A 115,343-nucleotide genomic window follows, 5' to 3' on the forward strand; every position below is an offset into this window, starting at 1 on the left:
AACATCTTCTGATGAACATGAAGCTCATCCGACTGCATCAGTTTAAATTCTGGTGTCTCCTGGTTCAGCGTGGTTTCAACCCGCAGAGAGTTCTCCCGAAGCCAACGCTTGTAAGGCTGGGCCGACTTCAGGCGGTTATCCACATCTTTGGTATGCAGAAGTTCGCCAGATTCGGTGTCAATCGCCAGCATCTGGCCCGGTCCTACCCGGCCTTTTGCAACCACGTCCTCGGGCTTGTACCCATAAGTGCCAATTTCCGACGCCAGGGTAATGAAATCATCTTTCGTGATTACCCAACGAGCAGGACGCAGGCCATTGCGGTCAAGCATACAGACGGCATAGCGGCCATCCGAGAGAACCAGGCCAGCCGGACCATCCCAGGGCTCCATGTGCATGGAGTTATATTCGTAGAAGGCCCGAAGCTCGGAATCCATGGTATCCACATTCTGCCACGCAGGTGGAATCATCATCCGCACGGCACGGAACAGATCCACTCCGCCGGCCAGCAGCACTTCCAGCATATTGTCCATGCTCGAAGAGTCGGAACCGGTCAGGTTGACCAGTGGCTGCAGGGTTTGCAGATCCGGCAGCTCCGGCGCGCTGAACTTGGCGGCACGGGCGATGGCCCAGTTGCGGTTGCCATCAACGGTATTGATCTCGCCGTTGTGAGCAAGATACCGGAACGGCTGAGCCAGCGGCCAGCGCGGCATGGTGTTGGTGGAGAAGCGCTGGTGGAATACACATATGGCTGTCTGCAGATCCGGATCGCCCAGATCCCTGTAGAAGTTGGCCAGGTCCGCGGGCATCATCAGCCCCTTGTAGGCCAAGGTGCGATGGGAAAGGCTGCAGATATAGAACTCGGCATCGTCGGCCATGTCCCGCTCGGCATGGCGGCGGCCAACAAACAGTGCGATGGCAAATTCCCGCTCAGTCTTTGCTGCGGGAACCACGAACACCTGCTCAATCCACGGCAGACAATCCAGCGCCATGGGCCCGAGGCAACTGTCATCGGTGGGCACCTTGCGCCAACCCATGATTTCCAGGCCCTGCTCGGTGAGGCGCTTTTCCAATGCTGCGCGACCCGCGGCTGCCTTACTCTCGTCGGGACTAAGGAATACCTGGCCCACAGCGAACAGCCCTTCTGGCTCCTTGCCAAATTCCGCTTTCGCAGCCTTGCGCAAAAAAGCATCGGGGCTCTGGATCAGGAGGCCACAACCATCGCCGGTCTTTCCGTCTGCAGCGATACCACCGCGGTGGGTCATGCAGGTCAGCGACTCGATGGCAGTTTGCAACAACTTGTGGCTGGCCTCGCCCTTCATGTGGGCGATCAGGCCGAAGCCGCAATTGTCCCTGAACTCATCGGGATGATACAAACCTGTCATCATAAGCGTTCTCTCGCGTAGAAATGCTTTTCAATCAAAGGGATATCCTGAAATACACGGAAATCCTGCCCTTTGACACTGAAAATGGGGGCTGGTCATTTTACACGCGTAGAAATACGTACTCAAACCAAAGAGGTTTTATTTTAGGGCGCGAAACGGCCGGTTACGAGCATTGCGACCAACAGAGCTGATGCAACCAACTCGACTGGACACAATCAGAAATCACGCATACGCCGGATCCAGGGAGTCTGATTCCGAAGTGCCTGAGGAAGACCTTCAACTGCTTCGCGGGCCGCCGCCCTTGACGAAAAGTCTCCGTAAAAGCCAACAAACCAGTCTTGCCCTTGCCTTTCGGTGTGGGTGTAAAGGATACCGGAGATTGAGCTGTACTGATCAACCAGGTTCAGCACTGTTTGCTCGCGAATGCCGGCAATCAGCTGCACTGTCCAGCCCTGATTGGCCCTCACATCGCCAAGAGCCATAAAGTGAGATGGCCTTGCCGGTGAAAAATCTGGCTCTGGCTCTGGCTCTGGCTCTGGCTCTGGCTCTGGCTCTGGCTCTGGCTCTGGCTCTGGCTCTGGCTCTGGCTCTGGCTCTGGCTCTGGCTCTGGCTCTGGCTCTGGCTCTGGCTCTGGCTCTGGAGCAGGCTGCGAGGGAGGCGCGTCCGCTGTCAATTCGGGTGAGGCCGTCAACGGCTCGATAGCCGGGCCAATAGACTCAGGTTCAGGATTATCAGGGCCGATGGTAATACTCTTCCGCACAGTTTTCGGCTCCGGCACTACTTGTTCCCGGGCCACCGAGTCATCGTATTGCTGCGACACCAGCCACCAGGAACCAGCCAAAATCACCAAAGCAAGCGCTGGCCAACGAAGATTGAGTGGCATGGGGAATGATCGCCGGCGCTCGTTCCCACTTCCGACCGACGCCATATCCAGCCACACTGTCGGCGTAACTCGCTTCAGTCGAGAAAAACTGCCCTGGCTAAGGCTGTGTATATGCGAGATCCTGGCCGGCGTTAGTAGCACCTTTGCATCTCCACCTGCCCGGTGGACTCTGGGCTCCAGATAGGAGAAAACCTCCTCTCTGGTGAGCGGGCGAAGGTGAATCTGGTGCACGCCATCGCCATCCCCTGACAGCCGCAAGGCGTCTATCAGCTGACCGCTACCACTGAACACCGGTACAGCGGCAGCAGAGCGATCAGCGCCCTGGAAAGCCGCCAACACCAGTCTGACAACCTCTGCAGGCGCCCTATCTGCGTCGTCGATCAACAAAACCATGCGCTGACCCTTCCGCGCCCTGCTTTCAGACCATCGAAAAAATCCATACACCGAGTCGCGCGCGCCCTCACCCGGTTTCAGTCCCTTGTGCGCTATGGCAAGCAAGGCACGGGCAAGCGCCTGTGTACTGGTCAGTGCTGCGGCGGGAAGACGGTGGAAATCAAGTCGGGCAGATTCACTTCTGACCAATTCTGCCAACAAACGGCTTTTTCCTGCTCCCTGGTCACCGGTCAACAACAGTGCAAGGTCACCGAACCCGCAAAGATGACGGAGTGTTTCCAGGGCATGATGACGTGAGCCATCGGGAAAAAAGGGGGTTTCCATATCCAGTGGATTCGCCCTCAAACCGTATCTTTCCTGCAATCGCGGAAAAAGGCCGCCGCCATCAAGACTATTGAGCCCCTGATCAGCCATATCTCAGATGCCTGAACCATCAGAGGCAACGCAGAACGCTCGAAGTGCCGCATCCAGTTTCAATACGTCCACCTCGTCCGTCACCACCGCGTCACCCAGTGCCCGAAGCAGGACCAGCCGTAGCGTGCCATCAACGTTTTTCTTGTCAACAGCCATGAGGCGATGAAAGTCTTCCGGTGTCATACCGGGAGGCGCATGCTCGGGCAGATTAGCCGACCGAATAATCCGTGTCACTCTGTCCCGATCTTCCTCACTGATCATTCCCTGGCGCAGGGAAAGGTCCGCGGCCATCATCATGCCGGTTCCCACCGCCTCGCCGTGCAGCCAGTTACCATACCCAGCAAATGTCTCTATGGCATGGCCAAAGGTATGACCTAGGTTCAGGATTGCGCGCAACCCGCCTTCTCTCTCATCCAGCGCCACAACATCCGCTTTGCAGGCACATGATTGATAGATAGCCTCCACAAGAGCCGCGGTTTCCAGGCCAACGAGAGAGGTTACCTCCTGTTCAAGCCAACCGAGAAAGTCGGTATCGCGGATCAATCCATACTTGATCACTTCTGCCAGACCAGCCGATACCTCCCGGGGCGGAAGTGTTCTGAGGCTGTCAGTGTCAATGAGCACCACTTCAGGCTGATGAAAGGCTCCAATCATGTTTTTACCGAGCGGGTGATTGATGCCTGTTTTCCCCCCAACAGAAGAATCCACCTGTGAAAGCAGCGTGGTCGGTATCTGGATAAATGGCACACCGCGCTGGTACGACGCAGCAGCAAAACCGGTCATATCCCCCACTACACCCCCACCCAGCGCAACCAGGGTCGTTTTCCGTGAGTGGCGCTTTTCCAGCAGCTGGTCGAATATCAGATTCAGCGTTTGCCAGTCCTTGAACCTTTCACCATCCGGCAACACTACGGTGTCCACCTGCTTCCCGGGAAAACAGGCGCGGGCAGATTCAAGGTAGAGGGGAGCAACTGTTTCATTGGTCACAATCATGACCTGCTTTCCCTGAACGAATGGTGTCAGGTCGTAGTCACCCAGCAGGCCCTGCCCGATGATGATCGGATAGGTTCTATCACCCAGGTCTACCGTCAGTTCCCGCACTGAATCACGCATGATTTCTGCCTTCCTTGCGTATCTGTCTTTTGTGCTTCGGTGTCCGGGGATTAATGCGATTTACAAGTTGGCGCACAACCAGCCTCGGACTTTTTCGATCAGTGAACATGACAACATCGGCAAGCTCTGTATAGATCGGATTCCGGATGGCGAACAGGTTCCTGAGAACGGCTTCAGGATCATCGTTCTGTAGCAGGGGGCGGTTTCTGTCCCGCCGGGTCCTTTCCACCTGTTGCTCTATCGAGGTTTTCAGATAGACCACAATCGCATCACGCTTCAGGTGAGCGTGATTTTCCTCGCGCATTATGGCGCCACCGCCAGTCGCCAGGACTGTTTGCGGGTACTCTGACAACTCCGTCAGCATCGCGGTTTCACGCTGGCGAAAACCATCCTCGCCTTCAACGTCAAAAATCCAGGGAATATTCGCCCCGCAGCGCTCCTCAATAATGCGATCGGAATCCAGAAAACGATAGCCCAGCTCTTTGGCCAGCATGCGGCCAATCGTGCTTTTGCCGGCCCCCATCGGGCCAACCAGGACTATTCGTTTTGGCAAGGACATAACTTCCGCTCATCAACATTCTGGCGGGTGAGAATAGCACAGGGTAACGTTTTCCATAAGTTTCGAAAAACGGACAGGCAAAAAAAACCGCCGTTCGTGGGACGGCGGTTTTTCTCACGTGCGGCCGAATTACTGAATCAGGTCGCTCTTGATGATCTTCGGTGTGATGAAGATCAGCAGTTCGCTCCGCTCATCGATATGCTCGGTACGCTTGAACAGGCGACCCAGGTAGGGGATATCGCCCAGGAACGGTGTTTTCGTGGTGGTGGTTGCCACTTCTGACTGGAAGATACCGCCCAAAACCACGGTCTCGCCGTTGCCGACAAGAACCTGAGTGGTCACTTCGTTGGTGTTGATGGCCGGGATACCGGCTGTCACCTCACCCCGGGAATCCTGATTGACCACCAGGTCCATGATAATCTTGTCGTCCGGAGTAATCTGCGGGGTCACTTCGAGGGACAGTGCTGCCTCCTTGAAGGAGACCGAGGTTGCACCACTGGAAGCGGCCTCCTGATAGGGAATCTCTTCACCGGACTTGATCTTGGCAGTTTGGCGGTCAGCGGTTACCACGCGTGGCTGGGAAACCACTTCCGCCTGGCCGTCACTTTCCAGTGCCGACAATTCCAGATCTACCAGGAAGTCGTCGCTGCCCCAGCCGATGGCAACGGAGGATGCACCTTCACCAGAAACACCAAGGTCGACAGCCAGCGCACCCGGGAAGGTGATCGTGTTGTTGGTACCGCCTGCTGCCTGCCGGGCCTCTTCAACAGCACCCTGGGAACCACCCACGGAAATGACGTTGTCACCGTTGACATCGTAAGCCGCACCGCCCCAACGAACACCAAGGTTCTCGGCTACGTTGGTTTGTGCCCGGACAATGCGAGCTTCAATAGAGACCTGCCGTACCGGCACGTCCCAGGTTGAAACCAGGCGACGGATTTCGTCCAGTTTTTCCGAAGTCTCGCGAACACTGATGGTGTTTGTACGGGCATCGGAGGAAACAAACCCGCGCGAGGAAATCAGCTCTTCGTCGGCCTGGATCAGAGCCACGACATCCGCTGCCTTGGCATAGTTGACCTGAATGATATCCAGGCGAACCGGGGCCAACTCGGCAATCTGCTTGTTGGTTTCCAGCTCCAGTCTTTCACGGGCCGCAATTTCGTCAGCGGGGGCAACCAGCAACACATTGCCGATCTGGCGCTTGTCCAGCCCCTTGGTTTTCAGAATCAGGTCCAGAGCCTGGTCCCAGGGGACATTCTGCAGGCGCAGGGTGATGCTGCCGCTGACCGTATCACTGGCAACAAGGTTGAGACCGGTGAAGTCTGCAATCAACTGCAGCACCGAACGCACCTCAATATCCTGGAAGTTCAGAGAAAGCTTGTCGCCGGTGTAAGGGAATTTCTCTTCACGACGGGATTCTGCCTCTTCTTCCGTCAGCTTTTCTACGCTGACGGTGAACTGGGAACCGGACTGATAGGCAATGTAGTCATAATTGCCTTCCGGGCGGATTTCCACAACCGCGCTGCCATCTTCAGTAAAGGTATCGATGCGAGTCACCGGCGTTGCAAAATCGGTCACATCAAGCCGGCGGCGGAGATTCTCGGGCACACTGGTGCCATCCATGGTTAAACGGATTCGACCGCCCAGTTCGGAGAGATCAACCGGCGTGCTTGCACTGCCCAGATCCACAATCACTCGGCCCTCGCCGTCGCTGCCCCTGCGGAAATCCACACCCGCGAGCCCGTTACCGGATGAACTGGACGCCTCGGGCGCCTGTCCGGACATTCCGGATGACGCTGTTGAAGATGAACCGGAAGGAGAAGCGGTGGCGCCGCCTTCACTTCCAATCGTCACTACCAGGCTGTTCTGGTTGCGCACGGTTTGATATGGCGCCAGCTCTGCAAGATTGAAGATAAGACGGGTACGATCCTTGGTCTCGACGACGGTCATACTCTGGGCATTACCGGAGCCAAGCGAGATGTTGCGGCTGGAAAGTCCACTGGTGGTATCGCGAAGATCCACCGCTATCCTTGCCGGTCGCTCGATGGTGTACCCGCTCGGTTCCGGCGGCTGGCCATCAAATTGCAGCGTCACTTCAACCCGGTCTCCGGATAGCGACGAAAACGACACGTCTTCCAGCGTGACCGCATTGGCCAGGCCGGATAACAACCCAAAAGCAATCACGCTGACGTATACATTGAGTTTTCTGAACATCGCTAGCCTCGACCCCAAACTTTTTTGTTCATGCATGTTTCTTTCAATAGTCATAATGCCGCTCCTTAGCCTTCGTTTTCATCCAGCGACAGCGAGCGTGGACGCTCGACCCATCCGCCCCGGCCATTGGGAACGATCTCCATTAGTTCTACCCGGGTTTCGTTGACACCGATAATTCGTCCATAGTTCTGCCCCATGTAATTACCCGTGCGCACCCTGTGAATTCCGCCCTGGTCGTCCCTGATCAGCGCAAAAAGACTTCCGGACGTATCACTGAGGGTTCCCACCATGGTGAGCGCCTTCAGATCAAAGTTCTCAAGGACTTCTCTCGGCCGATCCAGGTTTGGTTCAACGTCACTCACTGGTTCCTGATCAACCATGGTGAGCTGAACATCAATCGGTGGCTCGAAGGGTGCCCTGCGGTCCGCAGCCGAATAACTGAACGCCTCATACGCCTTGAATTCAGGCAAAGGCTCCACGTGTCCACGGGGTTTGGCCCGTGTGTCCGCCATAAACTTGTCCAGGTCGGAAAAGCCATTGCCCTGGGAACACGCCGTCAGAAAAGATACCAGACAAATACCCATCCAGGCTTTTGCCGCATGCTGTCTCGCCATGCTCATTCTCCAGCCCGGTAGCGGTAGGTGCGTGCAAGAACCTGCATATTCAGCTGCTCTCCATCACCGCCTGTTGGTGTTATGGTTAAGTCATGCAATGTCACAATCCGGGGCAGGCTGGCCACGCTGCTAACGAAACTCGCCAGCTCATGATAGGTTCCAGTTACCCGGATATTGATCGGAAGCTCTGCGTAGAAATCCCGTGGCTGTTCTCCCTGCAGCTTGACCTCTTGCAGGTCCAACCCACTACCCAATGCTGTATTGGTAATGTCTTCAAGCAGGCCCGGCACCTCGGTCTCACTGGGAAGCTGTCTTACCAGGGCACCGAACGTCTCTTCCATTTCTTCCATCTGGGCCTTGAAGACTTCGAGGTTTGCGACCTGATAGGCCTTGTCCTCATAGCGCTTGCGCAGTTCCTGCTCGGTATTCTCAACCCGCTCCAGTTGGGCATATTGATCCTTGATAAAGAACCAGTATCCACCACCGAGAATCAGGCCGAAAATAATCAGCGCGACGATTGCCTTGATTGGCGCCGGCCAGATGCCAGCGTTATTGACATCCAGATCGTTGATATCAAATTCATTGAGGCTTTTAAGTGAGTCCGCGAGGCTCATTACTCGTCCTCCCCTTCGGGCTCTGGTGTTTGTTGTTGAACCGACAGGTTGAACTGGCTGTATCCAGCACGAGCATTATCGGCAGCAGCGACGTTAGATAGATTCGGTTCGTTGAACCAGTCGGACCCTTCAAAACGCCTCATCAAAGACGATATGCGGCTGTTGGATTCCGACATACCGACAATGTCCACCCGCTCACCGGTTTTCTTGAGGCTGGTGTAGTAAAGACCGTCCGGAAGCGTTCGAACCAGCTCATCAAATACCCTCACGATGACCGGACGCTTACCCTGGAGATCCTGGATCACCTGCATGCGGGAGAGCAGCTCGTCACGTTTGCGCTTGAGGTCTTCGATTTCCCTGATCTGCTTGTCCAGTTGTTTGGTCGCGGTTTCGATGTACGCGTTCCTGGATTCCTGGTAGGCGATACGGTTATCCATATCCGTATTCCAGAGAAACACCAGGCCGCCGGCAATGATGGCCGCACCGAGAATCATGACCACGAACTGTTTCTGTTTTTCCGCCCGGAGTTCTTCGCGCCAGGGTCTGAGGTTAATCTTTGCCATCAGTCAAAGCTCCTCATTGCCAACCCGCAGGCAATCATGAGCGAAGGCGCATCGTTGCTCAGCGCGGATGCATTCACTCTGGAACCAACCGCCATGTCCGCGAACGGGTTCGCGACCAGCGTTGGTGTGCCTGTTTTTTCTTCAACCATTTCTGTCAGCCCCTGGATAGATGCCGTGCCACCAGCCAGGACTACGAAGTCAACCGCGTTGTACTGACTGGCGCCAAAGAAGAACTGGAGCGCCCGGGCGACCTGCTGAACGACTGCTTCACGGAAGGGTGTCAACACCTCAGTCTCATAGTCGTCTGGCAAACCACCTTGCTTCTTTGCAAGACCGGCTTCTTCCAGAGACAGCCCGTAACGACGCTGAATCTCCTCGGTAAGCTGCTTGCCACCAAAGATCTGCTCGCGGGTATAGACCGTTTTGCCTTCGGCAAGGACGCTGAGCGTTGTCATGGTTGCACCAACGTCCACAATGGCAACCACGAGCTCCTCACCCTGGGAATCAAGCTGGGACTCGATCAGCGCGTAGGCACGCTCAAGGGCATAGGCCTCGACATCGACAATTTTGGTGGTCAGCGATGCGATTTCCAGAGCGTCTTCGCGGATATCGACGTTCTCCTTCCTGCACGCAGCAAGAAGCACATCGACCTGATCAGGATTGGTTTCCGAGGGCCCCTGCACTTCGAAGTCGATAGCCACTTCGTCCAACGGGTACGGAATGTACTGGTCAGCTTCGAGTGTGATCTGGTCTTCCATCTCGAACTCGTTAAGACCGCCGTCCATCTGGATCAGCTTGGTAATAACGGCGGAACCGGAGACAGCCACAGCTACCTGCTTGACGCCTGTGCGGGATTTGGATGCGACGCGCTTGAGCACCTCACCCACCGCCTCGACATCCGTGATGTTTTTTTCTACAACAGCATTGGCCGGTAATGGCTCCACTGCGTAGCTTTCGACCTTGTAGCGGTCGCCCTGCTTTGATAGTTCCAGGAGCTTGACCGAGCTGGAACTGATATCCACACCCAAGACAGCACTGGATTTTTTTCCGAACAATCCGAACACGCGCTCACCCTATACCTGGTTACATGCACCGGGTTATGAAAACTCCTAAAGGAGCTCTTCCATATGTGTTTTTTATTTAAGAGAATTTCTTCAGTTTTCCGTCTACAATGCTCGTTCTTCTTTATATTGGGAAACATTGTACCCGGGAAGTGGCTCGCCCTTCCTAAAGCAATTTCTCAAATGATAGACCTATATCCAACAGTTGTCAGAAAAAAATGTCTCATTTGTTACGTACATCTCGCCTGTTTGCATGGCTTTTTCTCACTGGATTCAGTCTCGCCACAATCGTGGCGTCAGGATTTTACCTCTATCTTCGTCCGGGGCTACCACCTGTCGATCAGCTCCTGGACATCAAGCTGCAGACCCCGTTGCGGGTCTACAGCGCAGACGACAGATTAATAGCAGAATTCGGTGAAAAGAGAAGGGCACCGGTCACAATCGAACAGATCCCTACAATTCAGTTACATGCCTTTTTGGCAGCTGAAGACGCCCGTTTTTATGAGCACTTCGGGGTCGACTTCAAAGGCCTGATGCGGGCTGCCATCGAACTGGTCTCCACCGGAGAGATCCAGTCGGGAGGCAGCACCATCACAATGCAGGTTGCAAAAAATTACTTTTTGTCACGCGACAGGACGTTTATTCGCAAGTTCAACGAGATACTTTTGGCTCTTCAGATTGAGCGTGAACTTGATAAAAACCGCATCCTCGAGCTCTATCTCAACAAGATCTATCTGGGCAATCGCGCCTACGGTATTGCCGCCGCCGCACAGGTTTATTACGACAAAACTGTGACTGAACTGTCACTGGCAGAAATGGCGATGCTGGCCGGTCTGCCCAAAGCACCTTCAGCTTACAACCCGCTTGCCAACCCGAGTCGTGCAGAAGCCCGTAGAAACTGGATCCTGGGCCGCATGCGTGACCTGGAATACATTACGCCAGATGCTTACGAACTGGCCTCCACTGCCCCGCTGACAGCGAGTTTCAATGCTGCCTCCACAGAGGTGGACGCAGACTATGTGGCCGAAATGGCGCGGGCAGACATGGTCAGACGATTCGGGGATGCAGCCTACACCGATGGCTACACCGTAAAGCTTACCGTGGATAGCGAAAAACAACGTAGAGCCACCATTGCTCTCAGAGAAGGCCTGGAGGAGTACGATCGGCGCCATGGTTTCCGCGGCCCGATTGGCCAGGTTGGCGAAGACGAACTGGCCCCGGACAACCTCGATAACCTGATGGCCAATTACCCACGCGTCGCAGAGCTCGTCCCCGCCGTTGTCACCAGAGTGAGGGACGAAGACAACGAGGCTGACCTTCACGCCCGCGGCCTGGGCACGTCGGCTATGGCATTCAACACTATGACATGGGCCAAACGGTACAAGACCGAAAACCTTACCGGCCCTGAACCTGAAAAACCCTCTGATGTCGTTGCACCTGGCGACATAGTCTACGTGAAACCCATGGTCATCATGACTCCCGAACAACCTGCCGGGAATCAGGAGGAAAATTCCGCAGGGAAAAGCGAGCCGACTGTCGCGGAGATCCCCGAAGTCAGACGGGTTGCCCTGTCACAGGTCCCCCTGGTCCAGGGCGCACTGATATCACTGGACGCAAAAACAGGAGCTATTGAGGCCCTTGCCGGCGGTTACAGCTTCAGCCAGAACAAGTATAACCGGGCAATCCAGGCCAGAAGACAGCCAGGCTCCACCTTCAAGCCGTTCCTTTACCTGAGCGCCCTGGAGCAAGGAATGACTCCGGCGACAATCTATAACGATGCACCGATTGTCTTCGACGACGCGGAGCTGGAGACAGCCTGGCGACCCCAGAATGCTTCCGGGCAATTCTACGGCCCCACGCGCCTCAGAGAAGCCTTGTACCGGTCAAGAAACCTTGTCTCCGTGCGCCTTCTCAGGGATCTCGGAATACAGAACACCATAGATTACCTCGACCAACTGCAAATCCCCACCGAGGACATGCAGAAAGACCTGTCCCTGTCTCTGGGAAGCGGGCTACTGACTCCCATGGATCTCGCGCGCGGTTTCGCGGTTATCGCCAATGGCGGTTATGACGTCGACCCCTTCCTCGTCAGCAGCATTTCCGATGTCAATGACGAGGAAATGTTTGAAGCGCCCGAAGTCATCCTTTGTGACGACAACTGCGAGCAAGCGCAAAAAGAGATTGATACGGAAGATCGCAACGCCCGCATTGCAAGACGGCTCGCGGATGAGCGCTCAGTATATATTCTGCATTCGATGATGCGCGACGTCATCAGGTTGGGCACCGGCAGACGGGCCCAGGCACTGGGCAGAGACGATATCAGCGGCAAAACCGGCACCACCAATGAGCAGAGAGACACCTGGTTCGGCGGCTTCAACCATGACATCGCCACCACTGTCTGGGTTGGTTTTGACCAGCCACAGCCGCTTGGGCGTCGCGAATTTGGCGCCAGCACAGCCCTGCCAGTATGGCTTGGCTACATGAAGGTAGCCCTCGAAGGCGAACCGCCTTCACTGATGCCGAGACCCAACGGGATCGTGAACATCCGCATCGATCCGGAAACCGGCAAGCGTGCCCGCCCAGGGCAGGAGGGTGCAATGTTTGAACTGTTCAAAGAAGAAGACGCACCACCACAGTTGGATCCTCAGGAGGAATCATCCGGTGGTAGTGAAAACGGCGACGACGGAGGCTTGTCCAGACAGATTTTCTGACCTGTCTGGCAAGCCAATTCCCAGGAACATAAAAAAAACCGGCGGTGTTTTCTCCGCCGGTTTTTTATTATCTAAAGCCCGTGAACGCTATATCAGATGATATCGTCCATGGACTTCAGTGGATAATGGGCAGGATACCCATTACGCGCAACACCGGAGTCAACAGCTGCACGCGCAACCGCCGCCGGAACAACTTCCAGCAGGCGAACATCCATAGGCTTGGGAATAATGTATTCCCGACCAAACTCGAAGCTTGCAACGTCATAGGCTTCGCAGATTTCCTGGGGCACTGGCTCTTTGGCCAGTTCGCGAATCGCGTGAACCGCTGCCACTTTCATTTCTTCGTTGATCGCAGTGGCCCTTACGTCCAGCGCACCACGGAAAATGAACGGGAAGCCGAGCACGTTGTTTACCTGGTTCGGGTAATCGGACCGGCCTGTTGCCATGATCAGATCATCACGGGCTGCCAATGCCACTTCTGGGCTGATCTCGGGATCCGGATTTGAACAGGCAAATACGATCGGCTTTGGCGCCATCAGCTTGAGCTGCTCCGCAGTCACCAGGTCCGGGCCAGAAAGACCGAGAAATACGTCGGCACCATCCATCGCATCATCAAGCGTGCGCTTGTCGGTGTCGTTGGCAAACATCGCCTTGTACTGGTTCAGGTCATCACGACCGGAATGAATCACGCCTTTGCGATCCAGCATGAAAATGTTCTCAGAGCGAACACCGCAGCTGATCAGCAGCTTCATGCAGGCGATAGCCGCCGCACCGGCGCCAAGACACACAACCTTGGCCTCTTCGATCTTTTTGCCCTGCAATTCAAGAGCGTTGATCATGCCAGCGGCAGTCACGATAGCGGTACCGTGCTGGTCATCGTGGAAGATCGGCACATTGCACTTCTCGATCAAAGCGCGCTCGATTTCAAAACATTCAGGAGCCTTGATATCTTCCAGGTTGATGCCGCCGAAGGTATCAGCGATACGCTCAACAGTTTCGATGAATGCCTGGGGGCTTTCGGAATTGACTTCGATATCAAAGACATCAATGCCGGCAAAGCGCTTGAAAAGCACGCCCTTGCCTTCCATTACCGGCTTGCTTGCCAGGGGGCCGAGGTTACCCAGACCAAGAATAGCGGAGCCATCGGAAATGACAGCGACCAGGTTACCCTTGCCAGTGTATTTGTATGCGTTCTCTGGGTCCTTCGCGATCTCGCGGACCGGCTCAGCAACCCCGGGACTGTACGCCAGAGAAAGATCGCGGGAGGTCTTGGTGGGCTTGGTGATTTCAACACTAAGCTTACCAGGCCGCGGCTTGGCGTGATATTCAAGGGCTGCTTCTTTCAGATCTTGAGACATTGCCACTGTTCCGTTTGTCACGTTTAAGAGATAAAAGCCACCAGGCCCAGCCTAGCGGAGCGCGCCATTATGGCGCGAAGGTCGATATCAGACAAGGCCTTGCTGAGCATTTCGTGATCAGTCAATAAGCCTTTCTGCGTACACACTCATGAAAAAGCGGCTCGCCGGGACAATCGGCATATACAAAAAAAGCGCCTCGCAAGGCGCTTTTTTCAACGTCAGTATCCGAATCAGCTTTTCTTGCCGCCGATGCGACCACCGAAACGCTTCTGGAAACGGTCGATACGACCACCAGTATCCATCACTTTCTGCTTGCCAGTGTAGAACGGATGGCACTGGGAGCACACATCCAGCTGCAGATCCTGAGTGAATGTAGAACGGGTTTTGAAGGTGTTACCACAAGAACAGGTAACGTTAACTTCTTCATACTTGGGATGAATGCCTTCTTTCATGGCGAACCTCTGTCGGGTCATGCCGCTACCTGATCACGGGAACTCAAAAGGCTCCGGGTGCCAGGCACCGCATGTTTGAATCAATGGACAAGACGGGGCACAATCATGCCCTGCCGGAAACAGACCGCGAATCTTACTTGCAATCGTGGTATCAGGCAAGCCCCGGACCGCCTTATCATCTCCATGGAGCTCCATGTGCCCCGAACCGCACGCATAGCACTGAATCGCCCTCTGCGGCGGCTGTTTGATTATCTGGTGCCGGACCACATGACTCTGCAATGGGGGCAGCGCGTCACGGTGCCCTTCGGGAGGCAATCTGCCACAGGGCTGGTCGCCGACACAGATGTCCAACCGCCGGCGGGTATCACTCTCAAACCAGTAAGGTCCGCCAGCGAAGAATGGCCAGCGTTGCCAACGGAAACTTTCCAGCTGTTGAGCTGGGCGTCAGACTATTACCAGCACCCTCTGGGCGAATGTCTGTTTACGGCACTGCCACCGGCTCTTCGGCGCGGAAGGCCGGCAACAGAAAAGAAAGAAACCTACTGGCAAGCCTGCGGTGACCCAGCAGTACTGCCCGGCAATGCGACGCGACAGAGAGACCTTCTGGCGTGGCTTGAGCGTCAGCCTGGAAGCGTCAGCAGCAAACAGATCGTTCAGGCCGGATTCACCCAGTCGCAAATCAAGAGCCTGCTGGCCAAAGAGCTGATACACGAAGCCCCGCAGCCCGGGCCCACCGGCATCCCCGAAGAAGTCCGCAACCGTATTCCTGAACTCTCGCAGGCACAGCTTGACGCTGCCAACCAGCTTCCATTGCCTGAAAACGGCTTTGCGGCGTCTCTCTTGTATGGCATTACCGGAAGCGGTAAAACCGAACTGTATCTCTACTATCTGAAACGCTACCTGGGCGACAGAGACCAGGCACTGGTACTTGTTCCGGAAATCAACCTGACCCCGCAAACCGTCGCGCGCTTTCAGCATTACTTCGGGTCACGTATTGTCGTGTGGCACTCTGCCTTGAATGATGGCGAGCGACTGTCGACCTGGCTCAGGGTTCGCAACGGCGAACCGGTTATCATGATAGGGACCCGCTCTGCCATATTGCTGCCCTTCACCGGCCTGAAAACCATTGTCGTGGACGAAGAACATGACAGCTCCTACAAACAGGGAGAGGGGTTTCGCTACTCCGGTCGGGATACCGCAGTTTATCGTGCTCATCTCAATAACTGCCCCATCATTCTTGGCTCCGCCACGCCTTCCATGGAGTCCTACCACAACGCTCTGACCGGCAAGTACTCCCTGGTCAAGCTGGAAGAGCGTGCAGGCGACGCCCGACCGCCTCACATCAGGCTGCTTGACATCCGTAGCCGACCACTGGAAGGCGGACTGTCACGCCCTGCCCTGCAAGCTATCGAGAAGTGCCTGAAAGAGGGTCAGCAGGCCCTGGTGTTTGTAAACCGCAGAGGGTTTGCCCCAGTCATGATGTGTTTCGATTGCGGCCACATGGTCGAGTGCCCCAGGTGCGACACACGGCTCACCTATCACCGCCGCGACCGCGCCATGCGCTGCCATCACTGTGATTTCCAGGTCGCCGCTACCGACCATTGCCCTAAGTGTCACAGCGATGCCTTCAAGCCGGTCGGCCAGGGCACCGAACGCACCGAGGACATACTGACAACACAATTTCCGGACACGCCCGTGGTACGGGTTGACCGGGACAGCACCCAGCGCAAGGGCAGCATTCAGGTCATTCTCAAGAAAGTGAACAGTGGGCACCCCTGCGTTCTGGTAGGCACACAAATGCTGGCAAAGGGTCATGACTTCCCGAATGTTACGCTGGTGGTTGTAGTCAACGCGGATGGAGGACTGTTCAGCGTCGACTTTCGTGCCCCTGAGCAGTTAATCCAGACACTTCTGCAAGTCAGTGGGCGCGCTGGTCGCGGGGAAAAACCCGGTCAAGTGCTTGTGCAGACCTGCCACAGCGACCACCCACTGTTGAAATCTCTCGCCGAGGGGGATTACCTGCCCGTCGCTGACCAGCTACTCAACGAACGTGAGACGGGCGGACTTCCTCCCTACCGGACCATGGCGATTTTCCGGGCAGAGGCAGACACGATGCAAAAAAGCCTGCACCTGCTTGATACCATCAAACCACTCACCAGGGTTCCAGACATCGAGACCTGGGGCCCACTGCCGGCAATGATTGCCCGACGTGCCGACAAACATCGCGCCCAACTGATCCTCAACTCCCGGAACAGAAAACGACTGAACAACCTTTTAACCGGAATCTGCCAGGAGCTGGACCAGAAAAAGCTGCCGGCAGGGGTCAAGTGGATGATCGATGTTGATCCTCAGGAAACTGGCTAAGGTGCACAAAGGAAAATGAGAACCGGTACCCGTATATGCGATTAGTTACAAACTTTTTCACAAAGCCCACACCCGAAGAGTTCCCTACAAAAACTATGTGCTATGATTTCAGCACCATAACCGGAGTTCTTTTCAGAATTTCTCACACAGGAATCCACCTAATAAAAAAGATTCCACACACAATTCAGGCGTTGTGCCGTCAGATACGGAAACTGGAGAAATAATAATGTCAGGGAAAATCCTTGCGCGTGCGTCAGCAGTCTCGCTGGCCCTAATTCTTGCGGCTTGTGGAGGGGATGATAGCTCTTCTTCATTGGCCGGTACTGGTGATCAGCAAAATGGTTCGGGTGACTCCAACAATGATGGCGGCAGCAACGCTGGCGGCGGTGTAGATACGGACGGGGATGGCGAAACTGATCTCGTGATCGGTTCATTGAAAATCAGTGCATCCCCTGTCCAGATGGGTACAAGCAACTCATCAACTTCAGAGATTCTCGTTTTCGCGCGAAATTCGAATAACGTTTTGGCAGAGAACATCCCTGTTACTTTCAGCGTTGATGCCGATGCAACTCTTCAGGTTTTACGCGGAACCACTGACGCAACCGGAACTGCAGAGGCTGTATTGAGCACTCCTCAGAATCCTAAAAATAGGCCTGCAACTGTCACTGCAACAGCGGGCGGCATTGAGAGCACAATTACTATTAATATTACCGGCACAAGCCTATCGCTAGATGGCCCGACGAATATCTCAGTCGGAAATACAGCGACTTTCACAGCCAACCTTATGGACTCGGACGGCAACGGCGTCCCGCTAGAAAGCGTTTCGATCGAAAGCTCTATCCAGAACCCTTCCACTTTATACACCAATGATCAGGGACAAGGTTCATTTGAGCTTCAGCCAACTTCAGCAGGCACCTATCCTGTAGAGGTGACAGCCTTCTCTGGTGAGAGCGAACTTAGCGCCGTTATCGAAATTAACGTGTCTGATAGTGACTTCGCCTTCACTGACCCTGCACCAGGAGACGAAATTGATATCGGATCCCCAGCAAATGTCACCTTTGCTTGGACCGAAGGTAGCACCGGCCAATCCGGCGAACCCATATCTTTCTCCATAACTCGTGGAATGATCAACGGTTCACTATCTTTTCAGGACACAACGGACGGAAATGGAGAGATAACGACTACCGTTTCATCTAACTCCGCAGGGCCGGCCACAATTGTTGCACGCAACGACGGCTCAGGGCTCTCTACATCCATGGATATTGAGTTCGTCGCAATTAACCCAGAAAGCATCGTTACACAAGCAAGCCAAACACAACTGAAACCAGGCGAGCAAAGTAGAATTACCGCAATTGTGAGAGATGCCAATAACAATCTGGTGAAAGGTCAAAGAGTACTATTCAATATCCCGGAAGATGTCAGCAATGGAGATCTCTCTTCTCCTAGTGGCATTACAGATTCTCTGGGCCGAGTTTCTACGGTATTTACAGCAGGCTCCAGCGGTACGGGATCCGAGGGCACATTAATTACCGCCACCTTGGAGAGTGATAATTCTATTCAGGACGCCACAACTTTAACTGTTTCGGATGGAGCACTTCGACTGACAATTGGTACAGGCAACACCTTGGAAGAGGAAGGAAGTCCAGCGTACCTCAAAGAATGGATCGTCTACGTTTCAGATGCTAACGGACAGCCTATTGAGAACGCAGATGTGGAACTGAAGGTACTTCCATCAAGTTATTCCAAGGGCACATGGCAGCCGGGTATTTGCGGATCAGGCACGGAACCCAACTGCTGGATTGCCGATGTAACTGCCACATGTCCCGCAGAAGATATCAACTACAATGGCAACTTGGATACTGGCGAAGATGTAAATTTAAGCGATAGCTTAGAGCCAACGAACGATGCTGTGGCGGTGGCAACATCTGACGCTTCAGCTGAGGATGGTTCTTTTAACTTCGCGTTAAAGTATCCGCAAAGTGCATGCCGATGGACTGAAGTTTTAGTAGAAGCCAAAGTAAATGTTGGTGGAACAGAGATAACTGAGTCGGCTAAAACCACCTTGTCTTGCCTGGCCAGTGATCTAACAGATCTAGACGTAACTCCTCCCAATATTGACGGAGGTAGCCGATATGGCAAATCAGCAAGCTGCTTTGATGCTGATTGACCGTTGAGCACACAAAAAATTAAAAGCCCGGCGCCAGCGCCGGGCTTTTTGCTTGCAGCAACACTTTCCGCGATAATACTCCCCTCCTAATTCAAAAGGGCGCCCTGCCCTGGTACCCATTTCCCGTTAACCGAGTCATCAGACAGCATGAAAGAGACCGTATCCGAGCTACTCCAGTCTGCGCTGGCATCCCTTCAGTCCGAAGGCACTCTGCCCGCAGATCAGACCTTTACACCACAGGTAGGAAACACCAAGGACAAATCCCATGGTGACTATGCCTGCAACATTGCCCTGGTAGCGTCGAAGGCTGCGGGTTGTCCGCCGCGAAAGCTCGCAGAGGCTCTGGTGGAACGACTTCCGGAAAGTTCGGCTGTGGAGAAAGTGGAGATTGCCGGGCCGGGTTTTATCAATTTTTTCATGAGTACTGCCAGCGCCTTTAAGGTGGTGAACACCATTCTTGACGAAGCCGGGCAGTACGGGCGCAATAACAACGGCAAGGGCGAAAAGGTCCAGGTGGAGTTTGTATCCGCCAACCCCACCGGTCCACTGCATGTGGGTCACGGCCGCGGCGCTGCAATCGGTGACTGCCTGAGCCGCCTGCTTGAAGCCAATGGCTACGACGTAACCCGTGAGTTCTACTACAACGACGCCGGCGCCCAGATCAACAACCTGGCACTTTCCGTTCAGTCGCGGGTAAAAGGACTGACGCCGGAAGACGAGAACTGGCCCGCTGACGGCTACCGGGGTGCCTACATTACCGACGTTGCCAATGCCTACATGGCCGGGGAAACCGTCACCGCCGATGACCGGGAAGTCACCGGCAAGGCCGACCCGGAGGACCAGCAAGCCATCCGTGACTTTGCGGTTGCTTACCTGCGCCGTGAGCAGGATCTGGACCTGAAAGCCTTTGGTGTGGAATTCGATGTGTATTTCCTGGAGTCGTCCCTTTATGAGGACGGCAAGGTGGAGCAAACCGTCAAGCGCCTGCAGGAAAACGGCTATACCTACGAACATGAAGGCGCCATGTGGTTGAAAACCACCGAATTCGGTGATGACAAAGACCGTGTGATGCGTAAGAACGACGGTGGCTATACCTACTTTCTGCCTGATGTTGCCTACCATCTGGACAAGTGGCAGCGGGGATTCACCACGGTTATTAACGAACAGGGTGCGGATCATCACTCCACTATTACCCGCGTTCGCGCCGGTCTGCAGGCACTGGACGCCGGCATTCCGAAGGGGTGGCCCGACTACGTACTGCACCAGATGGTGATGGTGACCCGTTCCGGCCAGGAAGTGAAAATTTCCAAGCGTGCCGGCAGCTACGTGACTGTTCGCGACCTTATCGACGAAGTGGGCCGTGACGCTACCCGCTTTTTCCTGGCTGCACGCCGGGTGGACTCCCAGTTGACCTTCGATATCGACCTTGCCCGCTCTCAGACCAATGAAAACCCGGTCTATTACATTCAGTATGCCCACGCGCGCATTTGCAGTGTGCTGAGAAAGCTGAAGGAAGAAGGGGTTGAACGCGGGCTGAACGAGTGTGTTGGTGACCTGTCTCTGCTTACGCTCGACGAAGAGAAGGATCTGGCAAACCAGCTCGCGAAATACCCCGAGCTGATCGAGAGCTCTGCCAAGCTACGAGAGCCTCACCATCTGACTCACTATCTGCGGGATCTTGCCGGGCAGTTTCACACCTATTACAACGCCCACAAGGTGCTGATCGAAGATACGGCGGTGCGGGACGCCCGGGTATCCTTGTATCTGGCCATCAGACAGGTGATCGCCAATGGCCTTGACCTGCTTGGGGTTAACGCCCCGGAAGAAATGTAGCGGTAGCGGCACGGCATTACCAGGCTGAACATCCAGACAAGCAACAGGAACCGACCCGTCCATGTCCAGAGATTACGCCCGCAAACCCAGACCGGCCAGCAAGTCGGCCACACCGACAAAAGCCGCCAAACCGGTCCGGAAGCCAAAAAAGCCGGCAAAACGCCCGGCAGCGGCAAAGTCCCAGCATGGCGGGCTGTCTTTGCGCTGGATATTGTCCCTGGCTGCGGTTGGTGGATTCATCGGCTTTATTGCCTACCTGAATTCGCTGCCAGTAACCGATCAGCAGACATCAAAGACGGCGCCGGCTCAGCCACCGGTGACCGAAGAACAGGTGCCGGAAACCTCCGCCAGTGATGAAAAACCGGGCTTCCGCTTCTACGACATGCTGCCCGACTCCGAAGTTATTCCGCCAGACGTGGAAGAATATACCCCGGGGCCGAACCAGCAGACTTTCGATTACCTGGTGCAAACCGGCTCCTTCCGCAAGCAGGAAGACGCGGAAAGGCAGCGGGCCGAGATCGCGTTCCAGGGTCTGCGAGCCAAGGTCAAACGCATCGACATTGACACTGGCAGTACCTGGTATCGTGTCAACGTGGGCCCCTTTACCTCCCGCAGCCAGATGAACGCAGCCATCGACAAGCTGGTGAACCTTAATATCCAGCCGCTGGTCAGGAAGATCCCCAAGGAGGGCTGAACAGCCCTCCGGACTCTCTCTTCGTTCTCGCCCTTGAAAACCGGGCACCCGCCTCCATAACTTCTGAATACTGTTTTCTATCAGGCAAGTGGAGCCATAATGACTACCATACTTTCTGTCAGGCGCGACGATGAAGTTGCCATGGGTGGCGACGGCCAGGTCTCACTCGGCAATACCGTAATGAAGGGTAACGCCCGCAAGGTTCGCCGCCTCTACAACGACCAGGTGCTGGCCGGCTTCGCAGGCGGTACCGCCGATGCCTTCACCCTCTTTGAGCGCTTCGAGGCACAGCTGGAGAAACACCAGGGCAACCTTACCCGTGCAGCCGTCGAGCTCGCTAAAGACTGGCGCACAGACCGCGCCCTGCGCCGACTGGAGGCTCTTCTTGCAGTTGCCGACAAGACAGCGTCACTGATCATTACCGGCAATGGTGATGTTATAGAACCCGAACAGGGATTGATTGCCATTGGCTCCGGCGGCCCGTTTGCCCAGGCATCTGCCCGGGCCCTGCTGGAGAACACCGATTTGAAAGCCAGCGAGATTGTGGAGAAGGGCCTGAATATCGCGGCCGACATCTGCATCTACACCAACCACAATCGCACCCTCGAAGTGCTGTCAGCCAACGATTAATCCGGAGCTAGCATGTCTGCAATGACCCCCCGTGAAATAGTTCACGAGCTCAACAAACACATCGTGGGCCAGGATGAGGCCAAGCGATCCGTGGCCATCGCCCTGCGCAACCGTTGGCGCAGGATGCAACTGGAAGGTGGGCTGCGCGATGAAATCACGCCGAAAAATATTCTGATGATCGGCCCCACCGGTGTGGGTAAAACCGAGATAGCGCGCCGGCTGGCCAAACTGGCCGACGCCCCCTTTTTGAAAGTGGAAGCCACCAAGTTTACCGAGGTAGGCTACGTGGGCCGGGATGTTGAGTCCATTATCCGCGATCTGGCGGACATGGCCATCAAGATGCTGCGCGAAAAGGAAATGAAGCGCCATGAGCATCGGGCCATGGACGCGGCGGAGGAACGTATCCTCGATGCCCTGCTCCCCCCGCCCCGGGACTTCAAGGAAGACAGCCAGAAAACTGAAGATTCCTCTACCCGACAGCTGTTCCGCAAAAAATTGCGTGAAGGCGAGCTGGACGACAAGGAAATCGAAATTGACCTGCGCAACAGCGGTGCGGGCGTTGAAATCATGGCGCCCCCGGGCATGGAGGAAATGACCAGTCAATTGCAGAACATGTTCTCCAGCATGTCCTCCGAAAAGCGCAAAACCCGCAAGATGAAAGTGGCAGATGCCATGAAGCATGTTCGCGATGAGGAAGCGGCCAAGCTGGTCAATGAGGAAGAGATCAAGCAAAAGGCCATTCTCAGCGTTGAGCAGAACGGCATTGTCTTTCTTGATGAGATCGACAAGGTGGCCAAGCGCTCGGAAAACACCTCGTCAGATGTTTCCAGGGAAGGTGTACAACGGGACCTGCTGCCCCTGATTGAAGGCAGCACCGTCAGCACCAAGTATGGCGCCGTACGAACCGATCATATCCTGTTCATTGCGTCCGGTGCGTTCCACCTTTCCAAACCGTCAGACCTGATCCCGGAACTGCAGGGCCGCTTGCCAATTCGCGTGGAACTTCAGGCGCTGACTCCAGACGACTTCAAGCGCATCCTCACCGAGCCGGATGCCTCGCTGGTGCAGCAATACGAAGCGCTGATGGGAACCGAGGGCGTCAAGCTGACCTTCACAGAGGACGCCATTGCGCGTATCGCGGAAGTGGCCTACAAGGTCAACGAGACCACGGAGAATATCGGTGCCCGGCGTCTGCATACGGTGCTGGAACGACTACTGGAAAGCCTGTCTTACGAGGCTGGTGACCAGGTTACCGACAGCTTCGAGGTTACTGCGGAGTTCGTGGATGAAAAACTGGGTGAACTGGCTGAAGACGAAGACCTGAGCCGCTACATTCTCTGACACGGGCTTCGTCCTATCGGGGTGGCCCTTGGGACCACCCCGATCTTCCTACCCCTTCCAGCTCTCTAGAGCGCCTTGCTGAAAAGTTCTGTCACGTTATCAAGCCCTGTTGCCAGGCGGCCCTTCTGGGCTTTTTTCTTGCGCCCCTTCGCGACATATAGCGGCAACATCTCACCGTAAAGACTGGTGCTGATAGTGCGTTGCTCATCTTCCAGCCGATCCCTGCGCAAGCGAATACCGTATTTGGCCAGCCTGGGCTCCAGCTCATCCGCACGATTCAGCAGGTCACGCCGTGTCATCTGGTAGGCGTGCTCACACACCATGCGGCGGGACTGGAAGCTGAACACGTTCGAGAAAAACAGTTTGGCATCATCCCGGGTAGGCTCGAACAGCAGGATATCCTTGTCAGGATAATCTCGCGCGTATTGGGCAATACCGGACTGCATTCGGGAATAAACCATGGTGCGGAACATCTGTGACAGCAAATGGGGCATACCGGATCGGGTCAGCTCCCCCGGTGCCATGGTACCGGCACGCACTGCCGCACTGGCATCGATCGGCACCTGGGGATTCACTGCAAAAACCAGGTCAGCTCCATCCTCAAAAGCCACAGAAGCATGCAGGCCTTTCCTGAGGGTGCCATCCACATAGTAACGCCCGTCAATTGTGACTGGAACGTAAATACCCGGAGAGGACATGCTGGCCTGGATAGCCTTGGAAACAGGCACATGGTCAAAACCCGGCGCCCCGAAACAGACGGCCTCAGTGCTCTCAACATCCGCAGCGACAATATACAGGCTGCGACGAAGCTGCCGGAAATCATTGGTACGGCCCAGCATGGTAAAGGCCCGCTGCAGATATTCATGCAGACCTTCGTTGTCAAACAGACCGGCCGGCGCTGCCTGTGCCAGAATGGTCATGGCTTCCAGCAAGCTCTGGTCATAGGGGTTATTCACGAACCGACGAACCGCGGTGGTCATCAGACCAGGTACCGCCAGTAGCCGGCTGCCCAGCTCGCGGAATGCCGGGCGATAGAATACCTCCGGATGGAACGGATGGACTTCCGCTTCGTTGCGCACAAAAATCCGGCACAACTGGGCCGTCGTCATCTGGTTTGCCAGGTTGGCAGCCACAAAAGACCCGGCATTCACACCCACATACACATCAATGTCGTTGAAATCGAGTCCGTCCAGCGCTTCATCGAGCGCACGCAATGCCCCGATCTCGTAGATCCCACCCAAAGGGCCACCGCCCCCCAGTGCCAGGCCGATACGGGGGCGAGGCTTGATTGCTGTCGTCGTTGCCATTATTTGCTATCCCCTTGCGGGTACTGTTGGCTAATGCTTTTTACCCTAGCAGTCCATTTTAGAGTGCACACCCTATATGAACCGCTTTGAAAGCAAACCATCAGGAAAGGGCCTTTTCGGCATGGGCTATGGACGTTGACTTACCCGGGCGCAGATAACGACCAAAGCCGGCGTTGCGAAGCGCCAGATCCACGCAGCTTTTGATTACGTGGGGGGAGTCCAGTAACAATACATCCTCAAGTAACAGGGATGCCCACTCACGGCTGACACTGCGGATAACGGACTTCACCTTGGGCAGGCTGGCCGCGTTCATCGACAGAGAGTCATACCCCATCGCCATCAGCAACAGCGCACCACCCGGATCCCCTGCCAGCTCACCACAGATGCCCACGGGCTTGCCCACGGCATGGGCGTCCTGGGCAACCCGAACAAGCGCCTGCAGCACGGCTGGATGATAGGAATGGTAAAGCTGAGCGACACGAGGGTTGTTACGGTCCACTGCCAGCAGGTATTGGGTCAGGTCATTTGAGCCAACGGACAGAAAATCGACACGATCCGCCAGCTCCCGAATCTGGTACACCGCTGCCGGTATCTCAACCATCACCCCAACCTTGGGCATATGAATGTTGAAGCCCTCTTCCCTGACCTCATGATACACCCGGTAAATCAGGTGCAGGGACTCTTCCACTTCCGAGATATTGCTGATCATCGGCAGCATGATCTGCAGGTTGTTCAACCCCTCGCTCGCCTTGAGCATCGCCCGCACCTGGACCAGGAAAATCTCCGGATGGTCCAGGGTTACGCGGATGCCGCGCCAGCCCAGAAAGGGGTTCTCTTCCTGAATCGGGAAGTAGGTCAGCGCCTTGTCGCCACCGATATCCAAAGTTCGCATGGTGACCGGGCTGGGGGCGAAGGCTTCCAGTTGCTCACGGTAGTACTCCCGCTGCTCCTGCTCGGAGGGGAAGCGGTCCTTGATCATGAAAGGCACTTCCGTGCGGTACAGGCCAATGCCTTCCGCACCATGGTTCAGTGAGCGCACCACATCTGTCATCAGGCCGGTGTTCACCAGTAATGATACCCGGTGGCCGTCGGTAGTTTCGCAGGGCAGGTCCCGCAGGGCTTCCAGGCCCTTGATGAGTTCATCTTCCTCGTCGCAGATTTCCTGGTAGTAAGCCCGCAAGTCTGCAGACGGTGACGCAAAAATCTGTCCCTCAAACCCATCAACAATCAGGTCCTTGCCATCCAGCTGGTTCACCGGGATATCCACCAGCCCCATGACCGTTGGCACGCCCATGGCGCGGGCAAGAATGGCCACGTGGGAGTTACTCGACCCCTTCACCGATACCAGACCGACCAGCTTCCCCTTGGGAACCTCCCCCAGCATGGCGGGGGTCAGCTCTTCGCTGACCAGAACCGTGTTGTCCGGGTATACGGTGTCTTTCTGCTCTCCTTCCTGCAGGTGAGACAGCAAACGGCGGCCCAGGTCACGGATATCCACCGCTCGCTCCTGCAGATAATGGTCTTCCATCATCTCAAAGTGACGCACATACTGCTGGACCACCTGCTTAAGGGCGCCCTGGGCCCAGAAGCCCTCCTTGATCCGGTTGGATACCTCCCCGGGCATGGCATCGTCGCCCAACATGCGCAGATAGACATCAAACAGTGCCTGCTCCTCCGGACGAAGCTGGGAGGCCAGCCGGGCTGCGACTCGCTCTATGTCTTCGCGGACTGCAGTCACCGCACCGTTGAACAACGACAATTCAAGTTCGACGTCATCGGTGGGTTTTTCCGGCACAACGTCCAGGTCCGCCGCCGGATAGACCACGACCCCCTTACCAATGGCCACCCCCGGTGCTCCGGGCACACCGCTGAAGCTGACATCCGTGGCTTCCTCACCGGTGAGGGAAAGGCCGCTAATGGCTCCCGTTGCCTCGCTGTGGGCAATCACTCCCGCCAACTGCGCCGATACGGTTACCAGGAAGGCTTCTTCACCTTCATCAAAACAGCGTGAACTTTCCCTTTGCTGGACAACGAGAACGCCAAGCACCCGGCGGTGGTGAATAATGGGCACACCGAGGAATGAGCGGAAACGTTCTTCACCCGTCTCCGGGAAATAACGATAGCGAGGGTGGGAGGGGGCATCTTCAAGGTTGATGGGCTCCTCGCGGGAACCCACCAGGCCAATCAGACCCTCGGAATAACCCAGGCTGACCTGCCCGACGGCTTGCTGATAAAGGCCCTCGGTGGCCATGAGGATGTACCGGTTGGTGGCCGGATCAAGCAGGTAAACCGAGCACACCTCGGTATCCATGGCTTTTTGCACCCGCGAAACGATGATATCCAGCGCCTCCTGCAAATCGCGGGCGCTGTTTACCTCTTGTACAAGACTTCGCAGTATGCTCAGCATGGCGGGTTCAATCCGTCATTTCTGTTGGTCCTTCGTACGCCGGGCCTGCTCGCTCCGGTGCCACTGTTCCATGTTATAAAACAGCCGCGGCGCGAGTTCTCGCAGCGCACGTCGATAGACTTCGCGTTTGAATGAGACGACCTGGCCCAGGGGGTACCAATAACTGACCCACTGCCAGCCGTCGAATTCCGGCGAGTCCGTGCCATCCACGCGTACCTGCGCGTCCGGCGAAAGCATCCTCAGCAGGAACCATTTCTGTTTTTGTCCCACACAGATCGGATGCGAATTGTGCCGCACCATCCTGCGAGGGAGGCGGTATCTCAGCCAGCCACGGGTACAGCTGATGATTTCCACATCGCCTGTCCCAAGACCAATTTCCTCTGCCAGCTCCCTGTAGAGAGCCTCCTCCGGTGATTCGTTGTGCTTGATACCACCTTGAGGGAACTGCCAGGAGTCCTGCCCTATTCGCCTTGCCCAGAGGACTTCCCCCCTGTGATTGGCCAGAATGATTCCGACATTGGGTCTGAAACCGTCTGAATCTATCACGGCACAGTCCTTTTAAAGTCGGTCGACCGGATTAAAATTTACCGGCCGGATTTATCCAAGTTGCTCTCATTCTTACAGAATCCCAAGGCTTCGGCAAACGGAGTCGGCGGCGGCATGTCATGGTAGACTATCGCCCCTTTGACATTCGCCGTTCCTGCCGGAGGTACCCCACGTTGACCCTTGCGATTTTTGACCTAGATAACACCCTGCTCGCCGGGGACAGCGACCATGCCTGGGGCGAATTCCTGGTGGAAGAGTCCATCGTGGATGCGGAAGAATACCGGCAGGCCAATGACCGGTTCTACCAGGAATACCTGAACGGCGAGCTGGACATCATGCATTACCTCAGCTTCGCCCTGCAGCCACTGGCCCGACACGACATGAAGCAGCTACTGACATGGCGGGAGCAGTTCGTCGAGAAAAAAATCCGGCCGATGATGCAGGCCAGCGCCACAGAGCTGCTGGACAGCCATCGGGACCAGGGCCACACATTGCTCATCATTACTGCCACCAACCGGTTTGTGACGGAGCCAGTTGCGGAACTACTGGGAATTGAACACCTCATCGCCACCGAGCCTGAGCTGGTCAATGGGCGCTATACAGGTGAAGTTGCTGGTATTCCCAGCTTTCAGGACGGCAAGGTCAGCCGGTTGCACGATTGGCTCGAATCAACGGGGGAAAGCCTGGACGGTGCGTGGTTCTACAGCGACTCACACAACGATGCACCCTTACTGCGCAAAGTAGAGAATCCGGTAGCGGTAGATCCAGATCCAACTCTTGAAAGCATTGCAAAAGAAAACGGCTGGAAAATCATGAGCCTTCGGGGCTGACGATTAGTGCCACATGCCCGGGAAGGCCCCGGGGAAGGGGTGCCCGGGATACGCTGTGAATACGTCCATGTACGCTCGACAAAAACATCCATGTTTTTGACGATCCCGGGCACCCCTTCCCCGGGCCCTTCCCTACCCTCGCGAAATCCGCTACTTCTGATCCCCACTCCCGTAGGTCGGATAGAGCGCAGCGAAATCCGACAGCCCAGCTTCAAAGAAACCCAGTTAAAGACCTTACAAAACAGGATTTAATATAATCCGTCTCCGGAATCCCCGGCACCACCGGATGATCCGGCGCTTGATGCCCCTGCTCCAGCAACTGCACGAACCGGTCAATTTTACGGCCACTGCTGCGAATAATGTCGGTCAGTTTCTCCTGCGACAGATGCATGGAGCATGAAGCTGAAACCAAAAGCCCATCGCGGTCTAACAACCGAAGACCCAGCTGGTTCAAGCGTGCATAAGCCTCTTCCCCGGCCTTCTGGTCACGCCGCCGGGGAATCAGCGCGGGCGGGTCCAGCACCACGATGTCGAACTTTTCCTTCTCATCACATAATGCTTTGAGGGCATCAAACGCATCACCCTCAATGGATTCGATATTATCCAGCCCATTGATCTTTGCGTTATGGTGAACCGAATCGATGGCACCAGCGGAACTGTCCACACAGGTCACCTGTGTCGCTCCCGCACACGCCGCCTGAATGCCCCAGCCACCCACATAGCTGAATACATCCAGCACACGCTTACCCGGCGCATAGGCCTGCAGCCGCTGACGATTCATGCGGTGATCATAGAACCACCCGGTCTTCTGCCCGCCTTCCATGGGCACCTCAAAACGAACGCCGTTCTCTTCAACCTGAAGGAGCTCGATTTGCGGCCCATGAGCCTGCTCAACATAGGTATCCAGCCCCTCCACCTTGCGCATCTTCCCATCGTTCTTGAGGATAATCGCCCGGGGATGCGCCAACCGCTGAATCGCCCGCACAACCGACTCTTTCATCAACTCCATGCCCGCGGTAGAAATCTGAACCACCACCACGTCATCAAACCGATCAATCACCAACCCGGAAAGCCCGTCGCTGTCACCAAACACCCAACGGTAAAACGGCTTATCAAACAACCGCTCCCGCAACGCCAGAGCGGTTTCAATACGATCAGTAAGACGCTGAGGAGTCATGCCATGACTGGCATTCCGGCTGATCAGGCGGCCGCAGATCAGCGCATGGGGATTCACAAACACCGTCCCCATCGGCTTATCGTTGGAAGCACGCAACTCCGCCTGGGCCCCCGCCTCGAAATCGGTCAATGGCGAACGATGGGTATCCACCTCATTGCTGTAGACCCACAGATGGCCGGCCCTGAGCCTGCGCTCGGCGCCTTTGCGTAGGTATAAAACCGGGAAATTCATAGATAATCGCCTGAAGAAATAATGATGGAAAGGCTTAAATGGAAGAAGCCTGCACCGGGTTTATGGGGATAAGCCGGGTGGGCCTTCCAGAAATGTGCGGAGCCACGGATGGCGGAGCCCAAGCCGCATAGGAAGTCTTGAGGCGTTTTCTGGAAGGCCCGCCCGGCTTATTCCTTGCTCCAAAAAATCAGGTCACCCCTCAGCAGCAACATGCTCCGAATAGGCCGAGGCATCCATCAACCCATCCAGCTCTCCGGGGTCTGCCAGACGCACACGAAACAGCCAGCCATCACCATAAGGATCCTCATTCACCTTCTCAGGCTCATCCTCAAGGCTCTCATTGACTTCAATCACCTCGCCCGTCACCGGACTGAACACATCAGAAGCGGACTTCACAGATTCAGCCACACCAGCCTCTTCAGCACCGGTAACCGTAGACCCCACATCGGGAACACCGATAAAAACAATATCCCCCAACTGATCCTGGGCGAAATCCGTGATGCCGACTGTTGCGGTGCCATCATCAGCCAAACGCACCCACTGGTGGGTCTCAATATATTTCAGATCTGCGGGTGTTTCGCTCATGATCACATTCCCCAGTGAATAATTTCGCGCATTTTAACCGAAGAAAGGCGCCCCGGCGAACCTCTCGGGCAATGTTGCGGCAGATATCCGGATCATGTCAGGCCCCAGGTCGTCTGCCGCGCCATCGCCATAAACGATTGCAGATACTCCACACCGGCATCCCGCTCACGGAGCCCCAGGAAAATCTGTTTATCGATACCCGTGCGTCCCAGCCTGACCGGGGTAATCGGCATCTGGTGCGCGTACTCCTCCACCAGCCACCGGGGCAGTGCCGACACACCCCGCCCCGCTGCCACCATCTGCAACATAATGTCCGTGGTTTCGATGGTTTTATGCCGAGCCGGGCTGCTGTGGGCTGGCACCAGGAAACGGGTGTAGATATCCAGCCGCTCGGCATCCACCGGATAGGTAATCAGGGTTTCACTTTCCAGGTCCGCCGGCTCTGCCCAGGGTTTCGAGGCCAGCAGATGGTTCTTGGGCACCACAAGTACCTGCTCGTAATCAAAGACAGGTTCATACACCAGACCTTTCCGATGCAATGGATCCGGTGTCACCAGCACGTCAATATCGTAACCAAACAGCGCTCCAATACCCCCAAACTGGAAGCGCTGCTTCACGTCCACATCCACACCTGGCCATTGCTCCAGATAAGGCCCCACCACCTTCAGCAGCCACTGGTAGCAGGGATGGCATTCCATGCCGATCCTCAGGCTGCCCCGCTGGCCCCGGGCAATCTGGCCCACCAGTTCCTCTGCATGCTCAAACTGTGGCAACAACCGGTTCGCCAGCGAAAGCAGATAAAAGCCGGACTGGGTCGGTCGCAACTTCCGCCCCTCACGAACCCAGACCGCTGTGCCGAGTTGCTGCTCCAGTTTTTTCATTGCGTGGCTCAGTGCGGACTGGGTCAAACACAGCGCATCGGCCGCCGCCGTCAGGGAACCGCAACGATCCACCTCCCGGACGATTTCCAGGTGATTCCGCTCAATCATAGCCACACCTAATTTGAATTTAATTCATGACTTAATGAGATAATACCATTATTTTTCATAATCAATCATCGCTAGCCTTGGTGCCTGACAATTGAGAACAAAACAGGAGATTCACCATGGTGACCACCCACAATCTGGGTTTTCCCCGGATCGGCGAACGCCGGGAACTGAAGTTTGCCCTCGAGGGCTATTGGAAAGGCGACTTGACCGAGGAAGACCTGCGACAAACCGCAGCCCGGCTCCGCGCCGCCAAATGGCAAGATCAGCAATCTCTGACACTCGCCCCGGTCGGAGACTTTTCGCTCTACGATCAGGTGCTGGACATGAGCGCAACCCTCGGTAACCTTCCCGACCGCGCCGGCAAGGCCGATGAGAACGAGCTCGACCGCTATTTCCGCGTTGCCCGTGGCCGCTCACCGGCTGACAGTGACTGCTGCGGCGTTCACGCGGGTGAAATGACCAAATGGTTCGACACCAACTATCACTACATTGTCCCGGAATTCGACGCCAACACCCGCTTTTCCCTGAATCCGACACGCCTGTTGGAGCAATTAGCGGAGGCGAAAGCGGCAGGTGTGAGCGCCAAACCGGTGATCATCGGCCCAGTGACCTATCTGTGGCTCGGCAAATCCAAGGATGACATCGACAGGCTAAGCCTGCTTGAAGACCTGTTGCCGGTTTACGCCGAACTACTGCAACTGCTGGCCGGCAACGGCGCGGAGTGGGTGCAGATCGACGAGCCGATACTGGTCACTGAACTGGATGGTGCCTGGCGTCATGCCCTCAACCTGGTTTACCACAACCTCAAGGCCAGCCCGGTAAAGCTGTTACTGGCCACCTATTTCGGCCAATTGCGGGAGAACCTGCAACTGGCCTGCGAGCTGCCGGTGGCGGGCCTTCACCTGGACGCCATCAACGCCCGGGACGAAGTGAGCCGCGTCACCGACTGGCTGCCAGGCCACAAAGTATTGTCACTGGGTGTGATCAACGGTCGCAATATCTGGAAAACCGACCTGGAAGCGACTCTGGAATGGCTTGAGCCCATCTACAACAAACTGCGGGAGCGGCTCTGGCTGGCCCCATCGTGCTCTCTGCTGCATGTGCCGGTGGACCTGAACCTGGAAACCACCATGGACCCGGAAGTGCGGTCCTGGCTGGCGTTTGCGCGGCAGAAGCTGGACGAGCTTCAGCTATTGGCAACGGCCCTGACGGAGGGCAGGCATACCGTAGCCAGCGCCCTCAAGGACAACGCCGATGCCATCGCCAGTCGTCGCCAATCCAGGCGGGTCACTGATCCGGAAGTCCGCAAAGCAGTTGCCACCATCACACCCGAAATGGGCCAGCGCACCGGCAGCTACCAGCAGCGTTCCGCCATTCAGGCCGATCACCTGAAGCTGCCCCGCTACCCCACAACCACCATCGGTTCATTCCCCCAGACCAAAGACATCCGCCAGACGCGCCTTAAATTTCGCAAGGGCGAACTGACCCCAGAGGAATACCAGGCCCGCATCCGTGATGAAATCAGCCACTGCATCCGCGAACAGGAGCAACTCGGGCTAGACGTACTGGTGCACGGCGAAGCGGAACGCAACGACATGGTGGAATACTTCGGCGAGCAACTGGAAGGCTATGTATTCAGCCGCTTCGGCTGGGTGCAGTCCTACGGTTCACGCTGCGTGAAACCACCCATCCTGTTTGGGGATATTTCACGGCCAAAAGCCATGACCGTGGAATGGATCCGCTATGCCCAATCACTGACGGACAAGCCCCTGAAAGGCATGCTCACCGGCCCTGTCACTATCCTGAACTGGTCCTTCGTCCGCGACGACCAGCCCAGGAAAGATACCTGCTGGCAACTGGCCCTGGCCATACGGGAAGAAGTCTTGGACCTGGAAAAAGCCGGCGTGAAGATCATTCAGATCGACGAAGCCGCCCTGCGGGAAGGCCTGCCTCTGCGGCAAAGCGACTGGCAGACCTATCTGGAATGGGCCATCGAAGCCTTCCGCATCACCGCCAACGGCGTGAAAGACGAAACCCAGGTACACACCCATATGTGCTATTCGGAATTCAACGACATCATCGAAGCCATCGCAAGGATGGACGCTGACGTCATCACTATCGAAACCTCAAGATCCGACATGGAACTGCTGGATGCGTTCAAAGGCTTCCAGTACCCCAACGACATTGGCCCCGGCGTGTACGACATTCACTCACCCAACGTGCCGGAGACGAATCAGATCGTATCGCTGATGCACAAGGCCGCGGAACGGATTCCCGCCGAACGGCTGTGGATCAATCCGGATTGCGGGCTGAAAACCCGGTCTTGGGAGGAGGTGATTCCGGCGTTGAGGGGGATGGTAGAGGCTGCCCGGGAGTTGCGGGAGGTGTAAAGTCGGGGGAGAGCCTTCGCGCTCTTCCCCACCTTGATTCAGGATGCCAGTTTGGGCAGAAACGACGTATCCACCCAGTATCGTTTGGGATTGTCCGGCCGGATATACACGGGTATCGACTCGCCAGGGATGTGGTCTGTCGGGTCGAACCAAAGGTTTTCGCTGCGAAATACATGAAGATTTGCAGTAGCCGGGTCCTGCCACTGAGTCACAATCCTGAAAGGGCTCTGGCCGTTCATCACCAGACTGGTGTTCTGCTCGACACTCCGGAAACTGGCCATTACAAGCTGACCGCTCTCCCTCAGCTTTGCGCTCCTGCCTTTTCTGATCAACGGCACCAGGACCATCAAGATTCCGACCAGAAAGAAAGCCCCGCCGATGATTCCAAGGATAAGTGCACCACCCCACAACGAGAAAAAACCGTCAATACGGGCACTCTCTGGCTCTCCCGGCAAATAGAAAACCAACACCCTCTCACCACGACTGTATGAAGCAGGATTACTACCTGATGAAGACTGGAATTCAATCACCTGCCCAGCGTCATCCTCAAACCGGACGACCGGATAGTAGCTGCTGGAGTCACTGGAGCGGGAATAAACCAGATCCGTCACGACACCGGGTGCCTCCAGGGCCTCATCCAGAAACGAGACCGTGTTCTGGTACCAGAGAAAAGCACCGACGAGAAGAGCGCCGCCCACCCCCGAAAACAAGTACTTCAGAAAGTCGTAAACACGCATATCAGTTCCCTTGAATCATTCAAAATATAAAATCCATTTCTATTGCCCTGCCGGTTATCTCAGAACCAGTCTCTGACAATCTGCCCGTTCTTGATCCTCCAGAATGAAAGGCCATAGTTGAGGTCCCGCCCCTGCGAATCCTTCACGAACCCCGTATCCCGGCCAAAAGTATGAAGAAAAGCATCAATGCCCAACAGGGCGCTATCCAGGAACCACCAGACTCCTATCCCACCGAGGGTCACGGCCTTGAGGAGACCCGTTTTCCATTTTCCGAGATAAAAGCGATCAGCGCCAAGAAGCCCTAAGAGTCCCCCAAGAAACAGGGCTATAAGTCGGTTTTTGCGTTTTTCAGGTTCGTTCATTTGCATTCCTCCTTTAATGTTTTCATTTGAAGTCCCGACTCACTGGATCAGGGTGGTTCACAACACACCGGAAACCGTTTGCAGAGGAGTCAAGGGGGACTCCGCCTCTACTAAAAACGGTATCGGTTCCCCCTGTATGATCCCCATTTCCAGCCCAATCCCGAACCACCTTTCGAGGCTCATCCGGGTTTGCTGGGGCCGGAGGCCCTTCAGGGTTTTGTTTGGGAGCGTGCTGATAGAAGTCTGCTTGATACCAGTCGCGGGTCCATTCGGCGACATTGCCAGTCATATCATGCAAACCTAAAGGATTCGGAGGATAACTACCTACCGGCCTCCGTTCCGTCCTGTTTGACGAGTGAGATAAGGCATTTCCTGTCGGGGGAATAGATGGATCAATGTATTCAATCGGCCTCCGAAGGTAAGGGTCTTTTTCGATCTCTCCACTATTGGTTGCATAAGCAACATTTTTCCCTCGACTACGAGCTGCATATTCCCACTGTGCCTCTGTAGGGAGTGAAATAGGTCGCCCCAATTTTTCCCCAAGCCACTGACAGTAACCTTCAGCTTCACCATAATTCGGCGCTTTCGCTGGCTTGAGGCGGTAATTCGGCGATAAAGGGTCCTCATCACTGCGAACATCCCGTATGGAGAGGTTTGGCTCTTCGCGAAATCGAACATATTGCTCTGCACGGCCGACATCTCGCAAGTAGACAAGGAATTCATGCCAGGTTGTTTCGTAGCGACCAATCGAGTAACTGTCGAGTGTCACCTCGATGGCTGGTTTATTATCGTCTCTCAGCACGGTGTAATACCGCCCGTCCGGCGTACCGACGTCACCCAAAAGGAAGGAGCCACCCTTTACATGAACCAGATTATTCTGAGCTGCCTGGACAACCTCTTTTAGTTCTTCAGGGGTCGGTTTCGGGAGCTCTGAGGACGAACAGCCACCAATAAACAAAGCAACTATCCCAAATCCATACAACACTCGTTTACGACCTGGCATCTTTAACTCCCGAATCATCAGGCAATTCCCGAAATTCTGCACGCACCATGAGGATCACGCCTGACAACCTGCTCCAGATCTGCCGTCTTGAACTCCAGTGCACGCTTGTATAATTGATACCGGTGCTGATTAAAACCGAAAAACCGAAAAACCCGCTCCACATTACGGTCAAAAGTTTGTGGCTCTGCGCGCCCCTCTGCATTTATTCTTTTCATGGTCTCTTCGAAGTCCCGCCAGGCCTGAAACGACGCCAGTATTTCTGCCACAGCGCTGACCTTCGTTCTCGTCCCATCGCCTAGCTGAGGCGTCAACCAGAAGTCGGCCATCAGTGCATGCAGGATGGCGCCTTTCACCTCGGGAGGAGAGTGATAGAACACGCTTTCGCTTCGCTTTTCCATGTCCGCAAGAGCATTAATTGCAAGTGCCAGCCCTCGGCGCTCCTTTTGAAAAGCCTCTACCTGGCTCCCAAAAAAACCGTTTTGGGAGTCGATAAACTCTTGCCAGAATTGATTAATAACTCCAGACGCAGTTTCCACAGCCTGGCCAATAGCCGCTGCATGACTTATCCCGTGAGCCAACGCAAACACTGACACTTTTTTGTACCAACCAAACGCGTCAGTGTCGTGATCGAAAAGCTCAAGATATCTGAAATCTGATTCTCCAAGAGCTTTGTAGACAAAGTGAATCATCTCCAGAGTATTCTGGACATCCACTTCCAACAAAAAATTGCCCGACGGACCAACCCCAAGAACAAGCCCAGCGTGGAGATTGAAGTAAAATTTCCCAGTTGCTTGGTTATATTCAAGCCTTAGCTCACCCTCGACTCCCACACCTACTGCGGCCTCTACCTTTTTCCCGATCTGACACAAGGGCTTCCAGTCCGAATGCTCGGCCAGGGTATCAACCCACAATAAAGAACCGGATACCTCGCAACCTCCCCTCACTCCCGCAAACACATTAGCTTCCAGGTTTGCGCCCTGCCCTTGCTCGCGCGCTGCAATCCCTTTTAGCGTCGGAAGTCCCTGCGTGCTGTCAACATGAACATTCGCAGCGAGTAAAGCTGAGGCACCGGCGAATCCAGTAGCACTGATAGCCAGTCGAGCCTGGAAATGGCCCAGGGAGGTGTGCGTCCGCTCCCCGTCCCAACCACCAATTCTGTAATAGATGCGAATTTCAGAGCTGTTGTTAGTAGGGAACGCCTGTTCAATCGAGGCTTTGCCTTCCAGCAGGCTAAACTGGGCTTCTGCTTTACCCTGAAAATGGACCTTGCCGCTGCGGGGGTTAAATTCTCCGGAAGCGCTGGAGCCTGCAGCAAAGCGCATGAATTGGGCTTCAGCAGATGCATCGAAACCGGTACGGTCGCGGTTTTCCTGTTGCGCCTTTTCATCACCCCAAATCGACCAGCTAACCTCATCATAATATTGGTTCAAAGCGAGAACGACTGGGTTATCGTCATCCGGGCTCCAGGACATGTTAAACTTGATGTTCAGTTCGCTCTCAATGGCCTCACGGAGTTTTTCTGGATCCACGCCCTCACGACGCAGCCAACCTTTGCTCCGCTTCCTGTCGCGGGCTCCCATGGGGTAGCGTCGAGAGTGATTCGCGATTTTTTCGGATCTGACGTATGTGTAGTGATTCCCGCCCGCAAGCCGTTTGATTTCTGTAAGCGGTGGGATGGTCTGCATTCCTTGTGGAATGACCTCTCGACTGACAAGCTCCCGAACCAGAGTATCCTTGCGCTCCTGAACGGGGGAAAGCGCCTTTCCCTCCGCGTCAGAAGGCCGTTCCTCATTACCCTGATTTTCTTCAGCGAGAGTGTCCAGATCCCGGTAATACTCGTTTAGCGGACCGCAGACAAACTCTTCCTCGACCTCCAGTTCTAGCAATTCATCGTCAGTCAAAAGGATAAGTTCATCAGACCCTGTAACGTGAACAACATCCACGATTTCATCTGCGCAGGAGGGCTCTTGGGCAACTTGGCCTACCTCACAACTGGAGAAGCCCGCATCATTTGCTGCGGGCAAGGTCAGCGTCTGCCCTGGAAAGATCCGGTCCGGATTCTCGATCCCGGGATTCAACCGCAACAAGCTGCTTAGTGTGGTTTGGTGACGCTGAGCGACTGCGTTGAGGGTGTCTCCTGACCGAACAACGTATTCAGAACTCATGAAGCAACTCCGTATGCCAAACGTTTATCCACTTCAATCAAACGCATCCTTGCCGACAATTCAGAATTCGACAGAATTGCCTGAAGCTCCGGGTGCCTGACCCGCTCTCCATGAACCACCACGAGCTCCGCGTAACGGCTTACATCTTTTTCGGTCCTAAACCCGAGCGAATTCGCTTCACGTATCAGGTCGGTAAGCTTTACCCGGTCTTCGACACCAAGGAATCGGCCCAACTTACCGACGAATTCATCTCTTGCCCCTGACGATAGTGCTTCAAGGTGGTGCTCGGTCAGCACGAACCAACCTTCATCTGACGCCTCACGATATTGGCCTGAACCATCTGCCTTGGTCCGATGCCATAATCCATCGGCCTGGAAAGACATCCACTTTTTTACCGGGCCGCTGAAACGATTGGACTCCAGATCACTAAGCGCCCCCATCAGGCGTTGAAACTGCTTGGGAGAATAAAACCTCAGATAGGAATATCCACCGTCCGGCAATTGCACACTCAACAAACTGCGCAGATGGTTTGCCAGTACATTCAGGTTTTCGTCAGAAATCAGGACGACTGCATGCTCTCTCCACTGAGCCTGTTCTTGCCATAGGCGCGACATCGGTGATGGTTTTACCAGGCAAGGGCTTATCTCCAGGGCTTCATCATGCGGCGTTCCCAGGTACAGGTATTCCAATTCCGGTTGATCATCGTGTTCATACACAAACCGGGGAGCATCAAGAATGGCGCCGTCGAATAATATGCAGGCACGCTGAATGGTGTCTTGATCGAGCTTTGTCATGCGGATGCGTCCTCGCAGGAACAGGCTGCCATAGCGCAGGAACCATCAGGCTGGCGCCCGCACTGTTTCAAGAGAGCGACATCCTTCTTGGCCGCCAACCTTAACGATTGCACTGAACTGGGAGAGGGCCCCGCTACTTCCCTGGTGTCGGCTTCGGCCAATCCCACGGACTCAGTGTTTTCAGCTGTCTCACCCAAGGTGACTGGCAAAGCCGGCGCACCAGCGGCCGAGGCTGTTCCACTCCCCGGCCCTCCCCCGGAATTCATCTTCACCATCGGCCCGGATGCGGTCACACCGCTGGGGTCCACCTTCACAAAGCTGCCTCCCGCCTTGAGCGTCACTTCGGCACCTGCTTCGATAACGATTTTCATCCCCGCCTTGTGGTGGATTTCGCTGCCAGCTTCGATGAGCTGGTTCTTGCCCTGTTTGCTGTGGTGGCTGCCGTTGACGGTGAGACTGGCGTCGTGGCCGACAGCCTCTCGCTTTTCGCCATCCACGGTGCAATGGTCATTGCCTTTCATGTGGCTGAATGCGTTGTTTTCGACCGTTCGGTGGCTGTCATTCTTGATGACTTCGGTGCGATTATTCTCGGTCAGTAGATCCAGGTCTTTCTGGGCGTGGATGTAGATCTGTTCTTTATCGGCTTCGTCTTCGAACCGCAGTTCGTTGCTGCCCTCGCCCTTGTGGGTTTGGGTTTTCAGGGTTGTCCTCGTCTTGTGTTCCGGCAGCGCATAGGGCGGCGTGTTGGTGGCATGATAGGTCCTGCCAGTAATGATCGGCTGGTCCGGGTCGCCGTCCAGAAAGGAAACAATCACTTCGTGGCCAATGCGCGGCAGGGCCATGAAACCATACTGGCCGCCGGCCCAGCCCTGGCTGACTCTCAGCCAGGCGCTGCTGTGTTCGTCGTTCTTGGCACTCTTTACCTCGCTTGGCCGCAGGCGCCGATCCCAGGGGAACCGGACTTTGACCCTGCCGTGTTCGTCGCAGTGAATCTCTTCCCCGGCTGGGCCGGTGACGATGGCGACCTGGGGGCCGTCCATCAAGGCTCGGTGTTTGACCTGTGGCCGCCAGGTGCGGTCCGCCGGAATGGCGTTGAAGGCGTTGTGGTAGGTGGTGACTCCACTGTTACCGTCTTCCTCCAGGGCCTGAGGCTGTTCGCCGGTGTGAGTGATGCTGGTGAACAGCCATTCCCGGTTCAGGGTCGGGTTGTCGTGTTCGGTGAGTTCGACTTTGGCCCCTACGGTGAAGTCGGGGCGGTTGCTCTGGCCGTTGGCCATGGTGGCGTCGTTTCTCAGGGCGTCCAGCCGGGCTTCGGTGAAGGGCTGGCCACTGGCGTCGGCTTTGAAGCGACCGGGGTAGTCGTAGTGTTGATAATCTTCCCGCTGGCCCTCAAGTTTGTCGGCCTGGTATTCGTGCATCAGGGCGTAGGCGGGGTTCTTGAAGGTGTAGTCCTTCAGGGCGACGGAAGCCGCTTTTACCCGCTTCCGGTAGCTGAACTGGAAGATTGCGCTCTGGCGGGTGCTGCTGCCGGCTTTGCCGTTGTATTCCACCGGCTCCAGCTTGGGGGCGTCGCCGTGATGGTCGGCGATGACCAGAGCTGGTTGCTCTTCGCCATTTACGTCACCGTGATTAAATCGGTAGTGCCAGCCTTCCTCGGCAGCCAGTCTCTCGAAAAACGCCAAATCGCTTTCCCGGTGCTGGACGCAGTATTCCCGTTCCTCGGAGGTGCGTTTCAGGTCAAACACGGTGTCGACGATGCCCCGCTCTTCCAGCAGGGTGCGCACGATGGTGTCGGTGCTCTGGGTCTGGAAGATGCGGCTGTTGTGCATCAGGCCCAGGCGCCACAACGGGGGCTGGACGATGACTTCGTAGCGGGTGCGGCGGTGGCCGGTGTCGCCCCGGGCGAATTCGTTGACCACACCGTGGAAACGCCTCAAAGGCACGCCATCCTGCCAGACCACTAGTTCCACGGGCTGCTCCAGCACTTCTTCAGCCGCAATATCCGGGGAGGTACTGGCCAGTTCGAGCTTGCAATGAAACAGCTGTGAGAGGTGTTCGGTCAGTTCAAAGCGGGCGACCACGAACAGGTCTTTGGGGAGTTCGCCAACACTGGCGGTGAACTGCAGTCCGGTTGCCTGGGGCATGTCTTCGATCCTTGAAGATTAAATGGCTTAAGCTCGTCCTGAGCTCAGCGCGAATTATAACCGTAAAAAGGGAAGCATTAACAGGCTACGCTGCCAAGCAAAAGCCTGCCTAATACCCGGAACTGTTACTGTCCAGGTCGAACACGAAATCCGTTGCCCTGCTGACTTCAGTAGAGAACTCTCCTGAAGGCAGCAACTCAAACCAGCGGTACCCGGGCGCTTTCTCCTCCACTGAAAACTCCACAGAGCCGGCAGTGAACTGTATGCACGTGGATGGCGTTGCGAAAAGACGAACGCCCTTGCGAGCTTGCTCGAGTTCCTGGTGGATATGCCCCCAGAGCACGATTCTTACTTGCGGGAAACGCTCAACCACCTGCCAGAAAGCATCACGATTCCGCAGCCCGATAGGCGACATCCATTCGGTATCGATTTCTATGGGGTGGTGATGAAGGGCGACCAGGGCCGGAATATCAGGGTTTTCGCGGAGGGTCTTTTCCAGGAAGGCCAGTTCCGATGCGTCCAGCTCGCCATAAACTTTTCCAGGGACCGAGGTATCCAGCAACACAAACTGCCACCCACCCTGAATTATATGGCGCCGATCAGCCTGTTTTTCGGCAGCCACCCGGGCCAGCAATGGCGAGTCATCGTGGTTGCCCGCCATCCATGCGGAGCCGCAACGGAAGGCGTCGAGCTTGTCACCAAAAAGCCGGTAGGCTTCTTCGGTCGCATCCTGGGCAATATCACCGGTGGCGAGAACGAGATCCGGTTGGCCGTGGTCACGAAGCACCTGCTCGATAACCGCGTCCAGACTGTCTCGAGTGTTCACACCCAGAAGCTCACCGCCCGGATCGGCCATCAGGTGCGGGTCGGTCAGTTGTAGTACCCGGAGGGCACGATGGGTGCGATTCTCTGTCATGGCACTCGTGGTCCTTGCATCCTAGTCCACGCCTTCCCCGGCAGACCAGGCGGCATGCTCCATGGGCAAATGGCCGAACCGCAGGCAGTAATCCAGCCAGTCCGCCAGGAAACTATTGACTTGAACCTTCTCATCCGGGTGGTGCATAAACCGGTTCGGATAATCATTTACCGCCGCAATCTGCCGATCGCGGTAACAACTGATCACCTCTGCCATGGTCGCATCGTGATAGACGCGCACCGTTAACTGGGGATTATTCAGCCAACGTCCGGAATTGTGCACCTGTTCCAGCAAAAGGGTTTCGGTAAATTTTGTGGTTTGCAGAACTTCGATCCGCACGCGCCCCAGATACTGGTCTTCACGGTGAAGTTCGAATTCACAGACCGGCTGCCCCCTGGATTCCAGCTTGCGCAAACGATGAAGCCGCATGTAGTTACCATCACACAGCGCACCGAAACGTCGTAAATCCGGTACATAGCGCCGGGGTTTCATCACCCATTCTGTCATATCAGATCCAACCTTCCCGCAATCGCGGGCGATTCAACTGCAACCACTGCAGCGCGATAATCGCGGCAGCGTTATTGATTCTTCCATCATAAATCATTGCGATGGCTTCGTCGGCACTGAATACGTGGGCACGGATATCCTCGTGTTCGTGTTCCATACCGAAGAGTCCGCCGGCGGACTCGGTGCTGATGCGACCGCAGTAAAGGTGAATCAGCTCTGTGCTGCCGCCGGGTGACACCAGGTAATCGCAGATCTTGTCGAGCGGTTTGAAGGTCAGCCCGGCTTCTTCCTGCCCTTCGCGTTGGGCCACTTCCTCCGGCGACTCACCGTCTTCGTTCATACCTGCAACAAGCTCAAGCAACCAGGGCGAATGGTCGCGACCAAGGGCGCCAAGGCGGAATTGTTCGAGCAGAACGACTTCATCACGATCAGGGTCGTAGGGTAGTACGCAGGTGGCATCGCCGCGGATGAAGAGTTCGCGGGTGAAGGTGGGCATTTCTCTGCCATCGAACCGCGGGTGGGTCAGCCAGAGCTTGTCCATACGGAAGAAGCCCTGGAAGACGGTTTCGCGTTTTTCGATTTTTACGTCACTGCTTTTGAACTGGAACGGTTCGGTCATATCAGCTGTCAGATCCGCTTTTGAGAACGATTCTGAACGATAGCCCTTGTTTCAGCTTGGGTGCAAGCCTTCTTGGCCGCCACCTTGGGTGTAAGGCCACGGTGGGGAGCCCCAGCTAGACCTTGTCATAAAGCTTGGACCCGGATTCCACAAACTCCCGGGACTTTTCCTTCATGCCGGCATCCACCGCGGACACCTCGTCAAGGCCGTGCTCTTTGGCATAGTCCCGTACTTCCTGGGAAATCTGCATGGAGCAGAACTTCGGGCCGCACATGGAGCAGAAGTGGGCCACCTTCGCGGAATCCTTCGGCAGGGTTTCGTCGTGGTAGGCACGGGCGGTGTCCGGATCCAGGCCGAGGTTGAACTGGTCTTCCCAGCGGAACTCGAAACGGGCCTTGGACAATGCGTTGTCGCGGATCTGGGCGCCGGGATGACCTTTTGCGAGATCAGCCGCATGGGCGGCGATTTTGTAGGTGATAATGCCGGTTTTGACATCGTCCTTGTTGGGCAGGCCCAGATGCTCCTTCGGAGTGACGTAGCAGAGCATGGCGCAACCGAACCAGCCGATCATCGCCGCACCGATGCCGGAGGTGATGTGGTCGTAGCCAGGGGCAATGTCAGTGGTCAGTGGCCCCAGGGTGTAGAACGGCGCTTCGTCACAGCATTCGAGCTGCTTATCCATATTTTCCTTGATCAGTTGCATGGGCACGTGGCCCGGGCCTTCGATCATGCACTGAACGTCGTGTTTCCAGGCGATTTTCGTGAGCTCACCCAGGGTTTCCAGTTCGCCGAACTGGGCTTCGTCGTTGGCGTCAGCAATGGAGCCGGGACGCAGGCCGTCACCAAGGCTGAAGGCCACGTCGTAGGCTTTCATGATTTCGCAGATATCTTCAAAATGCTCGTACAGGAAGCTTTCCTGGTGGTGCGCCAGGCACCACTTCGCCATGATGGAGCCGCCGCGGGAAACAATGCCGGTGGTTCGTTTGGCCGTCATGGGCACATGGTGCAGCCGCACACCGGCGTGGATGGTGAAGTAATCAACACCCTGCTCCGCCTGCTCGATCAAGGTATCGCGGAAGATTTCCCAGGTCAGGTCCTCGGCTACGCCGCCGACTTTTTCCAGGGCCTGATAGATAGGCACCGTGCCGATGGGTACCGGCGAGTTGCGAATGATCCATTCCCGGGTTTCATGGATATTCTTGCCGGTAGACAGATCCATGATGGTGTCGGAACCCCAGCGGGTGCCCCAGGTAAGTTTTTCCACTTCTTCCTCGATGGAAGAACTGACCGCCGAGTTACCGATGTTGCCATTGATCTTTACCAGGAAGTTACGGCCGATGATCATAGGCTCGGATTCCGGGTGGTTGATGTTGTTGGGAATGATGGCGCGCCCCCTTGCAACCTCGTCACGAACAAATTCAGGGGTGATTTCCGGCGGCAGGGACGCCCCGAAAGACTGCCCCGGATGCTGGTCTTTCAGCAGCCCCTGCTCCCGCGCTTCGTGCAGCTTCATGCTCTCGCGGATGGCGATGAACTCCATCTCTGGAGTAATGATACCCTGGCGGGCGTAGTGCATCTGACTGACGTTTTTGCCGGGTTTGGCCCGCAGGGGCTTGCGCTCGTCCATAAAACGGAGCGGGTCCAACTGGGGGTCTTTCATGCGGCGGCGGGTAAACTCCGACGTGTAGTCCGCCAGCTGTTCAACATCGCCGCGCTCCTGGATCCAGGCCGAACGAACGGGTTTGAGGCCCTTGCGCAGGTCTATGGTGGCCTCAGGGTCGCTGTAAGGGCCAGAGGTGTCGTAGACGGCAACGGGAGCATTCTTTTCGCCCCCCATGTCCGTCGGAGTGTCACCCACAGTAATTTCCCGCATGGGCACCCGCAGATCGGGTCGGCTGCCTTGTACGTACACCTTACGGGATTGGGGCAGCGGCTTGATGGCTGCAGAATCGACTTTTGCTGAATCGCTGAGATAGGAAGGTAGTATTGTCATCTTGCGTCCCCGGAGTTGGGTAAGAAACGGGTCGCGTATGACGGAGCAATGGTCACAGAACGGATCTGTGCTCTTGCTGCATGTTGTCTTAAATCCCTACGCCGGTATTATCCGGATCAGGTTGCGGGTTCTGCATGGCAATCTCAGCCGGCGGTCAGAGTTTCTGACGCCAGCACCCCGTCAAGACGCGAATTAGATATCATTGACACATACACTCAGTGTCGAATGCAAGTGTAGAGCCCGGGCAGTTTATTGTCCATAATGCACCACGCCGGGTGATTCATTAACAGGAGATATCATGAAAAAACGAATGCTTTCCGGGCTGATTGGGCTGCTCGCAGCTCAGCCTGCATTTTCCATGGATCTGGTTGAGACTTACGAGAAAGCACTCTCCTATGATTCCGGCATTGCTACCGCACGCGCCAGCTTTGAAGCTCAACAGGCCGCCAGCGACGTCAGCCGCAGCAACCTGCTGCCGCAGATCGGCGCGTTTGGCGATGTCAGCCATACCGATGTTGACGGCCCGAGCCAGGACGCCGCGTATGAGACCTATGCCTTTGGCGTTGAACTCACTCAGCCGCTGTTCCGCGCCGATGCCTGGTTCAACTACGACGCCAGCAAGTTTCAGACAGAATCCGCCCGGGCTGAATACAACCTGGCCCAGCAGCAGCTGATCCTCGACGTGGCTACGGCTTATTTCAATGTTCTTCGTGCAGCAGATACGCTCACCACTGCAAGGGCAACCGAGGCAGCGATCCAGCGACAGTATGAACAGGCGCAGGAGCGGTTTGATGTCGGCCTTATCGCCATTACGGAAGTCTACGAGGCCCGCGCCAGCTATGACGACAGCAAAAGCCAGCGCATTGCCGCTGAAAGCGAACTGGATATTGCCCGCGAGCAGCTGGCGCGGCTGACCGGTGAATACACCGAAGAGCTGAACAACTTACGCAGAAACTTCCCCCTCGGTCGCCCGGAACCCATGGACCCATCGGCCTGGGAAAACACCGCCCTGGACCAGAACTGGCAAATTCAGTCCGCGTTGTACGACCTGAACACCAGCGAAGCCAATCTGAACAGCGCCAAATCCGGGCACCTGCCAACACTGGATCTGAACGCCTCCTATGGCAAAACGGATATCGAAGGCCTGGAAGATCCGGCTTTTGCACAAAGCCAGCGCGACGGCACGACCACCGAAGCCCGCATTGGAATCAGGTTGAACGTACCGCTTTACATGGGCGGCGGAACCCAGGCGGGCGTCCGTCAACAACGGTCACTGGTAGACGTTGCAGAGCAATCGCTGGAAACGGTTCGGCGTGATGTGCGGGTCAACACCCGCAGCCTCTTCCGCACAGTTAACACCAACGTAGAATCGGCTTCTGCCCTGGAACAGACCATCATTTCCCGCCGCAGCGCCCTGGACGCAACGCGCGCAGGCTACGAGGTCGGTACCCGAAATATCGTGGAAGTACTGGATGCGGAACGTAACTACTATGTGGCTTTGCGTGACTTCGCCAATGCCCGCTATGACTACGTGATCAACACCCTCAGCCTCAAACAGGCGGCGGGCACCCTGAGCCCTCAGGACCTGGTGGCCCTGAACAACTGGCTCAGCGCCTCAGCGCCTGGCATCGAAGCCCTGGCCGAGGAAAGTGAAACCATCGAAGACCCAATGCAATAGGCAACAGGCATGGCGGGCGGGCTCTGATCAGGGCCTGCCCTATACCCGCTCAACGATCCCGTCGACCACCTTCTCCAGCGCTCCCCGGTTAGCGTTTACTACGGCCAACGCGTTACGCCCGGCGCTATCGAGGGCTCCCCTGTCCCCCATCAACTGCATGACACAGCTTGCCAGTTCGTCTGAAGACCGGGTGATATAAAGCCCCGCCCCCGCATCAAGACGGTTGTAAATGGTTTCAAAGTTGAAAATGTGAGGGCCTGAGAGCACCGGCATAGCCCAGGCTGCGGGTTCCAGGGGATTGTGCCCGCCACGCTCGATCAGGGACCCACCCACGAAAGCGATATCGCAGGCGCCATAAAGCATCAGTAACTCCCCCATGGTGTCTCCGAGGTACACCTGGCAGGCGCTTTCAACGGTTACGTTTGCATCGCTGGCAGCTGAACGACGCAGTACCGACAACCCCATGGAGCCTGCCAGCTCAGCGACATCATCAAACCGCTCCGGGTGACGCGGCACGATCACCAGTAACGCATCCGGATACCGGGCCATTATCTGTTGGTGGGCTTCCAGAATCTGGCGATCTTCGCCTTCGTGGGTACTGGCGGCAATCCAGACCGGGCGGTCTGCGCCAAGCTGCTGCCGCAAGTGGAATGAATCAGAGCGAATCTCGTCTGATATCTCGACATCAAACTTGATGCTGCCGGTGACCGACACAGACTCCGGCATTGCGCCAATGTGCAGGAAGCGTCCGGCATCCTCGTCCGCCTGGGCGGCGATCCAACGGATGCTGCGTAGCAATGGCTTCACAAGGGATGCTATCCGCTCATAACCTCGTGCGGAGCGTTCGGAAAGCCTGGCATTAATCAGAAAAATGGGTACGTTCCGCTGTTTACTCAGCGCGATCATATTGGGCCAGAGTTCGGTTTCCATGATCACCAAAGCGCGAGGGCGAACCCGGTCGACAAAACGGCGCACGGCACCGGGTGTATCGTAAGGCGAAAAGGCATAGCGTACCCGGTCGCCAAACAGCGCCTTGGCCCGGGCAGAACCAGTAGGCGTCATTGCCGTCATCAATACCGGAATGTCCGGGTTACGGCGCAGCAGGGCTTTCACGAGAGGCGCTGCAGCGATGGTTTCACCTACCGATACCGCATGAACCCAGATCACCTCTTCTTCAGACGCTTCCACATAACCCAGCCGCTCCTGCCAGCGCACAAAAGCATCCGGATTGGTACGCCCGATCCACCACAGGCGCAGCAGCACGAATGGCAGCGCGATGCGAAAGAACAGGGAGTACAAAAAGTGAAGCATAATAACTCCAGGCCGGGTCGATGCGGACGACATTCTACATAAAGCCGATGTCCGAGTCTGCGTGCACAGAATTCATCCTTTTCCGCAAGTTGCGGAGATTGCTGCTTTAGCGTATGAAAGCCCTCCTGCTAAACTCTGGTTCCTGTTATCGGAATACCATCAGGTTTTGAAACACGTGAAGAAAAGCAAAGAGAAAACCCGCGACACCCGGTACTCCAGTTACCTCCACCCTCGCTGGTGGCCCACCTGGATGGGTATTGCATTGATGTGGCTGGCAGCAAGGCTTCCCCTGAAAATCCAGTGGTGGCTGGGTCAGCGCATTGGTGATCTGGCCTATCGTTTTGCCCATCGCCGGCGCCACATTACCGAAGTGAACTTTCGACTGTGTTTTCCTGAAATGCCTGAGCAGGACCAACAGATCCTGGTGAAAAAATCGTTCCAGGCCAATGGCATCGGCGTGATGGAGATCGGCTTGGCGTGGTTTCGCAATCCCATCTCATTTGTGCCGATCACGAAAGTGCATGGCCTCGAACACGTCGATGCTGCATTGGCCAAAGGCAACGGCATCCTGCTGCTGGGTGGCCACTACAGCACTCTGGACCTCGGCGGCAGCCTGGTAACTGAATACATTGAAGCGGACGTAATGCAACGTGATCACAACAACCCGCTGATGAATGCGGTGATGACCCGCGCCAGGGAACGCCGCTATGGCAGGGTGCTGGACAGCAGAAACCTGCGAGGCCTGCTCAAGCAACTGAAAAGCAACCGCATTGTCTGGTACGCCACGGATCAGGATTACGGCCGCAAGGGCATCGTGTTCGCACCGTTTTTTGGTGTCACGGCAGGTTCCATTACCGCAACCTCGCGCATTGCGGAGCGCAGCGGCTGTGCCGTGTTACCGTTCAGTCATTTCCGCCGGGAGCACGAGCCCGGGTACGACATCTACTTCCATGCCCCGCTGGAAAACTTCCCCTCCGGAGACGACATGGCGGACGCAACCCTGGTGAACCAAACCATTGAAAACGAGATCCGCAAACATCCGGACCAATATCTCTGGATGCACCGGCGCTTCAAGACACGCCCTTCAAAGGATGATCCGGACCTCTACAACAAGGACGTAAACTGAATGGAATCATCAGCGCCGGTCGTTTGGCTGCTCACGGATAACAAACCCGGCCATCGCAACCAGTTGAAAGGACTCGGCAACCGTTTGAGGGTGCTGGCCGGAGCCAGTACGGCCGAAATTGACGCCACGACAATACTGGTTCCTCTTTGGCGTGCTCTGCTGGGCATCGCTCCTACCATGGATGAAAACCTGCGCAAGCCGGACCTGATTATCGCAGCCGGTAGCGGCACCCACCGCATGCTGCTGTCCCTGCGGCGCCGCCGGAAAACCGGAACCGTGGTGCTGATGAAACCGGGATTTCCCATTGGGTGGGTGGATGCCGCCATCATTCCCGAGCACGATGGCGTTGCTCCCGGCAAAAACATTCTGACAACCGAGGGCGTGATCAATGCCGTCACGCCATTGGCGAGAATTACCGACAAGCCCGAAGGCCTGATCCTCATCGGCGGCCCATCGCCCCATTTCGACTGGGACGACGATGTGGTAGTGGGGCAAGTATCACAACTGATGGGGAGCTACCCCAACTGGCGCTGGACCATCAGTGGCTCCCGCCGCACGCCGGAACCCCTGCTGGTAAAACTGCAGGAACTGGCTGGTCCCAAAGTCACGGTTGTGGACCCGTGCCGGACGCACGATAGCTGGCTGCCCCACCAACTTGCCGCATCCCGCGCCGCCTGGGTAACGCCGGACAGCACCTCCATGGTCTGCGAAGCCGCCACTTCCGGTGTTCCGACTGGCCTGTTTGAACTCGCTCCCAAACAAAACAGCCGGGTCGCCCGCGGCATGGCCAGCCTGGTGGGAAATGGGTACGTTGCCCGCTGGAGTGACCATGCCACAGTGATGGCTGGCAAACTGTCGGAAACCCATCAGCTCTGGGAAGCTGACCGGGCCGCGCGATGGCTGATCCAACACTTTCTGAAGGGAGGCAAGCGTTGAGGATTCTGCAGGCTTTACCGGCGCTCTACAGCGGTGGCGTGGAACGGGGCACCGTGGAATTCGCCGCTGACCTGGTCAAACGCGGGCACGAATCCTTTGTGGTATCAAAAGGCGGCCCCATGGCCGAACAGCTTCGCGGGCAGGGTTCGAAGCACATTTTCATGCCGATTCACCGGAAGAATCCGGCCTCTTTCGGGCAAATCCTGCCGATGAGGAAACTGCTGTTGGAGTTAAAGCCGGATATCGTCCATGTCCGTTCCCGCATGCCGGCCTGGATTATCTTCCTGGCCCTGAAAACCATTCCGGAATATCAGCGGCCGGCGATTGTGTCCACTTTTCATGGCATGTATTCCGTCACGCCATACAGCGCCATCATGACTCGGGCCGACCACATCATCGCTGTGTCCGGGTGTGTGAGGGATTATGTTCTGAACAACTATCCGGTGCCGGAAGACAAGCTCACTGTTATCCAGCGTGGTGTGGATGTGGACGCCTTCCGCCAGCGGGAGCTCAGTTCACAATGGCTGGAGCGCTGGCTTCGGCAGTATCCACAACTGGCCCGTCAGAAAATCATCATGATGCCCGGGCGCATTTCACGCTGGAAAGGCCAACTGGATTTCCTGGCCATGATGGCGCAGCTGGTGCAGAAACGGCCGGATTGTCACGGCATCATCGTCGGCGGCGCCGAACCCGGCAAAGAACAATTCCTGGAAGAACTGGAAAAGGAACGTGCCCGTCTGAACCTGACAGACAAGGTGAGCTTTCTCGGCCAGCGCAATGACATGACCACCCTGTACCTTCTGGCCGATGTGGTATGCCACATGTCCACCAAACCGGAGCCCTTCGGGCGCACGGTAACCGAGGCGCTGGCCTCGGGCACACCGGTGGCAGCCTTCGACCGTGGCGGTGCCGCTGAAACGCTGCGGGCCTGTTTCCCCGAGGGCCTGGTCAAGCCCGATGACATAGAGGCGTTTACGCAAACCGCACTGTCCCTGATCGACAAACCCACACCAGAGATTGAGATTCCCTGGCGGTTCCGGCTTCAGGCCCAGACAGAAACCACGCTTCAGGTATACGAAACCCTGTTGGCACAGAGACAGGCCGTCTAATGGATACCCGGAACCGACTAACGATTGCCCTGGTCCTTGCCACCCCGGGCACCGGCTGGGGTGGCATGGAAAAGCACACGGCGGAACTGGCAAAGGCGCTCGCGGATCAGGGCCATTCGGTTCACGCGCTGGCCCATCCCACTTACAGCGAGCGCTTTGGCAAACCTGTATATTTCCATCCGCTGCCTTTCCAGTTAGGCCGGCGCAACCTGTGGCTGCGGTACCGTCTGCGACAAACACTACGCGCTTTCCATCCGGATATTCTCCACGCCCAGGGCAACAAAGCCGCCAGCCTCATCAGCGCCATTCGTCATGGTGCACGGGCGACCGTCGGCACGATTCACGGCACCAAGTCTTCCCATCGGGGTTACGATAAGCTGGATGGTGTCATCAGTGTCAGCCGTGAGATCACCAACTCCATCACACACGTCAATACCCGGTTGATCTATAACGGTGTCCGGCCTCCGGAGAGCGCCCACGGTCCAAACCAGCTCGCCCCGGAATTCTCCATTCCCGATGAGCGCCCACTGCTGATAGCCGCAGGCCGACTGGAACCGGTCAAACAGTTCGACCGGCTGATCCGGGCCTGGGTTCAGGCGGACTGTGACGGCAAGCTGGTGATTCTGGGGAATGGCAGCCAGCGGTCACAGCTGATGGCGCTGATTGGGGAACTGGATGCGGCCGAACGGGTTCTGCTACCCGGCCATGAACCCCACATCCTGCCCTGGCTTCAGGCCGCCACGGCCTGCATTATCAGCTCCAGCCGGGAAGGCTTTCCTTACATCATGGTGGAAGCGCTGATGGCGGGCTGCCCGGTACTGTCAACACCGGTCAGCGGGGTTGGGGACTTCCTGCCAAAGGCTTGTATAGCCGGGTCTGACAGCGTTGAAGACATCGCCACACTGATCGATAGCAATCTGGCCGAGCCAGACTCGCTGGCCACCAGCCAGAGTGAAAGCTTCCGGCAGGCCAGGCAGCAACTCAGTCTGGAGGCAATGGTGGCAAAGACTGTGACTCTGTATCGGGACATGCTCAATGATTGATCTGTCAGAACTCAAGCCTTTCGCCTCCGGCTCGAATCGACACTGTTACCAACACCCGGACGATCCTGCATTGTGTCTCAAAGTCCTGCGCCCTGAGAACATCGAAGCCCGTTATCAGCGCCAGGCCTGGCCCAAAAAGGCGTTGGGCAAGGCCAGAATCGACGACAATCGTCAGGAGCTCAGAGCTTACCGGCAGCATGCCATCAGCAAACTGCTCACAGAAGACCGGGGTTCACTGGTCTGGGCTCACCTGCCCCGTTTTCATGGCGCCGTTCAAACCTCCCTCGGTGCGGCAAACGTGAGCGAATTGATCACTGGCAGCAATGGCTCCCCAGCCGAAACACTCGAACACTATTTGCAGCGACAGGGGTTCGATCTTCCGGCTCAGAACGCCGTGGAGCGATTCTGCGACTGGCTCCGTCAAACCGGCATACTGACCCGGAACCTTCTACCCCACAACCTGGTCATTGCAGAGCGCAACGGGCAACCAGAGTTGTTCCTGGTGGACGGGCTTGGTGCCCCCGCCATACCGGACAAACTGGCCGCCATACTGGCGTGGCGACGGCGTTACATCAGCCGTCGGATAAAACGTTTCTACCTGCGGATTGACTGGGAAACCGGTAATCGCAACGAAAGCTGGGAAACGTCTCAGAAGCTATGAACCAACCGACTGTCGGTTACCAACCTTGCCGCACAGGCCGGATGGTGGTAGCTTCCGCAATTCCTGTTTGCTGTTGATTGTCCCCCGGATTATGGCCCTTTCCAAAGCAACATTTCTGATCACCACCCTCCGGCTTGCCGGCAAGCTGCCCCTGCGTGGTGCGCAGCTAATTGGCCGTTTCCTTGGCATGATCAGTTGGGTCTTCAAAACACAGTCTCGCACGGTCACCGACATTAACCTCAAGATCTGCTTTCCCGAACTAAACGACGAACAGCATCAACGCATGGTCCGCTCCAGCCTCAGGCATACTGGCCAGACCATGATGGAAATTCCGCTGATGTGGGAATGGCCAGTGGAAAAGTGCCTGGGACTGATTCGTGAAATTGAGGGCGAGGAGCTTCTGGACGAGGCTAAAAAAGATGGCAGGGGCCTGTTACTGCTCGCACCTCACCTGGGCAACTGGGAGCTCACAGGGCTGTATTTTTCCTCCCGTTACCGCATGGCAGCGCTCTATAGCCCACCCCAGATAGTGGAATTTGAAGACTACATGATACGGGTTCGCGGCCGAATAGGCTCGGAACTGGTTCGTGGCGACCGTCGCGGATTGGCAAGGCTTATTACCCTGCTGAGAGAAGGCGAAGTCGCCGGCATCCTCCCCGACCAGAGCCCACGCGGAAAAGGTAACGCCTACGCTCCGTTTTTTGGCATGGAAGTACGTACCATGACGCTGGTGTCGAAGCTGCTGCAAAAGTCCGGCGCAAAGCCCCTGATGACCTACTCCGAACGGCTTAAAGATGGCCAGGGCTTTCGGTTGGTCATCCGCGAGTGCGAGCCGGGCATTGCTAACCCTGACCCGGTGATCGCCACTACAGCACTGAACAAATCCATCGAAGATCTGGTGCGCGAAGTGCCGGAGCAGTACCAGTGGGAGTACAAGCGCTTCCGCCATCGCCCGACCGGCCTGCCCCACCCATACAGACCGGGGCGGGTGTGTAAGTAAATCCCGCGGTGACAGCCGGTGCCCGCCGTGGCCTAAAACTGTATAATCCGCGTACCGAATCAGTCTTGACGACTGTCTGTTTTCCCTGAAAAAGACCGGGCCGGATTCATGTCCCCAAAGCGCATTGGTGTTGTGATCACCACCTACAATTCCCCGTTATGGCTGAGCAAGGTGCTAACGGGCTATGAAAACCAGACCGACAAGAATTTCCGGACGATCATCGCCGATGACGGCTCCACCGGGGAAACCCGCGCGCTGATCGATCAGTTCCGTGACCGTGGCATCCTGAATATTGACCACGTTTGGCATGAAGATGACGGTTTCCGTAAATGCCAGATTCTCAACAAGGCCATTGGCGAGACCGACTGCGACTACCTGATCTTCACAGACGGCGACTGCATCCCCGAGCCGGACTTCATCGCCACCCATCGCAGGCTGGCAGAGCCCGGGCACTTCCTGTCGGGCGGTTACATCAAACTCACCATGCCGGTCTCCGAAGCCATCTCCGACGACGATATCGGCAGCGGCGTCATTTTTGATCCGCAATGGCTCGTCAGCAAGGGTCAACCGAACAATCACAAGCTCTGGAAGCTGTCCCGTTCCTCACTGAAAAAGAAACTGCTCAATGCCATCACGCCCGCCGCGGCAAGCTGGAACGGCATGAACAGCTCCACCTGGACCAAGGACCTGATCGCCGTGAACGGCTTCAACGAAGACATGCAATACGGCGGCCTGGACAGGGAACTGGGCGAGCGCCTTTGGAACTACGGCCATAAATCAAAGCAGATCCGCTACAGCACTGTGTGCCTGCACCTGGATCATGCCCGCGGCTATTCCAAACCGGAAATCTGGGCGAAGAACAAGGCGATCCGCAAGGCCGTGAAGGACAACCGGACCTTCTGGGCAGAAAACGGAATCGACAAGAGCCCAGCTCAATGAGAACACTGGTCGTCATCCACAGCCTCAAGATGGGCGGCATGGAGCGGGTTGCCGTTAACCTGGCAGACGCCTTTGCCGATGAAGGCCACGAGAGCCACCTGCTGTCCTGTCGCAGCCGCCCCAATGATCTCAGCCCTGCCAACCAAGCGGTGCAGTTGCATCATTTTGACCAGTTCCAGGCACTGATGAAATCCGTCATCGGTATTCCCGTGTTCCTGTTATCTCGGCTGTTGCTGGGTGTGTTACTGCCCAGATCCCACTTCATGTGGGTAGGATGGCTCAGCGGCTGGTTGCTGAAGCGGCACATCCGCTCGATCGAAAACCGCTTCGGGCGTTTCGACCGCATTATTTTTCGGGGGCTCGGAACCTACAAGTATTTCTGGTCATTCCGGGACGACCGCAACATCTACGTTCTTGAAAACGTTATCCACTACGACCGACCCATGTGGCAGAAAAAACTGGAATGGAAACTGGTGTTTGATAACCGGAACCTGGCCTGCGTATCCTCCGGCGTTCTCGAGTCTGCGGAAGAGGCCTTTGCCAAAGGCGACATTCAGCCCAAAAGCTTGCGGGTTATCACCAACCCCTGCCCGGTGGAGCAGATTGACGCACTGGCGCAAGAGGCAGACCCCGACATCCCTGCCGAACCCTACATTCTGAACGTTGCCCGCCTGGTGCCTCAGAAAGGTCACGAACTGCTTCTGGAAGCTTACGCAAAATCCGGACTTCGCCATAAACTCGTGATCGTTGGCGAGGGCCCGCTTAAAGATAAGCTTGAAGAGAAAGCCAGATCCCTGGGCATCGCCGACCGCGTGTATTTTGCCGGCAAGCGCAAGAACCCTTACCCCTGGATGAAACACGCCGATCTGTTTGTGCTGGCTTCGGAATACGAAGGCCTTGGCATTGTGCTGACCGAAGCCCTGGCCTGCGGCACACCGATCATGGCGGTAGAAAGCCGCGGCGGTGTAAAAGACGTGTTCAGAGGCGAGCTCGAAGCGTTCCTGGCGCCACGCACGGTGGATGGCCTGGCCGAAGGCCTCTCGTCAGTTGTCGCCCGACTGCCGGTCGCCGTTAAACCGGAGTGGCTTGCGGCGTTCAGGTCCGGAACAGTAGTAGATGCGTTTCTGGCGGATCCCCCTTATTCAGCTTGAGCGCGTCTGGATTTAAGACCAATGGGGGGGGGAATGGCAATGAGCATCACCGAAAAAAAGCGATTTCAGCAGATTCGTCGTAACTGGAACAGCAGGCTCAGAGCACTGCGAATCGATGGGAAAAATCGAAAACAATACGGTGAGACTGCGCCGAAATTTGCTGAACTGCTATGGGTCCCAACCTCTTTTATAAACTACAGCGTGAAAGCCGGAAGCTCTAAGGACAGCGCCCGGATCGTTCAGGACTGGCCAGACCAGCAAGTCGTCCCTGTGAGAAAATTACCGTCGATCAAGGCCTGCCTCGCTCATTGGCAAGGCGGGTTGTCATGGGAGGAAACCGGGATTTATAAGCAAATGCTCGATACAATTGAGGAGAAAGGCAAAGTGGATCGCCTGAAAAATCTCGATGATATCAAGGAGCGTTACAAGAGCGTTGACAGACTTTACGATCAAGTCGCATCCACCGGAAGACTTCGCGCGCGATCCGAACTCATCCCTGGCAACTTCAGAGAGGAAGGCGGGATCCTCATACACATCGGCCCAGGTGGCACTCCATTCTTTGGAAAAAAAGGGCACCACCGCCTGGCAATTGCACTGGCGCTAGAGCTTGAATACATACCTGCGCAGCTAGGGGTGGTTCATGCTTCCGCTATTGATCACCTTGGGGTTTTCCGTGGAGAGAAATAGCATCCTGAAAAATGCTGTCACAACCGTCAGGTGGTTACGCTCAAACTCATTCTTTGTCGGTGCTTAATCGTTTTTGCAATCGGTGGCCGGAATTCATGGCCATCATCCGACACTGCTACGACCACGACTTGATGCGCCATGCGGCGATCACCGGCCTCAGCGCTTGAGAGTAGTGTTGGCTTAGCGGGGCACAGCTAGCCTCTCAAAAAAGCCTTAAACGCCTTCCTTCGCAGATCGAACCAACTGCTCAAGCCTTTTTGTTGTGTCGGCAATGAGTCTCGTTGGATCCATTTCTGTCATTTCGTTATAAGTCGACTTTGTTCCCGCAAAAAGTTCGCAAGAATAGATAGGGCCTCCACCAGTGTATACACTTCCTGAATGATGGATCGGCAGAAAGAAATGACTCGGCAGTATTGTCATGTTCCTTTGTGTGGCCTCGAAAACGGCTCTTGTAAAGGGAACTGGCCCGGTGGTCTGCCAGACTTTTCTCTTTTTAAATCTGAGTTTTTTCCAAACAAAATGTTTTGTAATGTCACCAATGTCATGCAGGGCTGTAATAACAGATCTGATCACGTCATGCCCTGGGACCGACCCCACATAGCCGTTTGCAACTAAGCCTGGACGAACATGCTCGTTTTCCCAGACCGCAAATAAATCGCATTCAAACAACCAGTCAGGAAGCCTTTGCAGGCAAACCGAGTCCGCATCAAGCGCAAACCCACCTTCGTTTAAAAGTATTTCCCAGCGCATAAGGTCTGCCACACCTGCAAAACCCCTTTTTTGGTGGCACACAAGGTCCATTTGCCGACGGTTAAGCCATTGGCCATCTTTCCACTCTTTGTTGCCCCACACCATTATTTCGAAATCGGGATGCTGCTGCCTCCAAGTTTCAATATAAGCATCGGGGCGCAGGGATTCATCACCAACCCAAATAAAATGTAGTTTCTTGGGGATTCGGCTCATAACAGTCCAACTCACTTACCGGTAGACAGAGAGAGAGATGCTCAGCTTTCTGGAGCCATTCCTGAATACTGTTGAAAAGTATTGACCTGTTCCAGGATGAGCCAAAATAAGAAGAGCAGGTACCCAGAAACAAAACCAATAGTGATGCAAGGGTGACAGGGCTACGCCACCATCAAACATGAGGGCAAAACTACCAGCAACCATTGGCAGGATGATATACGCATCATTGCTCTTCTCGTCGCTCCTGAACATCTTCATCAACAAACCAGGTAGCCAGAGTAGAGCCCAAAGAGCCAGCCCCACCAAGCCGAGATTGTAGGTTACAGACAGTGCCATATTATGGGGATGGCGAAACTCGCCCAAAACGTTGCCGGTGCCATCAAAAACCACTACGGGAACAACCGTGTTGGTTATGCCGTGACCAATAATCGGTGCATCCAAAATTCTGTCCAACGTCGACATCCATATTTCTGGCCTCCAGGAAAAGCCACGACTCGTTATCATCTCAGGAAATAATGCGAAGACTGCCCCCCCAACTAACACAAGCCCGCCAACCACTGACAACCAGAAACGGTTACGATACAGCAGCAGGCAAGTTAGCACAGTGGCAAAGAGGGCGACTTGGGCAGTACGTCTTTCCAATGCAACCAGATAGACAACTAAAACCAGCAATGCTGCAAGCCCCAAATAGCGATTTAGCAGCTTTTTCTCGACAATTAGGAGGCCCACCAACATAGCAGTCTGAGGGACAATTATGAGCGTCGCGAGCATCGCATTGAGGGGATCCACGCCGAGTTCATTTAAGCGAGATTCTGCAATGCCCTGATAAAGAACCGTTGAAAATGGCTTCCCGAAGACCCCATAGAAAATGAACAGATGCCAAAGGCTTATAATGGCGGTAAAACAGCACGCGAGAAACAACCCACGGCGCAGTAAGGATTCGTCATTGGAAAGGTACAAGTAGCTGAAAAACATAAACAACGAAAATACTTGCAATGCCCCCCTGAAAGCCTTGGAGCTGTCTGGATTATCGGCCCACAGTAGCGAAGACAGGCTAAACAGGATGTAAAGCAGCAAGAGCGCCATTGAACACAGAAATTCACGGTTAGCCAGCCCCTTTCTCAGAAACAGGGGAACAAGGATCAACAACGTCGGCAAACTAAGGAGTGCGTCAAAAAGATTCAAGCCGCTTCCGGTTGAAGGCTGCCACAGCAACACTGTGAACATGAGTATAAGGCTGACGGAAACCCAGGCCGCAAAAAACGAATTGCTATTTCCACTCATGCATTTACCACTACGTCCAAACCGTAGACCCTTTCCAGTTTAATTATTTGCCTCAGCGAGGATCAGCTAGATCGCAATTTTGCAGCAAATTGCTTCTCAGGTCGACCATCTAAAGCGTAACGCAATGAAGATCACCTGAGTCTATCAACATTAAAATGTTCGCAGCCTTCTCACGACTGCTGGCTCGCCGAATAAATGGTAGACTCTATCCGCCGCAGGTTTGAATCTATCATCAAAGGATTGAGCGCAATCCCTATGCCAACCCAATTCACCGTCATAATCACCACCAAGAACCGACCAGGGTATTTAAGAGAAGCTATAGATTCGGTCCTCCAACAAAAGAGCTCTCACCAGGGAAAAATAGTCATTGTTGATGATGGTAGTGACGTACCAGTTTTCCAGCAGGTTGAAGACTGCTATCAAGATCGCTGTAAGATTTTGCGGAATGACGAAAGTGTTGGGGTGTCAGCAGCTCGTAACCAAGGTATCCAGGCGACAGATACAGATTGGCTTATCTTTCTCGATGATGATGACTGGTTGGCTGAAGACTTTCTCGTAAAAATGGCCGAAACAACAGAAGCCATTCCACCACCTGATTTTATTTGGCCCTCCAGAACAATGGTTTATGAAGACCAGGGGGTGCGAGTACGCAAGCGCGCATCCGTTCCCTTCGTCCCGACAACGAAAAGTCCCGATGAGGTTCTAGCCGGACTTTTTGACGCAACGTCCTCCGGCATGGCCTTCAAGCGCTCATGTCTTCTCCAAGTGGGAGGATTCGATGAAGGCCTTACCGTGTCAGAGGACAGGGATCTGATCTTCAAACTGCTGGCAATGGACTACTGCGCCAGACCAGAGGAGGCTGCCGTGCTGTTTTTTCGGATCCACGGAGGGCCGAGACTCAGCCAGGATGAAAAGAGAGAGAGCCAGGCAGAAGCGGATCTGACAGTCCTTTCCAGACACAAACAGTTTTTGGGCGGCCACCCCATACTGGCAGACAGATTTATGGGGCGTGTCGCGAAGCGCCTGTGGGAAAACAGATTTTACAAAGAGGCTATAGCTGTTACTAACCTTCAGTGCCACATTGCTCCCTTCTCGCTTCGGGCCAGAAAGCGCCAGATAGGATGGCACTTATTGGCCTTCTTCAGGGTCGGTAAAAGCCTTGGTTCCTGATGCGACTGCGAAGAACGTATTTACTGCCCATAAAACTTTGAGCGCAGGCTTCGGCACAGATAATTTTAGAGGTCCATCTCATCTGCCAGCGCCATCAACGCAATGTTCATCGTGTCAGGAGTCACCAACTCAGATCTGATCCCATCGGAATGCGATGCCTGCTCGGTTATGACCGCACAAGCCTCGATCACAGATGAGTCTTTCAGCTCGGCGGAGGCTAAAGCAATCTTTTTTTCCAGCGTGATATCCCTTGATTGACTATCGTAGAGATCAACAACTCCCGGATAACCCCGGTAGGCCGCATCTCCCAGAACAATCGCGACACATCCCCGGCACAGCGCCTCGAACCCAACCGTACCTGTAAGTGTAGCCACCGCTTGCGCTTGGTCGATCAGATCAAAAGACGAGTGCGACTCATCCAGCATGTAGGTCTTCGGCATGCTCGCCACCAAGGTATAAAAATCCGGGTGGCGAAAAGGACGTTTACTTTTGAGCAAAAACATCGATGGATGTTCTTTGACCAAAAGTGCGCAGTCATCCGGTAGCTGGCTCCTGAGCGCGGATATCGCATTGATTTGCGATGCATACCGGCCGCCCTCAGGAATGGACGTTCGCTCTGGCTGGAAATGAAGGAACAGGCAGACGAATTTGCCATCCGGTATGGCGGCGATGGCGTATTTTTTGAGCGCGCGTCGTAGTTTCGAGGCTCGATAGCGGTCCAACATCTTGCTCAGTTCGCGATCAAAATTTGAGGCGGACGTTCGGTTTTTGGGTGTGCCCCGAGGCACCAGCCGGGCTTTCAACTTCTGCGCACGCAAAGCCAGACTTTTCCCCCCTCCGCTCTTCTGCTGCTTCATATACTGAGGCTCGGCCAACGAATAGTTGTTTCGCTTGGCCAAGATGTAGTCGTGGCCAGCCGATGACAGATTCCTCCCCTGAATCACCACCTGTTTCTGGTGAGGGAGATTGCGGTCGGGATAGTAACTCAGTATGCGGTAGCCAAGACTTGGCTCAGGACGAATTTTTTTCAGGAACACGCGCCACGGCAGTTCAGTCTGACAGACCACATAAACAGGCACTCCCAGTGAACTTGCGTGTAGAAACGTCAGCCACGCCTCCAGATCGTGTGGGGTAGAGCTAAAGACTATATAGTCCGGATTCGCAGCATGCAGCACATCAGCCGTGCGCAACAAACTTTCCTGCAAATAAGGCAAATAGTTAAAGCAACTGCGAAAGGGGTCGATTTTTGCAGTGCCATTGAAATAGCGCAGTCGTTCCAGAATAAAAAACGTGTGAGCATTGCCAAGGGCCAGATCGAGGGAGGCCTCGATGTCTTTGTAGTCGGAACCCCCAACTCGCTCAGCAAAAGGGGACTTGATGTACTCCGTCGAATAAAACTCGCAGGCAACACCCACTGAAAAATTGAGATCAGACTCCTCCCGGGAGACAATTACGGGATAGCTCTCAACAAATCTCTTGGAGATCAGCGGCGCATTTTCATGATTCGTTACGAAGAATAAGCCTCGGTTCGACATAATGGTTCCTAACTTTCGAACTGGGGAGCACAGGAAGGCGAGTTGAAAATCACCGGTGAGACGCCGATTCAGTCAGTGAGCTTTTCGAACGCAACTGGCGAATTTTTCTCTATATCCACAGCGGCTTTTCGTCCAATAACCTGTTTCAGAAATTTCGGCGACACTCCGTACCCCGGCCGAACGCTGCGAACAGCATCTGAGTTGATAACTGTACCCGCGGGGATATCTTTTACAAAATACAAGGACCGCCTGAACTGGGCATTCCCCTGCTCGCTGGACTTTCTTCCGTAATCGACGCTACCCAGGCAGGACCAAACGGCGCGTGCATCTCTGCATAAGTTTGCGAGTTCCTGGGGCTCCAATGAAAAGCTATCATCCGGCCCGCCACCTTCACGATCGAGTGTAAAATGTTTTTCGATCAGGGACGCGCCGAGGGCGACACTGGCAATAGCTGTTGTGTTGTCAACCGTGTGATCCGAAAGCCCTGTCACCAGCCCGAACCGGTTAATCATGTCAGGAATTGTCAGCAGGTTGTAATCCTCAGCAGGTGCCGGATATCCGCTCACACAATGCAGTATGGCAACGCTCTGACATCCGGCGGCCTTCGCGGTCGCCACAGCCTCCTCAATTTCTTCAGCATTGGCCATTCCGGTAGAAATAATCATGGGCTTTCCAGTCCGGGCCACATAGTCTATCAAAGGCAGATCAACGGCTTCGAACGACGCTATCTTGTATGCAGGCGCGCCCAGGTTTTCCAGAAGGTCGACAGCCGTGGCATCAAAAGGTGAGCTGAAAATCGTAATATCAAGTTCACGTGCCCGTTCAAATAGCGGCCCATGCCACTCCCAGGGCATATGAGCCTCCTGATATAACTCAAACAGGGTCCGCCCATCCCAAAGACCGCCCTTAATCTGAAAGTCTTTGCCATCAGAATCAAGTGTGATGGTGTCCGGCCGGTATGTCTGAAGCTTTACAGCATCCGCACCCGCTTTTTTCGCCTCTTCCAGAATCTTCAGCGCCGTCTCAAGTTTGCCGTTATGGTTCGCCGAAAGTTCAGCAATAATATAGGGAGGCTCATCGCGGGCGATTCGCCTGCCGGCAATCGTAATTTCAGGTATTTTCATGGTTTTTAACAGTTTCGTTAGGTAGCCAGTCAGCTTTTAACAGTCCGAAGCATAGTACATCGTGATAGCGCTGTCCGTCGAAATGCTGCTCACGCAGACGCCCTTCCTCCCGGAAGCCCAGAGAGCGATGGAACGCAATAGAACGCTCGTTGAATGCCAGGGCCTGACCACAAAGTTTGTGCAAAGAAAGGTCCTGGAACCCGTGCCGGATAACGGACTCACCCAGACCTCGACCGGAGCCACGCGGTGCGTTCGGGTCAAGGTAAAAGCCCCAGTCAGCAACGCCCTCACTGTGAACCATCTTTAAGCTAGCAAAGCCGACCGCCACATTTTCGATTTCATAAATAAGCAGCTTAACCGAACTGCTCGCCTGAGCCTGCCTAAACCATGACAGGTGCTCATCCCAAAGAATTTCGTGAGTCGTAAACATGAATCGCCTGACCTCGGGATGGTTGCGCCATTGCCACACACGCTCCAAATCCGACGCTTGCATATTACGAAGATATGACTCAACCACCGCTCGCCTCCTGCAGATGGTCTGCTACTCTGGCGGCCCCGTCCCCATCACACAAGGCCATTGACGATTCTGTAAAGGCGGCACGTTGATCCGAGAGCATGAAAAGGCTCTCGCAAAGTTGTGCGGAGATACAGTCAGGGTTAAAAATGCAAAGGGCCGCGCCATGCTCCGCAAGTGCTGTCGCAACCGGCTTCTGGTTTTCGGCGATCACCAGCAACAAGGTCGGCAATCCAAGACAGCAGCGCTCCCAGGATGTTGCGCCCGCCGCGCCTATCGCCAGGTCTGAGCTTGCCATCACTTCTGCCATATTGGATATGCCCGTCAGAAGTTCCGCCTTCAGGTCCAACTGCCTGACTTGAACTTCGACGGATTCCAGACATGGAGAATTTGCACCCATAACGACACTGATATCGAAAACTTCAGCGCCAGGGCAGCGCGATAGGGCTTCGAGAACCTGGCCAGTCACGTTATTCTGATCGACACCGCCAAGGTTAATCAGCAGGCGATGACCGTTCGCCTTCAGCCTTCGTTGGATACTGTAATTGCGCCACTCACTGAACTCTCGCCTCAGCAGCGCAAATCGGGGTCCGCACAATACCGTCACACTCGCTGGAACCAGCCTTGAGTAAGCATCACAATTTCTGCCAAAATTCTGATCCAACAGAAGCTCACAGTGATGCTCCCTGTCCGCAAGATCGTCAATGGCCATGACCCTTAAACAGCAATTTCGGGCCCGGTCTTCCCAATGCCGGTCAATCCCGTAATGATCAACAATGATCCAGTCAGGATTACGACCTTGCAGCGCCTCGACAAAGTCATCCGCGTCACGATCCTGACCGCCCACTAACCAGTGAGCGTGATCAAGCCCTGAATCCATGTGGCCCGCACCATCGTTGGTGAGCCGTGGCATCAGCAACAACTCATGCCCGCGCTCCAACACAACCTGTGAATGGTCTCCCGGCTGACAGCGAACAATGAATAAACACTGATTGCCTCGCCTCGCAAGCTCGTCAGCAAGGGTCAGGCAGCGCATCAGATGCCCTGAACCAATCTCAAACGATGCATCCGCCCGAAATGCAATCAACACGGTCAGCGAGCATCCGGCTGTGCATTAAGCGCTCTGAACATATACTCAGCTCTTACCCAGTCTTCTTCTGAATCAATGTCCTGAACTCTGTACCGCTGCAACAAAACCGGCAGTGATTGTGGAGAGAATATCGGACGCTGCTGAGCCCATGCTTCAGCCCTGCCCCAGTAAAACTGACCGGCGTCGTGCCATGCTTCCTCCAGATCCTGGGAACGGGTCTGGAAGTACTCTGGCCAGAACATCTCGACCCGGCCCCCAGGGGTCATTCTGAGGGAGCGCTGTATAGGATAAGGATAAGTGGTCACTGAAAACGCAAAGTCACCGTCCGAGTTCACAAGCATTTCGTACCCGCGCGCAATATCGATCGATCTCACAAAGGGGGCTGTGGCATAGATGCAGCAGACCATGGCCTTGGCATCCTGCTCCAGATCAATCAGAGCATTCACTGCATGCGCCATCACCGGAAGCGTGCCTGTCAAGTCGCCCGAGAGGTTAGAAGGGCGTATAAACGGAACTTCGGCACCATACTGATCAGCGATTCCCGCAATTTCTCTGCTGTCTGTCGAGACCACGACCCTATCGAAGCAGCCGCTTTGCAACGCCGCTTCCACTGACCAGGCAATCATAGGCTTTCCGCAGAATTCACGGATATTCTTACGTGGAATCCTCTTACTACCACCCCTCGCAGGAATAACGGCAACGCGGCTCAGGCGGCTCACGCCAACTCTCCAAAGGCACCCTTGACTGCTGCAACTACCGCATCCTGCTGTTCCTCGGCCATGCCATGAAACATGGGTAAGCTGATCGCTTCAGAGTAATATGCCATGGCTTCGGGAAAATCCTGTGCCTCAAATCCCATAGCCTTGTAATAAGGCTGAGTGTGCACCGGAATATAGTGCAGGTTAACGCCGACACCATTGCTACGGAGATACTCGAAAAACGCTCTGTGGCTGACGTCCAGGCCCGCTAACTGTAACCGAACAACATAAAGGTGAAGCCCGGAGTAACTATCAGGGTGTTGCCAGGGAGTAATCACCGGCAAGTCGGCCAGCAACTGATCGTAGCGTCCTGCAAGTTGATGGCGACGGGCAACGAAGTGATCCAGGCGCTGCATCTGGCTCACTCCCAGCGCAGCCTGGAGCTCCGTCATGCGATAATTGAAACCCAGTTCGACCTGTTGGTAATACCAGGGACCATCCGGCTCCTGTGTCATCAGGCTGGTATCGCGGGTAATACCGTGATTGCGGAACAGGTCCATTTTCCGGGCCAGTTCATCATCATTCGTGACGGCCACACCACCCTCAGCAGTGGTCACAATTTTTACTGGATGAAAGCTAAATACAGTAACATCGCTGTATCGACCGTTCCCGATGAATTCACCCCGGTATTTGCCGCCAATCGCGTGAGAAGCATCCTCAATAACCTTGAACCCATATTCATCAGCGAGGGCAGCAATGGCTTTCATATCGCAAGGCTGCCCACTCAGGTGAACAGCCACAACAATTTTCGGAAGCCGGTTTTCAGTTCTTGCTACCTCCAGTTTTTTCCTGAGCGCTACCGGGCAAAGATTATAGGTTCTGGAATCAATATCGACGAAGTCCACACAAGCCCCGCAATAAAGACCACAGTTGGCGGAAGCCACAAAAGTAACCGGGCTTGTCCACAACCAGTCTCCATTCCCGAGCCCAAGCGCCAGGCAGGCGATATGTAACGCAGAAGTGGCACTGTTGACTGCAAGGCCGTGTCGAGCACCGACGTGCTCGGCAACCATCCTCTCAAACTCCGGAACCTTTGGCCCTTGCGTCAGGAAATCCGATCTCAAAACCTCAATAACGGCATCAATGTCGGATTCGGTAATTTCTTGTCGACCGTATGGAATCATCGTCAGATCTTGCCAATTTCACGATAGTGTTCATCAATCCAGGATTTCAAAGCGTCATTGCTCATCCACTCGTCATTATTATCACTGGAATAGATGAAGCCTTCCTTTACACGCTTGCCATCCTTGATTCGATTGACGTCCTGATCCCAGTTATTAATGGCGGGCAGAATCTTGAAATGCTCGGAGTACTCGTAAGTGTAGTAAGCATCTTCAGGTCCAATCATCTGTTCATGCAGCTTCTCGCCGGGGCGGATACCAACTACTTCCTGTTTCGCATCTGGAGCGACAACCCGGGCAAGGTCGGTTACCTTCATGGAGGGGATTTTTTTCACATAGATCTCGCCACCTTCCATGTCTTCAAACGCATGCCATACAAGCTCCACGCCCTGCTCTAGAGAAATCATGAAGCGGGTCATTCTGGAATCTGTAATTGGCAGGATGCCTTTATCACGAATCGACATAAAAAACGGAATAACCGAGCCACGGGACCCCATCACATTGCCGTAGCGGACCACTGAAAAACGTGTCTCATGGCTTCCAGAATAGGAATTACCTGCCACAAATAGCTTGTCTGACGCCAACTTCGTTGCCCCATAGAGGTTTATAGGGCTACTGGCTTTGTCAGTGGAAAGCGCAACAACTCCCTTTACACCCTTATCAATGGCCGCATCAATCAAATGCATTGCGCCATTGATGTTGGTTTTAACGCACTCAAACGGGTTGTACTCCGCCGTCGGGACTATCTTGGTCGCTGCGGCATGGACAACATAATCAACTCCGTCAAGAGCCCGGTAAAGCCGGTCTCTGTCACGCACATCGCCAATAAAGAAACGGAGTCGGTCATCACCTTCGAATAGTTTGGCCATTTCCCACTGTTTCATCTCATCCCGAGAGAAGATGATGATTTTTTTTGGATTAAATTTTTCCAGCGTCATTGGCACGAACCTATGGCCAAAAGATCCGGTGCCACCCGTTACCAATATGGTTTTCCCGTCGAACATCGCTTAAAAGCCTCAATGATATTTACCTACCCTTCTCTGAGGCAGGTAGTTACGAGTAGCCTACTAGGGCTTTTCAAATAAGTATATTGTTTGAGCTGCCGCAGTGTGATGGAAGCGCCGCCAAACGCTCAAAAGCAGAGAACCATCCTCCTGCTTCCCAGTTAATCAAACTTTCTTTCCGGAGTAATATTCCGACTAGCCCGTTTTGACTCCAGCATTTTCTTCCAGCCCTGAACACTGGTCCAGAATGCGCCACTGTCCCACTTTGAACCGTCTTCCACAAAGGCCATGTCAAGGTAAGCTGTCAAAAGGATTTCAACCATTTCCTCGTCCGGCAATCGAGCCGCAACGTTGGCGAGGTTGGAGGTGGCAACGCCTATTGAAAGCATGCCGTGATGAACACGGATGTCGTCTTCATCAACCATGGATAACTGACTGTCTTCACCCATCAGAAAATTGGTCAGGTTGCCATCCGGCTGCTCAATGCCCCGTTTATGGATATCTGCCATAGCCCGACCCAATATACGAATAATGTCGATCTGCCTCGAACGTGACGGTTCAGCCATCAACACGGCCCTGAGCGGACGGTATCCTTCCAGAAATGCCGTGCCATAGCCAAAGCACCTCGCAGAAGCCACCCAACCCGCAAACACAATAGGCGGCACTGGCCCACCCGCTCGCCGTATCTTTTTACCCCGGCGCAGCGCCCGTATCCAGTGAACAAGCCCGAACAGCGGCTTCCGATAACATTTGATGGCCGCCGGCTGTCCATTCACCAGCCCCCGGTAGGTAATCCGGGTTCTGCGGGTATTGGAGTGGAGCTCTTCCTGGAGTTCAACGGTGGTCATTAAGGAGTATCAGGCCTGGTCAGGAAAGTGAGAGTTTTAGTGGCGATTGTAGGCCTGCAGCAATTGCTGCCAGAGAGTCTCTCGCTGGGCGGGCGGGATCTGTGGGCACCGCTTGTTGACGGAACGGTGAAGCCGCTCCAGGTTGCGCTGCTTCCATGCTGGGTCTGCTTCATTGTTGCTCTCGGGGACCAGTTTGCAGCGGTCAAAGTCGATCAGATAAATCTGATCGTCAGTAACCAGTATGTTGTCGCAATTCAAATCCACGTGATCCAGCCCGTTGTCGTGAAAACGGCGAATCACCTGCCCTAACTGCGCCCAGAGCGACCCGTCGCTCACGCGAGTGCTATCGGAAAACGTTACAGCACCTGGTATCCGCTTAACCAGTATAGCCGCCTGATACCAGAACAGCCGGTATCTCCAGGCTATGGCGGCAACTGCCTCAGGCACAGGGAGGTCGCGGGACCGAAGCTGGCTCAGCAAGCGGAACTCCGCCAGCGATCTGGCCTGGTCAAAACCGGTGAACAGATAGGTCTTTTCCGCCAACCGCGCCATCAGGCCGCCTCGCCTGTAATGACGAAGTACCATGCCGGATGGTTCGGAATCGATAAACCAGGCGCCCCCACGGCCTCCGGAGGTAACCGGTTTTGCCTTGTCTCCCCAGAAATCCGGGGAGAACCACAACTCGGTTACACCTTCATACTCCGGAGATACCAGGAGTTCTGGTTTTCCGAAGCCTGGCTGATTGCCCGCTGCCAATGTCAAAAGATCGCTACCCTCACCCCGGCAATCCATGGTTTGCCGGGTAAAGACGTTAAAAGCCCATTAGGCTAGAATGACGCACAGTTTACCAACGAGCCCCGCCCGGCTCCACATCCTGCAGTTAAAGATTGGAAACGGACCGTAACTTGATCAACTCCATCTGCATATTGCGTCTATCCGCCATTGGCGACGTTACCCATGTCATTCCTGTGGTTTTGAGCCTTCAGGAACAGCTGCCCAGTGTGAAAATTACCTGGGTGATTGGCAAAATTGAAGCCAAATTAGTCGGCGACTTGCCTGGCGTCGAGTTTGTTATTTTTGACAAGAAGGCCGGCCGAAAGGGCTACGCCGACTTGCGCAGCACTCTGAAAGGCCGAAAGTTTGATGCCCTGCTGCAGATGCAGGTGGCTTTCCGGGCCAACCTGGCGGCAGCGATGATTCCGGCAAAAGTGAAGGTCGGCTATGACAAGGCCCGCAGCAAAGACCTGCACAGCCTGTTTATCAACCGCCGGATTGCGCCGGCACCGCAACAGCATGTCCGGGATTGCCTGGCGAGTTTTCTGGAGCCGCTGGGGTTGAAGCCGGCCGCACCAAAATGGGTCATTCCTCTTACCGAGGCAGACCATGAGTTTGCCCGCAGTCAACTGGCCACAGACAGAAAAAACCTGGTGATCAGCCCCTGTGCCAGCCACACCCTTCGCAATTGGCCAGCCGAGCGTTATGCCCAATTGGCGGATCATGCCATTCGTACCCATGGAATGAAGGTTATTCTGGTGGGTAGTCCCGCACCTTTCGAGGCGGAATTCTGCTCAGCTATTGAAAGTGCCATGGAAGAGCCGGTTCATAACATTTGTGGCAAGGATACGCTAAAACAACTAACTGCCTTGCTGGGCGCGGCAGATCTCGCCGTAGCACCCGATACCGGGCCTGCGCACATTGCCAGCGCGATGGGGACCGATGTGCTGGGCATCTATGCCGCCAGTAATCCTTACCGTTCCGGGCCTTATAATTCGCTGCAATGGTGTGTGAATCGTTATCCGGAGGCGTTGGAGCGATTCACGGGCAAATCCGTTGAGGAGGCTCGTTGGGGGGCCAAGGCGGAGTTTGAGGGGGCTATGGAGTTGGTGACGGTGGAGGATGTTACCGGAATGCTGGATCGGTGGGTTGAGGTTAAGGGGAAAGCTGAAACCAAAGCGGCGCCGGATCTGGGGTGATCTGGCGCCGCTTTGGTTGTCGGATTACGCTTTGCTAATCCGTATATGGTCTCCTCCCCGTTTGCAAGGTCTCAGTGCTCGATGTCAGGGACAGGTTTGCGTCCGTATATCCGGCCTGTTTAACAAGGCGGCTTTGTCGCCTCTGGCCTTGATGGAAAGATCCGCGCCTACCGTCCTTATCGACCTAACGGCCTCTCGGGCCCTCGGATTAATCAGGTTTTCGGCAGGCCGGTCTGACCTGTTATGCCATCAATCGCTGCGACCCTCGCAACCTGAGGGAAGGTGATCTTCTTACTCGTTTACTTCGTGTCGTTTGTCTATTTCATTCACTCATCCAGCCAGCTGTTGCTCCGGTGGCTGGTAATGTTCGCCTCGGGCGATGATCACCCAGGCAATGCGAACCAATTTATTGGCCAATGCCACCGTGGCTTTGTTGAAGCCCCGCTCAGCCTTCAGCCGCTGGACCCATCGGCTTAGCCGGTCGGTCTTCCTGTCAGCCCGGGCAGCCACCGATCGGGCTCCGTGGACCAGCTGGGCACGCACGTACGGGTCGCCTCGCTTGCTGATCCCCAGCAGTACGTCTTTGCCACCCGTGCTGTTTTGACGGGGAACCAGTCCCAACGCCGCTGCGGCGTCTCTGCCTCTGCGGAACTGGCGGCCATCGCCCATCCAGCCCTTCAGCAGGCTGGCGACCACCTCGCCAACGCCCGGTATCGCTTGCAGGCGCTGACAGGTCTCGTCCTGTTTAGCCATCCGCTGCACTTGCTGGTCGTACCAGGCCAGTTCCTTCTCTACCGCCAGAAAATGTTCATATTGGCGATTCAGTAACTCTCGGGCCCGGTCCGTCAACCCATTGTCGGCGTCCCCCAGAGCGAGCGGTAGCTCCCGGCGTAAAGCCGCTATTCCCTGAGGAATGATCACACCGTACTCGGCCAACAGCCCCCGCAACTGATTGCTGATCCGGGTCCGATCCTTGCTCATTCCCTGGCGCAGCTTGTGCAGCATCTGTTCATCCTGCTGCTCAACACTCTTGACCGGCACCGGGCGGATCCGCCCGTGCTCGCTTGCCTCCGCGATGGCCTGCGCGTCGTTGTAGTCGTTCTTCTGCCCTCGCAGATACCCCTTGACGTGCTGTGGCGGTAAAAGCTCAACCTGGTGTCCCAGATCCCGGATCTGACGAGCCCAGTAGTGGGAACTGCCACACGCCTCCAGGGCGACCGTGCAAGGCTCCAACCGTACCAGCTGCTCCAACAATTGCTTGCGGCGCACTTTGCGCTTCCAGCCGCACTGACCTCTCGGGCCAAGCCCGTAAAGGGCAAAGGTGTTCTTTGCGAGGTCAATGCCGATCGTTGTAAGCTTGGACATGGTCTCCTCCCACTCTGTTCTGATAGGAAAATTCTCCTTCCCTATCCTGGCGCATTGCGACGCCGATTAGGAGGGGAGGAGACCATCACATCGACCTACGGTTTGTAGTGCGGTTACTTACGGGCGGTGTAATCCTGGTAGGACTTTTCTTCTACGAAGCGGGAACCGAGGGCCAGGTTGACTTCTTTTTTGATGGCGGCGCGTTTGTCGTTGGTGACATAGACCGCGCGGGCCAGTTCTATGAACTTCGGGCCGAAGTCCTGGGCGGCTTCCTGGTCGCGGATGTCGTCTTCGATTACCCAGAGTGCTTCGTTGACGGCTTTCAGCTGCTTGCGCAGATCGGCAATCGCGGCCTGGTCAGGAACGGCTTCGTTCCAGGTGGCGCTCAGCTCGTCCAGTTCAAGACGAACGTTTTTCACCTTCGCCGGGTCGGCTATCCTTTCGGATTTGATTTCCAGGATGGTGATCTTGTCCAGTACTTCGCCGAAGGAGACGGGCACTTTGATGACGTCTGCCATTTGCTCTTCCTGCAGTCGAGTGTGTGAAAACCCTGTTAGCCTTTTACCGGCGTCAACCAGTTCGAATGCGCTGCGCTCTTGCCTTTCACGGCATCGAAATACATGCCTTGCAGCTTCTCGGTCAGCGGGCCACGTTTGCCGGCGCCGATCACACGGCCATCCAGTTCACGAATCGGCAGCACTTCCGCAGCGGTGCCGGTGAAGAAGGCTTCCTCCGCGATATAGACTTCGTCGCGGGTTATGCGGCGCTCTTTTACCGGAACATCCAGCTCCTTACAGAAATCCAGGATGGTCTGGCGGGTAATGCCTTCCAGGCAGGAAGTCAGTTCCGGTGTGTGCAACACGCCGTCCCGGTAGATAAAGATATTCTCGCCAGAACCCTCGGCAACATAGCCTTCGTTGTCCAGCAACAGCGCTTCTTCACAACCACTGGCGATAGCCTCGTTCAGGGCCAGCATGGAGTTGATGTAGTTGCCGTTGGCTTTCGCCTTACACATGGTGATGTTGACGTGGTGGCGAGTATAGGAAGAGGTGCGCACCTTGATGCCCAGCTCTTTTGCCTCAGGCGACATGTAAGACGGCCAGCTCCAGGCTGCGACCATCACGTGAACCTTCAGGTTATCGGCACGCAGGCCCATGCCCTCGGAGCCATAGAACACCATCGGGCGCAGGTAGGCTTCGTCCAGGTTATTCTCGCGAACGGCGGCACACTGCGCGGCATTCAGTTCATCTTTGCTGAACGGCATCTTCATGTTCAGGATATGAGCGGAGCGGAAGAGGCGGTTGGTGTGATCTTCCAGGCGAAAAATGGCTGGGCCGTTAGCGGTGCTATAGGCACGTACACCCTCAAAGCAACCCAGACCATAATGCAGGGTATGGGTCAGAACGTGGGTTTTGGCGTCCCGCCAGGGAACCATTTCGCCATCCATCCAGATGACGCCATCGCGATCAGCCATCGACATTGTTTCTGCTCCTAAAGCGCTCTTTATCGGAAAACGGGCATTCTAGCAGGAAAAACCGGGCTTACGAAGAGCTACGAAGGGCTAGAACGAGCCGCAGTTATCCCAGCATAACCTGATTCCACATACGTTGGATGTACTCACGCTCCTCAGTGAATGCGTCCCCCGCCACCTGACTGTTCAGGTTCTGCAACGCTCTGCGGTGAATGGTGGATCGCAGCGTGATATAGGCTTCTCGCAGCTTCTCGGTATCATCAACCGGCAAAACCCCTGCATGGCCCAACTCCTCCATCTGACGAATATTGTCGGACCACTGGGTCAGCTCGGGATGCTCAGAGCACCAGGCCAGCATCAGGTACTGCACCAAAAACTCGATATCAATGATGCCGCCGAAATCATGCTTGATGTGAAAAACCTCCGGCTCCTTGCCCTCAACCTGCGGCGTGCCCAAGCTTGTGCGCATTTTCTCGCGCATGTTGACCACGTCTTCCCGCAGCTTGTCCCGGTCCCTTTGCTGACAGAGTATGTCGCTGCGCAGTTTTTCGAAGGCCTGCAGCGTTTCGCTGCAGCCGGCCACGCCACGAGCGCGCGCCAGCGCCTGATGCTCCCAGGTCCAAGCGTCCTTACGCTGGTATTTTTCGAAAGCAGTCAGGGTACTGACCAGCAGCCCGGAGTTACCAGACGGACGCAGACGCATATCTACTTCATAAAGCTGTCCCGAAGGCGTCTGGGTATTGAGAATATGCACAATGCGCTGGCCCAGCCGGGTATAGAACACCGCGTTGTCGATGGGCTTCTCCCCGTCGGTGGACTGCTCCGGGTCCGCATCATGAATGAATACCAGATCCAGGTCCGAGGTATAACCCAGCTCGATACCCCCCAGTTTGCCATAGCCAATGATGGCAAAGTCGGTATCACAGGCGGAGCCGTCCTTGCGCCGGGGGTAACCGTGGCGGCTAACCAGATTAGCAAAGGCGACGTCAACCACGTGATCCAGCACCACTTCGGCTATCCAGGTCAGGTAGTCGCTGACTTTCATCAGCGGCAGGGTTTCCCGAATTTCCGAGGCGGCCACCCGCAGAATATGGGCCTTCTTGAAGTGCCGCAGGGTTTCCATCTGCTCTTCAAGATCCTCGAAAGGAATCCGCAGCATCTGCTGGCGAAGGTCATCCTGAAGTTCGGTTTTTGCCGGCGGGCTATACAGGCTTTCTGCGTTCAGCAGCTCATCCAGCAGTAACGGGGTTTCCGCCAGCTGGCTGGCAATCCATGGGCTTTCGCTGCACAGCCGAACCAGTTGGGTGCGTGCCCCCGGATTTTCCAGCAGAAGCACCATGTAGGCGGTTCTGCGCAGGATGGCTTCCACCAGTTGCAGAACCCGGGACAGGGTCTGGGACGGGCTGTCCACGTGAGTAAGCGCTTCCAGCAGCACCGGCATGAACTTGTTGAGCCTGTGCCGGCCCTGGGTCTGCAGCGTTTGCAGGGTGCGGGTTTCGCGCAGGTCACGGAGGGCGGAGCAGCTGCCTTCCGGGTCTTCAAAATTATGTTCACGGAGCCACGCGGTTGCGGCCTCATCATCCATTTCACCCAGCCAGAGCTCCTGCCAGCCTTCGTCGATCTCCGCGGCTTCCTGCTCTTCATCGTCGATGGCGATGATGTCCGCAAAGTGGGTTGCCACCCTCTCACGATGCTCGTCCAGCTCGGCAACGCAAGACGCCCAATCGTCGAAGCCCATAATCAACGCAACACGGGCACGGGACAGGTCGTCGTCCGGCAGCAGCTGGGTCTGTTTATCTTCCATGCCCTGGAGCGCGTGTTCCAGGTTGCGGAGGAAAATGTAGGCAGCCTTCAGCTCTTTCACAACCCTTGACGGTAGCAGTTCCAGTTCTTCCAGCTCTTTCAGGATCACCAGCAGCTCCCGTTGCTGCAGCTCCCGGTCACGTCCGCCCCGGATCAGCTGGAAGGCCTGAACCACGAACTCGATCTCACGGATACCGCCATTTCCCAGCTTGATATTGTTTTCCAGGCCCTTGCGGCGCACTTCCCGGCTGATCATCGATTTCATGCTGCGCAGGGACTCGAACGCGCTGAAATCGATGTACTTGCGGTAGACAAAGGGCTTGAGACTGTCCATCAGCACCTGCCCTGCCTGCTGGTCGCCCGCAACGACCCGGGCCTTGACCATGGCATAGCGCTCCCAGTCCCGGCCCTGGTCCTGGTAGTAGGTTTCAAGCGCGGCAAAGCTCAGGGCCAGCGCCCCGCTTTGCCCGTAGGGCCGCAGGCGCATGTCCACGCGGAACACAAAGCCATCCGCGGTAATCTGGTCCAGTGCCTGAATAAGCCGTTGCCCCAGGCGGATGAAAAACTGCTGGTTATCGATGGAACGGCGGCCACCGCGGGTTTCACCTTTGCCAGGAAACGCAAAGATCAGATCGATATCAGAGGATACGTTGAGCTCGTGACCACCCAGCTTGCCCATACCCAACACAATCAGTGGCTGTGGCCCCTCCTCTCCGGTCGCCGGATTTATGCCCCACGGAGTGCCGGACTGCTCGCAGGTGTCGTCGTACAGCCAGTCCAGGGCACCCTGAATGCAGATGTCGGCAAAGTCGCTGGTGGCGGCGATAGTTTCGGCCATGTCTGACCAGCGCATCAGGTCCCGCCAGATAATCCGGAACTGGATCTCCATCCTGAAGCGTCTCAGCTTGGCGTGGAGGCTGCTTTCATCCAGCACCTCCGCGAGGAATTCCTGCCAGCGCTGGCGCAGATAATCGGCGGTGGTAGGTTCGGTCAGTGGTCGCGACTCACACAGGTATTTCACCTGCTCCGGATGACGCTCCAGGGTTTGCCGCAAAAACAGGCTGCGCGCCAAGGCCTGGGCCAGATCCTCATCGGACACACCACCAGGGGCGCGCAGGAATCCCGGCACACCGTCTGGAAATACCGAGTGCCAGACAGCCGAAACATCATCCGCCAATAACTCCGGTAGTGAGCGCCATGGCTCGGACATAATGCAAACCCCTGTGTCTCTGTTATATTTCCCGTACTGTATAACGAACTCTTCCCCGACTGAACCATTGTAAGGACACCGATGCTGAGGAATCGCCGGCCGCTGAATCCGGAGCACCAACTCTCCCATCTGCCCATGTCCGGGATAATCCGGTCTCGCATCAAGCGGCTGTTTACGATTCTGGCAACACTGCTGGTTACCCAGGTGCTTATTATCTGGGCAGCGGAAGATCTCACACTGTTCGAGTCTGCCTGGATGACCATGACCACCCTGGTGACGGTCGGTTATGGTGATTTTGCCCCGCAAACCGCGATAGGCAGAATCAGCACGATTCTCATGATGTTCATTGGGTCGATCACCCTGTTGACGCTGATTGTCAGTGATTACATCGAATACCGGTTTTACCGCCGGGAACGCATTTTGACCGGACGCTGGATATACGCCATGAAAGACCACATTGTTATCATCAACACCCCTAAGACGGGTGGCGAGCAATACTTCGCACGCTTTGCCTCCCAGATGCGCTCAGTGCCGGGCTATGAAACCGTTCCCATCATGATATTAACGCGGCACTTTCCCACCGGCCTGCCTCCGGAACTGGTGGACAGCGGACTGGTGCACTTCCACGGTTCCGGCAGCGACCCGGCCGCGCTCGCAGCGGTCCATGCCGGCAGCGCCCGGCACATCATCATACTGGCGGCCGACGAGGCTGACCCTTCTTCCGACAGTCTGACTTTCGATATTGCGCACCGGTTGAGCGAGTCCAACCTGGGGCAGAAAGTTACGGCGGAATGCGTTCGTGATGAGAACCGGGAGCGCTTTACGACCATGGGAGTGCGCACCGTCATAAGACCGGTCCGGACCTATCCTGAAATCATGGTGCGTTCAGTGGTAGCCCCAGGCTCGGAGAAAGTGCTGGAGGACCTGTTCAACTACCAGAACGATCACCCCCACCGCTACGAGATAGATCTGGATGACCTCACCTGGGCAGACATCGTCAGCGCGCTTATTCGCCATGGCATCGGCACGGCACTGGCCTATATCGACGAAAACAACGAAGTGGTCTGCCACCCTGATACAAACGAGGAAGTTGAGGGCAAGGGACTGATCGTGCTGGTCAAGTCCAGCGAAACGCCCGACGTTAGCGTGGTGGAAGATGCCCTGGCCCGCTACCGTGAATTCATCAAGAAATGGCACGAACTGCAGGACCAGGCGGCAGAGGAGGAGGCCATAGCTGACAAGGCCGCAGACCAGTAATTGGGCGAAGCTTTCAGGACCCTACCCGGCAGCAATCGCCAGCTGAAGCTGCCCGAGCTCCTTGCCAGACATCAGGTCGCTGACCGGTGCACCATCAGTCAGGGAGCGGAGCACTTGCTGATACAGTGTTTCAACGCCACGCTGGCTCACCAGATGGCCAATCACACCAAGTTCATCTTCGTCGACAGACATTGGCTGGCCGGTGAGCCAGGACGCGCTTAACAGAAACAGGAAATCGTTCACTGTCAGTTCCGACTTTCCCCCCACATCAGATACTGGCCGGTAAAGACCCGCGAGGTAGTATCCCTGCTCTGCTTTACTGATCAGGTTAAGGCACACCGGCACTTCATCGGCCATCCTTCGCGCCCATGTGAGCAACGCCGACGCATCCCCGGCCTTGAGCTCGAATTCAACCTCATTGAGCGGGCGTGACTGGCCTCCGGCCACAATCTCGCCGGAGTCAATGGCCACCTCAATCAGGCTCTCCCCCTGCTCAATCACGACCACCCGACGTTCAAAATTGGTCTCGAATACCGGTTGCAGGTTCGCGAGGTTCACGCTTTGACCCACCGGTGTATCCGCAATCAGCCCCATTTTGAGCTTGGTGCCGATCAGCGGCCATTCCCATTCCTGTCTGCGATGGGCGCCATCCACGAACTCGCCCCGGGTTTTCAGGGTCTGGATGTACTTGTCGCCCATTTTGCGGATTCGCAGGGCTATTTTCTGCCTGTTGAGATCGCCTGCAGGTGTGTCGTAATAGGTATTGCCCAGCTGCAGCGTGTCTGACTCATAGGTATTCGGTTGGCTCAACAGCCATGCCACAGCCCCGTCGAGATCCGGCTTCGCCACACTGAGCTTGATTTCCAGTTCCTGGGCCATCGCCCCTCCTGACATTAGGAATTTGATATCAGCATACATAAAAAAACCGGAAGCCCGAAGGCTACCGGTTTTTCGACTACTTGTTGACTAGCTGGATAGCTGATCAGAAGTAGTAAACAGCACCAACAGAGGCGATGGAACGCTCGTCAGTTGTTGCAGTGCCGCCCAGAGAGTCAGTGTACTCATACACTTCATCACCGCCGCCCAGGTAGCCTTCAAAGTAGACATACATGTTGTCAGACAGGTTGTGCAGAGCCTGCAGGGTAATGGTGTCGGAATCAACCTCACCCATGCTGGACTGTTCGTCGAACTGGGTCAGCTCGTAAGACAGAGCAAACTGGTTGGCACCCATGGTGTAATAGCCGATCACACCGAAAGTATCTGAAGCGTCCTTGCGGGTGTGGAATTCACCCGTTACGCGGAGAGCATCGGCATCGAAGCTCGCGCGCAGGCCGTAGGTATTTTCATTGCTGGGGGACCCACCGTCGTTAGAATCTACTGCAGCGGCAAGCTCAAGTGAACCTGTTTCAAATACAGCGGCCAACTGATAAGGATAGGACTTGTCGCCGCCTTTATCACTCGATGGTGAATCGTCACCGTCACCATTGACCTGAACGGCGGCCCACAAGCTCAAACCGCCGAAAGATGGAGACATGTACTGGATCAGGTCACCTTCACCAGTGGTGTAGTCAACGCCCTGGCTCAATGCAGCAACCTCATAATACTCAGAGATCTCAGTAACGGCACGCTCGTAAGTCGAGTCGTCAGAGCCTACCCATACCTGACCGAAGCTATCACCTTTTACACCGATGTAGGCTTCGTCAAGGTCTTCCAAACCAGACTCACGATCTTTGTCATCTGCAGCAAGACCTTCAAGCTCAATCTTCAAAAAACCAGTGATGCCCGGAGCAAGTTCGTGATCGTGCTTAACACCGATGGTAGACCCGTTGTCAGCGTGCTCGACGCTTGAAGGACCACCGTCAAAATTATCATGTACTAGAACGTATTGAATGTTACCGTAAACAGTAGGCATGGAATCCATACGTGCCGCCAGCTCGGAAGCTGAAGCGGTAGATTGTGCCAGCGCGCTGCCGGAGAAAGTTGCGACTGCAATAGCAGATGCGATGAGCGTTTTTTTCATGTTACGTCTTCCTTTATTGAGTTAACTCAGGTTTTAGCGTCGGGTTCAATTCCCGCTCTTCAGACTTCACCAGTCGGGCTGGTTGAGCCCTATTCTGTTTATTTACCGTGTCATTTTTATGACAAAGCAATAACAATTCGTTTTTTTTGTTGATTACCAAGACCATGCTGGGTCTTTTTGTGTCAATCACTTACAGCTTTTTCTTAAAGCTTCGCGTGATGAATCTGTTTTAATACAACCAGCTTTTTTTTGCAAACATTTAATTTGCGCTGTTTTATTTCGACGAAGCTTAACAGTGTGAGAGTTTGTGCCCACCACCGCTACTTACGTCTAAGCCAGCTACTGTTCAAATCCGGTGCCACTATCAATTAGATCTTTAATTTTCAACAGGTTACACTTAAAATCTTTCATCAAACCAACAACCTGCGCCATCACATCGGAGCCATGCTGCACCAGCAAAGGCCAGCGGTTCGACACTTGCGCCAAATCAGTGCATATACTTACGCTCACTCTGGCTTGCCCTCAACCTCAAGCAGGAAAGTAACAGGCCCGTCGTTCTCAAGGGCTACTTTCATATCCGCACCAAACTGTCCACGGCCAACAGCCGCAATTCCCAAAAGCTGCTCCGATACAGCCAGGAACTCCAGGAACAGTGTTTCAGCCTGATCCGGCGGTGCGGCAACAGAAAAACCGGGGCGGGTGCCCGATCGGGTATCGGCAGCAAGGGTAAATTGAGGTACGACAAGGAGGGAGCCACCTGCATCAAGCAGGCTGCGATTCATCCGTCCCTGGTCATCGGGAAACACCCGGTAATTGATCACTTTCCGGCAGAGTTTTGCCGCGATTTCCGCGCTATCCGTCTTTTCAACCCCAAGCAAAATCAGAAGGCCAATGTTGATGGCGGAAATAGTCTGTTTATCGACGGTAACGCTGGCGTGAGTAACTCGCTGTATCAGCCCTTTCATTGAGTTCCCTGCAGAAGGACTTAAAAAACCGCAGTGAGTTTATCCACGCGAACGCGTCGCCGCAACCCCTCTCGAGGGGTATTTCCCGGCTGTGTGGAAAGGAGCTTATTCTGCGTCGCCATCAAGCTTTGCGGCAACCTCATCAATGCCCCGCATCAGCGCATCGACAATCGCCGGCTCTGAGGCGGAATGGCCGGCGTCCCGAATGATTCTCAGGTCAGCCTCGGGCCACGCCTTGCTCAGGGCAAGAGCATTATCCAGAGGGCAAACCATGTCGTAACGACCATGCACAATAATGCCGGGGATATCTTTCAGCGAACCCGCGTCACGGACAATCTGGTCGTCCTCGAGAAAGGCGTTGTTCATAAAATAATGGCACTCAATCCGCGCCAGAGCGATGGCTACGTGAGGGTGGCCGAAATGCTCTACCACCCTGGGGTTCGGGTGCAAGGTGGCACAACGCCCTTCCCAGATGGACCAGGCCTTCGCCGCCTGAATCTGCTCAAGCTCGTTCGTGCTGGTGAGGCGTCGATAGTAGGCGGATACCAGGTCCTCCCGCTCATTCTCTGGAATGGGTGCGAGAAAATCCTGCCAGTAGTCGGGGAACACACGGCTGGCCCCCTCCTGGTAAAACCAGTGAATATCCCTGGGACGGCAAAGGAAGATGCCCCTCAGCACCAGCCCAAGTACCCTGTCCGGATGAGCCTGCGCATAAACCAGGCTGAGAGTGGAACCCCAGCTGCCCCCGAAAAGTATCCACTGGTCAATGCCAAGAAACGAGCGAACCGTTTCCATGTCCTCAACCAGCTTCTGCGTGGTGTTGCCCTCGAATTCCGCCAGCGGACTTGAACGGCCGGCACCACGCTGGTCCATCAGAATGATCCGATACCGCTCGGAATCAAAAAATCGACGATAATAATCTTCGCACCCGCCTCCCGGGCCACCATGAACAACAAGCACCGGGATACCTTCCGGATTGCCGCTTTCTTCCACGTAAAGCTCGTGGGGAGGATCCACTGCAAGACGATGCCGGGCATTGGGCTTGATGTCGGGGTACAGGGTGAGCATAAAACGCTCCGGAAAAAGGATGTAACCGGAGTTTAGCTGAAGTGAACGAAAAAGGGGCAGATGTGCTCTGCCCCTTTTCCTGTTGCCGCGCTGAAATTACTTCTTGTGGGCGCGCTTGCGCTCGTTTTCAGTGAGGTATTTCTTGCGCAGGCGGATCGACTTGGGAGTCACCTCTACCAATTCATCTTCATCGATGAATTCCAGCGCCTGCTCAAGGGTAAACTTGATCGGCGGCACCAGTGCAATGACTTCATCCTTGCCGGAAGCACGCATGTTGTCGAGCTTCTTGCCTTTCGTCGGATTAATCACCAGATCATTTTCGCGGCTGTGAATACCGCAAAGCTGGCCCTCGTAGACTTCCTGCCCTGGATCCAGGAACAGCTTGCCCCGGCTTTGCAGCGTTTCCAGCGAGTAGGTCAGCGCCGCGCCGGTTGCCATCGACACCAGTACACCGTTCTGGCGGGCGGTCATGTCGCCGCTCTTGATCGGGCCGTAATGGCTGAAGGTAGATGTAAGAATACCGGAGCCGGACGTCATGGTCAGGAAGGCGTTGCGGAAACCGATCAGGCCCCGCGCCGGGATGGTGTACTCAAGGCGCATGCGGCCCTTGCCATCAGGAACCATATTGGTCAGCTCACCCTTGCGCAGGCCCATCTGGTCCATCAAAGCGCCCTGGTGTTGCTCCTCGATGTCGATGATCACGTTTTCATACGGCTCCTGTTTTACGCCGTCGACTTCCTTGATCACCACTTCCGGGCGGCCAACTGCCAGCTCGAAATTTTCACGACGCATGTTCTCGATCAGTACCGACAGGTGAAGCTCACCACGGCCGGAGACCTTGAACTTGTCCGCAGACTCACCTTCTTCAACACGCAGGGCAACGTTGTGAAGCAGCTCTTTTTCCAGACGCTCTTTGATATTCCGGCTGGTGACAAACTTGCCTTCCTTGCCACAGAACGGCGAGTCGTTGACCTGGAATGTCATGGATACGGTCGGCTCATCCACTGTCAGCGGTGGCAACGCTTCCACATTGGCCTGATCACAGAGGGTGTCGGAAATGAACAACTCATCCATACCGCTCACACAAATGATATCACCCGCATGAGCTTGGTCGACTTCGACACGCTGCAGACCGGAGTGCCCCATGATCTTGAGGATACGGCCCTGACGCTTCTTGCCATCGGCACCAATCGCCGTTACCGGGGAGTTGGTCTTGATCTTGCCGCGCCTGATGCGGCCAATGCCGATGACACCCAGGAAACTGTTGTAGTCCAACTGGGAGATCTGCATCTGGAACGGGCCATCGCGATCAACGTTCGGTGCAGGCACGTGATCCACGATAGCCTGGAACACAGCATCCATGTTGTCATCAAGATTTTCATGATCCATGCCGGCAATGCCGTTCAGGGCACTGGCAAACACAATCGGAAAGTCCAGTTGCTCATCGGTAGCACCGAGGTTATCAAACAGATCGAAAACCTGGTCCACTACCCAATCGGGGCGGGCACCGGGGCGGTCAATCTTGTTGACCACGACAATCGGATGCAGGCCGGCATCAAATGCTTTCTGGGTGACGAAGCGGGTTTGCGGCATGGGGCCGTCGATGGAGTCAACCACCAGCAGCACACAGTCAACCATGCTCATTACCCGCTCAACCTCGCCACCGAAGTCGGCGTGGCCAGGGGTGTCAACAATGTTGATGTCGTAGTCGTGCCATTTCAGCGCAGTGTTTTTGGCCAGGATAGTAATACCCCGTTCCTTTTCCTGGTCATTGGAATCCATGACACGCTCACTTTCGAGCTCTTTACGGTCCAACGTGCCAGACTGGCGCAACAGCTGGTCCACCAGTGTGGTTTTGCCATGGTCGACGTGGGCGATAATGGCGATATTACGAAGTTTATCAATCACAACTATAATCCTGCAGAATGCACTGAAATGACCTGGCGTTTTTTGCCGGGCGAAAATAAAGTGGCGCGAAGTATATAGCAAAGTCCCCTTCGTTTATATGAAGAAAAACGCCTACTGGGCCTCTTGCTTGAGCGCACCAAAATAATGCGATTCCTGAGTGCGCGCACCTTTTTAATGCACCACAACAGGGCGAAACAGGCAGCACTGAGAACCTGTTCGCTCCAAAACAGCCCGAAAACCGCCTTGTTGCGCACTTGTGGAGCATAAAGGTAAAACTGGCAAGGCTATTGCTTTACTCTTGTCAGCCGAATTTGCAGGTAAGTGGCAACAGCTTTTGATAAGCTGCCCAACCTGAAAGAAAGATCGGGAGTCAGCTACCGCTGAACGATCCGGCAAAAACGTACACAGAAATCGCCCGCCGAGCGGGATAACTGACGGAGCTTGCACAATGTCCAAGACGATTGATCTGATCAAAGAACACGAAGTCAAATGGGTCGACATGCGATTCACTGACAGCCGTGGTAAAGAGCAGCACGTAACTCTGCCCGCTACCGAGGTTGATGAGGATTTCTTCGCCGACGGCAAAATGTTCGACGGCTCCTCCATCTCTGGCTGGAAGGGCATCAACGAGTCCGACATGATTCTGATGCCGGTCGACGAAACCTCCGTTCTGGACCCGTTCACCGAAGAAACCACCGTTAACATCACCTGTGACATCGTGGAACCCTCCACCATGCAGGGCTACGAGCGGGACCCGCGTTCAGTTGCCAAGCGTGCTGAAGAATACCTGAAGTCCACTGGCATTGCCGACGGCGCACTGTTCGGCCCGGAGCCGGAATTCTTCGTATTCGACTCGGCCAGATGGAAAGTCGATATGCAGGGTGCAATGTACGAACTGCATTCCGAGGAAGCAGCCTGGGTATCCGGTGACGAATTCGATCGCAACAACATCGGTCACCGTCCGGGCGTGAAAGGTGGCTACTTCCCGGTACCGCCGGTAGACAGCCTGCATGACCTGCGTGGCGCCATGTGTGCGGCCATGGAGTCCATGGGCCTGGAAATCGAAGTACACCACCACGAAGTCGGCACCGCTGGCCAGTGTGAGATTGGTGTTGGCGCCAATACCCTGACCAAGAAGGCTGACGAAGTTCAGATCCTCAAGTACTGTGTACACAACGTGGCACACGCCTACGGCAAGACAGCCACGTTCATGCCCAAGCCGGTTGTTGGTGACAACGGCTCCGGTATGCACGTACACATGTCTCTGAACAAAGACGGCAAGAACCTGTTTGCGGGCGACGGCTATGCCGGCCTAAGCGAAATGGCCATCTACTATATTGGCGGTGTAATCAAGCATGCCAAGTCCATCAACGCTTTCACCAACGCGTCTACCAACAGCTACAAGCGCCTGGTTCCGGGTTTTGAAGCACCGGTTATGCTGGCCTACTCCGCCCGCAACCGTTCCGCCTCCATCCGTATCCCGTACGTCAACAGCCCGAAAGGCCGTCGGATCGAAGTCCGCTTCCCCGACGCCTCAGCCAACCCGTACCTGGCTTTCGCAGCACTGATGATGGCCGGCCTCGACGGCATTCAGAACAAGATCCACCCGGGCGATGCCATGGACAAGGATCTGTACGACCTGCCAAAAGAAGAAGCCCTGGACATCCCGACCGTAGCCGAGACCTTCCAGGAAGCTCTGGACTGCCTCGAAGCGGATCACGAGTTCCTGACCCGTGGCGGCGTATTCACCGAAGACATGATCGGTGGCTACATTGACCTGAAGCGCGGCGAAGTTGAGCAGCTCAACATGACCACCCACCCGATCGAGTTCCAGCTGTACTACTCTTGCTAATCTAAGCACGTCCTGCCAAGGCGCCCTATGGCGCCAGCAGTCAGAGAAGCCTCGCCCCGTGCGGGGCTTTTTTTGTGCCGGATATCACAGAGCCGTCCACCCTTAACGTAATGTAACCAAGCACGGCAGGAATGGCGTTGAAATACACAGGTCTGACGCTGATAATCGGATAAAACAACAGACAGGTTGTATCTATGAAACCACGGCTCGCATACGTTGCAGGCATTCTCGCTTTCGTCGCCTTTCCGCTTTCCGCAGAGGTGTATCGCCAGGTTGATGCTCAGGGCAATGTCACTTACACCGATGAACCCGCAGAAGGCACTGAAGCCGAAGAGATCAGGGTCAAGCCGGTAACCACTGTTACCCTGCCTAAACTCGAGGCTGTCCGGGAGCCGGAGAGGCTGAGGGAAAAGGTGGAACAGGAAGGCGCCGCCTACGATAGCGTGACATTCGTGGCACCGGGCAATAATGAGGCCTTTCACAGTGGTAGTGGCAACGTGGAATTTCAGGTTACCAGCTCCCCTTCACTGAGGAATAACCATAAATACGAGGTTACCCTGGATGGTCAGCCCGTGGGCCAGAGTCAATCCGGATCCGTTATGGTGCGAAACGTCTACCGGGGAACCCATGATGCCGGCGTCAGCATCGTTGACAGCAGTGGTGTCACCATCAAGAGTGGAGAAACCATTACTTTCACCATCCACCGCCCCAGCGTTAACAATTAACCCGCTTTTCAGCGCCTCCTCTGCCCGGACAGGGCACCTGAATGTCAGAACCGTATCACTCCGATGCGGTTATACCGCGCACCGTTACGCACTATTTTAGTGCGCTCGCACCACAAAGCAGCCATACTCTGACCATTCGCGGGGCGCAGCAACAGCATTCCGCCCTGCACAATAATGCTTATGCACTACACAACGGCGCGTTAAGCGGCCATTAAACCGCAATGCCCGCAAAATGCGCATTCTCAATGCACAATCGTTCAATGTGGTTCGCTTTTTGCAAAAACCCGTGAGTACTCAGCGTGGCCCACCAAAAGGGATGGAAGCATGGCAATACCGGCCGGATACAAAAACATACTGGACAGCCTTACCACTGCGGTAATCGTGCTGAGGGACAGCTTGCATATCCAGTATCTGAATCCCGCCGCCGAGAGCCTGTTTGAAACCAGCATTACCCGAAGCCAGGGTGCTCCCATCAAGGATATTCTGATTGACTCGGAAGATGCGCTGAAAACACTGTATGCCGCGGCCGAAAACGGCCAGTCGTACACCCGTCGCGAAGCGGAGTTCGTGCTCACCAGTGGCCTGCGACTCACCGTCGACTACTCGGTATCGCCTATCAGCCTGGACCCGGCAGAGCTGCTGATTGAGATCCAGCCACGGGATCGACTTTTACGCATCAGCCGGGAAGAGGACATCATATCCCAGCAGGAAACCACCCGAATTCTGGTACGAGGCATGGCCCACGAGATCAAGAACCCGCTCGGGGGCATTCGGGGGGCAGCCCAATTACTCGACCGGGAGCTGAACAGCGAGGACCAGAAGGAATACACCCAGGTCATCATCGCCGAGGCAGATCGCCTCAGATCCCTGGTGGACAGGATGCTCGGCCCCAACAAGGCCCCGAAACTGGCACCCACGAACATTCATGAAGTACTTGAGCGCGTTAAAACACTGCTCGAGGCGGAAAGCCGCGGACGGATCAGCTTCCAGCGCGATTACGACCCCAGTCTTCCGGAGTTCCAGGGCGATAAAGAACAGTTAATCCAGGCCTTTCTCAACATTGCGCGGAACGCCATGGAAGCCGCCTTTGAGAACCAGGCCGACATGGCTGGCGACGAACAGCCAACCATCACTTTTCGCACCCGCGCACTGAGACAGTTCACCATCGGCCATAAACGCCATCGTCTGGTTTGCCGCGTGGATGTAATCGACAACGGGCCTGGCATACCACCGGACCTGCTGCAAAACGTTTTCTACCCGATGATCAGTGGACGAGCCAGCGGCACCGGCCTTGGCCTGTCCATCACCCAGAGCATCATCGGGCAACATCACGGGCTGGTTGAGTGCGAAAGCGAGCCCGGCAAAACCGACTTCATCATCTTCCTGCCCCTGGAGGACAATCAATGAGCCAACCGGCAAACGTCTGGATCATAGACGACGACCGCAGTATACGCTGGGTGCTGGAGCGCGCCCTGAACCAGGCCGGTATGCAGCCCCGGGTGTTTGAGAGCGGCGAAAGCATCATGATGCGGCTGGAACACGAACAGCCCGACGCCATCATCAGCGATATCCGCATGCCCGGCGTGGACGGCATTACCCTGCTTTCCCAGATTGTCGAGGTGCATCCGGATCTGCCAGTAATCATCATGACCGCCCATTCCGACCTGGAAAGTGCGGTAACAAGCTACCAGACCGGTGCCTTCGAATACCTGCCCAAACCCTTTGATGTGGACGACGCCGTCGCCCTGGTAAAACGGGCCGTGGCGCACAGCCATGAGCGCCGCGCCACATCGGAACCCCAGGCGGAAAGCTCGCAACGCAACACTGAAATCATTGGTGAAGCACCGGCGATGCAGGAAGTGTTCAGGGCCATTGGCCGGCTGTCTCACTCCAACATCACTGTACTGATTAACGGCGAGAGCGGTACCGGCAAGGAACTGGTGGCCCAGGCCCTGCACAACCACAGCCCCCGGGCCAGCCGTCCATTTATTGCACTGAATATGGCCGCCATCCCCAAAGACCTGATTGAGTCCGAGCTGTTCGGCCACGAAAAAGGCGCCTTCACCGGCGCCGCCGCTGCCAGGCAGGGTCGCTTCGAACAATCCAACGGCGGTACCCTGTTCCTGGATGAAATCGGCGACATGCCCGCCGACACCCAGACACGCCTGCTGCGGGTACTGGCGGATGGCGAGTTCTACCGGGTGGGCGGCACCACCCCCATCAAGGTGGACGTACGCATCATTGCCGCCACACACCAGGACCTGGAAAAGCTCGTCCAGGCCGGCACCTTCCGGGAAGACCTGTTCCACCGTTTGAACGTTATCCGCGTCCACCTGCCCAAACTGGCGGAACGCCGGGAAGACATTCCACGGCTGATGGAGCACTTCCTCAAACGCGCTGCCAGAGAACTGGCTGTTGAAACCAAGCTGCTGCGCCCGGAAGCTGAAGAGTACCTCACCACCCTGCCCTGGCCCGGCAACGTCCGCCAGCTGGAGAACACCTGCCGCTGGCTGACGGTGATGGCCAGTGGCCGCGAAGTACACATCGACGACCTGCCGCCAGAGCTCATGCAACAGGCAGAAGCCCCGACTACTGGCCAGACCTGGCAGGAGGGCCTACGCAACTGGGCGGAGCAGGAGCTCAAACGGGGCCGCAAGGGCATTCTTGACACGGCCGTGCCAGAATTCGAGCGGATCATGATTGAAACCGCCCTGAAGCATACTGGCGGGCGCCGGAGGGACGCCTCAATACTGCTTGGTTGGGGCAGGAATACGCTGACGCGGAAGATTAATGAATTGGGGATGGATCATCCGGAGGGGGAGGACGATTGACGATCAGCGCGCCACCGGGGTTCGTTGAGTTTGGGGGCAGATGAAATATTCATCTGCCCCTTTTTTGTGCTCCTTATTCACTCGCTCACTTCACGCCAGTAGATGATGCGGTCGTGGCCTCGGTAGACGCCGAAGGTGGCAAGGGCTGAAGGATTCTCAAGCACTCCGTTTTCACTCCAATCACTTTGCAGCCATATAGGCATCTCCCAAACAATCCGCTCCTCACCGCGGTTGCCTTTTGGTTCGAGAGTGAGGGGCTGACCAATCCCGCTATCAAAGATGCCTTCATCTCCTTCGTCCGCCAGGTCATGGAATGTCTGGTCATTGGCCAGTGGGGAAGGAACGGTTTTGTTCCAGGGTGTGCAGGAATCCGTCGAGTTCAGCGTGAAACGATTACCGTCCCAGTAGGTCACCCGGAATGGCATTGAGAGTGAGTCAGCTGTTTCCGGCCCATAGACATTGCTCATTTCCAGGCGTCCGTAACGGATGTCTCCCGCCGCCGCTGGCTGAAAATTCAACAAAGGATCTGAAGCAGGCAACGCTGAAATACCATCGTCATCCACTACAGAATCAATCTCAAAAGCCAAGACCGGAAAAAACGGCTCGGTTCGGGAGTTAACAGACTTGATCATCTCAAAACGTTCAGCATCGCTGTAGCGATAGAAAATTGCCTGCTCTGTCATGTCGGAGCTCAGAACCCCGGGCGCAGAGTCGTAGTCAACTTCGACGAAGTCGCTGTCGTCAACCAACCGCCTTACCTGATCTCGCTCCGGATCCGTGCGGGAAATCCCCGAAACCGTCAGTTTGTTGAACGCCCCAATCAGATAATTGCCCGTCGTGGATGTACCATCGGCTGCAAGAGGCGTAATTCTGACCTCTGGCTCCATCAACCAGTCGAAAGTCTGCCCCGTGTACGTGAAACCTGGCGTACCGGTACATGCAGCCCCAAGCCCACCCGCGTCACTCAACGATACGCCGAAGCTGGCGGGGGTAAACCGGCCAACGGGAGCGCTGTTGGTACCTGGCAGGGTTTCGCCAAAGTAGGGGCTGCCAGGCGTCATGGCGAAATCAAAAACGCCTACTTCAGAGACTGACTGATTGAACTGGGCAGCACCCTCATCCGAGGGAAGAATATCTGCGTTTTCCGTCAGCATTTCACCCACATCACCGGAAGCAGGCGCCAATAGCTGGCTGGTAATTTCAAGGCCAGAGTGGGCAAAGTTCGGCGTAACCGGGTTGCCGCAGAATTCCGCATTGGTTTCTCCGTCCTCCGTCCAGTTCACCGCGGCCAGCCGCATGGCGAATACCTCTCCAGCCGCCGCGCCAACAGAACACTCCGCGTCCACAGTGGCGCATTGCAGCAGCGAACTGACAGGTTCCAGGCAGAACCCGGCAGGGACAACCGTGAAAAGCCCGCTGCTGCCGGCGATGAACTCACCGGTCGGCGTACCCTGATCATCCACTAGCGGAGCCCGGGCAAACAGGCTGATTCGACCCGCATCAGGATAGCGGAGGGATAACGGCGCACTACTGGTACTTTCATCGCCAAAGTCCATGTTCACTGTACTTGCATTCCCGGTGTTACCGGCGCTGTTGCTGGCTACGTTGCTGCCGTTAACTTCAAGGGCATTATCCAGAGCGCAACTGCCGGGGCTTTCACAAACGGACCCAACGGTGACGGACTGCTCCCCCACCAGAAAGGCCTCGCAAGCTCCCGTCTTATCGTTCTCACGAACAGCGGTCAGCCTTAAATCCTGAGCACCGGGCGCTGCGCTCGAGGGCCGGCCGGAAACCTGGGTGGGAATCGGCTGGGCGAAGTCACTGGCACGATGGAATATAAATCCGGCTTCCTGAAAAACAATATCCGGATCGGCAGAAGGCAGCTCAGACACATCACCGTCGGTTATACCCAGATTAACGGTGGCGGCCTGGGTGTGCCTCAGCCCGAAGGTAACAACGCCGCCATCGGCCGGCGTAAACTGATAACTGGCCTGGCCGGAATCCCCGGGAACGATTGACAGGCTGCCGGTTGACGAGCCTGCGTCCTGCCAGAAACCATCCCCAGTGCTGGTCGATAGCTGTACCTGCCCGTCGAAATCCGTCAGTAGATCACCTGCTGTGTCTCTTGCTTCGAAAGACACCAGGGACGGCTGACAGGTTACGCCAAGACCCCCGTGGGATATCCTGAAGTGGTCGAGCACTTTTCCGGTATCAGGACAACTGAAGAATGCGGACTCCGGCACTACCTCAAAACCGCCAGGGCCAGGCCTGTTCCAGCGTAACTGGGCAACAGCACCACCCTGGTTTTCGTACATCTCCATCCGGAAGCTGTAACTTCTACCCTCTTCCAGATAAACGGTGCCAGAGTCATGGTTCGTCGGTGACTGATCACGCCACTCATTGATCATTGGTGCCGACAAATCGTTGACATAGAGTCGCACCCCATCGTCAGTCCGGGTACGGAAAACGTAATTGCCCGTTTCAGGTGGCACGATAAATCCAGTCCATCGAACCGAGAAGCGGTCAGCGTTGATCGTTCCTGGCACTGGGCTACCCGATCCCCAATCGAACAGAATCTGGTCAGAAAGGCCGGTCAGTTCAGGCGCCCCCGCAAGGTTTCGGTTATTCCAGTATTCCGTTATCAGGCCATCTCCGGCTGCGGCGAACTCGAATTCCGAAGGATTTGGGTCAATCACGGAACCGCCTACGTCCTGAACATCGGCAACATTGACCCGGTAGGTACTTTCTCGATCCAGATCACTGTCCAACTGAAGCACAACGCTGTAACCATTCGCCCCGGCGTTTGCATCAATAACGTTGAACGTTTCCCCACCTGCAACGCTTTCTACACTGTAAAAGCTGGTATTCTCGAGTGAACTTTGCAGCAAAGGCCTGGACCGGTCTGACTGGGTAAACGTCAGCTCCACCAGATCCGAACTGCCACAGATGGCGGAAGCCGATTCAAGAACGGGTGACGCCACTGGCAGACAACCAAACAGAAACTCCTCCGGAATAATTTCTTCCGTGCCATCCGGCCGTCGCCATCTCAAGCGGGCCTCTGCCTGACCACCGTTCTCGTAATACTGCATACGAATTCCATAGCGTTGACCCGCCTGCAGCGTAATCGTCTCACTCGACTCGTCAACGGCACGGTCATTCCAGTCATCAATGAGTGGGTCATCCAGATTGTCGACCCAAAGCCGAACCCCGTCATCGGTTCGCGCAATGAATTCATAGTTGCCGGTTTCCGGCACCTCAATGGTTCCCTGCCACTGGACCGCAAACTGATTGTCATTAATCGCTGGGTCTGGTGAACCATTCCCCCAATTAAAATTGATGGTCGGGTCCAGTCTGGTGAGATCAGGCGTTTCGGGAAATGGATCCGCGCTGTCATAGTTGTTGTAGAAGGTCGCTTCCAGACCGTTCTGGAAACACTCGCAACGCACAACATCCGACCATTGCTCACCGGCGGCAACCTGGCCAACCTGAACGCTCGCGTCACCGGAGATATTTTCACTGCGAAGACCAAGTTCAGTAACCTCGCTGACCTTCGACGCCGGGTTGGACAAAATATTCGCTGACGCGGTTGGCGGCGGTGAATCCGTGCATTGCGGGTTCACCCACAGCCGTCCCTGCTCATAATAATCCTGACTGTTCTTGGAAAATCTGGCGACCAGCAAATAGGTTTGTCCGGGCTCAAATTCTGTCGAATAGTTTGCATCCCGATCCAGGCGAATGAAGAAATCGCGGGCGCCACCACCGCCTTCGTTGACTTTGATACCGAACTGGGGCGAATCACCAAAATCGGGATTTTGCAGCCAGAACACCAGAAAATCGTTGTTGCCCGGTGTGCCTTGGAACCGCACAAGCATGCTCAGGTAGGTATCGTCGCCGTCGAAACTTCCGGAAAGGGGTCGCGTGGCAATGCGGTTATTGTTACCGGTGATTTCCAGGGTCGTATCAGAGCGGATGCTCAGCCCGTTGGACGCAAGGAATTCCAGGCGGTTAGCACTGGTATCAATAATGGACTGACCACCCGCGCCATCCCATGAGCCACCCCAGTTGGAGCCGCCGTCATTGCCGTCGATAGATGTGCCTGGCGGGTAGGATTCGAAGTTGTCGAAAACAGGCAAACCGGCACCCGTTGGCACATCACACGCGCGAGTTTGGTTTAATAGACCTTGTAACTCGTTGTCATTCAGAGCCTCATTATGAGTCCGCAGTTCATCAATAATGCCGGAGAAAAAGTTTACAGGCGCTGCGTTTTCTCCAAACCGCTCCCCACCAATAATCACGGGGCCATCAAATGATTTATCAGAATAACGAGCAGCATTTGGCCCCCCTCCGTCTCTGAAAAACTTATCGAACTGTTGCTGATTACTCTGCAGGAGATTCCCGTTCGCATCGAAAACATAGGCACTCGTTCTTAACTGACCACTGCCACCAACAGGCTCGGCAGTAACTCCAAAGAAATACCAGACATCTTGCGATAAAGTCTGGTTAACGGTGATAACCCTTTCACTGCCATAAAGATCCCAAAAAGTTGCCTGCAACCTATTGCTCTCGAGCGAAACTTGATACTCCTGAGAAGGATTGCCCTGGCCTTTGTGAATAATGGTTAGATTTCCCGAATCATCAGACTGAATCCAGCCGGATATCGTCATTTTCTGTGTCTGTGCCAAGGGAGATAGGGCTGCTTCGTCAGGTACTTCCACGAAATGCTGAGCATCAACATAAGCGTTGTTCTGGTCCGGATCGTTAAAGCCTTGACCTCGAAAACGACCACCCCGACATACCCTGGCAGGTACGGTGTTTGGGAAGGAGTTGTCACTGGCTGCGGTTCGAGCCCGGCCACTAAACCCTCCTACGCTGTCGACTACCTCACCGGCAGAGCCGTCCCAGCCTTGCTCGTCCATACGCCACTCGGAAACGATGTCCGCAGCGGCAGAGCCGCAAGACAGAAGCCAAGCGCTTAGCGCTAACCAGCCAAAACGCTTAGAAGCTCTTTTCAGAACTATCATCGTACTCTTACCTCAACTACGCGCGTCGCCAGATCGGCGCCACTACCACACTGCCCCGTGCTGGCAATCGAAAAAACCGTATCACCGCCGGGGCCGCGGATATTGGCGGTGACCGAGTTGCAGCTCAATGAGGCGCTGCACCCATCAAGCGCTGATGAAGTAAAGCTGATTGAGCCCTCTACGGCACTGCAGTTTTCACCCTCCAGCACGTTACGGACTGCCACCTGCGCCCCACTCTCCGCCGCAAAAAACGCCCGCTGCGACTGGATCTGCAGGCTCACCGCCTGACCGCTGCTTTCCTGGAGCTGCGCCATGCCGACAACAAGCAGCGCCAGCACGGTGATGATGAACAGGGCGATCGGTAAGCCTGCGCCCTTTTGTTGCCGGAAAGAGGGTCTAGGGTACATTACGAATCTGTACCTCCTGACTGACGGTCGTGGTTTCATCGCCCTGGGGGTCTTTCAGGGTAAAGGTGAACTGCACCACCGCCGCCCGTTGGAGCGAAGGCGGGATGTACTGCAAATCCACATTGCCGGTCAGATTGGCGGCGAGTACTTCCGGGGTAACCGAAGGTGGGGTCGGCTGGCTGGTATCAGGTGCATAACCACTGTACCGGTACAGGAAACGTCCGTTCTGGCAGAGACTGACCGGCTGACCGACAACGAACAGGCGTCGCTCCGGTGAACGCTCACGGAACCGGTGGCCTTCACTCAGGGTGATCACCGCCGGGGAGGCGCTATTGTCTATCTCACTGATGGGCGGTGACACCGGACCCGGATCGGAACTGCCATACAGGGAGTCGGTGGAGGTTCCGTATCCGTAGACAATGGCCCGCGTTGTATCCGTGGGCGGCACACTGCTGAACGGAGCCACCTCGATCTCATCCGCACCCGCGCCTCGAGGCAGGCGGGTATACGCGGTACCGGCTTCAGTTGGAAGCCACTCAAGACAGCCCCCATCGGCACGAATGGAAAGGGGAAAAGCCTCTCGCAGTTCGCGAGTAATCTGTTCACTGATCACCACACCCTGCAGCGCGCGCTGTTGCCGGGCGCTGACATCCAGGGCACCGCGGGTAGAGAGCGTAACGAACTGGACAGAAATGGTAGCGACTATGCCTAGCAACACAATCACCATGACCAGTTCAACCAGTGTAAACCCCGCTGCCCTACGCATCAGAAATTCGCCCTGTAAGCGGTGAACAGATAGTCCTGACTGGATGGGTCGGTAATGGTTATGTCGATACGCTTGGCTTCGTCGTCAGACAGGTCCACCTCCCCGCCCGCACAGGTGACTGTCACGGACACGGTGAAACTGGAATAGGCCGGACCGAGGGACTCACCATCGGCATTTTCCGGAGACGCATTGTTGATGGCGTTATAGTCGTCCACATCGTCGTAGTCTTTGCGGTCACTCTCTTCGGTATCGATGGAGCAGCCATCGCGTTTCGGCCGGCCACCCGGCGGCGTGTCATCATCGTATTTCCGGGAGAGGATTTCATCCATGTAAAGCTGCGCCAACGCCACGGCGCGGGTCTGGCTGAGGGGATCGGCACTACGCCCCGCGATCAGTGAAAAAGCGCCCACCACGCCGGCAATGGCCACGCTGATGATGACAATGGTGATCACCAGTTCCACCAGAGTTGCGCCAGCAGTCTTGTTAATAACTGACAGGGTTTCCGGGCGCCTGGACCTCATTGGCAGGTTCCCGTGTAAACGGCACCGAGCGAACTCAGGCACAGGTCAAACTGGCTCTCGCCGGAGAGCCGGAAATCAATGCTTTCCCTGGCAACCGGGCCACTCACCCGGCCCATCGGACTAAACGTGACGTTAAAGCCCGAGGCGGGAACGTTGGTATAACTGCCACCCGCGAGACGGTAGGACAGGGTCGCCCCCTCCCGGGTAATCTCAAACTGGTTAATACCGGCATCAAAAACCAGCCGATCGCCGGTCTGGCTGATGGTCAGTGTATTTGAGGGATTGCCCGCCAGTGCAGCCTGTTGCACAAGCAGCGTGGCGGAGGCAAGTTGCTGGGTAGCCAGCAAAGGAGAGAAGGCAGAACGGCCGGCAAACAGGCCAATACCCAGAACGGAGAGAACCCCAATCAGGATGATGACCATGACCAGCTCAACAAGGGTGAACCCCGATGAACTCGGGGCGTTCTTTATTGTCATGCCCCTCTCCCGGATTCCCACAGCCCCCCAAAACGTAAAACAAGGTCGGATTATGCTTCGCTAATCCTACCCAACTGTTACGGCGTTGTGCCACAGGTGGTATCAGCGCTCATCGTAGTCACCTCACCTACCGAAGATGGAGTGTTTGAATCAGATGCTGCCGTAAAGGTAAAACATGGCTTTTCAGCTTCGTTAGCAATAGCGACATAGGCTCCATCGGTACCTATTTCATAGTCTTCTAATTGAGCGGCTTCTCTGATCGAGTCCACATCTGCCGCGAGGTAGCCATAGGCTAAACTTATTTCCTTACCCTCAAGCTTTACAGTCTCACTCTCAGTCGGAGCTGCATTCTTACCCTCGGCCAAGGCCTTGGCATGAACAATACCCATAGCAGATTTCAGACTGCCTCGAGCCCCCTCGATCGAAGCTACCTCTGCATCTCCACTCAAATCCGCAAACCTTGGCAACGCAAACGCCGCCAGAATCCCCAAAATCACAATCACCATCACCAGTTCGATCAGGGTAAAACCTTTCTCTTTCCTATTCGGAATCATGTTTCTCATGTTCGGTCTCCGTTCGGTTAATTACCTTGGTATCTAACTTAATCCACATTTACATTTACGGTAGCAACTTCGCCTGTGCTGGCATCATAAGTGATCTGTTTTGCATCAGTGCCAGTCAGCCCATCAAGCTGATAGGTGAACGTACATACTGACCCCCCACCTGTTGCTACATAATCAGAAGATGTGCCGGTGACAGTCGGCGCGTTCGACTGTAGAACACCACTCCAAACCTGCTGGCAACGATTGTCATCCATAGCAGCGGTACCGTCAGCCTCGCCGTCATAGCCTCCTGTATAAGCTACTGCCCAACCACGACTGGAAACGTTCAACTCCCCGTCACCAAATCCCGCCAGAGCAGTCGTGGACGAAGTTAATCCATTGGTCACCCACTGAGCTTTTGCCAAAGCCACACCAGCCGCCAACGCTCCAGATGTTGCCTTTACACTAGACCGATGCGCTTCTTCCGAAAGCTGCGCAAACCTCGGCAATGCAAAGGCGGCCAGAATAGCCAGGATGGCAATAACCACCACCAGTTCAATCAGGGTAAAACCCTTCTGTTTATGTTTTCCGTTTAAATACTTCATCGGTCCGCCTCATTCGTCGTTGCAAGTGTGATTATCGTAAGCCCCATCTTTTTCATGGCGCTGCTTCCCTGTCCAGTGGCACCGATTGGAGTTTCAAACCGGTCAACCTTTCCGTCTGCTCCCGGATACCGTTTCGGTTCCGGTCTGCAAATTCTGCTTCAACTCTCCAGGCCAGGGGCTCCTCCGCACTTGCTTGCCGTCCATTTATGGTTATCGGCTGCCGTGGGTTATAAATTAACCACCCCTCACCCAGATTTGCTGTTTCTTTTTGTGTCTGCCCCCGGAAACACCAGAAGCCGGGGTCAGGGACACTGCCCTCACATTCGCCGGCGTAGGAACCCCACTGATGCTCAATCAGCTCAAAGGGGTTGATGCCTTCCTCGTCTTCCAGGCTGGCATGCCGGTCCAGCATGACTTCCGCACCCTTGATCACCAGCGCGGAGCGCAGCTGGCTGAGCACCATATTCACTGACTGATTTTCGGCCCGCTCCGTTTGCCGTTCCAGAACCCCCAGCAAAAACCACCAGAGGACAAACAAAATACAGATAGCCACCAGAAACCTCAGCCGGCGGGCATTGGCCATTGCCGTTGCCGCCGAGAACCGATGGTTGGCCATTCAGCCGCGCCCCATGGCGGCGGCTCCCAGGTCCCATATGGGCAGGAACACGCCCAGTGCCAGTATCAGTACCAGGATGCCCATGGCCACGATCAGTATTGGTTCGATGGATTCCGCCAGCCGCTTGAGGCCGTAATCCACGTCTTCGTCGTAAAAGTCAGCCACGTTCACCAGCATGTCGTCTACAGAACCGGTTTCCTCACCCACCGCGATCATCTGTAAAATGAGGGGCGTGAACATATCGCTCTGCCGTGCAGTACGCAACAGGCTTTCACCCCGTTCGATACCGGCGCGCATCTCTTTGATGTGTTTGGCTATCCAGGCGTTGTCGGTGGCATCAGCGACCGCCGTCAGTGCGGTGGTGACGGGCATGCCCGCCGCCAGCATGCTGGCGAAGTTACGGGCAAACCGGCTCAGGGTGATCAGCTCCAACAGGGGGCCGATAATGGGCATTTTCAGTTTGTAGCGATCCCAGGTCAGCCGCCCTTGCTCGGTCTGCTTCCACTGGCGCAGCAACAGCGCGCTCGCGGCAATCGCAAACAACACTATGTACCAGTAACCCAACAGGAAGTTGGAGGTGCCTACCAGCACCTGGGTCAGGAATGGCAGATCGGCCCCCAGCTTGTCGAATACCGATGCAAACTTCGGGATCACCAGGAAGTTCACCACCATCAGGGCGGCAAACAGGGCAATCACCACGAACATGGGATAGCGCATGGCCTGTTTGAGGCGCCTTTTGGTGTCCCGCTCCAGTTCCAGGATGTCAGACAGGCGCTTGAAGGCACCGTCCAACTCGCCGGTATTCTCGCCTACGTGGATCATCGCGATAAACAGGTCGGAAAATACCTTGGGGTGCGCCTGCATGGCCGCCGCCATGGTGGAGCCGCCTTCCAGCCGCGTAGTGACATCATCCAGCACTTCGCCCAGCTCCGGCGAGCGGGTGGTGTCCGCCAGGCCGCGCATGGTCCGGATCAATGGAATGCCGGCTTTGGTCAACGCGTACATCTGGCGGCAGAAAACAATCAGCTCGTCCAGAGTGATTTTCTTGCGGAAAACCGGCAGCTTGTTCAGCCGGTCAACCACAGATTCGGTTTGCTCCTGCTCGCGAATGGACAAAGGCGTGATGCCCCGGCGCATGAGTTCCGATGCGGCCGCTTCCGGATTCGGTGCGGCCAGCGCGCCTTGTTGCACAGCCCCTCGGCTGTCCTTACCCCGGTAACTGAACTGCATCAGACACTGCCCTCACGCGAAAGTACAGGCACATCTTCCAGCGACACTTCACCCTCAGACGTGGCCGCTACCCTGGCCACCTCTTCCAGCGACGTAATGCCCTGCAGGGCGAAATCCATCGCACACTGGCCAAGCGGCCGATACAGGTGGCTCTTGCGGGCTTCCCGGGTAAACCCTGAAATGTCCCGACGCCTCAGGGCATCCAGCATGCCTTCGTTCATTTCAAGCATTTCGTACACGCCGAGCCGGCCGACGTACCCGCTGTTACCGCACTGATAGCAACCGCGGCCATGTACAAAGCCGGCTTCCAGGTCCAGCGGGTCAAGGTCGAACTGCTCCAGCCAGATCTTCTCCTGGCTGGTGGGCTCATAGCCCTCACGGCAGTTATCGCACACCTTGCGCACCAGGCGCTGGGCCACAACGCCCAGCAGGGAGCTGGCCACCAGGAAGGGTTCGACGCCCATATCGATCAGGCGCATGGCGCTGCTGATGGAGTCGTTGGTGTGCAAGGTAGAGAGCACCAGGTGGCCGGTCATGGCCGCCCGCAGGCCGATTTCAGCAGTTTCGTGGTCGCGCATCTCGCCCACCAGGATGATATCCGGGTCCTGGCGGAGAGCGGACCGCAACACACTGGCGAATTCCAGGCCGATTTTCGGGTTTACCTGAACCTGGGTGATACGTGGCAAACGGTATTCCACCGGGTCTTCCGCGGTAATGATCTTTACTTCCGGGCGGTTCAGTTCGGTCAGCGCACCATAAAGGGTTGTGGTTTTACCGCTGCCAGTGGGTCCCGTGACCAGAATCATGCCGTGGGGCTTCTTGATCATGCGCCGGAAGTTTTCCAGCAGCCTTGGCGGCATACCGGTAACGTCCAGGTTCAGCATGCCCTGGCTTTGGTCCAGCAAACGCATCACCACCGACTCTCCATACTGAACCGGCATGGTGGATACCCGCACATCGATGCTGCGCCCTTTGACACGGACGTTGAAGCGGCCATCCTGAGGGATGCGTTTCTCGGAAATGTTCAGGCCGGCCATCAGTTTCAGGCGGAGCACCAGGGCGGAGTTCACCCGTTTCTCCTTCATGACCTGTTCCTGCAACACGCCGTCTACCCGCTGGCGAATCCGCACCACGGTTTCGTCAGGCTCGATATGGATATCGGAGCTACGGGCCTGCACCGCATCCTCGAACAGGGTTTGCAGCAGCTTGACCACCGGGGCTTCGGCGCTTTCGGATTCGGCACTGAGGTCGGCCAGGTCAAAGGCATCATCGCCTAGCTCATCTTCCAGTTCCTCCGCCAGCGATGCAATTTCGTCGGTGCGGCGATAGACCAGATCTAATGTGTTCAGTAGTTCGCTTTCCCGCACAACCGCCTGCTTGATGGGCTGTTTGAGCACCCGCACCAGTTCATCGTAGGCGAAGATATCCAGCGGGTCGGCCATGCCTACCAGCAATTCCCCGCTCTGTTCCGCCAGCACAATACTGCGGAAGCGGCGGGCCATGGCTTCCGGCAGTTTCTTGACCAGGTCGTTATTGAACTGGTAGTGCCTCAGCTGAACAAAAGGCACATCCAGCTGCCGTGAGAGGATGTTGAGAAGGTTGTCCTCTTCCACGTAGCCCAGGTCGATCAGGGTGCGGCCCAGCTTCCGCCCGGTGTTCTTCTGCTCACGCAGAGCGGTCATCAGCTGTTGTTCAGTGATGACGTCGTTCTGGACCAGCAGGTCACCTATGCGGATTTTTTTCTTTGCTTCAGCCATGAATCATCCTGCTCGTAACGCCTGCAGCCGTTGCTGCACGTAGTCTGCCAGTGAACGGGGCAAGCCCGGCAGATCGGCTGCCTGCCGGTAAGCCCGTGCAGCGCCGGCCTGCTCACCCTGAGCTTCCAGCGCAATCGCCAGCCCCACCCACCAGGGGCCCTGGCTGTCATCCCAGGCAATCAATTCCGCCCAGTGACGGGCGGCTTCGGTATTGTCTCCCTGCTGCTGCAGCAGGGTCGCCAATGTAACCCGGTATTCCGCGTGGCCTTCCACCGGCGGCACGTTTGCGCTGAGTGTATCCACTGCGTCAGCCAAATCGTTGTTGGCGTGCTGCGCCCTGGCTCTCAATAGCCGCAACCGCGGGTGCCCGGCCGTGACTTCTTCTGGCAGCCAGCCAAGGGCCTGATTCTGTTTTCCATCCACCAGAAGCGCCCTGGCCACCACATAGCGGCTGCGAGGCGCTTGTTGTTTCTGCGTTAACGCCGCAAGGCCACGCTCTGCGTCGGTGGTATTGCCGTCGGCCACCAGCCGTTCCAGCTGCCTCGCGGTGCTGCGATCCGTCGCGGCCGGAGTCTCCGGAACCTGTTTGACGCCGGCGGTGGAGACCTCTTCAGGCTGTGCTTCTTCAACTTCTGCGGTTATCGGCTCCTGCTTGCCGGTCTTCTCCTCCACCGGAGAGGAAGTCACAACTGCCGGCTCGGGCTCGCTGACTTGAGGTTCGGCAATTTCCGGCTCCGGTGCCGGAGCCGGCTTCTTGATCGGTTCGGGCTCAGCCACTTCAGGCTGCGGAGCGGGTGTCAGCTCCTGTACAGGTTCATTCTCCGGTTTTTCATCAACAACAACCGCCACATCCCTTTGAACCGCCCGATCCGGCGTCGGCTCACTCTCCACCGTCATTGGCTGCGGTGATGTGTTATTGGCAAATACCCAGTAGCCACCCAAAACGGCGATAATCAGCGCCAGAACCACAACCACCATCAGCAGCATAGGCCGGCCGTTGCGGGGCTGATGCTGCCCACCCGCGTAGGCGCCCGGTGCCGCTGGCCGGCTCTGGCGTTGCTCTGCTGCTCTCAGGGCGTCGTTAAGCAGGCTCATAACCACCTCACCAGCAGGTTTGGCAGACGGGCGCTGTCGGTATCACGAATAGCCTGCATAACGTGGGAGCGCCCCACCTGCCTGTCGCCATGGCCCCACGCACAGAGCAGCGATTTGTGGGCAATGATGTTGACCAGCCGCGGAATGCCACCGGAGGAACGGGAGATCAGCCGCAGGGCGCCGGGCGCAAACAGATCGCCGCCGTTGTAACCAGCCTGTGCCAGGCGGTGCCTCAGGTACTGTGCCACGGACACCTTGTCCAAAGGTGCCAGGCGGTACTGAAAGGTGATTCGCTGGCGCAGCTGGCGCATGCTGTCCCGCTGCAGGAGTTCGTCCAGTTCCGGCTGGCCGAACAGCACTACCTGCAACAGGCGGGTACTTTCGGTTTCCAGGTTGGTGAGCAACCGCAGAGCCTCAATGGTTTCTGAGGGCATGGCCTGGGCTTCGTCGATCACCAACACCACGGGCCGTTGTTCCATCGCCAGTGCAATCAGGCGTTCGTTCAGGGCTTTGAGTATCTGGTGTGTGTTGACACAACGTGCCACGTCCACGCCCAGTTCCTCGGCCACTGCTTCGTAGAGGGTGTCCGGTGTCAGGTGCGGGTTGGGAATATACGCCGTGTAGGCATCCTGCTCCAGTTCGTTGAGCAACATGCGGCATAACAGTGTTTTGCCAGTGCCCACTTCTCCGGTAATTTTTATAAAGCCTTCGCGTTCACGCAACGCCACCAGCAGCAACTCCAGCGCATCGCTATGGCTACGGGCCCGGAGGAAATATCGGGTGTTGGGCGTCAATGCAAACGGTGCTTCCTGCAGTCCGAAATGGGATTCGTACATGCTAGCGTTCGGCTTTCTCCGGTTGGGGTTTCACAGACTCGGATGACTCCAGAAGCTCCCGTAAAACCTGCATGCGCTCGCGGCTGGATGACACATCAGCACTCATCTGCTCGCTACCGGCAACCACCGGGCGCAACAGGATAACCAGCTCACTTTTGCGGGACTCGAAACGGCGCTGTTTGAACAGTTCTCCCAGCAGGGGAATGTCACTGAAGAAGGGTACCGCCGAATTGTTGTCCTCACTGGTGTTCTGAATCAGCCCGCCAATCACCACAATCTGACCACTTTCAGCACGAATCACGCTGTCTGTTTCGCGAACAGTGCTCTGCGCAAGCGGCAGGGTCACATCCTGGTCGCCCACGGTGATAACTTTTTCCTGATCGTTCACTTCGCTGACCGAGGGGTGAACGTGCAGGGTAATAGCACCGTCTGCGGCAATCTGCGGGGTTACATCCAGAGAGATGCCCGAGAAAAACGGAGTCAGTTCCACCGACGTGGAAGTCCTGTCAGTGGCAGTGACTGCAGAATTGTTATCGTCAAAGTCGATATCAGTGACGAAAAACTCATCGGTACCCACTTTGATAACGGCTTTCTGGTTGTTCACAGTGGATATTCGCGGGCTTGACAGAATCTGCACGTTGCCCTGCTCTCCCAACAGTTCTATCAACCCGGTAAAGGTCCCCTCACGGAAGGTCGCAGAAAACAGCCCGCCGATATCAGAGGTTTGCACCGCCTGCCCAGCCAGCGATTGGGCGGTAAATTCCGCCGGCAAACCATCGCTCGCCGTAACTGAAGAGGCACTCTGAATGTCAGACCAGTTCACGCCCTGCTGGTAACCTTCATTCAGCCCAATCTCCAGAATTTTTGCCTCCAGAACAACCTGCCGCTGCATGATCAGCTGGGTCTGGCGGAGATACTCTTCCACATGCCTGAGGGAATCACCATCCGACCGGACCATCACCAGGCCGGCGCCGGCGTTGACGATCACCTGGTTGCCGTTGTCGCTGCCAATGATCATCTTCAGGGCGCGTTCAATGTCCTGCCAGAAGTCGGATTCGGTTTCCGTGGAAATCCGCGTACCTACCAGGTTAGCGGTACCGCCGTCATCCGAGCCATTCCGGCTTGACCCGGCCCCGGTTGAGTTGTCTCGTGAGCTACTGACCGACCCGGAACTGACACGGGTTTCGGAGCCGCCACTGCGCTTGAAGTGCAGATAATCAATCGGGAACAGCCGGGTCTGGGCACTGTCGGCCCTGACCTGAAACAGGCGGCCATTGCGCTGGATGTCCAGGCCATAGAGGTCACCGGCAATGTCCATTACTTCAGGAACAGTTACGTCTTTCAGGCGCAGGTCGATAGTTGCCTGAACGTCGGGGTGGATCACTACGTTGTACCGGCTCCCCTCCACCAATGCCTCGAAGAACGGCGCGGCAGCCAGCCCACGTGCATTCACATCAAAGCGGTCTTCGTCATCCGCGGCGCCAGACAACGAAGGCATCAGTGCAGCGCTGACATCCTCGGGCACATCCGCCGACATTTTTTCCGCTCTCGCTTTTCGACGCTGCTCGGCTTCGGCCTCGGCCATTGCTTCATCAATCGCAGTTGCGGCGTCTGTGGAGGTAGCCTGACTGGTGCGCATCAACGGATTATTGCTGCAGGCAGTCAGGAACATAGCCAGCAACAGGGTCAAAAAGGTTCGGTTCAGTGTCATAGCAGCTCGTTTGTCTGTCATTGCGAAGTCCGCACTTGCGGAAGGGGTTCAAGGCGTAACACGCGCACTCGTCCCTGATCGACCAGCTCTACCCGGTCCGGGTGAATCCGCTTGACGCGAACTCCCTCGACCATCTGCCCTTCCCTGCGGGCCTCGCCGTCGATCACCGCCACCTTGCGATCATTGCCAATAAATATCGACGCCAGCGTAAACTCTTTTTGCGCCACCTGAGCCTGCGGGGCAGCACCAAAGCCATCCGGGCGGGTCGGATCCTGCAGGGCCAGCGTATTCGAGGATGCCAAGGCTAACATTGTGATCAGCAGCAGTCTCATATCACACTCCCAGCCATGCGCGATCCAGGCTCAGGGTTCGAACCCTGATGCGGACTTCGTTCTCGGGATAGTCGCTGGAATCATACTCAAGCAGCACCCATCCAAGGCGCGCGTCCATGGCTTCGAGTGTCTCCAGATACGCCAGGACTTCCATGTAGCCACCACGCAGCACTATTTCCGCGTCGTGGGCAAACAGCAGCGGCTCTGCTGAGTTTTCCCTGCCATTCCCTGCACTATCTTTTGTATCACTTCCGCCACTGTCGGATTGCCTGTCAAACACCGGCACCGGAGCCAGCAGGTCTAACCCCAGAAGCTCGAGTTTATCCTGAGCAGCGAGCATATCCCGCAACAGCACAACCATGGCCCGGGGCGCAATCAATCGCCCCGTGGTTTCAGCGAGCTCATTATTCAGCCGCTCCAGCCTCTGCTGTCGGGCCGCAAGCTGGTTTCTCAACACCTGGGACGGATCGGATGCCAACTGTTCTGTCAGCTGCCTTTGCTGCTCCATTAATGATGAATGGGTGTCCGACAAAGACAACTGGCGGTACCGAAGCTGTTCGTTGCTCACAGTAACCGGGGCAACTGCGAGCTCCCAGCCTGCAAAAAAGACCACCACCAGGGCAGTTATGGTCAGCAATGCACGCTCACGGACCGGTCGTTCATTGAACCAGGCTGCTCCCTGGTCAAGCGGCTGACGGAGAGCCGACGTCATCGTGCACCCTCCCCATCGGCGTCTGTTGCAACCCGGAATTCGATCCAGCGCCCGTCTTCTTCCCGGTCAAGCCGGAAGCTGCCAAAAGTTTTACCGGTAAAGGCTGGCTCATCACCCAGTTGTTCAAGGTACACCGGGACAAGCCGTCCTGACTGCGCCTTGCCAGCCAGACCAATGGCACCGTTGCTGGCGTCAAGCCGGATATGGGTCAGCCAGAGCCCGTCAGGCACTTGGCGCGCCAGAGCCGATAGCGGCGATGAAAATCCCGTCGTCTCGGTGGCAATCAGGTTCTCCACCCGCTCCAGCAATCGCTGACGGCGAGCCAGTGTTGCGGTTACTCGCTCCAGTGCGGCTTCCACTTCGGGGTCCGGCTGAAGCGCTTCCACATCGCTTGTCAGTTGCTCGACGGAGCGCTGGAGCTGCTCATTCTGCTGCTGCAGGGCCATGGCCTCTGCTTCAAGCCGTGATTCCTGATAGCGGACAACACCGGCAGCTACAACAACCACAACCAGTGCAAGCACCAGAACGGACAGTGCCATCCCGGCCTGCAGCTTTTCCCTGCGAGGCCGCAGTTCATCGGTGTAGAGATTCACCTGCTGGATTGGCTCGTCGCCCTTGCCGCCCAATGTCAGACTGGCGCCCCAGGCGACGAGACAGCGGCTATCCAGAGGCTCATCGAGGCCGAAGGGCGCCCAGTCCAGGGTTTCAACACTGCCAGCCACGTACGAGGCCAGCATGGATGACAGTGGCAGGACGTTGTCGCGGGCCACCAATCTGATGACGGTCGGCGGCACCTGCCCCAACTGGCTTTCGTAGTAGTCCAGGGAACGCTGCATTTCCAGCGCCAGTGACTGCACCGCATTTTCCTGGCTTGATGCATCCCGCAGGTCATCGGACGTTACGTCCAGCCGGCGGGACAGGTAAAGCGTTTCGTCCTTGCAGACGATCATCTGCCCGAAACGCTCGCGCATGTGAACCAGGGCCGCTCCGCGGCGATCCGGATCAATGCGGGGCACCAGGTTGCGCAATGCCAGTTCGGCTATATCGATGGAGGCCAGTGTTAGCCCACAGTCCTCCACCAGCGCCATCAGTTCGCTGACCAGGGACTTGCGAGCGGCAACCACGTTCTCCAGGTTCCCGCGCCCACGGGAAGCATCCTCCGGGAAAGGAAACACATCGGATACGGCGTCGGAGGGGTTAAAATCCAGGAAATCCTTGAGTTTCCATTTCAAGGCGTCGCCCAGCTCAGACTCGTCAATGCCTTCCGGGCGTTCCAACTGGAACACCTGGTATTGTTCAAGCGGTAAAATGAGGGTGGTGTCTGCGCCAACCCAGCTGCGCTCATTGCAGAGAGTACCGAGAACGCTCTCCCGCTTTGCTGGTGAACAATCCGAAAAACCGGCCGCGCCTCCGGACTCCGCCCAGGCAATGCCGTCAGGCCGAACTTCCAGGTAGACACGTTGTCGGTTACCGGAACGTCGCAGAATTTTCGTTATAAAACTTTGGGCCACTCGCCAGCCTTAGTGGTTATAAAATGCGCAGATTTTACGTTGACGTGCATGATAGTTGAGAAAGTGAACGTAATTCTATGTTTTCTTGTTAAATTTGACCTATTTTTGCAACTCTTTAACACAAAAACCCCCGCTTGGCGGGGGCCTGGAATCAAACATCTGCTAAAGCGTTACAAATTGGTGCTCGTGTAACGAGTTTTAGAACGGAATATCGTCATCAAAATCGTCGACTGGCTCAGGCATGCTGCCCTGAGATGGCTGGCTGTATCCGCCGCCACCAGACTGTTGTCCCTGCTGACTTGCGGCAGCAGGTGCGGCATTACCCGCCTGTTGCGGACGGCCAGCAGGCGCTCCCTGGCTCGCGCCACCGCCTTCACCACCGCGGCTGTCGAGCATCTGCATCTGGCCATTGATGTCTACCACAACCTCGGTCGTGTAAACGTCCTGGCCTTCCTTGTTCTGCCATTTGCGCGTTTGCAGCTTGCCTTCAATGTAGACTTTCGAGCCCTTGCGCAAGTACTGGCCAGCAACCTCGGCAATCTTGCCGAACATCACGATCCGGTGCCATTCGGTTTTCGGCACAAGCTGGCCTGTTTGCCTGTCCTTGTAGCTCTCGTCTGTCGCAAGGTTCAGGTTTACCACCGCATTGCCATTGGGGGTATAGCGGGTATCCGGGTCCTGCCCCAGGTTCCCGATCAGAATAACCTTGTTTACGCCTCGTGCCATGATCTGCTCCTGACTCTGTTTTCAGGGATAGCCTGCTTTCCCTGCAGACCTCCGGTTTTCAAGAACTGCTACCCTGCCGGACAAATGCGAAGTCCGCAAGCGACAGTTCATCAAATTTCCGACGATCCACCTTCAGGTAGGCCGTTTCTGCCTCTTCCAGGATGACCACGTCCTGCACCCCGGGAAGCCTTCTCAGTGCATCGTCAATATCATCGAACTGGCTGTGTGCCACAGCATGCAACTGTACCACGAAACTGGCGGTATAACCCGGGCTCGGCATGGTCAGCGCCACTGCCAGCCAGAGTAGCAACACGATCACCATAAACCACAGCACCCCTTGCAGCCCGAGCTGCTCCAGAAGAAGCCCACCCAAGGCGCCGCCCAGAAACGCGCCGAAGAACTGGGATGTGGAATAAACCCCCATGGCCGTGCCTTTCGCCGCCGCAGGCGACTCCTTGCTCACCAGTGATGGCAAGCTGGCCTCCAGCAGGTTAAACGCCATAAAGAAGAAGAACAGCACGGCCCAGGCAACCGGCAGGCTAGTGGATACCCCATCGATGGCGGCGGTTGAAATGGCCAGCAAAGCAATGGCGCCACAAAGAACCGGTTTCATGCTGCGTTTTTTTTCGCCAATGATGATAAACGGCACCATGGCGAAGAAAGACGTGACCATGACCGTCAGGTAAAACCACCAATGGGACGATGAAGGCAGGCCCAGCTCATCCTGAAGCAACGTTGGGAATACCAGGAAGATGGCAGTCAGCACCAGGTGCAGGGCGAAAATACCGAAATCGAGCCGTAGCAGTCGTCTGTCCGAGATCACTTTGCCAAGCATCGCCCGTGCCGGATGGGTATCGGCGCTGGACTTATGCTCATGAGGCGTCGGCACCAGGCGATGGACAATCGCCATAGCCACCAGGGCCAGAGCTGCGGTGGTATAGAAGATACCGGACAGGCCGAATGCCGAACCCAGTAAAGGCCCTATTACCAAAGACACGGAAAAGGACAGGCCGATGGATATGCCCACAGTGGCCATGGCCTTGGTCCGCTCCTCCTCGCGGGTCAGGTCACTGAGCAGCGCCATCAGCACACTGGCAATAGCACCCGCTCCCTGAAGAATCCGACCTACGATTACAACGTATATGGAGTCGGTAGAAGCTGCCAGCAAGCTACCAGCAGCGAAGAGGACCAGTCCGATATAGATCATCCGCTTGCGGCCAACACGATCCGACAGCATACCGAACGGAATCTGCAGCAGTGCCTGGCTCAGGCCATAAGCGCCAATGGCGAGACCGATCAGGGCAGGAGTGGCACCTTTCAAGTCACTACCGAGAAGGACAAACACGGGCATGACCATGAAGAGCCCGAGCATTCTCATGGCATACACGGATGCCAGTGCTGCAACGGAGCGTCTTTCCAGTGAATTCATGGGGCGCCTGACCTGATAAGGGTTCCGGAAACATGGGTTCGGAAGGGGAGCCTGCCCTTCGCAAAATCGCTGCGCATTGTAACAGATGCTACACAGGCAAGGCATATTGCATTCGAGTGCATTTAAGCGTCTCAGCCTTGGCCGGCCGGGGGCCAAACGCGGTATAATTTTCGTTTTTTCCGATAGTGAGGTGTTATGGACCATATCCAGATCAAAGGGGCACGTACCCACAATCTGAAAAACATTGACCTGGATATGCCGAGGGACAAGCTGATCGTAATCACCGGCCTGTCCGGTTCCGGAAAGTCATCCCTGGCGTTCGACACGCTCTATGCCGAAGGACAGCGACGTTACGTCGAATCCCTGTCTACCTACGCAAGGCAGTTCCTGTCGATGATGGAAAAGCCGGATGTGGACCACATCGAGGGGCTGTCACCGGCCATTTCCATAGAACAGAAGAGTACGTCCCACAATCCTCGCTCCACCGTCGGCACCATTACCGAAATATACGACTATCTGCGTCTGCTGTTTGCCCGCGCCGGCGAGCCCCGCTGTCCGGACCATGACCTGCCACTGGAAGCGAAAACCGTCAGCCAGATGGTAGATCAGGTGCTTGCCATGCCAGAGGACAGCAAGCTGATGATCCTTGCACCGGTTATCCGGGATCGCAAAGGCGAGCACCTCAATGTCATCGACACCATGCGCAGCCAGGGCTTTATCCGCTTGCGGGTGGATGGCCGGGTTTACGATATCGACGACGTTCCTACCCTGGATAAGAAACGCAAACACCAGATCGATGTGGTTGTCGACCGTTTCAAGGTCAAGCCGGGGCTGGAGCAGCGGCTTGCGGAGAGTTTTGAAACTGCGCTCGGGTTGGCAGATGGCATCGCCCTGGTTGCGCCCATGGATAACGAGGGTGAAGAACACACCTTTTCGGCCCGTTATGCCTGCACCCAGTGTGGCTATGCCATCAGCGAACTGGAGCCCCGGCTCTTCTCGTTCAACAACCCCGCCGGCGCCTGCCCCACCTGTGATGGCCTGGGCGTGAAACAATTCTTTGATGCCGAGAAAATTGTCCAGCACCCCGAAGCCACCCTGGCTGAGGGTGCCATCAAGGGCTGGGACCGCCGGGCGGTGTATTATTTCCAGATGCTTAGCAGTGTTGCCGAACACTACGACGTCGACATGGACACCCCATGGGACGACCTGCCAGACGACTTTCGCCAGGCATTGCTTTATGGCTCCGGAACCGAAGACATTCCGTTCCGATATGTGAACTCCCGCGGTCACATCATGGAAAAGGCACATCCCTTTGAGGGCATACTGCCCAACCTTGAGCGGCGCTACCGGGAAACAGAATCACAGAGCATGCGGGAGGAGCTGGCACGCAACCTCAGTACACAACCCTGTAAAGACTGCGGTGGCTCGCGGTTGCGGCGCAGTGCCCGGCATGTGTTTATTGAGAAGAACAACATCTCCGATGTGACTCATATGCCCGTGGGTGACGCCCACCACTATTTCGGGAAGCTTGCTCTGCCTGGTCGCAAGGGCGAAATAGCCGAGAAGATCCTCAAAGAGGTTCGCCAGAGACTTCAGTTCCTCGTTAATGTTGGCCTGGAATACCTGACCCTCGAACGCAGCGCCGACACCCTCTCCGGCGGCGAAGCCCAGCGTATCCGGCTCGCCAGCCAGATTGGCGCCGGCCTTGTGGGCGTCATGTATATTCTCGACGAGCCCTCCATTGGCCTACACCAGCGCGACAATGATCGCCTGCTCGCCACCCTGTTCCACCTCCGGGATCTGGGCAATACCGTCATAGTGGTGGAGCATGATGAAGATGCCATTCGGGCGGCAGACCATGTCATCGACATCGGCCCCGGCGCTGGCGTTCATGGTGGCCATATCATTGCCCAGGGCACTCCAGAGGATATCATTGCCTCCGAGGCGTCTCTTACCGGGCAATATCTGTGTGGCAAAAAAGAGATCGCTATCCCCGAGACACGCCACACCAGCAATGGCAAAAGCCTGGTACTCAAGGGCGCAACCGGTAACAACCTGCGCGGAGTAACGCTGACCTTGCCTTTAGGCGTAATGACCTGCGTTACAGGTGTATCCGGCTCCGGCAAGTCCACCCTGATCAACAGCACGCTGTATCCCGTTTGTGCAGCAAAGCTTAATAAGGCCACGAGCTTGACTCACGCGCCCTATGAATCCCTGAAAGGCCTGGACCAGCTCGATAAGGTTATCGACATTGACCAGAGCCCCATTGGCCGCACGCCACGTTCGAACCCCGCCACCTACACCGGCCTGTTCACGCCGATCCGCGAGCTGTTCGCCGGCACCCAGGAAGCCCGCTCCCGCGGCTACAAACCCGGACGGTTCAGCTTTAACGTCAAAGGCGGGCGCTGCGAGGCCTGCCAGGGCGACGGCGTAATAAAAGTGGAGATGCATTTTCTGCCGGATGTATACGTCCCCTGTGACGTCTGTAAGGGTAAACGCTATAACCGGGAAACCCTCGAGGTTCGCTACAAGGGCAAGAGCATACACGAAGTGCTTGCGATGACAGTCGAGGAAGCTCGTGAGTTTTTCGACCCGGTCCCCTTCCTGGCTCGCAAGTTACAAACACTGATCGACGTTGGCCTGTCTTACATTCGCCTGGGTCAGAGTGCCGTAACGCTGTCCGGTGGCGAAGCCCAACGGGTGAAGCTGGCGAAGGAGTTATCCAAGCGCGATACCGGGCAAACTCTTTACATTCTCGACGAGCCCACCACCGGCCTGCACTTTTACGATATCCAACAACTGCTGACAGTTCTGCAGAGACTGCGGGACCACGGCAACACCATTGTGGTCATCGAACATAACTTGGATGTGATCAAGACGGCGGACTGGATTATCGATCTTGGGCCCGAAGGGGGTTCTGGTGGCGGCATGATTGTCGCGGAAGGCACGCCGGAAGAGGTGGCAGTGGTTGAGGGCTCGCATACCGGGCGGTATCTGAAAGGGGTTTTCGCCGGGAAATAAATAACGGATTAGCCACGGACGACGCAGACAAACACGGACGAAACAGCGAAAGGCGTATTACTAAGGCCAGAACGGCCAGGGGATGGGGGTAAGTTTTCTGGAGGAAAAAGGTGTCTGAGCGAAGCGAGTTCTTTTTCTGAAGAAAAATTACCCCCAGCCCCTGGCCAAGCACCAATGACCAAGCACCAAACCACAAATCACCGAACTCGAAAGTCAGACATAAAAAAACCGGAGCGATCAGGCTCCGGTTTTTTTATGACTCGGCGAGGAGATTAATCTTCGCTTTCGTCAACTTCTTCTGCTTCGATGTCCAACGGACGACCGACCAGCTCTACGAATGCCATCGGGGCATTGTCGCCAGCGCGGAAGCCACACTTCAGAATACGAAGGTAACCACCCGGACGCTCGTTGTAACGGGGGCCAAGCTCGTTGAACAGCTTGGCAACCGCCGCATCGTCACGCAGGCGTGAGAACGCCAGCCGACGATTTGCAACCGAATCATTCTTTGCGAGCGTGATCAAAGGCTCAGCTACCCGGCGAAGTTCCTTCGCCTTGGGGAGCGTTGTTTTGATCAGCTCGTGATCAACCAGCGACGCAGCCATGTTGCGAAACATGGCCTTGCGATGCGCGCTGGTCCTGCTGAACTTACGACCACTCTTACGATGACGCATTGCTCTGATTCCTTACCTTAAACTAATCGGCGATTAACCGCCCAGTACCCGGTCGTCGCCACGAAGGCTAGCCGGCGGCCAGTTATCAAGACGCATACCCAGTGACAGACCACGGGACGCGAGCACGTCCTTGATCTCGGTAAGCGACTTTTTACCAAGGTTAGGCGTCTTCAGCAGCTCAACTTCTGTGCGCTGGATCAGATCGCCGATGTAGTAAATATTTTCAGCCTTCAAGCAGTTAGCTGAACGCACTGTCAATTCCAGATCATCAACCGGGCGCAGGAGAATAGGATCGATTTCTTCCTCTTCCTCAACACGCTCAGGCTCTTTCTCATGATCGAAATCAACAAACACAGCCAGTTGCTGCTGGAGAATGGTTGCGGCCCGGCGAATCGCTTCTTCCGGATCGATAGTACCATTGGTTTCCAGGTCAATAACCAGCTTGTCCAGATCCGTACGCTGCTCTACCCGCGCGCTTTCCACGGCATAGGCAACACGACGAACCGGGCTGAAAGTTGCGTCCAGTTGCAGGCGTCCAATGGCGCGAGTCTCGTCCTCGTCCAGACCCCGCTGATCGGCCGGCTCATAGCCGCGACCACGGACAACCTTCAGACGCATGTTAACTTCACCGTTGGCACTCAGGTGACAGATAACATGTTCCGGGTTGGTGATCTCGACATCGTGATCCAGCTTGATATCACCGGCAGTGACAACGCCCGGGCCTTTCTTGCTGAGTGTTACCTCAGCATCGTCCCGGCCGCCCATTTTCACGGCCACGCCCTTGAGATTCAGTAGAATCTCGATGACGTCTTCCTGAACACCTTCGATCGCGCTGTACTCATGCAGAACGCCGTCAATCTGTGCTTCGGTAATGGCACAGCCCGGCATTGAGGACAAGAGTATACGACGCAGTGCGCTGCCCAGAGTGTGCCCGAAACCTCTTTCCAGAGGCTCCAGTGTCACCTTGGCGCGCATGGCGCTTGATTCTTTCACGTCAATGGTACGAGGTGTCAATAACTCATGTACTGAACGCTGCATAGACGCCCCTAATTGCTCTCGTTGCTAACTGGGCTTTACTTGGAGTAAAGCTCGACGATGAGGTTCTCGTTGATGTCGGCCGACAATTCAGTGCGCTCGGGCACTGACCTGTAAACGCCGGACATCTTGCTGGCGTCGACCTCTACCCAGCTTACCGGTGAACGGCTGGAAGACAGATCCAGCGCGCCTTTGACGCGAAGCTGGTTTTTTGCCTTCTCACGCACACTCACAACATCGCCTGGCTTAACCTGATAAGACGGAATATTTACCAGCTTATCGTTAACCAGAATCGCTTTGTGAGAAACGAGCTGACGGGACTCAGCACGGGTAGAACCAAAACCCATGCGATATACAACGTTATCAAGACGGCCTTCCAGCAGCTGCAACAGGTTCTCACCAGTTGCGCCTTTGCCGCGGGCGGCCTCTTTGTAATAGTTGCGGAATTGCTTTTCCAGTACGCCGTAGATACGACGGACCTTCTGCTTTTCACGAAGCTGCACGCCATACTCGGACAGACGGCTGCGACGCGCGCCGTGCATACCTGGCGGAGTCTCAATGTTGCACTTTGAATCGAGCGCGCGAACACCGCTCTTCAGAAAAAGATCTGTCCCTTCACGACGAGACAGCTTGCACTTCGGGCCTATATAACGAGCCATAATTCACTGTCTCCTGTGTTAGACGCGGCGCTTTTTGGGCGGACGACAACCGTTATGGGGAATCGGCGTCACATCAGTGATGTTGGTGATCTTGTACCCGCAGCCGTTAAGCGCGCGTACAGCGGATTCACGTCCGGGCCCCGGACCTTTAACCTCTACGTCCAGGTTTTTAAGGCCGTATTCAGCAGCCGCATTACCGGCTCTTTCAGCTGCTACCTGCGCAGCAAAAGGTGTGCTCTTGCGTGACCCACGAAAACCGGAACCACCAGAAGTGGCCCAGGACAATACGTTGCCCTGACGGTCAGAAATGGTCACGATAGTGTTGTTGAAGGACGCGTGAATGTGCGCGACGCCATCAACAACCGTCTTTTTCACCTTTTTACGGGTACGTGTACCTGGCTTTGCCATGATTGCCTACCTGTTACTTACGAATAGGTTTGCGAGGACCTTTACGGGTGCGTGCGTTGGTCTTTGTGCGCTGGCCACGGACCGGAAGGCCATGACGATGACGCAGACCACGGTGACAACCGAGATCCTTCAAACGCTTAATGTTCATCTGAACTTCACGACGCAAATCGCCTTCAACGGCCAGCTTGCCTACTTCAGTACGAAGAGATTCAAGCTGCTCGTCGGACAGGTCCTTGACCTTGACGTCCGGCTTTACGCCGGTTGCATCGCAAAGCTTCTGAGCTGCTGTCCGGCCGACTCCAAAAATGTAAGTCAGCGAGATAACAGCATGTTTGTGATCGGGTATATTGACACCGGCTATACGTGCCATCCAAATTACTCCGCGTTCAAAGCTTTGCTGTGTGAATTTTCCGCCACTATAAAAGGGCGCGAAATAATAGCGCCTGACCCCACCTGAGGTCAAGCGCTATTGATCGTACCCTCTGCAATGTCAGTGCTGAATCCCTAAGGATTAACCCTGGCGCTGCTTGTGACGAGGCTCCGAGCAAATGACCCTTACCGAGCCATTGCGACGAATTACTTTGCAGTTACGGCAAATTTTCTTTACCGAAGCGCGTACTTTCATTGTCGACTCCAGTTTTCAAGGGGAACGGCGTTAACCGTTCCGACCATAGCCCTTGAGATTGGACTTCT

At 55.8% G+C, this 115,343-nt stretch carries 100 protein-coding genes, 1 pseudogene and 1 riboswitch (2 of these 102 cut by a window edge); of the genes and pseudogenes, 27 read left to right on the top strand and 74 right to left on the bottom strand.

All coding sequences use genetic code 11. The features are described 5' to 3' along the window. The 9 genes from gltB to M8010_RS18275 form a co-directional block, all read right to left on the bottom strand. Nucleotides 1-1,385 carry the beginning of a glutamate synthase large subunit gene (gltB, locus tag M8010_RS18235; protein WP_250094148.1) on the bottom strand. Its footprint begins 3,064 nt before the window's first position, so the window shows 1,385 of its 4,449 coding nt (coding positions 1-1,385); its start codon is at nucleotides 1,383-1,385; its stop codon lies off the left edge, out of view. A 212-nt stretch (nucleotides 1,386-1,597) separates the two neighbouring features. Continuing rightward, nucleotides 1,598-3,073, bottom strand: coding sequence for an AAA family ATPase (locus tag M8010_RS18240; RefSeq protein WP_250094149.1), 1,476 nt, complete (start codon nucleotides 3,071-3,073; stop codon nucleotides 1,598-1,600). 3 nt (nucleotides 3,074-3,076) lie between these two features. After that, nucleotides 3,077-4,186, bottom strand: coding sequence for a 3-dehydroquinate synthase (aroB, locus tag M8010_RS18245; RefSeq protein WP_250094150.1), 1,110 nt, complete (start codon nucleotides 4,184-4,186; stop codon nucleotides 3,077-3,079). Beyond that, complete coding sequence (gene aroK / locus M8010_RS18250; protein WP_250094151.1) at nucleotides 4,179-4,745, bottom strand: shikimate kinase AroK; 567 nt, start codon at nucleotides 4,743-4,745, stop codon at nucleotides 4,179-4,181. Before aroK ends, aroB begins: the two co-directional genes overlap by 8 nt. Nucleotides 4,746-4,874: 129 nt before the next feature. Next, nucleotides 4,875-6,959 (bottom strand): type IV pilus secretin PilQ, encoded by a 2,085-nt coding sequence (locus M8010_RS18255; RefSeq protein ID WP_250094259.1) that lies wholly within the window; start codon nucleotides 6,957-6,959, stop codon nucleotides 4,875-4,877. A 65-nt stretch (nucleotides 6,960-7,024) separates the two neighbouring features. Further along, nucleotides 7,025-7,573 (bottom strand): pilus assembly protein PilP, encoded by a 549-nt coding sequence (locus M8010_RS18260; protein ID WP_250094152.1) that lies wholly within the window; start codon nucleotides 7,571-7,573, stop codon nucleotides 7,025-7,027. 2 nt (nucleotides 7,574-7,575) lie between these two features. Further along, the gene (locus M8010_RS18265; RefSeq protein ID WP_250094153.1) at nucleotides 7,576-8,187 is read right to left on the bottom strand and encodes a type IV pilus inner membrane component PilO; all 612 of its coding nucleotides are present in this window, start codon (nucleotides 8,185-8,187) and stop codon (nucleotides 7,576-7,578) included. After that, nucleotides 8,187-8,750, bottom strand: a complete 564-nt coding sequence (locus M8010_RS18270; protein ID WP_250094154.1) for a PilN domain-containing protein — start codon at nucleotides 8,748-8,750, stop codon at nucleotides 8,187-8,189. Before M8010_RS18270 ends, M8010_RS18265 begins: the two co-directional genes overlap by 1 nt. Beyond that, nucleotides 8,750-9,814: a pilus assembly protein PilM gene (locus tag M8010_RS18275; RefSeq protein ID WP_250094155.1), complete on the bottom strand. Its 1,065-nt coding sequence runs from the start codon at nucleotides 9,812-9,814 to the stop codon at nucleotides 8,750-8,752. The genes M8010_RS18270 and M8010_RS18275 overlap by 1 nt, the downstream gene beginning before the upstream one ends. A 215-nt stretch (nucleotides 9,815-10,029) precedes the next feature. Between M8010_RS18275 and M8010_RS18280 the strand changes: the two genes are divergently transcribed. Further along, nucleotides 10,030-12,522 carry a penicillin-binding protein 1A gene (locus M8010_RS18280; RefSeq protein ID WP_250094156.1) on the top strand — a complete coding sequence of 831 codons (2,493 nt, stop codon included), beginning with the start codon at nucleotides 10,030-10,032 and terminating at the stop codon, nucleotides 12,520-12,522. A gap of 92 nt (nucleotides 12,523-12,614) precedes the next feature. Here the strand turns inward: M8010_RS18280 and M8010_RS18285 are convergent, their stop codons facing one another. Both M8010_RS18285 and rpmE read right to left on the bottom strand, forming a co-directional pair. Next, nucleotides 12,615-13,880, bottom strand: coding sequence for a malic enzyme-like NAD(P)-binding protein (locus tag M8010_RS18285; RefSeq protein WP_250094157.1), 1,266 nt, complete (start codon nucleotides 13,878-13,880; stop codon nucleotides 12,615-12,617). Nucleotides 13,881-14,110: 230 nt separating this feature from the next. Then, complete coding sequence (gene rpmE, locus M8010_RS18290) at nucleotides 14,111-14,332, bottom strand: 50S ribosomal protein L31 (protein WP_250094260.1); 222 nt, start codon at nucleotides 14,330-14,332, stop codon at nucleotides 14,111-14,113. 195 nt (nucleotides 14,333-14,527) lie between these two features. On the opposite strand from rpmE, the gene M8010_RS18295 reads away from it, so the two are divergent. The 6 genes from M8010_RS18295 (at nucleotide 14,528) to hslU (ending at nucleotide 23,361) form a co-directional block, all read left to right on the top strand. Further along, nucleotides 14,528-16,696, top strand: a complete 2,169-nt coding sequence (locus tag M8010_RS18295) for a primosomal protein N' (protein ID WP_250094158.1) — start codon at nucleotides 14,528-14,530, stop codon at nucleotides 16,694-16,696. Between the two features lie 226 nt (nucleotides 16,697-16,922). Beyond that, nucleotides 16,923-18,863: an Ig-like domain-containing protein gene (locus M8010_RS18300; protein ID WP_250094159.1), complete on the top strand. Its 1,941-nt coding sequence runs from the start codon at nucleotides 16,923-16,925 to the stop codon at nucleotides 18,861-18,863. Nucleotides 18,864-19,010: 147 nt separating this feature from the next. Next, entirely contained in the window at nucleotides 19,011-20,696 is a 1,686-nt protein-coding gene (gene argS, locus M8010_RS18305; protein WP_250094160.1) for an arginine--tRNA ligase, read from the top strand. Between the two features lie 61 nt (nucleotides 20,697-20,757). Then, complete coding sequence (locus M8010_RS18310; RefSeq protein ID WP_250094161.1) at nucleotides 20,758-21,390, top strand: SPOR domain-containing protein; 633 nt, start codon at nucleotides 20,758-20,760, stop codon at nucleotides 21,388-21,390. Between the two features lie 99 nt (nucleotides 21,391-21,489). Then, entirely contained in the window at nucleotides 21,490-22,020 is a 531-nt protein-coding gene (hslV, locus tag M8010_RS18315) for an ATP-dependent protease subunit HslV (protein WP_250094162.1), read from the top strand. 12 nt (nucleotides 22,021-22,032) lie between these two features. Then, on the top strand, nucleotides 22,033-23,361 hold the full coding sequence (gene hslU / locus M8010_RS18320; RefSeq protein WP_250094163.1) for an ATP-dependent protease ATPase subunit HslU: 1,329 nt from the start codon (nucleotides 22,033-22,035) through the stop codon (nucleotides 23,359-23,361). Between the two features lie 65 nt (nucleotides 23,362-23,426). Here hslU and M8010_RS18325 read toward each other — a convergent pair whose 3' ends face one another. The 3 genes from M8010_RS18325 to M8010_RS18335 form a co-directional block, all read right to left on the bottom strand. Then, nucleotides 23,427-24,668, bottom strand: a complete 1,242-nt coding sequence (locus M8010_RS18325; protein WP_250094164.1) for a patatin-like phospholipase family protein — start codon at nucleotides 24,666-24,668, stop codon at nucleotides 23,427-23,429. A gap of 100 nt (nucleotides 24,669-24,768) precedes the next feature. Further along, on the bottom strand, nucleotides 24,769-27,075 hold the full coding sequence (gene ptsP, locus M8010_RS18330; RefSeq protein WP_250094165.1) for a phosphoenolpyruvate--protein phosphotransferase: 2,307 nt from the start codon (nucleotides 27,073-27,075) through the stop codon (nucleotides 24,769-24,771). A gap of 15 nt (nucleotides 27,076-27,090) precedes the next feature. Beyond that, nucleotides 27,091-27,621, bottom strand: coding sequence for an RNA pyrophosphohydrolase (locus tag M8010_RS18335; protein ID WP_250094166.1), 531 nt, complete (start codon nucleotides 27,619-27,621; stop codon nucleotides 27,091-27,093). Between the two features lie 173 nt (nucleotides 27,622-27,794). Here M8010_RS18335 and M8010_RS18340 point away from each other — a divergent pair, with 173 nt between their 5' ends. After that, nucleotides 27,795-28,451: a histidinol-phosphatase gene (locus M8010_RS18340; RefSeq protein ID WP_250094261.1), complete on the top strand. Its 657-nt coding sequence runs from the start codon at nucleotides 27,795-27,797 to the stop codon at nucleotides 28,449-28,451. Between the two features lie 211 nt (nucleotides 28,452-28,662). Here M8010_RS18340 and M8010_RS18345 read toward each other — a convergent pair whose 3' ends face one another. From M8010_RS18345 to M8010_RS18355, 3 genes are all read right to left on the bottom strand, one after another. Continuing rightward, on the bottom strand, nucleotides 28,663-29,859 hold the full coding sequence (locus M8010_RS18345; protein ID WP_250094167.1) for a class I SAM-dependent rRNA methyltransferase: 1,197 nt from the start codon (nucleotides 29,857-29,859) through the stop codon (nucleotides 28,663-28,665). 192 nt (nucleotides 29,860-30,051) lie between these two features. After that, nucleotides 30,052-30,444 (bottom strand): glycine cleavage system protein GcvH, encoded by a 393-nt coding sequence (gcvH, locus tag M8010_RS18350; protein WP_250094168.1) that lies wholly within the window; start codon nucleotides 30,442-30,444, stop codon nucleotides 30,052-30,054. 92 nt (nucleotides 30,445-30,536) lie between these two features. Beyond that, nucleotides 30,537-31,433, bottom strand: a complete 897-nt coding sequence (locus tag M8010_RS18355) for a LysR family transcriptional regulator (protein WP_250094169.1) — start codon at nucleotides 31,431-31,433, stop codon at nucleotides 30,537-30,539. 116 nt (nucleotides 31,434-31,549) lie between these two features. Between M8010_RS18355 and metE the strand changes: the two genes are divergently transcribed. Continuing rightward, complete coding sequence (gene metE / locus M8010_RS18360) at nucleotides 31,550-33,823, top strand: 5-methyltetrahydropteroyltriglutamate--homocysteine S-methyltransferase (protein ID WP_250094170.1); 2,274 nt, start codon at nucleotides 31,550-31,552, stop codon at nucleotides 33,821-33,823. A gap of 38 nt (nucleotides 33,824-33,861) precedes the next feature. Here metE and M8010_RS18365 read toward each other — a convergent pair whose 3' ends face one another. The 10 genes from M8010_RS18365 to thiC form a co-directional block, all read right to left on the bottom strand. Beyond that, complete coding sequence (locus M8010_RS18365) at nucleotides 33,862-34,560, bottom strand: DUF3592 domain-containing protein (protein WP_250094171.1); 699 nt, start codon at nucleotides 34,558-34,560, stop codon at nucleotides 33,862-33,864. 59 nt (nucleotides 34,561-34,619) lie between these two features. Beyond that, nucleotides 34,620-34,922 (bottom strand): TM2 domain-containing protein, encoded by a 303-nt coding sequence (locus M8010_RS18370; protein WP_250094172.1) that lies wholly within the window; start codon nucleotides 34,920-34,922, stop codon nucleotides 34,620-34,622. Nucleotides 34,923-34,944: 22 nt separating this feature from the next. Next, nucleotides 34,945-35,943 carry a formylglycine-generating enzyme family protein gene (locus M8010_RS18375; protein WP_250094173.1) on the bottom strand — a complete coding sequence of 333 codons (999 nt, stop codon included), beginning with the start codon at nucleotides 35,941-35,943 and terminating at the stop codon, nucleotides 34,945-34,947. After that, nucleotides 35,943-38,090 carry a LysM peptidoglycan-binding domain-containing protein gene (locus M8010_RS18380; RefSeq protein ID WP_250094174.1) on the bottom strand — a complete coding sequence of 716 codons (2,148 nt, stop codon included), beginning with the start codon at nucleotides 38,088-38,090 and terminating at the stop codon, nucleotides 35,943-35,945. The genes M8010_RS18375 and M8010_RS18380 overlap by 1 nt, the downstream gene beginning before the upstream one ends. Beyond that, nucleotides 38,087-38,884, bottom strand: coding sequence for a DUF4123 domain-containing protein (locus M8010_RS18385; protein ID WP_250094175.1), 798 nt, complete (start codon nucleotides 38,882-38,884; stop codon nucleotides 38,087-38,089). Before M8010_RS18385 ends, M8010_RS18380 begins: the two co-directional genes overlap by 4 nt. Next, nucleotides 38,881-41,028, bottom strand: coding sequence for a type VI secretion system Vgr family protein (locus M8010_RS18390; protein WP_250094176.1), 2,148 nt, complete (start codon nucleotides 41,026-41,028; stop codon nucleotides 38,881-38,883). Before M8010_RS18390 ends, M8010_RS18385 begins: the two co-directional genes overlap by 4 nt. Nucleotides 41,029-41,137: 109 nt before the next feature. Then, nucleotides 41,138-41,944, bottom strand: coding sequence for a 3',5'-cyclic-AMP phosphodiesterase (cpdA, locus tag M8010_RS18395; protein WP_250094177.1), 807 nt, complete (start codon nucleotides 41,942-41,944; stop codon nucleotides 41,138-41,140). Between the two features lie 21 nt (nucleotides 41,945-41,965). After that, a complete protein-coding gene (locus M8010_RS18400; protein WP_250094178.1) occupies nucleotides 41,966-42,451 on the bottom strand; it encodes a DUF1249 domain-containing protein in 486 nt (161 codons plus the stop codon). 1 nt (nucleotide 42,452) lies between these two features. After that, nucleotides 42,453-43,070, bottom strand: coding sequence for an NUDIX domain-containing protein (locus M8010_RS18405; protein WP_250094179.1), 618 nt, complete (start codon nucleotides 43,068-43,070; stop codon nucleotides 42,453-42,455). Between the two features lie 115 nt (nucleotides 43,071-43,185). Beyond that, nucleotides 43,186-45,063 (bottom strand): phosphomethylpyrimidine synthase ThiC, encoded by a 1,878-nt coding sequence (gene thiC / locus M8010_RS18410; protein ID WP_250094180.1) that lies wholly within the window; start codon nucleotides 45,061-45,063, stop codon nucleotides 43,186-43,188. A 75-nt stretch (nucleotides 45,064-45,138) separates the two neighbouring features. Further along, nucleotides 45,139-45,253, bottom strand: a riboswitch (TPP riboswitch). Between the two features lie 108 nt (nucleotides 45,254-45,361). Between thiC and M8010_RS18415 the strand changes: the two genes are divergently transcribed. Next, nucleotides 45,362-46,741: a TolC family outer membrane protein gene (locus tag M8010_RS18415; RefSeq protein ID WP_250094181.1), complete on the top strand. Its 1,380-nt coding sequence runs from the start codon at nucleotides 45,362-45,364 to the stop codon at nucleotides 46,739-46,741. Between the two features lie 39 nt (nucleotides 46,742-46,780). Here M8010_RS18415 and waaA read toward each other — a convergent pair whose 3' ends face one another. Next, entirely contained in the window at nucleotides 46,781-48,052 is a 1,272-nt protein-coding gene (waaA, locus tag M8010_RS18420) for a lipid IV(A) 3-deoxy-D-manno-octulosonic acid transferase (RefSeq protein ID WP_250094182.1), read from the bottom strand. A gap of 175 nt (nucleotides 48,053-48,227) precedes the next feature. Here waaA and lpxL point away from each other — a divergent pair, with 175 nt between their 5' ends. From lpxL to M8010_RS18465, 9 genes are all read left to right on the top strand, one after another. Further along, nucleotides 48,228-49,178 (top strand): LpxL/LpxP family Kdo(2)-lipid IV(A) lauroyl/palmitoleoyl acyltransferase, encoded by a 951-nt coding sequence (gene lpxL / locus M8010_RS18425; RefSeq protein WP_250094183.1) that lies wholly within the window; start codon nucleotides 48,228-48,230, stop codon nucleotides 49,176-49,178. After that, on the top strand, nucleotides 49,179-50,114 hold the full coding sequence (locus tag M8010_RS18430) for a mitochondrial fission ELM1 family protein (RefSeq protein ID WP_250094184.1): 936 nt from the start codon (nucleotides 49,179-49,181) through the stop codon (nucleotides 50,112-50,114). It abuts the gene before it with no gap. After that, nucleotides 50,111-51,223, top strand: a complete 1,113-nt coding sequence (locus M8010_RS18435) for a glycosyltransferase family 4 protein (RefSeq protein WP_250094185.1) — start codon at nucleotides 50,111-50,113, stop codon at nucleotides 51,221-51,223. The genes M8010_RS18430 and M8010_RS18435 overlap by 4 nt, the downstream gene beginning before the upstream one ends. Continuing rightward, nucleotides 51,223-52,266, top strand: a complete 1,044-nt coding sequence (locus tag M8010_RS18440) for a glycosyltransferase (RefSeq protein ID WP_250094186.1) — start codon at nucleotides 51,223-51,225, stop codon at nucleotides 52,264-52,266. Before M8010_RS18435 ends, M8010_RS18440 begins: the two co-directional genes overlap by 1 nt. Continuing rightward, complete coding sequence (locus M8010_RS18445; protein WP_250094187.1) at nucleotides 52,259-52,927, top strand: YrbL family protein; 669 nt, start codon at nucleotides 52,259-52,261, stop codon at nucleotides 52,925-52,927. Before M8010_RS18440 ends, M8010_RS18445 begins: the two co-directional genes overlap by 8 nt. Before the next feature lie 91 nt (nucleotides 52,928-53,018). Beyond that, nucleotides 53,019-53,927: a lysophospholipid acyltransferase family protein gene (locus M8010_RS18450; RefSeq protein WP_250094262.1), complete on the top strand. Its 909-nt coding sequence runs from the start codon at nucleotides 53,019-53,021 to the stop codon at nucleotides 53,925-53,927. A gap of 108 nt (nucleotides 53,928-54,035) precedes the next feature. Next, nucleotides 54,036-54,866, top strand: a complete 831-nt coding sequence (locus M8010_RS18455) for a glycosyltransferase family 2 protein (RefSeq protein WP_250094188.1) — start codon at nucleotides 54,036-54,038, stop codon at nucleotides 54,864-54,866. Beyond that, on the top strand, nucleotides 54,863-56,017 hold the full coding sequence (locus tag M8010_RS18460) for a glycosyltransferase (RefSeq protein ID WP_250094189.1): 1,155 nt from the start codon (nucleotides 54,863-54,865) through the stop codon (nucleotides 56,015-56,017). The genes M8010_RS18455 and M8010_RS18460 overlap by 4 nt, the downstream gene beginning before the upstream one ends. Nucleotides 56,018-56,056: 39 nt before the next feature. Continuing rightward, complete coding sequence (locus tag M8010_RS18465; RefSeq protein WP_250094190.1) at nucleotides 56,057-56,704, top strand: hypothetical protein; 648 nt, start codon at nucleotides 56,057-56,059, stop codon at nucleotides 56,702-56,704. A gap of 213 nt (nucleotides 56,705-56,917) precedes the next feature. Here M8010_RS18465 and M8010_RS18470 read toward each other — a convergent pair whose 3' ends face one another. Both M8010_RS18470 and M8010_RS18475 read right to left on the bottom strand, forming a co-directional pair. Continuing rightward, nucleotides 56,918-57,667, bottom strand: a complete 750-nt coding sequence (locus M8010_RS18470) for a glycosyltransferase family 32 protein (protein ID WP_250094191.1) — start codon at nucleotides 57,665-57,667, stop codon at nucleotides 56,918-56,920. Nucleotides 57,668-57,682: 15 nt separating this feature from the next. Beyond that, nucleotides 57,683-58,951 carry an O-antigen ligase family protein gene (locus tag M8010_RS18475; protein WP_250094192.1) on the bottom strand — a complete coding sequence of 423 codons (1,269 nt, stop codon included), beginning with the start codon at nucleotides 58,949-58,951 and terminating at the stop codon, nucleotides 57,683-57,685. Nucleotides 58,952-59,146: 195 nt separating this feature from the next. Between M8010_RS18475 and M8010_RS18480 the strand changes: the two genes are divergently transcribed. Further along, nucleotides 59,147-60,121 carry a glycosyltransferase family 2 protein gene (locus tag M8010_RS18480; protein WP_250094193.1) on the top strand — a complete coding sequence of 325 codons (975 nt, stop codon included), beginning with the start codon at nucleotides 59,147-59,149 and terminating at the stop codon, nucleotides 60,119-60,121. Between the two features lie 65 nt (nucleotides 60,122-60,186). On the opposite strand, the gene M8010_RS18485 is transcribed toward M8010_RS18480, so the two are convergent. The 9 genes from M8010_RS18485 to M8010_RS18525 all read right to left on the bottom strand — a co-directional run bounded on the left by M8010_RS18485 (nucleotide 60,187) and on the right by M8010_RS18525 (nucleotide 68,877). Beyond that, nucleotides 60,187-61,656 carry a capsular polysaccharide export protein, LipB/KpsS family gene (locus tag M8010_RS18485; RefSeq protein WP_250094194.1) on the bottom strand — a complete coding sequence of 490 codons (1,470 nt, stop codon included), beginning with the start codon at nucleotides 61,654-61,656 and terminating at the stop codon, nucleotides 60,187-60,189. A gap of 68 nt (nucleotides 61,657-61,724) precedes the next feature. After that, the gene (gene pseI, locus M8010_RS18490; RefSeq protein WP_250094195.1) at nucleotides 61,725-62,780 is read right to left on the bottom strand and encodes a pseudaminic acid synthase; all 1,056 of its coding nucleotides are present in this window, start codon (nucleotides 62,778-62,780) and stop codon (nucleotides 61,725-61,727) included. Next, on the bottom strand, nucleotides 62,767-63,297 hold the full coding sequence (pseH, locus tag M8010_RS18495) for a UDP-4-amino-4,6-dideoxy-N-acetyl-beta-L-altrosamine N-acetyltransferase (RefSeq protein WP_349666122.1): 531 nt from the start codon (nucleotides 63,295-63,297) through the stop codon (nucleotides 62,767-62,769). Before pseH ends, pseI begins: the two co-directional genes overlap by 14 nt. Beyond that, nucleotides 63,290-64,384, bottom strand: a complete 1,095-nt coding sequence (pseG, locus tag M8010_RS18500) for a UDP-2,4-diacetamido-2,4,6-trideoxy-beta-L-altropyranose hydrolase (RefSeq protein WP_250094196.1) — start codon at nucleotides 64,382-64,384, stop codon at nucleotides 63,290-63,292. Before pseG ends, pseH begins: the two co-directional genes overlap by 8 nt. Before the next feature lie 2 nt (nucleotides 64,385-64,386). Further along, nucleotides 64,387-65,094 (bottom strand): pseudaminic acid cytidylyltransferase, encoded by a 708-nt coding sequence (gene pseF, locus M8010_RS18505; RefSeq protein WP_284048211.1) that lies wholly within the window; start codon nucleotides 65,092-65,094, stop codon nucleotides 64,387-64,389. A 5-nt stretch (nucleotides 65,095-65,099) separates the two neighbouring features. After that, on the bottom strand, nucleotides 65,100-66,266 hold the full coding sequence (gene pseC, locus M8010_RS18510) for a UDP-4-amino-4,6-dideoxy-N-acetyl-beta-L-altrosamine transaminase (RefSeq protein ID WP_250094198.1): 1,167 nt from the start codon (nucleotides 66,264-66,266) through the stop codon (nucleotides 65,100-65,102). A gap of 2 nt (nucleotides 66,267-66,268) precedes the next feature. Continuing rightward, on the bottom strand, nucleotides 66,269-67,267 hold the full coding sequence (pseB, locus tag M8010_RS18515) for a UDP-N-acetylglucosamine 4,6-dehydratase (inverting) (protein WP_250094199.1): 999 nt from the start codon (nucleotides 67,265-67,267) through the stop codon (nucleotides 66,269-66,271). A 161-nt stretch (nucleotides 67,268-67,428) separates the two neighbouring features. Then, nucleotides 67,429-68,115 carry a BUD32 family EKC/KEOPS complex subunit gene (locus tag M8010_RS18520; RefSeq protein ID WP_250094200.1) on the bottom strand — a complete coding sequence of 229 codons (687 nt, stop codon included), beginning with the start codon at nucleotides 68,113-68,115 and terminating at the stop codon, nucleotides 67,429-67,431. Nucleotides 68,116-68,151: 36 nt separating this feature from the next. Next, the gene (locus M8010_RS18525; protein ID WP_250094201.1) at nucleotides 68,152-68,877 is read right to left on the bottom strand and encodes a 3-deoxy-D-manno-octulosonic acid kinase; all 726 of its coding nucleotides are present in this window, start codon (nucleotides 68,875-68,877) and stop codon (nucleotides 68,152-68,154) included. Nucleotides 68,878-69,023: 146 nt separating this feature from the next. Between M8010_RS18525 and M8010_RS18530 the strand changes: the two genes are divergently transcribed. Next, entirely contained in the window at nucleotides 69,024-70,088 is a 1,065-nt protein-coding gene (locus M8010_RS18530; RefSeq protein ID WP_250094264.1) for a glycosyltransferase family 9 protein, read from the top strand. A gap of 330 nt (nucleotides 70,089-70,418) precedes the next feature. Here M8010_RS18530 and M8010_RS18535 read toward each other — a convergent pair whose 3' ends face one another. From M8010_RS18535 to glnE, 4 genes are all read right to left on the bottom strand, one after another. Then, a complete protein-coding gene (locus M8010_RS18535) occupies nucleotides 70,419-71,453 on the bottom strand; it encodes an IS110 family RNA-guided transposase (RefSeq protein ID WP_250094202.1) in 1,035 nt (344 codons plus the stop codon). Between the two features lie 113 nt (nucleotides 71,454-71,566). Then, a complete protein-coding gene (locus M8010_RS18540; RefSeq protein WP_250094203.1) occupies nucleotides 71,567-71,971 on the bottom strand; it encodes a DUF6165 family protein in 405 nt (134 codons plus the stop codon). Between the two features lie 35 nt (nucleotides 71,972-72,006). Beyond that, a complete protein-coding gene (locus M8010_RS18545) occupies nucleotides 72,007-72,933 on the bottom strand; it encodes a branched-chain amino acid transaminase (protein ID WP_250094204.1) in 927 nt (308 codons plus the stop codon). Between the two features lie 97 nt (nucleotides 72,934-73,030). Then, the gene (glnE, locus tag M8010_RS18550; RefSeq protein WP_250094205.1) at nucleotides 73,031-75,937 is read right to left on the bottom strand and encodes a bifunctional [glutamate--ammonia ligase]-adenylyl-L-tyrosine phosphorylase/[glutamate--ammonia-ligase] adenylyltransferase; all 2,907 of its coding nucleotides are present in this window, start codon (nucleotides 75,935-75,937) and stop codon (nucleotides 73,031-73,033) included. An 81-nt stretch (nucleotides 75,938-76,018) separates the two neighbouring features. On the opposite strand from glnE, the gene M8010_RS18555 reads away from it, so the two are divergent. Beyond that, on the top strand, nucleotides 76,019-77,194 hold the full coding sequence (locus M8010_RS18555) for a potassium channel family protein (RefSeq protein ID WP_250094206.1): 1,176 nt from the start codon (nucleotides 76,019-76,021) through the stop codon (nucleotides 77,192-77,194). A gap of 21 nt (nucleotides 77,195-77,215) precedes the next feature. Here the strand turns inward: M8010_RS18555 and M8010_RS18560 are convergent, their stop codons facing one another. The 5 genes from M8010_RS18560 to typA all read right to left on the bottom strand — a co-directional run bounded on the left by M8010_RS18560 (nucleotide 77,216) and on the right by typA (nucleotide 83,155). Then, nucleotides 77,216-78,073 carry a CYTH domain-containing protein gene (locus tag M8010_RS18560; RefSeq protein ID WP_250094207.1) on the bottom strand — a complete coding sequence of 286 codons (858 nt, stop codon included), beginning with the start codon at nucleotides 78,071-78,073 and terminating at the stop codon, nucleotides 77,216-77,218. A gap of 103 nt (nucleotides 78,074-78,176) precedes the next feature. Then, nucleotides 78,177-79,214, bottom strand: a complete 1,038-nt coding sequence (locus tag M8010_RS18565) for a porin (protein WP_250094208.1) — start codon at nucleotides 79,212-79,214, stop codon at nucleotides 78,177-78,179. Between the two features lie 506 nt (nucleotides 79,215-79,720). After that, nucleotides 79,721-80,179 (bottom strand): D-aminoacyl-tRNA deacylase, encoded by a 459-nt coding sequence (gene dtd / locus M8010_RS18570; RefSeq protein ID WP_250094209.1) that lies wholly within the window; start codon nucleotides 80,177-80,179, stop codon nucleotides 79,721-79,723. A gap of 105 nt (nucleotides 80,180-80,284) precedes the next feature. Continuing rightward, a complete protein-coding gene (pip, locus tag M8010_RS18575; protein WP_250094210.1) occupies nucleotides 80,285-81,247 on the bottom strand; it encodes a prolyl aminopeptidase in 963 nt (320 codons plus the stop codon). Nucleotides 81,248-81,343: 96 nt separating this feature from the next. Continuing rightward, on the bottom strand, nucleotides 81,344-83,155 hold the full coding sequence (gene typA, locus M8010_RS18580; protein WP_250094211.1) for a translational GTPase TypA: 1,812 nt from the start codon (nucleotides 83,153-83,155) through the stop codon (nucleotides 81,344-81,346). A 448-nt stretch (nucleotides 83,156-83,603) separates the two neighbouring features. On the opposite strand from typA, the gene glnA reads away from it, so the two are divergent. The 4 genes from glnA (at nucleotide 83,604) to ntrC (ending at nucleotide 88,563) form a co-directional block, all read left to right on the top strand. Then, nucleotides 83,604-85,007, top strand: a complete 1,404-nt coding sequence (glnA, locus tag M8010_RS18585; RefSeq protein WP_250094212.1) for a glutamate--ammonia ligase — start codon at nucleotides 83,604-83,606, stop codon at nucleotides 85,005-85,007. A 194-nt stretch (nucleotides 85,008-85,201) separates the two neighbouring features. After that, nucleotides 85,202-85,732, top strand: coding sequence for a DUF4124 domain-containing protein (locus tag M8010_RS18590; RefSeq protein ID WP_250094213.1), 531 nt, complete (start codon nucleotides 85,202-85,204; stop codon nucleotides 85,730-85,732). Between the two features lie 324 nt (nucleotides 85,733-86,056). Then, a complete protein-coding gene (gene glnL / locus M8010_RS18595; protein WP_250094214.1) occupies nucleotides 86,057-87,139 on the top strand; it encodes a nitrogen regulation protein NR(II) in 1,083 nt (360 codons plus the stop codon). After that, complete coding sequence (gene ntrC / locus M8010_RS18600; protein WP_250094215.1) at nucleotides 87,136-88,563, top strand: nitrogen regulation protein NR(I); 1,428 nt, start codon at nucleotides 87,136-87,138, stop codon at nucleotides 88,561-88,563. The genes glnL and ntrC overlap by 4 nt, the downstream gene beginning before the upstream one ends. Before the next feature lie 77 nt (nucleotides 88,564-88,640). Here ntrC and M8010_RS18605 read toward each other — a convergent pair whose 3' ends face one another. From M8010_RS18605 to M8010_RS18690, 19 genes and pseudogenes are all read right to left on the bottom strand, one after another. Continuing rightward, complete coding sequence (locus tag M8010_RS18605) at nucleotides 88,641-92,696, bottom strand: PA14 domain-containing protein (protein WP_250094216.1); 4,056 nt, start codon at nucleotides 92,694-92,696, stop codon at nucleotides 88,641-88,643. A 63-nt stretch (nucleotides 92,697-92,759) separates the two neighbouring features. After that, nucleotides 92,760-93,584 (bottom strand): annotated as a pseudogene (locus M8010_RS20165) (LamG-like jellyroll fold domain-containing protein); the annotation flags it as partial. Then, entirely contained in the window at nucleotides 93,581-93,991 is a 411-nt protein-coding gene (locus M8010_RS18610; protein ID WP_250094217.1) for a hypothetical protein, read from the bottom strand. The gene M8010_RS18610 and the pseudogene M8010_RS20165, both read right to left, overlap by 4 nt. Beyond that, a complete protein-coding gene (locus M8010_RS18615) occupies nucleotides 93,981-94,757 on the bottom strand; it encodes a PulJ/GspJ family protein (protein ID WP_250094218.1) in 777 nt (258 codons plus the stop codon). The genes M8010_RS18610 and M8010_RS18615 overlap by 11 nt, the downstream gene beginning before the upstream one ends. Next, entirely contained in the window at nucleotides 94,757-95,278 is a 522-nt protein-coding gene (locus M8010_RS18620) for a type IV pilus modification PilV family protein (RefSeq protein WP_250094219.1), read from the bottom strand. Before M8010_RS18620 ends, M8010_RS18615 begins: the two co-directional genes overlap by 1 nt. Further along, nucleotides 95,275-95,754, bottom strand: coding sequence for a type II secretion system protein (locus M8010_RS18625; RefSeq protein ID WP_250094220.1), 480 nt, complete (start codon nucleotides 95,752-95,754; stop codon nucleotides 95,275-95,277). Before M8010_RS18625 ends, M8010_RS18620 begins: the two co-directional genes overlap by 4 nt. A gap of 77 nt (nucleotides 95,755-95,831) precedes the next feature. Beyond that, on the bottom strand, nucleotides 95,832-96,317 hold the full coding sequence (locus M8010_RS19990; RefSeq protein WP_284048204.1) for a type II secretion system protein: 486 nt from the start codon (nucleotides 96,315-96,317) through the stop codon (nucleotides 95,832-95,834). A gap of 38 nt (nucleotides 96,318-96,355) precedes the next feature. Continuing rightward, the gene (locus tag M8010_RS19995; protein WP_284048205.1) at nucleotides 96,356-96,901 is read right to left on the bottom strand and encodes a prepilin-type N-terminal cleavage/methylation domain-containing protein; all 546 of its coding nucleotides are present in this window, start codon (nucleotides 96,899-96,901) and stop codon (nucleotides 96,356-96,358) included. Nucleotides 96,902-96,953: 52 nt separating this feature from the next. After that, on the bottom strand, nucleotides 96,954-97,517 hold the full coding sequence (locus M8010_RS18640; RefSeq protein WP_250094221.1) for a hypothetical protein: 564 nt from the start codon (nucleotides 97,515-97,517) through the stop codon (nucleotides 96,954-96,956). Continuing rightward, complete coding sequence (locus M8010_RS18645) at nucleotides 97,518-98,747, bottom strand: type II secretion system F family protein (RefSeq protein WP_250094222.1); 1,230 nt, start codon at nucleotides 98,745-98,747, stop codon at nucleotides 97,518-97,520. It abuts the gene before it with no gap. Next, on the bottom strand, nucleotides 98,747-100,504 hold the full coding sequence (locus tag M8010_RS18650; RefSeq protein ID WP_250094223.1) for a GspE/PulE family protein: 1,758 nt from the start codon (nucleotides 100,502-100,504) through the stop codon (nucleotides 98,747-98,749). Before M8010_RS18650 ends, M8010_RS18645 begins: the two co-directional genes overlap by 1 nt. Nucleotides 100,505-100,507: 3 nt before the next feature. Further along, entirely contained in the window at nucleotides 100,508-101,599 is a 1,092-nt protein-coding gene (locus M8010_RS18655; RefSeq protein ID WP_250094224.1) for a tetratricopeptide repeat protein, read from the bottom strand. Then, a complete protein-coding gene (locus M8010_RS18660; RefSeq protein ID WP_250094225.1) occupies nucleotides 101,596-102,435 on the bottom strand; it encodes an ExeA family protein in 840 nt (279 codons plus the stop codon). The genes M8010_RS18655 and M8010_RS18660 overlap by 4 nt, the downstream gene beginning before the upstream one ends. A 1-nt stretch (nucleotide 102,436) precedes the next feature. Beyond that, the gene (gene mshL / locus M8010_RS18665) at nucleotides 102,437-104,167 is read right to left on the bottom strand and encodes a pilus (MSHA type) biogenesis protein MshL (protein WP_250094226.1); all 1,731 of its coding nucleotides are present in this window, start codon (nucleotides 104,165-104,167) and stop codon (nucleotides 102,437-102,439) included. Next, complete coding sequence (locus M8010_RS18670) at nucleotides 104,164-104,478, bottom strand: hypothetical protein (protein WP_250094227.1); 315 nt, start codon at nucleotides 104,476-104,478, stop codon at nucleotides 104,164-104,166. Before M8010_RS18670 ends, mshL begins: the two co-directional genes overlap by 4 nt. A gap of 1 nt (nucleotide 104,479) precedes the next feature. Continuing rightward, nucleotides 104,480-105,190, bottom strand: coding sequence for a type II secretion system protein M (locus M8010_RS18675; protein ID WP_250094228.1), 711 nt, complete (start codon nucleotides 105,188-105,190; stop codon nucleotides 104,480-104,482). Continuing rightward, nucleotides 105,187-106,701 (bottom strand): PilN domain-containing protein, encoded by a 1,515-nt coding sequence (locus M8010_RS20060; RefSeq protein ID WP_250094229.1) that lies wholly within the window; start codon nucleotides 106,699-106,701, stop codon nucleotides 105,187-105,189. Before M8010_RS20060 ends, M8010_RS18675 begins: the two co-directional genes overlap by 4 nt. Nucleotides 106,702-106,899: 198 nt before the next feature. After that, nucleotides 106,900-107,427, bottom strand: coding sequence for a single-stranded DNA-binding protein (gene ssb, locus M8010_RS18685; protein WP_284048206.1), 528 nt, complete (start codon nucleotides 107,425-107,427; stop codon nucleotides 106,900-106,902). A gap of 58 nt (nucleotides 107,428-107,485) precedes the next feature. Then, complete coding sequence (locus tag M8010_RS18690; protein WP_250094230.1) at nucleotides 107,486-108,856, bottom strand: MFS transporter; 1,371 nt, start codon at nucleotides 108,854-108,856, stop codon at nucleotides 107,486-107,488. 195 nt (nucleotides 108,857-109,051) lie between these two features. On the opposite strand from M8010_RS18690, the gene uvrA reads away from it, so the two are divergent. Next, a complete protein-coding gene (gene uvrA, locus M8010_RS18695; RefSeq protein ID WP_250094231.1) occupies nucleotides 109,052-111,877 on the top strand; it encodes an excinuclease ABC subunit UvrA in 2,826 nt (941 codons plus the stop codon). 272 nt (nucleotides 111,878-112,149) lie between these two features. On the opposite strand, the gene rplQ is transcribed toward uvrA, so the two are convergent. The 7 genes from rplQ to secY form a co-directional block, all read right to left on the bottom strand. Then, entirely contained in the window at nucleotides 112,150-112,548 is a 399-nt protein-coding gene (rplQ, locus tag M8010_RS18700) for a 50S ribosomal protein L17 (RefSeq protein ID WP_250094232.1), read from the bottom strand. A gap of 33 nt (nucleotides 112,549-112,581) precedes the next feature. Further along, a complete protein-coding gene (locus M8010_RS18705) occupies nucleotides 112,582-113,586 on the bottom strand; it encodes a DNA-directed RNA polymerase subunit alpha (protein ID WP_250094233.1) in 1,005 nt (334 codons plus the stop codon). A 35-nt stretch (nucleotides 113,587-113,621) separates the two neighbouring features. Next, nucleotides 113,622-114,242, bottom strand: coding sequence for a 30S ribosomal protein S4 (gene rpsD / locus M8010_RS18710; RefSeq protein WP_250094234.1), 621 nt, complete (start codon nucleotides 114,240-114,242; stop codon nucleotides 113,622-113,624). A gap of 18 nt (nucleotides 114,243-114,260) precedes the next feature. Then, on the bottom strand, nucleotides 114,261-114,650 hold the full coding sequence (gene rpsK / locus M8010_RS18715) for a 30S ribosomal protein S11 (protein ID WP_004580767.1): 390 nt from the start codon (nucleotides 114,648-114,650) through the stop codon (nucleotides 114,261-114,263). Between the two features lie 13 nt (nucleotides 114,651-114,663). Then, on the bottom strand, nucleotides 114,664-115,020 hold the full coding sequence (gene rpsM, locus M8010_RS18720) for a 30S ribosomal protein S13 (RefSeq protein WP_027830890.1): 357 nt from the start codon (nucleotides 115,018-115,020) through the stop codon (nucleotides 114,664-114,666). Between the two features lie 141 nt (nucleotides 115,021-115,161). After that, nucleotides 115,162-115,275 carry a 50S ribosomal protein L36 gene (rpmJ, locus tag M8010_RS18725; protein ID WP_008174902.1) on the bottom strand — a complete coding sequence of 38 codons (114 nt, stop codon included), beginning with the start codon at nucleotides 115,273-115,275 and terminating at the stop codon, nucleotides 115,162-115,164. Between the two features lie 30 nt (nucleotides 115,276-115,305). Next, on the bottom strand, nucleotides 115,306-115,343 hold the end of the coding sequence (gene secY / locus M8010_RS18730; protein WP_250094235.1) for a preprotein translocase subunit SecY. 1,285 nt of this gene lie beyond the right edge of the window; 38 of the gene's 1,323 nt are visible here — the last part of the coding sequence; the start codon falls outside the window, past its right edge; the stop codon is at nucleotides 115,306-115,308.

The organism is Marinobacter sp. ATCH36 (assembly GCF_023555055.1).
Classification (GTDB): Bacteria; Pseudomonadota; Gammaproteobacteria; order Pseudomonadales; family Oleiphilaceae; genus Marinobacter.

Bases quoted from the DNA above. Each gene is read 5' to 3' on its own strand.
- M8010_RS18655 (WP_250094224.1), bottom strand. From the start codon at position 101,599: ATGAGCCTGCTTAACGACGCCCTGAGAGCAGCAGAGCAACGCCAGAGC.
- M8010_RS18705 (WP_250094233.1), bottom strand. From the start codon at position 113,586: ATGCAGCGTTCAGTACATGAGTTATTGACACCTCGTACCATTGACGTG.
- M8010_RS18260 (WP_250094152.1), bottom strand. From the start codon at position 7,573: ATGGCGAGACAGCATGCGGCAAAAGCCTGGATGGGTATTTGTCTGGTA.
- cpdA (WP_250094177.1), bottom strand. From the start codon at position 41,944: ATGACAGAGAATCGCACCCATCGTGCCCTCCGGGTACTACAACTGACC.
- rpsD (WP_250094234.1), bottom strand. From the start codon at position 114,242: ATGGCTCGTTATATAGGCCCGAAGTGCAAGCTGTCTCGTCGTGAAGGG.
- M8010_RS18415 (WP_250094181.1), top strand. From the start codon at position 45,362: ATGAAAAAACGAATGCTTTCCGGGCTGATTGGGCTGCTCGCAGCTCAG.
- M8010_RS18660 (WP_250094225.1), bottom strand. From the start codon at position 102,435: ATGTACGAATCCCATTTCGGACTGCAGGAAGCACCGTTTGCATTGACG.
- M8010_RS18640 (WP_250094221.1), bottom strand. From the start codon at position 97,517: ATGGCCAACCATCGGTTCTCGGCGGCAACGGCAATGGCCAATGCCCGC.
- M8010_RS18445 (WP_250094187.1), top strand. From the start codon at position 52,259: ATGATTGATCTGTCAGAACTCAAGCCTTTCGCCTCCGGCTCGAATCGA.
- M8010_RS18270 (WP_250094154.1), bottom strand. From the start codon at position 8,750: ATGGCAAAGATTAACCTCAGACCCTGGCGCGAAGAACTCCGGGCGGAA.
- rpsK (WP_004580767.1), bottom strand. From the start codon at position 114,650: ATGGCAAAGCCAGGTACACGTACCCGTAAAAAGGTGAAAAAGACGGTT.
- M8010_RS18440 (WP_250094186.1), top strand. From the start codon at position 51,223: ATGGATACCCGGAACCGACTAACGATTGCCCTGGTCCTTGCCACCCCG.
- ssb (WP_284048206.1), bottom strand. From the start codon at position 107,427: ATGGCACGAGGCGTAAACAAGGTTATTCTGATCGGGAACCTGGGGCAG.
- M8010_RS18675 (WP_250094228.1), bottom strand. From the start codon at position 105,190: ATGACGTCGGCTCTCCGTCAGCCGCTTGACCAGGGAGCAGCCTGGTTC.
- M8010_RS18460 (WP_250094189.1), top strand. From the start codon at position 54,863: ATGAGAACACTGGTCGTCATCCACAGCCTCAAGATGGGCGGCATGGAG.
- thiC (WP_250094180.1), bottom strand. From the start codon at position 45,063: ATGACAATACTACCTTCCTATCTCAGCGATTCAGCAAAAGTCGATTCT.
- M8010_RS18470 (WP_250094191.1), bottom strand. From the start codon at position 57,667: ATGAGCCGAATCCCCAAGAAACTACATTTTATTTGGGTTGGTGATGAA.
- M8010_RS18620 (WP_250094219.1), bottom strand. From the start codon at position 95,278: ATGAGGTCCAGGCGCCCGGAAACCCTGTCAGTTATTAACAAGACTGCT.
- M8010_RS18690 (WP_250094230.1), bottom strand. From the start codon at position 108,856: ATGAATTCACTGGAAAGACGCTCCGTTGCAGCACTGGCATCCGTGTAT.
- hslV (WP_250094162.1), top strand. From the start codon at position 21,490: ATGACTACCATACTTTCTGTCAGGCGCGACGATGAAGTTGCCATGGGT.
- pseB (WP_250094199.1), bottom strand. From the start codon at position 67,267: ATGTTCGACGGGAAAACCATATTGGTAACGGGTGGCACCGGATCTTTT.
- pip (WP_250094210.1), bottom strand. From the start codon at position 81,247: ATGCTCACCCTGTACCCCGACATCAAGCCCAATGCCCGGCATCGTCTT.
- M8010_RS18405 (WP_250094179.1), bottom strand. From the start codon at position 43,070: ATGACCGAACCGTTCCAGTTCAAAAGCAGTGACGTAAAAATCGAAAAA.
- pseI (WP_250094195.1), bottom strand. From the start codon at position 62,780: ATGAAAATACCTGAAATTACGATTGCCGGCAGGCGAATCGCCCGCGAT.
- glnA (WP_250094212.1), top strand. From the start codon at position 83,604: ATGTCCAAGACGATTGATCTGATCAAAGAACACGAAGTCAAATGGGTC.
- M8010_RS18300 (WP_250094159.1), top strand. From the start codon at position 16,923: ATGTCAGGGAAAATCCTTGCGCGTGCGTCAGCAGTCTCGCTGGCCCTA.
- M8010_RS18625 (WP_250094220.1), bottom strand. From the start codon at position 95,754: ATGACAATAAAGAACGCCCCGAGTTCATCGGGGTTCACCCTTGTTGAG.
- M8010_RS18380 (WP_250094174.1), bottom strand. From the start codon at position 38,090: ATGAGTTCTGAATACGTTGTTCGGTCAGGAGACACCCTCAACGCAGTC.
- M8010_RS18265 (WP_250094153.1), bottom strand. From the start codon at position 8,187: ATGAGCCTCGCGGACTCACTTAAAAGCCTCAATGAATTTGATATCAAC.
- mshL (WP_250094226.1), bottom strand. From the start codon at position 104,167: ATGACAGACAAACGAGCTGCTATGACACTGAACCGAACCTTTTTGACC.
- M8010_RS18555 (WP_250094206.1), top strand. From the start codon at position 76,019: ATGCTGAGGAATCGCCGGCCGCTGAATCCGGAGCACCAACTCTCCCAT.
- aroK (WP_250094151.1), bottom strand. From the start codon at position 4,745: ATGTCCTTGCCAAAACGAATAGTCCTGGTTGGCCCGATGGGGGCCGGC.
- ptsP (WP_250094165.1), bottom strand. From the start codon at position 27,075: ATGCTGAGCATACTGCGAAGTCTTGTACAAGAGGTAAACAGCGCCCGC.
- M8010_RS18455 (WP_250094188.1), top strand. From the start codon at position 54,036: ATGTCCCCAAAGCGCATTGGTGTTGTGATCACCACCTACAATTCCCCG.
- glnL (WP_250094214.1), top strand. From the start codon at position 86,057: ATGGCAATACCGGCCGGATACAAAAACATACTGGACAGCCTTACCACT.
- M8010_RS19990 (WP_284048204.1), bottom strand. From the start codon at position 96,317: ATGAGAAACATGATTCCGAATAGGAAAGAGAAAGGTTTTACCCTGATC.
- waaA (WP_250094182.1), bottom strand. From the start codon at position 48,052: ATGCTTCACTTTTTGTACTCCCTGTTCTTTCGCATCGCGCTGCCATTC.
- M8010_RS18565 (WP_250094208.1), bottom strand. From the start codon at position 79,214: ATGAAAAAAACGCTCATCGCATCTGCTATTGCAGTCGCAACTTTCTCC.
- glnE (WP_250094205.1), bottom strand. From the start codon at position 75,937: ATGTCCGAGCCATGGCGCTCACTACCGGAGTTATTGGCGGATGATGTT.
- ntrC (WP_250094215.1), top strand. From the start codon at position 87,136: ATGAGCCAACCGGCAAACGTCTGGATCATAGACGACGACCGCAGTATA.
- M8010_RS18540 (WP_250094203.1), bottom strand. From the start codon at position 71,971: ATGGCAGACGTCATCAAAGTGCCCGTCTCCTTCGGCGAAGTACTGGAC.
- M8010_RS18385 (WP_250094175.1), bottom strand. From the start codon at position 38,884: ATGACAAAGCTCGATCAAGACACCATTCAGCGTGCCTGCATATTATTC.
- M8010_RS18400 (WP_250094178.1), bottom strand. From the start codon at position 42,451: ATGACAGAATGGGTGATGAAACCCCGGCGCTATGTACCGGATTTACGA.
- M8010_RS18545 (WP_250094204.1), bottom strand. From the start codon at position 72,933: ATGTCGATGGCTGATCGCGATGGCGTCATCTGGATGGATGGCGAAATG.
- M8010_RS18375 (WP_250094173.1), bottom strand. From the start codon at position 35,943: ATGATTCGGGAGTTAAAGATGCCAGGTCGTAAACGAGTGTTGTATGGA.
- gcvH (WP_250094168.1), bottom strand. From the start codon at position 30,444: ATGAGCGAAACACCCGCAGATCTGAAATATATTGAGACCCACCAGTGG.
- M8010_RS18310 (WP_250094161.1), top strand. From the start codon at position 20,758: ATGTCCAGAGATTACGCCCGCAAACCCAGACCGGCCAGCAAGTCGGCC.
- M8010_RS18285 (WP_250094157.1), bottom strand. From the start codon at position 13,880: ATGTCTCAAGATCTGAAAGAAGCAGCCCTTGAATATCACGCCAAGCCG.
- M8010_RS18560 (WP_250094207.1), bottom strand. From the start codon at position 78,073: ATGGCCCAGGAACTGGAAATCAAGCTCAGTGTGGCGAAGCCGGATCTC.
- M8010_RS19995 (WP_284048205.1), bottom strand. From the start codon at position 96,901: ATGAAGTATTTAAACGGAAAACATAAACAGAAGGGTTTTACCCTGATT.
- M8010_RS18365 (WP_250094171.1), bottom strand. From the start codon at position 34,560: ATGCGTGTTTACGACTTTCTGAAGTACTTGTTTTCGGGGGTGGGCGGC.
- metE (WP_250094170.1), top strand. From the start codon at position 31,550: ATGGTGACCACCCACAATCTGGGTTTTCCCCGGATCGGCGAACGCCGG.
- dtd (WP_250094209.1), bottom strand. From the start codon at position 80,179: ATGAAAGGGCTGATACAGCGAGTTACTCACGCCAGCGTTACCGTCGAT.
- M8010_RS18485 (WP_250094194.1), bottom strand. From the start codon at position 61,656: ATGTCGAACCGAGGCTTATTCTTCGTAACGAATCATGAAAATGCGCCG.
- rpsM (WP_027830890.1), bottom strand. From the start codon at position 115,020: ATGGCACGTATAGCCGGTGTCAATATACCCGATCACAAACATGCTGTT.
- M8010_RS18370 (WP_250094172.1), bottom strand. From the start codon at position 34,922: ATGAACGAACCTGAAAAACGCAAAAACCGACTTATAGCCCTGTTTCTT.
- M8010_RS18390 (WP_250094176.1), bottom strand. From the start codon at position 41,028: ATGCCCCAGGCAACCGGACTGCAGTTCACCGCCAGTGTTGGCGAACTC.
- M8010_RS18670 (WP_250094227.1), bottom strand. From the start codon at position 104,478: ATGAGACTGCTGCTGATCACAATGTTAGCCTTGGCATCCTCGAATACG.
- M8010_RS18610 (WP_250094217.1), bottom strand. From the start codon at position 93,991: ATGTACCCTAGACCCTCTTTCCGGCAACAAAAGGGCGCAGGCTTACCG.
- M8010_RS18465 (WP_250094190.1), top strand. From the start codon at position 56,057: ATGAGCATCACCGAAAAAAAGCGATTTCAGCAGATTCGTCGTAACTGG.
- rplQ (WP_250094232.1), bottom strand. From the start codon at position 112,548: ATGCGTCATCGTAAGAGTGGTCGTAAGTTCAGCAGGACCAGCGCGCAT.
- M8010_RS18650 (WP_250094223.1), bottom strand. From the start codon at position 100,504: ATGGCTGAAGCAAAGAAAAAAATCCGCATAGGTGACCTGCTGGTCCAG.
- aroB (WP_250094150.1), bottom strand. From the start codon at position 4,186: ATGCGTGATTCAGTGCGGGAACTGACGGTAGACCTGGGTGATAGAACC.
- M8010_RS18430 (WP_250094184.1), top strand. From the start codon at position 49,179: ATGGAATCATCAGCGCCGGTCGTTTGGCTGCTCACGGATAACAAACCC.
- M8010_RS18280 (WP_250094156.1), top strand. From the start codon at position 10,030: ATGTCTCATTTGTTACGTACATCTCGCCTGTTTGCATGGCTTTTTCTC.
- M8010_RS18355 (WP_250094169.1), bottom strand. From the start codon at position 31,433: ATGATTGAGCGGAATCACCTGGAAATCGTCCGGGAGGTGGATCGTTGC.
- uvrA (WP_250094231.1), top strand. From the start codon at position 109,052: ATGGACCATATCCAGATCAAAGGGGCACGTACCCACAATCTGAAAAAC.
- M8010_RS18480 (WP_250094193.1), top strand. From the start codon at position 59,147: ATGGTAGACTCTATCCGCCGCAGGTTTGAATCTATCATCAAAGGATTG.
- M8010_RS18645 (WP_250094222.1), bottom strand. From the start codon at position 98,747: ATGCAGTTCAGTTACCGGGGTAAGGACAGCCGAGGGGCTGTGCAACAA.
- rpmE (WP_250094260.1), bottom strand. From the start codon at position 14,332: ATGAAAGAAGGCATTCATCCCAAGTATGAAGAAGTTAACGTTACCTGT.
- M8010_RS18240 (WP_250094149.1), bottom strand. From the start codon at position 3,073: ATGGCTGATCAGGGGCTCAATAGTCTTGATGGCGGCGGCCTTTTTCCG.
- M8010_RS18590 (WP_250094213.1), top strand. From the start codon at position 85,202: ATGAAACCACGGCTCGCATACGTTGCAGGCATTCTCGCTTTCGTCGCC.
- M8010_RS18475 (WP_250094192.1), bottom strand. From the start codon at position 58,951: ATGAGTGGAAATAGCAATTCGTTTTTTGCGGCCTGGGTTTCCGTCAGC.
- M8010_RS18615 (WP_250094218.1), bottom strand. From the start codon at position 94,757: ATGCGTAGGGCAGCGGGGTTTACACTGGTTGAACTGGTCATGGTGATT.
- argS (WP_250094160.1), top strand. From the start codon at position 19,011: ATGAAAGAGACCGTATCCGAGCTACTCCAGTCTGCGCTGGCATCCCTT.
- pseC (WP_250094198.1), bottom strand. From the start codon at position 66,266: ATGATTCCATACGGTCGACAAGAAATTACCGAATCCGACATTGATGCC.
- hslU (WP_250094163.1), top strand. From the start codon at position 22,033: ATGTCTGCAATGACCCCCCGTGAAATAGTTCACGAGCTCAACAAACAC.
- M8010_RS18345 (WP_250094167.1), bottom strand. From the start codon at position 29,859: ATGAATTTCCCGGTTTTATACCTACGCAAAGGCGCCGAGCGCAGGCTC.
- M8010_RS18450 (WP_250094262.1), top strand. From the start codon at position 53,019: ATGGCCCTTTCCAAAGCAACATTTCTGATCACCACCCTCCGGCTTGCC.
- M8010_RS18255 (WP_250094259.1), bottom strand. From the start codon at position 6,959: ATGTTCAGAAAACTCAATGTATACGTCAGCGTGATTGCTTTTGGGTTG.
- M8010_RS18535 (WP_250094202.1), bottom strand. From the start codon at position 71,453: ATGTCCAAGCTTACAACGATCGGCATTGACCTCGCAAAGAACACCTTT.
- M8010_RS18325 (WP_250094164.1), bottom strand. From the start codon at position 24,668: ATGGCAACGACGACAGCAATCAAGCCTCGCCCCCGTATCGGCCTGGCA.
- rpmJ (WP_008174902.1), bottom strand. From the start codon at position 115,275: ATGAAAGTACGCGCTTCGGTAAAGAAAATTTGCCGTAACTGCAAAGTA.
- M8010_RS18520 (WP_250094200.1), bottom strand. From the start codon at position 68,115: ATGACCACCGTTGAACTCCAGGAAGAGCTCCACTCCAATACCCGCAGA.